This window comes from Litoreibacter sp. GN1-5 (genome assembly GCF_055693805.1).
Genome location: NZ_JBVFUP010000001.1, coordinates 1,240,026 through 1,352,219, shown reverse-complemented (window position 1 = coordinate 1,352,219; position 112,194 = coordinate 1,240,026). Strand labels below are relative to the sequence as shown.

The 112,194-nt window shown below is 54.8% G+C and carries 115 protein-coding genes, 1 tRNA gene, 1 other RNA gene, 6 pseudogenes and 1 riboswitch (2 of these 124 running past the window's edge); of the genes and pseudogenes, 62 read left to right on the top strand and 61 right to left on the bottom strand.

The genetic code is table 11. The annotated features are described in order from the left end of the window. The 4 genes from ACZ1HF_RS07045 to ACZ1HF_RS07030 form a co-directional block, all read right to left on the bottom strand. Positions 1-516, bottom strand: partial view of an alpha-galactosidase gene (locus ACZ1HF_RS07045; RefSeq protein ID WP_472659000.1) — the beginning only. 1,614 nt of this gene lie to the left of the window's left edge; only the first 516 of its 2,130 coding nucleotides appear in the window; its start codon is at positions 514-516; its stop codon lies off the left edge, out of view. Positions 517-582: 66 nt separating this feature from the next. Beyond that, entirely contained in the window at positions 583-1,431 is an 849-nt protein-coding gene (locus ACZ1HF_RS07040) for a carbohydrate ABC transporter permease (protein ID WP_472656826.1), read from the bottom strand. Between the two features lies 1 nt (position 1,432). Then, positions 1,433-2,362 carry a carbohydrate ABC transporter permease gene (locus ACZ1HF_RS07035; protein ID WP_472656825.1) on the bottom strand — a complete coding sequence of 310 codons (930 nt, stop codon included), beginning with the start codon at positions 2,360-2,362 and terminating at the stop codon, positions 1,433-1,435. Between the two features lie 160 nt (positions 2,363-2,522). Then, positions 2,523-3,788: an ABC transporter substrate-binding protein gene (locus tag ACZ1HF_RS07030; protein ID WP_472656824.1), complete on the bottom strand. Its 1,266-nt coding sequence runs from the start codon at positions 3,786-3,788 to the stop codon at positions 2,523-2,525. 132 nt (positions 3,789-3,920) lie between these two features. Here ACZ1HF_RS07030 and ACZ1HF_RS07025 point away from each other — a divergent pair, with 132 nt between their 5' ends. The 5 genes from ACZ1HF_RS07025 to hisD all read left to right on the top strand — a co-directional run bounded on the left by ACZ1HF_RS07025 (position 3,921) and on the right by hisD (position 9,776). Continuing rightward, positions 3,921-4,718 (top strand): IclR family transcriptional regulator, encoded by a 798-nt coding sequence (locus ACZ1HF_RS07025; protein WP_472656823.1) that lies wholly within the window; start codon positions 3,921-3,923, stop codon positions 4,716-4,718. A gap of 20 nt (positions 4,719-4,738) precedes the next feature. After that, positions 4,739-5,797 carry an ABC transporter ATP-binding protein gene (locus ACZ1HF_RS07020; RefSeq protein WP_472656822.1) on the top strand — a complete coding sequence of 353 codons (1,059 nt, stop codon included), beginning with the start codon at positions 4,739-4,741 and terminating at the stop codon, positions 5,795-5,797. Between the two features lie 91 nt (positions 5,798-5,888). After that, positions 5,889-6,875 (top strand): aldose epimerase family protein, encoded by a 987-nt coding sequence (locus ACZ1HF_RS07015; protein WP_472656821.1) that lies wholly within the window; start codon positions 5,889-5,891, stop codon positions 6,873-6,875. Positions 6,876-6,881: 6 nt separating this feature from the next. Then, positions 6,882-8,324 (top strand): NAD-dependent succinate-semialdehyde dehydrogenase, encoded by a 1,443-nt coding sequence (locus ACZ1HF_RS07010; protein ID WP_472656820.1) that lies wholly within the window; start codon positions 6,882-6,884, stop codon positions 8,322-8,324. 144 nt (positions 8,325-8,468) lie between these two features. After that, complete coding sequence (gene hisD, locus ACZ1HF_RS07005; RefSeq protein ID WP_472656819.1) at positions 8,469-9,776, top strand: histidinol dehydrogenase; 1,308 nt, start codon at positions 8,469-8,471, stop codon at positions 9,774-9,776. 36 nt (positions 9,777-9,812) lie between these two features. On the opposite strand, the gene ACZ1HF_RS07000 is transcribed toward hisD, so the two are convergent. Beyond that, on the bottom strand, positions 9,813-10,142 hold the full coding sequence (locus ACZ1HF_RS07000; protein WP_472656818.1) for a HesB/IscA family protein: 330 nt from the start codon (positions 10,140-10,142) through the stop codon (positions 9,813-9,815). Between the two features lie 76 nt (positions 10,143-10,218). Between ACZ1HF_RS07000 and ACZ1HF_RS06995 the strand changes: the two genes are divergently transcribed. From ACZ1HF_RS06995 to ACZ1HF_RS06955, 9 genes are all read left to right on the top strand, one after another. Beyond that, positions 10,219-11,367 carry a deoxyguanosinetriphosphate triphosphohydrolase gene (locus ACZ1HF_RS06995; RefSeq protein ID WP_472658999.1) on the top strand — a complete coding sequence of 383 codons (1,149 nt, stop codon included), beginning with the start codon at positions 10,219-10,221 and terminating at the stop codon, positions 11,365-11,367. 248 nt (positions 11,368-11,615) lie between these two features. Next, complete coding sequence (locus ACZ1HF_RS06990; RefSeq protein ID WP_472656817.1) at positions 11,616-11,885, top strand: bacteriocin immunity protein; 270 nt, start codon at positions 11,616-11,618, stop codon at positions 11,883-11,885. A gap of 233 nt (positions 11,886-12,118) precedes the next feature. Beyond that, positions 12,119-13,861, top strand: a complete 1,743-nt coding sequence (gene argS, locus ACZ1HF_RS06985) for an arginine--tRNA ligase (RefSeq protein WP_472656816.1) — start codon at positions 12,119-12,121, stop codon at positions 13,859-13,861. Between the two features lie 86 nt (positions 13,862-13,947). Continuing rightward, a complete protein-coding gene (locus tag ACZ1HF_RS06980) occupies positions 13,948-14,829 on the top strand; it encodes an SPOR domain-containing protein (protein WP_472656815.1) in 882 nt (293 codons plus the stop codon). Beyond that, positions 14,830-15,825 (top strand): beta-N-acetylhexosaminidase, encoded by a 996-nt coding sequence (gene nagZ / locus ACZ1HF_RS06975; protein WP_472656814.1) that lies wholly within the window; start codon positions 14,830-14,832, stop codon positions 15,823-15,825. It begins immediately after the preceding gene. Beyond that, positions 15,826-16,614, top strand: a complete 789-nt coding sequence (locus ACZ1HF_RS06970; RefSeq protein WP_472656813.1) for a segregation and condensation protein A — start codon at positions 15,826-15,828, stop codon at positions 16,612-16,614. Beyond that, entirely contained in the window at positions 16,604-17,251 is a 648-nt protein-coding gene (scpB, locus tag ACZ1HF_RS06965; protein ID WP_472656812.1) for an SMC-Scp complex subunit ScpB, read from the top strand. The genes ACZ1HF_RS06970 and scpB overlap by 11 nt, the downstream gene beginning before the upstream one ends. 37 nt (positions 17,252-17,288) lie before the next feature. Next, complete coding sequence (locus ACZ1HF_RS06960) at positions 17,289-17,453, top strand: hypothetical protein (protein ID WP_472656811.1); 165 nt, start codon at positions 17,289-17,291, stop codon at positions 17,451-17,453. 191 nt (positions 17,454-17,644) lie between these two features. Further along, the gene (locus ACZ1HF_RS06955; protein ID WP_472656810.1) at positions 17,645-18,295 is read left to right on the top strand and encodes a hypothetical protein; all 651 of its coding nucleotides are present in this window, start codon (positions 17,645-17,647) and stop codon (positions 18,293-18,295) included. Between the two features lie 40 nt (positions 18,296-18,335). Here the strand turns inward: ACZ1HF_RS06955 and ACZ1HF_RS06950 are convergent, their stop codons facing one another. Next, on the bottom strand, positions 18,336-19,361 hold the full coding sequence (locus ACZ1HF_RS06950; RefSeq protein ID WP_472656809.1) for a fatty acid desaturase: 1,026 nt from the start codon (positions 19,359-19,361) through the stop codon (positions 18,336-18,338). Positions 19,362-19,703: 342 nt separating this feature from the next. Between ACZ1HF_RS06950 and ACZ1HF_RS06945 the strand changes: the two genes are divergently transcribed. Then, positions 19,704-20,018: a hypothetical protein gene (locus ACZ1HF_RS06945; protein ID WP_472656808.1), complete on the top strand. Its 315-nt coding sequence runs from the start codon at positions 19,704-19,706 to the stop codon at positions 20,016-20,018. A 250-nt stretch (positions 20,019-20,268) separates the two neighbouring features. Further along, the gene (locus ACZ1HF_RS06940) at positions 20,269-20,703 is read left to right on the top strand and encodes a DUF1801 domain-containing protein (protein ID WP_472656807.1); all 435 of its coding nucleotides are present in this window, start codon (positions 20,269-20,271) and stop codon (positions 20,701-20,703) included. A gap of 184 nt (positions 20,704-20,887) precedes the next feature. Here ACZ1HF_RS06940 and ACZ1HF_RS06935 read toward each other — a convergent pair whose 3' ends face one another. Together ACZ1HF_RS06935 and ACZ1HF_RS06930 are read right to left on the bottom strand one after the other, a co-directional pair. Beyond that, positions 20,888-21,304, bottom strand: coding sequence for an SRPBCC family protein (locus tag ACZ1HF_RS06935; RefSeq protein WP_472656806.1), 417 nt, complete (start codon positions 21,302-21,304; stop codon positions 20,888-20,890). Further along, positions 21,297-21,623: an ArsR/SmtB family transcription factor gene (locus tag ACZ1HF_RS06930; RefSeq protein ID WP_472656805.1), complete on the bottom strand. Its 327-nt coding sequence runs from the start codon at positions 21,621-21,623 to the stop codon at positions 21,297-21,299. The genes ACZ1HF_RS06935 and ACZ1HF_RS06930 overlap by 8 nt, the downstream gene beginning before the upstream one ends. Before the next feature lie 113 nt (positions 21,624-21,736). On the opposite strand from ACZ1HF_RS06930, the gene ACZ1HF_RS06925 reads away from it, so the two are divergent. Then, on the top strand, positions 21,737-22,189 hold the full coding sequence (locus ACZ1HF_RS06925; protein ID WP_472656804.1) for an MmcB family DNA repair protein: 453 nt from the start codon (positions 21,737-21,739) through the stop codon (positions 22,187-22,189). A gap of 142 nt (positions 22,190-22,331) precedes the next feature. Here ACZ1HF_RS06925 and ACZ1HF_RS06920 read toward each other — a convergent pair whose 3' ends face one another. The 3 genes from ACZ1HF_RS06920 to ACZ1HF_RS06910 all read right to left on the bottom strand — a co-directional run bounded on the left by ACZ1HF_RS06920 (position 22,332) and on the right by ACZ1HF_RS06910 (position 25,763). Beyond that, entirely contained in the window at positions 22,332-24,263 is a 1,932-nt protein-coding gene (locus tag ACZ1HF_RS06920) for an acyltransferase family protein (RefSeq protein ID WP_472656803.1), read from the bottom strand. A gap of 339 nt (positions 24,264-24,602) precedes the next feature. After that, a complete protein-coding gene (locus ACZ1HF_RS06915) occupies positions 24,603-25,541 on the bottom strand; it encodes a pirin family protein (protein WP_472656802.1) in 939 nt (312 codons plus the stop codon). 33 nt (positions 25,542-25,574) lie between these two features. Further along, positions 25,575-25,763: a DUF6324 family protein gene (locus ACZ1HF_RS06910; protein WP_472656801.1), complete on the bottom strand. Its 189-nt coding sequence runs from the start codon at positions 25,761-25,763 to the stop codon at positions 25,575-25,577. A 93-nt stretch (positions 25,764-25,856) separates the two neighbouring features. Here ACZ1HF_RS06910 and ACZ1HF_RS06905 point away from each other — a divergent pair, with 93 nt between their 5' ends. Further along, positions 25,857-26,345 carry a GNAT family N-acetyltransferase gene (locus ACZ1HF_RS06905; protein ID WP_472656800.1) on the top strand — a complete coding sequence of 163 codons (489 nt, stop codon included), beginning with the start codon at positions 25,857-25,859 and terminating at the stop codon, positions 26,343-26,345. On the opposite strand, the gene ACZ1HF_RS06900 is transcribed toward ACZ1HF_RS06905, so the two are convergent. The 10 genes and pseudogenes from ACZ1HF_RS06900 to ACZ1HF_RS06855 all read right to left on the bottom strand — a co-directional run bounded on the left by ACZ1HF_RS06900 (position 26,346) and on the right by ACZ1HF_RS06855 (position 37,059). After that, positions 26,346-27,452, bottom strand: a complete 1,107-nt coding sequence (locus tag ACZ1HF_RS06900) for a pyridoxal phosphate-dependent aminotransferase (RefSeq protein ID WP_472656799.1) — start codon at positions 27,450-27,452, stop codon at positions 26,346-26,348. Beyond that, positions 27,449-27,787 carry an SH3 domain-containing protein gene (locus ACZ1HF_RS06895; RefSeq protein WP_472656798.1) on the bottom strand — a complete coding sequence of 113 codons (339 nt, stop codon included), beginning with the start codon at positions 27,785-27,787 and terminating at the stop codon, positions 27,449-27,451. The genes ACZ1HF_RS06900 and ACZ1HF_RS06895 overlap by 4 nt, the downstream gene beginning before the upstream one ends. After that, positions 27,784-30,814 (bottom strand): annotated as a pseudogene (locus ACZ1HF_RS06890) (valine--tRNA ligase). The gene ACZ1HF_RS06895 and the pseudogene ACZ1HF_RS06890 overlap by 4 nt, the downstream one beginning before the upstream one ends. A gap of 96 nt (positions 30,815-30,910) precedes the next feature. Next, entirely contained in the window at positions 30,911-31,900 is a 990-nt protein-coding gene (locus ACZ1HF_RS06885) for a hydroxymethylglutaryl-CoA lyase (protein ID WP_472656797.1), read from the bottom strand. A 48-nt stretch (positions 31,901-31,948) separates the two neighbouring features. Continuing rightward, on the bottom strand, positions 31,949-33,025 hold the full coding sequence (locus ACZ1HF_RS06880; protein ID WP_472656796.1) for a DUF2235 domain-containing protein: 1,077 nt from the start codon (positions 33,023-33,025) through the stop codon (positions 31,949-31,951). 289 nt (positions 33,026-33,314) lie between these two features. Next, the gene (locus tag ACZ1HF_RS06875; protein ID WP_472656795.1) at positions 33,315-33,548 is read right to left on the bottom strand and encodes a hypothetical protein; all 234 of its coding nucleotides are present in this window, start codon (positions 33,546-33,548) and stop codon (positions 33,315-33,317) included. Between the two features lie 8 nt (positions 33,549-33,556). Then, complete coding sequence (locus ACZ1HF_RS06870; protein WP_472656794.1) at positions 33,557-34,594, bottom strand: restriction endonuclease; 1,038 nt, start codon at positions 34,592-34,594, stop codon at positions 33,557-33,559. Between the two features lie 372 nt (positions 34,595-34,966). After that, on the bottom strand, positions 34,967-35,386 hold the full coding sequence (locus tag ACZ1HF_RS06865) for a VOC family protein (protein WP_472656793.1): 420 nt from the start codon (positions 35,384-35,386) through the stop codon (positions 34,967-34,969). A gap of 129 nt (positions 35,387-35,515) precedes the next feature. Beyond that, entirely contained in the window at positions 35,516-36,394 is an 879-nt protein-coding gene (locus ACZ1HF_RS06860) for a sulfotransferase domain-containing protein (RefSeq protein ID WP_472656792.1), read from the bottom strand. A 101-nt stretch (positions 36,395-36,495) separates the two neighbouring features. Then, positions 36,496-37,059 (bottom strand): GcrA family cell cycle regulator, encoded by a 564-nt coding sequence (locus tag ACZ1HF_RS06855; RefSeq protein WP_472656791.1) that lies wholly within the window; start codon positions 37,057-37,059, stop codon positions 36,496-36,498. A 183-nt stretch (positions 37,060-37,242) separates the two neighbouring features. Between ACZ1HF_RS06855 and ACZ1HF_RS06850 the strand changes: the two genes are divergently transcribed. Then, positions 37,243-38,001, top strand: coding sequence for a hypothetical protein (locus ACZ1HF_RS06850; protein WP_472656790.1), 759 nt, complete (start codon positions 37,243-37,245; stop codon positions 37,999-38,001). 144 nt (positions 38,002-38,145) lie between these two features. Here the strand turns inward: ACZ1HF_RS06850 and ACZ1HF_RS06845 are convergent, their stop codons facing one another. Further along, complete coding sequence (locus ACZ1HF_RS06845; RefSeq protein ID WP_472656789.1) at positions 38,146-39,306, bottom strand: Hint domain-containing protein; 1,161 nt, start codon at positions 39,304-39,306, stop codon at positions 38,146-38,148. Positions 39,307-39,446: 140 nt separating this feature from the next. On the opposite strand from ACZ1HF_RS06845, the gene ACZ1HF_RS06840 reads away from it, so the two are divergent. Continuing rightward, positions 39,447-40,253 (top strand): hypothetical protein, encoded by an 807-nt coding sequence (locus ACZ1HF_RS06840; protein ID WP_472656788.1) that lies wholly within the window; start codon positions 39,447-39,449, stop codon positions 40,251-40,253. A 442-nt stretch (positions 40,254-40,695) separates the two neighbouring features. Here the strand turns inward: ACZ1HF_RS06840 and ACZ1HF_RS06835 are convergent, their stop codons facing one another. Further along, positions 40,696-41,430, bottom strand: a complete 735-nt coding sequence (locus ACZ1HF_RS06835; RefSeq protein ID WP_472656787.1) for an OmpA family protein — start codon at positions 41,428-41,430, stop codon at positions 40,696-40,698. 360 nt (positions 41,431-41,790) lie between these two features. On the opposite strand from ACZ1HF_RS06835, the gene ACZ1HF_RS06830 reads away from it, so the two are divergent. Both ACZ1HF_RS06830 and argF read left to right on the top strand, forming a co-directional pair. Continuing rightward, the gene (locus ACZ1HF_RS06830) at positions 41,791-42,969 is read left to right on the top strand and encodes an acetylornithine transaminase (protein WP_472656786.1); all 1,179 of its coding nucleotides are present in this window, start codon (positions 41,791-41,793) and stop codon (positions 42,967-42,969) included. 75 nt (positions 42,970-43,044) lie between these two features. Next, positions 43,045-43,950 carry an ornithine carbamoyltransferase gene (gene argF, locus ACZ1HF_RS06825; protein WP_472656785.1) on the top strand — a complete coding sequence of 302 codons (906 nt, stop codon included), beginning with the start codon at positions 43,045-43,047 and terminating at the stop codon, positions 43,948-43,950. Positions 43,951-43,979: 29 nt separating this feature from the next. Here the strand turns inward: argF and ACZ1HF_RS06820 are convergent, their stop codons facing one another. The 3 genes from ACZ1HF_RS06820 to rimO form a co-directional block, all read right to left on the bottom strand. Next, entirely contained in the window at positions 43,980-44,306 is a 327-nt protein-coding gene (locus ACZ1HF_RS06820) for a hypothetical protein (protein ID WP_472656784.1), read from the bottom strand. After that, positions 44,263-44,661, bottom strand: coding sequence for a Panacea domain-containing protein (locus ACZ1HF_RS06815; RefSeq protein WP_472656783.1), 399 nt, complete (start codon positions 44,659-44,661; stop codon positions 44,263-44,265). Before ACZ1HF_RS06815 ends, ACZ1HF_RS06820 begins: the two co-directional genes overlap by 44 nt. Positions 44,662-44,848: 187 nt before the next feature. Further along, on the bottom strand, positions 44,849-46,237 hold the full coding sequence (gene rimO, locus ACZ1HF_RS06810; protein ID WP_472656782.1) for a 30S ribosomal protein S12 methylthiotransferase RimO: 1,389 nt from the start codon (positions 46,235-46,237) through the stop codon (positions 44,849-44,851). A gap of 99 nt (positions 46,238-46,336) precedes the next feature. Between rimO and ACZ1HF_RS06805 the strand changes: the two genes are divergently transcribed. Both ACZ1HF_RS06805 and ACZ1HF_RS06800 read left to right on the top strand, forming a co-directional pair. After that, positions 46,337-48,355 (top strand): AsmA family protein, encoded by a 2,019-nt coding sequence (locus ACZ1HF_RS06805; RefSeq protein WP_472656781.1) that lies wholly within the window; start codon positions 46,337-46,339, stop codon positions 48,353-48,355. Between the two features lie 81 nt (positions 48,356-48,436). Further along, a complete protein-coding gene (locus tag ACZ1HF_RS06800) occupies positions 48,437-49,600 on the top strand; it encodes a M20 aminoacylase family protein (RefSeq protein ID WP_472656780.1) in 1,164 nt (387 codons plus the stop codon). A 23-nt stretch (positions 49,601-49,623) separates the two neighbouring features. Here ACZ1HF_RS06800 and ACZ1HF_RS06795 read toward each other — a convergent pair whose 3' ends face one another. From ACZ1HF_RS06795 to rpmF, 7 genes and pseudogenes are all read right to left on the bottom strand, one after another. Beyond that, the gene (locus ACZ1HF_RS06795; RefSeq protein ID WP_472656779.1) at positions 49,624-50,712 is read right to left on the bottom strand and encodes a 2'-deoxycytidine 5'-triphosphate deaminase; all 1,089 of its coding nucleotides are present in this window, start codon (positions 50,710-50,712) and stop codon (positions 49,624-49,626) included. Between the two features lie 58 nt (positions 50,713-50,770). Further along, positions 50,771-50,847, bottom strand: a tRNA-Pro gene (locus ACZ1HF_RS06790). 84 nt (positions 50,848-50,931) lie between these two features. After that, a complete protein-coding gene (locus ACZ1HF_RS06785) occupies positions 50,932-51,792 on the bottom strand; it encodes a MerR family transcriptional regulator (protein ID WP_472656778.1) in 861 nt (286 codons plus the stop codon). A gap of 17 nt (positions 51,793-51,809) precedes the next feature. Continuing rightward, a complete protein-coding gene (gene ihfA / locus ACZ1HF_RS06780; protein WP_472656777.1) occupies positions 51,810-52,112 on the bottom strand; it encodes an integration host factor subunit alpha in 303 nt (100 codons plus the stop codon). A gap of 97 nt (positions 52,113-52,209) precedes the next feature. Beyond that, a pseudogene (locus ACZ1HF_RS06775) lies at positions 52,210-53,183 on the bottom strand (beta-ketoacyl-ACP synthase III). Beyond that, positions 53,180-54,286 (bottom strand): phosphate acyltransferase PlsX, encoded by a 1,107-nt coding sequence (gene plsX / locus ACZ1HF_RS06770; RefSeq protein ID WP_472658998.1) that lies wholly within the window; start codon positions 54,284-54,286, stop codon positions 53,180-53,182. Before plsX ends, ACZ1HF_RS06775 begins: the two are co-directional and overlap by 4 nt. Positions 54,287-54,303: 17 nt before the next feature. Further along, on the bottom strand, positions 54,304-54,510 hold the full coding sequence (gene rpmF / locus ACZ1HF_RS06765) for a 50S ribosomal protein L32 (RefSeq protein WP_472656776.1): 207 nt from the start codon (positions 54,508-54,510) through the stop codon (positions 54,304-54,306). Positions 54,511-54,808: 298 nt separating this feature from the next. Between rpmF and ACZ1HF_RS06760 the strand changes: the two genes are divergently transcribed. Then, positions 54,809-55,477, top strand: a complete 669-nt coding sequence (locus ACZ1HF_RS06760; protein WP_472656775.1) for an NYN domain-containing protein — start codon at positions 54,809-54,811, stop codon at positions 55,475-55,477. Positions 55,478-55,499: 22 nt separating this feature from the next. On the opposite strand, the gene ACZ1HF_RS06755 is transcribed toward ACZ1HF_RS06760, so the two are convergent. Beyond that, a complete protein-coding gene (locus ACZ1HF_RS06755; protein WP_472656774.1) occupies positions 55,500-56,036 on the bottom strand; it encodes a YceD family protein in 537 nt (178 codons plus the stop codon). A gap of 87 nt (positions 56,037-56,123) precedes the next feature. On the opposite strand from ACZ1HF_RS06755, the gene ACZ1HF_RS06750 reads away from it, so the two are divergent. Continuing rightward, positions 56,124-56,600 carry an outer membrane protein assembly factor BamE gene (locus ACZ1HF_RS06750; protein WP_472658997.1) on the top strand — a complete coding sequence of 159 codons (477 nt, stop codon included), beginning with the start codon at positions 56,124-56,126 and terminating at the stop codon, positions 56,598-56,600. A gap of 14 nt (positions 56,601-56,614) precedes the next feature. Here the strand turns inward: ACZ1HF_RS06750 and ACZ1HF_RS06745 are convergent, their stop codons facing one another. The 3 genes from ACZ1HF_RS06745 to clpS are packed head-to-tail and all read right to left on the bottom strand — an operon-like array spanning position 56,615 to position 58,806. Beyond that, positions 56,615-57,424 carry an SDR family NAD(P)-dependent oxidoreductase gene (locus tag ACZ1HF_RS06745; protein ID WP_472656773.1) on the bottom strand — a complete coding sequence of 270 codons (810 nt, stop codon included), beginning with the start codon at positions 57,422-57,424 and terminating at the stop codon, positions 56,615-56,617. A gap of 35 nt (positions 57,425-57,459) precedes the next feature. Beyond that, a complete protein-coding gene (locus tag ACZ1HF_RS06740; RefSeq protein ID WP_472656772.1) occupies positions 57,460-58,458 on the bottom strand; it encodes a class I SAM-dependent methyltransferase in 999 nt (332 codons plus the stop codon). 27 nt (positions 58,459-58,485) lie between these two features. Next, positions 58,486-58,806, bottom strand: coding sequence for an ATP-dependent Clp protease adapter ClpS (gene clpS, locus ACZ1HF_RS06735; protein WP_472658996.1), 321 nt, complete (start codon positions 58,804-58,806; stop codon positions 58,486-58,488). Positions 58,807-58,911: 105 nt separating this feature from the next. Here clpS and ACZ1HF_RS06730 point away from each other — a divergent pair, with 105 nt between their 5' ends. Then, a complete protein-coding gene (locus ACZ1HF_RS06730) occupies positions 58,912-59,622 on the top strand; it encodes an HAD family hydrolase (RefSeq protein WP_472656771.1) in 711 nt (236 codons plus the stop codon). Positions 59,623-59,637: 15 nt separating this feature from the next. On the opposite strand, the gene recR is transcribed toward ACZ1HF_RS06730, so the two are convergent. From recR to ACZ1HF_RS06705, 5 genes and pseudogenes are all read right to left on the bottom strand, one after another. Continuing rightward, positions 59,638-60,237, bottom strand: coding sequence for a recombination mediator RecR (recR, locus tag ACZ1HF_RS06725; RefSeq protein ID WP_472656770.1), 600 nt, complete (start codon positions 60,235-60,237; stop codon positions 59,638-59,640). Between the two features lie 10 nt (positions 60,238-60,247). Beyond that, a complete protein-coding gene (locus tag ACZ1HF_RS06720; protein ID WP_472656769.1) occupies positions 60,248-60,592 on the bottom strand; it encodes a YbaB/EbfC family nucleoid-associated protein in 345 nt (114 codons plus the stop codon). Positions 60,593-61,062: 470 nt separating this feature from the next. Next, positions 61,063-61,344, bottom strand: coding sequence for a hypothetical protein (locus ACZ1HF_RS06715; RefSeq protein WP_472656768.1), 282 nt, complete (start codon positions 61,342-61,344; stop codon positions 61,063-61,065). 239 nt (positions 61,345-61,583) lie between these two features. After that, positions 61,584-63,326, bottom strand: a pseudogene (locus ACZ1HF_RS06710) (DNA polymerase III subunit gamma/tau). Positions 63,327-63,484: 158 nt separating this feature from the next. Beyond that, positions 63,485-63,958, bottom strand: a complete 474-nt coding sequence (locus ACZ1HF_RS06705) for a DUF4279 domain-containing protein (protein WP_472656767.1) — start codon at positions 63,956-63,958, stop codon at positions 63,485-63,487. 310 nt (positions 63,959-64,268) lie between these two features. Here ACZ1HF_RS06705 and ACZ1HF_RS06700 point away from each other — a divergent pair, with 310 nt between their 5' ends. Continuing rightward, on the top strand, positions 64,269-65,789 hold the full coding sequence (locus ACZ1HF_RS06700) for an ankyrin repeat domain-containing protein (protein WP_472656766.1): 1,521 nt from the start codon (positions 64,269-64,271) through the stop codon (positions 65,787-65,789). 97 nt (positions 65,790-65,886) lie between these two features. On the opposite strand, the gene ffs is transcribed toward ACZ1HF_RS06700, so the two are convergent. Beyond that, positions 65,887-65,985, bottom strand: an RNA gene (gene ffs / locus ACZ1HF_RS06695) — signal recognition particle sRNA small type. Positions 65,986-66,107: 122 nt separating this feature from the next. Here ffs and nudC point away from each other — a divergent pair. Together nudC and ACZ1HF_RS06685 are read left to right on the top strand one after the other, a co-directional pair. Beyond that, positions 66,108-67,073, top strand: a complete 966-nt coding sequence (gene nudC / locus ACZ1HF_RS06690; protein ID WP_472656765.1) for an NAD(+) diphosphatase — start codon at positions 66,108-66,110, stop codon at positions 67,071-67,073. A gap of 61 nt (positions 67,074-67,134) precedes the next feature. Beyond that, on the top strand, positions 67,135-67,608 hold the full coding sequence (locus tag ACZ1HF_RS06685) for an SRPBCC family protein (protein WP_472656764.1): 474 nt from the start codon (positions 67,135-67,137) through the stop codon (positions 67,606-67,608). On the opposite strand, the gene ACZ1HF_RS06680 is transcribed toward ACZ1HF_RS06685, so the two are convergent. After that, on the bottom strand, positions 67,605-68,438 hold the full coding sequence (locus ACZ1HF_RS06680) for a prephenate dehydratase (protein ID WP_472656763.1): 834 nt from the start codon (positions 68,436-68,438) through the stop codon (positions 67,605-67,607). The two genes, ACZ1HF_RS06685 and ACZ1HF_RS06680, sit on opposite strands and share 4 nt — an antisense overlap. A gap of 106 nt (positions 68,439-68,544) precedes the next feature. On the opposite strand from ACZ1HF_RS06680, the gene ACZ1HF_RS06675 reads away from it, so the two are divergent. The 5 genes from ACZ1HF_RS06675 (at position 68,545) to ACZ1HF_RS06655 (ending at position 74,946) form a co-directional block, all read left to right on the top strand. Continuing rightward, complete coding sequence (locus ACZ1HF_RS06675) at positions 68,545-69,066, top strand: c-type cytochrome (protein ID WP_472656762.1); 522 nt, start codon at positions 68,545-68,547, stop codon at positions 69,064-69,066. A gap of 169 nt (positions 69,067-69,235) precedes the next feature. After that, positions 69,236-71,149, top strand: a complete 1,914-nt coding sequence (locus ACZ1HF_RS06670) for an extracellular solute-binding protein (RefSeq protein WP_472656761.1) — start codon at positions 69,236-69,238, stop codon at positions 71,147-71,149. Positions 71,150-71,168: 19 nt separating this feature from the next. After that, entirely contained in the window at positions 71,169-72,248 is a 1,080-nt protein-coding gene (locus ACZ1HF_RS06665) for a microcin C ABC transporter permease YejB (protein ID WP_472656760.1), read from the top strand. After that, a complete protein-coding gene (locus ACZ1HF_RS06660; protein ID WP_472656759.1) occupies positions 72,245-73,351 on the top strand; it encodes an ABC transporter permease in 1,107 nt (368 codons plus the stop codon). Before ACZ1HF_RS06665 ends, ACZ1HF_RS06660 begins: the two co-directional genes overlap by 4 nt. Further along, positions 73,348-74,946 carry an ABC transporter ATP-binding protein gene (locus tag ACZ1HF_RS06655; protein WP_472656758.1) on the top strand — a complete coding sequence of 533 codons (1,599 nt, stop codon included), beginning with the start codon at positions 73,348-73,350 and terminating at the stop codon, positions 74,944-74,946. Before ACZ1HF_RS06660 ends, ACZ1HF_RS06655 begins: the two co-directional genes overlap by 4 nt. A 79-nt stretch (positions 74,947-75,025) precedes the next feature. Here the strand turns inward: ACZ1HF_RS06655 and ACZ1HF_RS06650 are convergent, their stop codons facing one another. Together ACZ1HF_RS06650 and ACZ1HF_RS06645 are read right to left on the bottom strand one after the other, a co-directional pair. Then, a complete protein-coding gene (locus tag ACZ1HF_RS06650) occupies positions 75,026-76,477 on the bottom strand; it encodes a serine hydrolase (RefSeq protein ID WP_472658995.1) in 1,452 nt (483 codons plus the stop codon). A gap of 298 nt (positions 76,478-76,775) precedes the next feature. Continuing rightward, positions 76,776-77,165 carry a hypothetical protein gene (locus ACZ1HF_RS06645; protein ID WP_472656757.1) on the bottom strand — a complete coding sequence of 130 codons (390 nt, stop codon included), beginning with the start codon at positions 77,163-77,165 and terminating at the stop codon, positions 76,776-76,778. 92 nt (positions 77,166-77,257) lie between these two features. Between ACZ1HF_RS06645 and hemF the strand changes: the two genes are divergently transcribed. Both hemF and ACZ1HF_RS06635 read left to right on the top strand, forming a co-directional pair. Further along, positions 77,258-78,151 (top strand): oxygen-dependent coproporphyrinogen oxidase, encoded by an 894-nt coding sequence (gene hemF, locus ACZ1HF_RS06640; protein ID WP_472656756.1) that lies wholly within the window; start codon positions 77,258-77,260, stop codon positions 78,149-78,151. 224 nt (positions 78,152-78,375) lie between these two features. Further along, complete coding sequence (locus ACZ1HF_RS06635) at positions 78,376-78,834, top strand: hypothetical protein (RefSeq protein ID WP_472656755.1); 459 nt, start codon at positions 78,376-78,378, stop codon at positions 78,832-78,834. Between the two features lie 145 nt (positions 78,835-78,979). On the opposite strand, the pseudogene hemE reads toward ACZ1HF_RS06635, so the two are convergent. Next, positions 78,980-80,010: pseudogene (gene hemE / locus ACZ1HF_RS06630) on the bottom strand (uroporphyrinogen decarboxylase). A 102-nt stretch (positions 80,011-80,112) separates the two neighbouring features. Between hemE and hemC the strand changes: the two are divergent. Next, a complete protein-coding gene (gene hemC / locus ACZ1HF_RS06625) occupies positions 80,113-81,063 on the top strand; it encodes a hydroxymethylbilane synthase (RefSeq protein WP_472656754.1) in 951 nt (316 codons plus the stop codon). A 16-nt stretch (positions 81,064-81,079) separates the two neighbouring features. Here hemC and ACZ1HF_RS06620 read toward each other — a convergent pair whose 3' ends face one another. From ACZ1HF_RS06620 to ACZ1HF_RS06595, 6 genes are read right to left on the bottom strand one after another with little or no spacing between them, the layout of a single operon-like run. After that, complete coding sequence (locus ACZ1HF_RS06620; protein WP_472656753.1) at positions 81,080-81,316, bottom strand: hypothetical protein; 237 nt, start codon at positions 81,314-81,316, stop codon at positions 81,080-81,082. Then, the gene (locus tag ACZ1HF_RS06615) at positions 81,313-81,744 is read right to left on the bottom strand and encodes a hypothetical protein (protein WP_472656752.1); all 432 of its coding nucleotides are present in this window, start codon (positions 81,742-81,744) and stop codon (positions 81,313-81,315) included. The genes ACZ1HF_RS06620 and ACZ1HF_RS06615 overlap by 4 nt, the downstream gene beginning before the upstream one ends. Next, the gene (locus ACZ1HF_RS06610; RefSeq protein ID WP_472656751.1) at positions 81,734-82,978 is read right to left on the bottom strand and encodes an agmatinase family protein; all 1,245 of its coding nucleotides are present in this window, start codon (positions 82,976-82,978) and stop codon (positions 81,734-81,736) included. Before ACZ1HF_RS06610 ends, ACZ1HF_RS06615 begins: the two co-directional genes overlap by 11 nt. After that, entirely contained in the window at positions 82,959-83,726 is a 768-nt protein-coding gene (locus tag ACZ1HF_RS06605) for an ATP-binding cassette domain-containing protein (RefSeq protein WP_472656750.1), read from the bottom strand. Before ACZ1HF_RS06605 ends, ACZ1HF_RS06610 begins: the two co-directional genes overlap by 20 nt. Beyond that, entirely contained in the window at positions 83,723-84,535 is an 813-nt protein-coding gene (locus ACZ1HF_RS06600; protein WP_472656749.1) for an ABC transporter permease, read from the bottom strand. Before ACZ1HF_RS06600 ends, ACZ1HF_RS06605 begins: the two co-directional genes overlap by 4 nt. 45 nt (positions 84,536-84,580) lie before the next feature. After that, positions 84,581-85,627, bottom strand: coding sequence for a putative urea ABC transporter substrate-binding protein (locus tag ACZ1HF_RS06595; RefSeq protein WP_472656748.1), 1,047 nt, complete (start codon positions 85,625-85,627; stop codon positions 84,581-84,583). A gap of 81 nt (positions 85,628-85,708) precedes the next feature. Further along, positions 85,709-85,814, bottom strand: a riboswitch (guanidine-I (ykkC/yxkD leader). Positions 85,815-86,256: 442 nt separating this feature from the next. Here ACZ1HF_RS06595 and ACZ1HF_RS06590 point away from each other — a divergent pair. Both ACZ1HF_RS06590 and ACZ1HF_RS06585 read left to right on the top strand, forming a co-directional pair. Beyond that, positions 86,257-86,877 carry a DUF3644 domain-containing protein gene (locus ACZ1HF_RS06590; protein WP_472656747.1) on the top strand — a complete coding sequence of 207 codons (621 nt, stop codon included), beginning with the start codon at positions 86,257-86,259 and terminating at the stop codon, positions 86,875-86,877. Further along, complete coding sequence (locus ACZ1HF_RS06585; protein ID WP_472656746.1) at positions 86,852-87,469, top strand: DUF3644 domain-containing protein; 618 nt, start codon at positions 86,852-86,854, stop codon at positions 87,467-87,469. Before ACZ1HF_RS06590 ends, ACZ1HF_RS06585 begins: the two co-directional genes overlap by 26 nt. Before the next feature lie 205 nt (positions 87,470-87,674). Here the strand turns inward: ACZ1HF_RS06585 and ACZ1HF_RS06580 are convergent, their stop codons facing one another. From ACZ1HF_RS06580 to moaA, 3 genes and pseudogenes are all read right to left on the bottom strand, one after another. Further along, the gene (locus tag ACZ1HF_RS06580; RefSeq protein WP_472656745.1) at positions 87,675-87,827 is read right to left on the bottom strand and encodes a hypothetical protein; all 153 of its coding nucleotides are present in this window, start codon (positions 87,825-87,827) and stop codon (positions 87,675-87,677) included. Positions 87,828-87,889: 62 nt separating this feature from the next. Next, positions 87,890-88,183 carry a hypothetical protein gene (locus ACZ1HF_RS06575; protein WP_472656744.1) on the bottom strand — a complete coding sequence of 98 codons (294 nt, stop codon included), beginning with the start codon at positions 88,181-88,183 and terminating at the stop codon, positions 87,890-87,892. Between the two features lie 197 nt (positions 88,184-88,380). Further along, positions 88,381-89,384, bottom strand: a pseudogene (moaA, locus tag ACZ1HF_RS06570) (GTP 3',8-cyclase MoaA). Between the two features lie 86 nt (positions 89,385-89,470). On the opposite strand from moaA, the gene ACZ1HF_RS06565 reads away from it, so the two are divergent. Next, positions 89,471-89,962: a D-galactarate dehydratase gene (locus tag ACZ1HF_RS06565; protein ID WP_472656743.1), complete on the top strand. Its 492-nt coding sequence runs from the start codon at positions 89,471-89,473 to the stop codon at positions 89,960-89,962. On the opposite strand, the gene ACZ1HF_RS06560 is transcribed toward ACZ1HF_RS06565, so the two are convergent. The 3 genes from ACZ1HF_RS06560 to glmU are packed head-to-tail and all read right to left on the bottom strand — an operon-like array spanning position 89,943 to position 93,811. Next, complete coding sequence (locus ACZ1HF_RS06560; protein ID WP_472656742.1) at positions 89,943-90,635, bottom strand: DNA alkylation repair protein; 693 nt, start codon at positions 90,633-90,635, stop codon at positions 89,943-89,945. The genes ACZ1HF_RS06565 and ACZ1HF_RS06560 overlap by 20 nt on opposite strands. Further along, positions 90,632-92,455 carry a glutamine--fructose-6-phosphate transaminase (isomerizing) gene (gene glmS, locus ACZ1HF_RS06555; RefSeq protein ID WP_472656741.1) on the bottom strand — a complete coding sequence of 608 codons (1,824 nt, stop codon included), beginning with the start codon at positions 92,453-92,455 and terminating at the stop codon, positions 90,632-90,634. The genes ACZ1HF_RS06560 and glmS overlap by 4 nt, the downstream gene beginning before the upstream one ends. Continuing rightward, positions 92,456-93,811 (bottom strand): bifunctional UDP-N-acetylglucosamine diphosphorylase/glucosamine-1-phosphate N-acetyltransferase GlmU, encoded by a 1,356-nt coding sequence (gene glmU / locus ACZ1HF_RS06550; RefSeq protein ID WP_472656740.1) that lies wholly within the window; start codon positions 93,809-93,811, stop codon positions 92,456-92,458. A 112-nt stretch (positions 93,812-93,923) separates the two neighbouring features. Here glmU and ACZ1HF_RS06545 point away from each other — a divergent pair, with 112 nt between their 5' ends. The 11 genes from ACZ1HF_RS06545 (at position 93,924) to ACZ1HF_RS06495 (ending at position 105,298) form a co-directional block, all read left to right on the top strand. After that, positions 93,924-94,589, top strand: coding sequence for an HAD-IA family hydrolase (locus ACZ1HF_RS06545; protein WP_472656739.1), 666 nt, complete (start codon positions 93,924-93,926; stop codon positions 94,587-94,589). A 48-nt stretch (positions 94,590-94,637) separates the two neighbouring features. Continuing rightward, on the top strand, positions 94,638-95,849 hold the full coding sequence (locus ACZ1HF_RS06540) for a DegT/DnrJ/EryC1/StrS family aminotransferase (protein WP_472656738.1): 1,212 nt from the start codon (positions 94,638-94,640) through the stop codon (positions 95,847-95,849). A gap of 642 nt (positions 95,850-96,491) precedes the next feature. Next, positions 96,492-97,655, top strand: coding sequence for an isovaleryl-CoA dehydrogenase (locus ACZ1HF_RS06535; protein ID WP_472656737.1), 1,164 nt, complete (start codon positions 96,492-96,494; stop codon positions 97,653-97,655). A 151-nt stretch (positions 97,656-97,806) separates the two neighbouring features. After that, positions 97,807-98,175 carry a hypothetical protein gene (locus ACZ1HF_RS06530; protein WP_472656736.1) on the top strand — a complete coding sequence of 123 codons (369 nt, stop codon included), beginning with the start codon at positions 97,807-97,809 and terminating at the stop codon, positions 98,173-98,175. Further along, positions 98,172-98,678: a lysozyme inhibitor LprI family protein gene (locus tag ACZ1HF_RS06525; protein ID WP_472656735.1), complete on the top strand. Its 507-nt coding sequence runs from the start codon at positions 98,172-98,174 to the stop codon at positions 98,676-98,678. Before ACZ1HF_RS06530 ends, ACZ1HF_RS06525 begins: the two co-directional genes overlap by 4 nt. Position 98,679: 1 nt before the next feature. Next, the gene (locus ACZ1HF_RS06520) at positions 98,680-100,284 is read left to right on the top strand and encodes a carboxyl transferase domain-containing protein (RefSeq protein ID WP_472656734.1); all 1,605 of its coding nucleotides are present in this window, start codon (positions 98,680-98,682) and stop codon (positions 100,282-100,284) included. 3 nt (positions 100,285-100,287) lie between these two features. Continuing rightward, entirely contained in the window at positions 100,288-100,977 is a 690-nt protein-coding gene (locus ACZ1HF_RS06515) for a hypothetical protein (protein ID WP_472656733.1), read from the top strand. 75 nt (positions 100,978-101,052) lie between these two features. Next, entirely contained in the window at positions 101,053-102,978 is a 1,926-nt protein-coding gene (locus ACZ1HF_RS06510; RefSeq protein WP_472658994.1) for an acetyl/propionyl/methylcrotonyl-CoA carboxylase subunit alpha, read from the top strand. Next, positions 102,975-103,640 (top strand): glutathione S-transferase family protein, encoded by a 666-nt coding sequence (locus ACZ1HF_RS06505; RefSeq protein WP_472656732.1) that lies wholly within the window; start codon positions 102,975-102,977, stop codon positions 103,638-103,640. Before ACZ1HF_RS06510 ends, ACZ1HF_RS06505 begins: the two co-directional genes overlap by 4 nt. A gap of 31 nt (positions 103,641-103,671) precedes the next feature. Next, positions 103,672-104,526: a hydroxymethylglutaryl-CoA lyase gene (locus tag ACZ1HF_RS06500; RefSeq protein ID WP_472658993.1), complete on the top strand. Its 855-nt coding sequence runs from the start codon at positions 103,672-103,674 to the stop codon at positions 104,524-104,526. Further along, positions 104,519-105,298: a crotonase/enoyl-CoA hydratase family protein gene (locus ACZ1HF_RS06495; protein WP_472656731.1), complete on the top strand. Its 780-nt coding sequence runs from the start codon at positions 104,519-104,521 to the stop codon at positions 105,296-105,298. Before ACZ1HF_RS06500 ends, ACZ1HF_RS06495 begins: the two co-directional genes overlap by 8 nt. Positions 105,299-105,361: 63 nt before the next feature. On the opposite strand, the gene ACZ1HF_RS06490 is transcribed toward ACZ1HF_RS06495, so the two are convergent. Both ACZ1HF_RS06490 and ACZ1HF_RS06485 read right to left on the bottom strand, forming a co-directional pair. Then, the gene (locus ACZ1HF_RS06490) at positions 105,362-106,246 is read right to left on the bottom strand and encodes a M16 family metallopeptidase (RefSeq protein WP_472656730.1); all 885 of its coding nucleotides are present in this window, start codon (positions 106,244-106,246) and stop codon (positions 105,362-105,364) included. A 27-nt stretch (positions 106,247-106,273) separates the two neighbouring features. Then, the gene (locus tag ACZ1HF_RS06485) at positions 106,274-106,660 is read right to left on the bottom strand and encodes a M16 family metallopeptidase (RefSeq protein WP_472656729.1); all 387 of its coding nucleotides are present in this window, start codon (positions 106,658-106,660) and stop codon (positions 106,274-106,276) included. Between the two features lie 227 nt (positions 106,661-106,887). Between ACZ1HF_RS06485 and ACZ1HF_RS06480 the strand changes: the two genes are divergently transcribed. The 10 genes and pseudogenes from ACZ1HF_RS06480 to ACZ1HF_RS06435 form a co-directional block, all read left to right on the top strand. Continuing rightward, complete coding sequence (locus ACZ1HF_RS06480; RefSeq protein ID WP_472656728.1) at positions 106,888-107,253, top strand: NADH-quinone oxidoreductase subunit A; 366 nt, start codon at positions 106,888-106,890, stop codon at positions 107,251-107,253. After that, positions 107,244-107,777, top strand: a complete 534-nt coding sequence (locus ACZ1HF_RS06475) for a NuoB/complex I 20 kDa subunit family protein (protein ID WP_472656727.1) — start codon at positions 107,244-107,246, stop codon at positions 107,775-107,777. Before ACZ1HF_RS06480 ends, ACZ1HF_RS06475 begins: the two co-directional genes overlap by 10 nt. Continuing rightward, entirely contained in the window at positions 107,774-108,385 is a 612-nt protein-coding gene (locus ACZ1HF_RS06470; protein ID WP_472656726.1) for an NADH-quinone oxidoreductase subunit C, read from the top strand. Before ACZ1HF_RS06475 ends, ACZ1HF_RS06470 begins: the two co-directional genes overlap by 4 nt. Then, positions 108,385-109,599 (top strand): NADH-quinone oxidoreductase subunit D, encoded by a 1,215-nt coding sequence (locus tag ACZ1HF_RS06465; RefSeq protein WP_472656725.1) that lies wholly within the window; start codon positions 108,385-108,387, stop codon positions 109,597-109,599. Before ACZ1HF_RS06470 ends, ACZ1HF_RS06465 begins: the two co-directional genes overlap by 1 nt. Then, positions 109,596-110,090, top strand: a complete 495-nt coding sequence (locus ACZ1HF_RS06460) for a hypothetical protein (protein ID WP_472656724.1) — start codon at positions 109,596-109,598, stop codon at positions 110,088-110,090. The genes ACZ1HF_RS06465 and ACZ1HF_RS06460 overlap by 4 nt, the downstream gene beginning before the upstream one ends. Next, the gene (locus ACZ1HF_RS06455; RefSeq protein ID WP_472656723.1) at positions 110,090-110,485 is read left to right on the top strand and encodes a hypothetical protein; all 396 of its coding nucleotides are present in this window, start codon (positions 110,090-110,092) and stop codon (positions 110,483-110,485) included. The genes ACZ1HF_RS06460 and ACZ1HF_RS06455 overlap by 1 nt, the downstream gene beginning before the upstream one ends. 85 nt (positions 110,486-110,570) lie before the next feature. After that, positions 110,571-110,675 (top strand): annotated as a pseudogene (locus ACZ1HF_RS06450) (NADH-quinone oxidoreductase subunit D-related protein); the annotation flags it as partial. Further along, positions 110,672-111,007 carry a hypothetical protein gene (locus ACZ1HF_RS06445; RefSeq protein ID WP_472656722.1) on the top strand — a complete coding sequence of 112 codons (336 nt, stop codon included), beginning with the start codon at positions 110,672-110,674 and terminating at the stop codon, positions 111,005-111,007. The pseudogene ACZ1HF_RS06450 and the gene ACZ1HF_RS06445, both read left to right, overlap by 4 nt. Before the next feature lie 54 nt (positions 111,008-111,061). Continuing rightward, positions 111,062-111,415, top strand: coding sequence for a hypothetical protein (locus tag ACZ1HF_RS06440; protein WP_472656721.1), 354 nt, complete (start codon positions 111,062-111,064; stop codon positions 111,413-111,415). Then, positions 111,415-112,194, top strand: the 5' portion of a protein-coding gene (locus ACZ1HF_RS06435) for a hypothetical protein (protein ID WP_472656720.1). Its footprint extends 129 nt past the window's final position; 780 of the gene's 909 nt are visible here — the first part of the coding sequence; its start codon is at positions 111,415-111,417; its stop codon lies off the right edge, out of view. The genes ACZ1HF_RS06440 and ACZ1HF_RS06435 overlap by 1 nt, the downstream gene beginning before the upstream one ends.

Sequence of the window (112,194 nt, the reverse complement as noted above, 5' to 3'; positions counted from 1 at the left end):
AGACAGTTGCGGGGCAGGTAGCACGGGCGCTGCCAGCCAGTGCAAGTGGACAGGGCGATCTGCCTCCAGCACTGCGCGGGTGGTGATGATGCGGGTGTGGCTGTCCGTCTCAAAATGCGCAGTGTAGTGCAGCATATTGTCCGTATCATCGTAATGCAGCACCAGCGTGGTGTCGCTTTGTTCGGCCCTGTCGAAGCAGAATTTTGGCAGTAAGGGCGTGCCGTCCGTGTCACGCAGGATCAAGCCGGGCTGGCCGGGGAAAGTGCGCACGGCCTCGGGGCAGATGCTGAGATCAGGGTTTTCATCCAGCATCCCGCCCGTCACGTCTAATCTGTGCGCGGCCGCAAGCGCGCCCAGATCTTCGTTCGGGGGCAGGGGCGCGCCCCAATACACGACTTCTGGCAATCGTGCCCTGCGGGCCGCAAGAACCAATGTCTGACGCCCATCATCTAGCCTGTAGCATTGCAGAAGCTCTTCAGGCTGATCAGCAGTTTCAACGCTCTTTTGATCAAGCATCAAGACCGGGCTGGCTTTATCTTCGCCACCCATTGTGAACCGGGATTCCATAATGTTCTCCGTGAGTTATTTCACAGCGCCTAATGTTAAACCGGCAATGAAATGCTTTTGCATCAGAAAGAACATCGCCACAGGAGGCAATGCAGCGACAATTGAGCCTGCGCTCATCAAATGATAGGCCGCACGGAACTGCGCGTTAAAGCTGGTAATGCCTGCGGTCACGGGCTGGCTTTCAACGCCCTGGGTCAGCACAACGGCCCAGAAAAAATCGTTCCAGATGAAGGTAAAGATAAGTACGGCCAACGCGGCGAGGGCGGGTTTCATCAAAGGGAGCACGACAAACCAGAAGATACGCCATTCAGCAACACCTTCGACGCGTGCAGCCTCGATCAACTCAAACGGTAGAGCCCGGATGAAGTTCCGCATGAACAGCGTGCAGAACCCGGTTTGGAACGCGATATGGAACAGCACAAGGCCGGGGATCGTGTTATAGAGCCCCATATCAAGCGTCAGATCACGCACAGGGACCATAAGGATTTGGAACGGGACGAAGTTACCCGCCACGAACATGAAGAACACCCAGATATTCGCCTTGAACTTGTAGATACCCAACGCGAAGCCGGTCATCGATGACAGAATGATACAACCAATCATCGTAGGCACCGTGATCAGGATCGAGTTCATCATGTAGCGCGGCATATCGGATTCAAAGAACACCTTGCCGTAATTCGCAAACATCTCAAACGAAGAGGGAAAGCCCCAGTAATTGCCTGTGGTGAAGTCTGCGTCCGGTTTGACCGAGAAGACGGCCACTGCGATCAGCGGCAGCAGCCACAGGATCAGCATGATGGGCAGCATGACCTTATAGGTGGTCTGCCAGGCCGGTGAGGTTTTTTCGATAGGTGTTGGAAACATTTCAGCGCCCCTTCTCTTCGGAATACATGGAGTAGAGGAAATAGACGATGAAGCAGAGCATGATCAGGAACAGAACCACCGCAATCGCAGCGCCATACCCCATGCGGAAGCCGTATTCAGACAGGGCAACCTCGAACATATAGAAGGACAGCACCCGGCTTTCGCCGTAAGGGCCACCATTGGTCATGATCGAGATCAGATCAAACGATCGAAGGGCGCCGATGATCGTCACCACGAAGGCGATAAATGTTGCGGGTTTGAGCTGTGGGATCACCACATACCAGAGCATCTTGTGGCCCTTTGCCCCGTCCAGCCGCGCGGCTTCGATCTGTTCCGGATCGACGGCATTCAGCCCGGTCAGATACAGGATCATGCAATAGGCTGTCTGTGGCCAGAGGCCCGCCGCGATAATGCCATAGGTCACGTAATTCGGATCACCGAGCACATTGATTGGCCCGGCACCAAAGATGCCGATGAACTGGTTGAGCAGACCGAAAGTCGGATCGTAGAACCATGTGAAGACAAGACCGACAACAACCTGACTAATCACGAAGGGAAAGAAGAACAGCGATTTATAAAGCCTGATGCCGAAAACCTTCTGGTTCAACAGAAGCGCGATACCAAGCCCCGCAGGGATGGCCAGAAGGTAAAGGATAAGCCAAATAATGTTATTTCTGAGCGAGGTAAAGAAATCCGGGTCATCCCATAGCTCGGCATAGTTTCTCATGCCAACATATTCTGCGTCGCCCAGACCGTCCCACTCGAAGAAAGAGATGTTGATCGACTGGAAGATCGGAAAGATGACGTAGACCATAAAGAAGAGGACGCCAGGTAGCAAAAATAGCCAAGGCGTGACCGCGATCTCATTACGCTTGTACCAGGATTTTTGTGGCCCCTGATATTCGGTCTGCGGTAGCGCGGTCGTGCTCATAGAAGAACCCCCGGATGGTGATGGTCAGTTCTGGTCAACTGCGGCAAAGCGCATGTGAAAACCCGACAAACGGTTTGCAGATGGGCTTTGAAGCCAGTGTACCCGTAGGGCAGGTGCGTTTCACCCGCCCTACGGAGTGTTCATGTATTATCGCGACATTTTATTTGTAGATACGTTCGGCGGCTTTATCCAAACGGGTCAGGATCGCGTCCAGATTATCTGGCTTAACCATGAATTCTTGCAAGCCTTCCATGCCGACCTTCGCCATTTCCGCTGGTGCATCACGGTCGAAGAACTGCGCAACACCACCCGGTGAGTTGCTTGACAGCATCTCGAAACCTTCCTTGAGGAACTTGTCGTCATCTACGGAAGAATTCGCGTTTACAGGCAGCTGCCCCAGATTTTCGCCGTTGTTGATGATGGTCTGGTTTTCAGCCGAAACCACAAACTTCAGAAACGCCTTAGCGGCATCTTTGTTGGCAGCACCTGACGGGATATGGAACGTATCCGTCGGGGCGTCTTCTGCCAATGGGATCGACGCATCAATAGCGGGGAACTGATAGAAATCCAGTTGGTCATCCGTCAGACCCGCTTCGCGTAGAGGTGCTACGGCAAAGTTGCCTTTCAGAATCGCGGCAGCGTCACCACTGACGACAAACGGTAGCGATTCCTGCCAGCTATAGGACGTATGGTTGTCGATAAACGCACCCATATCCAGCAATTTGCGCCAGTTTGCGAATGTCGCGCGAACTTCGTCGCTGTCCCACTTCTTCTCACCAGCCAGCAAGGCTGCGTGGAAATCGTAGCCATTGGTACGCATGTTCAGATAGTCGAACCAGCCGCCAGCGGGCCAAAGGAACTTCGTGCCGATTGTGTAGCACTTTTTGCCGGATTCGATGATCTTAGCGCAGTTTGCGATCTCTTCATCGAACGTGGCAGGCTCTGCCAGGCCCAGCTCTTCGTAGATGTCTTTACGATAGTACACGCCCCACTGGTAGTAGGTGTAGGGCACGCCCCATTGCTTGCCATCAAGCGTCATAGCACCTTTGGTTGACGCCAGTTCTTCGCTGATCTGATCGTCCCAAAGATCGGAGATATCTTCGAACAGGTTAGCATCCACATAAGGACGCATCCGGTTCGCAGCATACCAGTTGGCAACATCTGGCGTATTCGCCGTCAGAAAGTTGCGGATCTGGGTCTTGTAAGCTTCGCGGTCGATGACCGTCAGTTCGATATTCAGATCGGGGTGCAATTCGCCGAAACGCTCCACCATGCCTTCCATCACAGCGCGGGGCGCAGGGTTCGACATGTCGGAGAATATTTTCAGATCGCCGGACAGTTTTTCGTGACCATCGGCAAAGGCAGCGGTTGAAAGAATGGCCGTCAGGCCAAGCGCCGCAGTAGACGCTTTAAGTATGGAACGCATGGAATCCTCCCTAGATTTAAGCGCGCGTTGTTCCATTATTCGAAACTTAGTTTTGCATATTGAAAACTAAACCGCGACTCGGTTAGGGTTGTCAACAGGTTTCCCGAGGAGGGGAAACCTCGGGAGGATTTCATGACGGACACGTCAAACCAATCTGGCACTGTGGGAAAGGCGCTTAGCGTTCTTGACCAAGTGGCAGGATTTGGCCGTCCCGTCCGTTTCTCGGAACTGCTTGAAGCAAGCCAGTATCCCAAGGCGACACTTTACCGGCTTTTGCAGACCCTTGCAAAGCAGGGCATGGTTACATTTGATCGTGAGCGACAGGTATATTCGCTGGGGGTCCGACTGGTTCGGCTGGCCCATCAGGCATGGCGTCAAAGCTCGCTCGCGCCTATCGCACGGCCTTTTGTTGAAAAGTTGTCGCGGGATGCAGGGCAGACTGTTCATCTGGCGCAGCTTGACAATGGGCAAGTGCTCTACGTGGATAAATGCAACGCGGTGGAGCCTGTCGAGATGTACAGTCAAGCCGGCAAGATCGGGCCTGCCTATTGCACCGGCGTTGGCAAGGCGATGCTGGCCTGGCTATCGAAAGGCGATCAGGATACCGTTATCGCGCAGCAGTCTTTCCATAAATTTACATGCAATACCCTGACGGGGGAAAATGCACTACGCGCAGAACTGACCAAGATACGTCAAATTGGCTATGCTTTTGACAATGAAGAACATGAACCTGGAATTATCTGCGTGGCATTGCCAATTCTGTCGCGACGCGCGCGGGTTATGGGAGGGCTGTCTTTGACAAGCACAACAGAGCGCCATTCGATCAAGTCGCTGGAAAAAATGGTGCCGCAGATCAAACAAACCGTGAATAGCATTGCCGAAAGTGCTGAAAGCTGGCGCTTTCCAGATGAAATAATAGAACACGCATAAGGGACTGGGAGGATATTTACATGTCAGGTCTGACGATACGGAACGTAATCAAGCGCTACGGCGATGTGCAGGTTATGCATGGGGTCGATCTGGACATTGCTGACGGAGAGTTCTGTGTCTTCGTGGGCCCGTCCGGTTGCGGCAAGTCAACTTTGCTCAGGATGATTGCCGGGCTTGAAGAGATTACCGAAGGCAGCGTCAGTATCGGCGCGCGTGACGTGACCCGAATGGACCCGTCCGAGCGCGGCGTGGCGATGGTGTTTCAGACCTATGCGCTTTACCCGCACATGACGGTGAAAGAGAATATGGGCTTCGGCCTTAAGATGAACGGCCACCCTAAGTCAGAGATCGACACGAAGGTCGCCGAAGCTTCGCGCATTTTGAAGCTGGACGAATATCTGGCGCGTAAACCGGCCGCCTTGTCTGGCGGACAACGCCAACGTGTTTCTATCGGGCGGGCGATTGTGCGTGGTCCAGAGGTGTTCCTGTTCGATGAACCCCTGTCAAACCTTGATGCGGAATTGCGGGTCGAAATGCGGGTCGAGATTGCGCGGCTACACAAGGAAATCGGTGCTACGATGATCTATGTGACCCATGATCAGGTAGAGGCGATGACGCTGGCCGACAAGATCGTGGTGCTGCGCCTTGGGCGCATTGAACAGGTCGGCGCCCCGCTGGAGCTTTACCGCGACCCGGATAACAAATTCGTGGCGGGATTCATCGGCTCACCCGCGATGAACTTCCTGTCGGGCAAAATTGAAGGCGGTAAGGTCAATGTACCGGGCCTGCAGACAAGCGTTGCTGTGCCTGTGAACATGCCGGGCGACGGGATGGATGTGACCATCGGCCTGCGGCCAGAACATCTGACAGTTGACCCGAACGGCACCACCCATACGGTGGACATGACGGAAGCGCTGGGCGGTGTGTCTTACGCCTATCTGATCTCGTCCACGGGCGAAAAGATCATCGTGGAGGAGCGGGGCGATCTGCGTTCCAGCGCTGGCGATACTGTCGGGCTGAATTTTGACCCTGCGCGGGCAATGCTGTTTGACGGCCAGAGCGAACTGCGCATCCGTTAACAAATTCGTTAACAAAAGGTCGCGCCTTTGGCGCGGCTACATATTTTACGCCCGTAAGAAGGCAGCCGCCTGTTTGCTGTGAGGGGATAATTTGAATTTTGGTGAAATGTTTGACGGCACAGTGGTGCACCGTCACCGGATCGAGGGCGGCGGTTTAACGGCCCATGTGCTCAGCTATGGGGCTGTATTGCAGGATTTGCGGCTGGCGGGCCATGACGCGCCTCTGGTTCTGGGGTTTGAAGAGTTTGCGCCTTATCTGACAGATGGCCGTTATTTCGGGGCCGTCGTCGGGCGCTGTGCAAACCGGATCGGGTTCGGACGGTTCAGCATTGATGGGCAACCCTATCAGGCTGATCGTAATTTTCAGGACACGCATTCGCTGCACGGGGGACGTCTGGGCAGCGCAGATCGCAACTGGGCTGTGGAAGACGTTCAATCTGACCGCGTCACCCTGCGCCTTGATCTTGCCGATGGCGAGATGGGGTTTCCCGGCAAAATGGTCGCGCAGGTCACATATGCCTGTCTGCCCGGTGGTGTATTCGATATGCAGATCACCGCAGAAACCGATGCGCCTACATTGTGTAACTTCGCCCATCACAGCTACTGGAACTTGGATGGCAGCGCGGATACGCGCGACCACCTGATGCAACTTGATGCCAACAGGCTGACTGTTGTGGATGCGAATTTTATTCCAACGGGCGAGCTGCAAGATGTGGGTGGCACGCGCTATGATTTCAGGGTGGAACGCCCGATTGCGGATGATGTCTTCATCGATCACAATCTGTGCCTGTCTGATACGAAGAGCGAATTGCGCAAGGTGGGGCATTTACGCTCAACGGCCTCTGGCGTTGTGATGGGTATTCACACGACAGAGCCGGGTATGCAGGTTTATGATGGCTACAAGATGGATGTGGCGGTTCCGGGCTTGGGTGGGCGGCACTATGGCGCAAACGCAGGGGTTGCGCTTGAGCCGCAAGTCTGGCCCGATGCGATCAATCATCCGGGATTCCCCAGCCCCGTGCTGCGCCCCGGCGAGACCTATCATCAACACACGCAGTTTGTGTTTTCCAAGGATTGAAAGCAGATGAGCTATTCGAAATACCTCAAAGACACCAACCTGATTGCCGGCGTGTGGACCGGCGCTGACAGTGGCAAAACCATCGACGTCACCAACCCTGCCACGGGTGATGTGATCGGGACCGTCCCCGCCTGCGGTGCCGCAGAGACTGAGCGCGCGATTACCGCAGCCTCGGACGCATTTCCGGCTTTTGCTACGATGCCCTTGATGGAGCGGCTCGATTTGTTGTGGAAACTGCATGACGCGCTGATGGATAACCGCGATACGCTGGGCGAATTGCTAACGGTTGAGCAAGGCAAGCCCCTGTTCGAGGCGAAGGGCGAGATTGCCATTGGCGCAGGCTACATCCGCTGGTTTGCCGAAGAAGCCCGCCGCGCCAAGGGCGAGATCGTGCCTGCACCGGGCAATGGCCGACGCATAGTCGTGACAAAACATCCCGTGGGCGTGGTGGGCATGATCACCCCATGGAATTTTCCGTCCTCGATGCTGGCGCGCAAGATCGGACCTGCCTTGGCTGTGGGCTGCACGGTTGTTGCAAAACCTGCAACTGCAACGCCCTATTCAGGGCTGGCATGGGGCGCGCTGTGCGAAGAGGCGGGTTTTCCAAAAGGGGTGGTCAATATTTTGACCGGGTCTGCGCGCGACATCGGTGGTGCGATCATGGCAGACGCGCGTGTGCGCAAAGTGACTTTCACCGGCTCGACCGAAGTGGGCAAAGAGTTGATCCGCCAATCCGCTGACACAGTCAAGAAAGTGTCGATGGAGCTGGGCGGCAACGCGCCGTTTCTGGTGTTTGACGACGCAGATTTGGACAAAGCCGTCCAGGGGGCAATCGTCTCGAAGTTTCGCAATGCGGGGCAGACCTGCGTTTGTGCCAACCGGATTTATGTGCAGGCCGGTATCCATGACGCTTTCGTCGAGAAGCTGAAAACCGAAGTCGCCAAGATGAAGGTCGGCAACGGCTTGGACGAAGACGTCGAGCAAGGTCCGATGATTGATATGGACGCTGTTGAGAAAGTCGAAGAGTTCATCGCTGACGCTAAATCCAAAGGCGGCACGATTGCGCTGGGCGGCGGGCGTCATGGCAATGGGCAAAGTTTCTTTGAGCCGACCATTGTCACGGGCGCCACTCAGGCGATGAAGTTTGCCAAGGAAGAGATTTTTGGCCCGCTTGCCCCCGTCTTCAAGTTCGAGCACGACAAAGACGCGATTGCGATGGCCAATGATACGGATTTCGGGTTGTGTTCTTATGCCTACACGCGTGATCTAGGGCGGGTCTGGCGGCTGAATGAACAGCTACAATACGGTATGATCGGGATCAATTCAGGGCTGATTACAACCGTTGAAGCGCCGTTTGGCGGCGTGAAAGAAAGCGGGCTTGGTAAAGAAGGCGGCTCTCAGGGGTTGGAAGATTACATGGACACCAAATACACCGCCATGGATTTCTAAGGCGCTGAACTTCAGTCTGATTATCGTATCTTCCGAAGGGTGATTTCGGGGGTTCTGAAACGGCGGGATCGCGTGTCATAAGCCATTGCACGCGGACCGAGTTTAAACGATGGCTTTGTTTACAGAGTGTTACGAGGTGCCATCATGAAACATATCAAAGCCCCCGGCATTGACATGCAGGATGAAAACAGTCGCGTGCGCGATTTGGTCGAGCAGATGCTGACCAAAATCCGCGCGCATGGTGAAACAGCGGTGACAGATTACGCTCGTGATCTGGACAGCTGGACTGACCCTTTTGTGTTGTCGTCAGACAAGAAAGCCCAGTTGATTGATCAAGTGCCGGATCAGGCCAAGGCCGATATCCGCTTTGCACATACGCAGATCAAGCGATTTGCCGATGCGCAACGGGCCAGCTTGCAGGACTTTGATCTTCAGACCGAGCCCGGCGTCACCCTTGGTCAACGCTGTGTTTCGGTAGATTGCGCAGGCTGTTATGTGCCCGGTGGCCGCTATGCGCATGTGGCCTCGGCGTTGATGAGCATCACGACAGCACGTGCTGCCGGTGTGCCGTTTGTGGTTGCAGCCTCTCCGCCGCGAAACGGGGCGATTGAACCTGCGGTGGTCTATGCAATGGATTTGGCCGGTGCGGATCTGATCTTTGAGATGGGGGGTGTGCAGGCCGTCGCCTCCATGGCGATGGGATTGTTCGGCGCACAGCCTGCCGACATTCTGGTCGGACCCGGCAACGCCTATGTGGCGGAGGCAAAGCGGCAATTGTTCGGGAAGGTTGGTATCGATGTGATCGCGGGCCCTACCGAAAGCGCGGTCATCGCCGATGACACTGCCGATCCGATGAGCGTGGCAATTGATCTGCTAAGCCAGGCGGAACATGGCCCGACCTCGCCCGTCTGGCTGTTTACGACTTCGCCCAAACTGGCAGATACCGTCGCCCGGATCATCCCGAAGCTGGCGGATGACTGGCCCACGGGCGATGTGGCACTCCAGGCTTGGCAGGATGTGGGCGAGATTGTGCTATGTGACACGAATGAGGAAATGGCGCAGATTTCTGATCGCTATGCGTGTGAGCATTTGCAGGTTATGGCGCGTGGTTTGCCTTGGTGGCGGGACCGGCTCCGCAACTATGGCTCGCTCTTTCTGGGTGAGGGGTCGACCGTGGCTCATGGCGATAAATGTTCTGGTACAAATCATATTTTGCCGACCCGGCAAGCCGCGCGGTACACGGGCGGGTTGAATGTAATGAAATTCCTCAAAATCCTGACCTGGCAAGAGATCGCAATAGATGCGGACCCGACCATGTCATCTGTCGGTTCACGCCTCAGCAGGCTTGAAGGCATGGACGGTCATGCCCGCGCATGTGACTGGCGACTTCAGAAATTCGGGGCGCGCGACGACTGGGGATTTGAGGTGGCAAACCAAAGGCGGTACGACTGAAGCCGTCTCTTGAATTGTTAGGGCTTCAACGCAGGGTTACATCGAAAAGCTGGTTCCACACCCGCAGGACGACGTGGCGTTAGGGTTGTCGATGACAAACCGTGCGCCGATCAGCTCTTCGGTAAAGTCAATCACTGCGTTCTCCAAAAAGGGCAGGGACACCGCATCGACGACGACTTTCTCGCCGTTTTGCTCGAGGATCAGGTCGTCATCAGCCACATCATCGAGCTTGATTTCATACTGAAATCCAGAGCAACCGCCGCCTTCCACGGCCACGCGCAAAGCGTGACCTTGAGCATTTGCACCGATCTCGGCCAGACGCGCGAAGGCGCGGTCGGTGACTTTTGGGGGCAGGGCAAGGTCCATGGCAATACCGTCTCGAAACTGTTGCCTGTTTAATATAGGTGGAGGATGAGACAGGGACAAGAACGGACATATGACAATGCTGGCATCTTATGCCTGTAGACCTGAAGACAGCCGCGGGCGGCTTTATCCGGAAGAGGAAAGCACCTTCCGGTCCTGTTTTCAGCGCGACCGCGACCGCATCATCCATGCCAGCGCCTTTCGGCGGCTGAAACATAAGACACAAGTTTTTATCGAGCATGAGGGCGATTACTTCCGCACCCGCCTGACCCATTCGATCGAGGTTGCGCAGGTGGCGCGGACCCTGGCGGGCGTGCTGGGGCTGAATGCAGAGCTGACCGAGGCCGTGGCGCTGGCTCATGATCTGGGGCACACGCCGTTTGGGCATACGGGCGAAGACGCATTGAACGCGTTGATGATGCCCTATGGCGGGTTCGATCATAATGCACAGGCGTTGAAAATCGTGACCTCGCTTGAACGCCACTATGCGGAATGGGACGGTCTGAACCTGACATGGGAAAGCCTTGAGGGGATTGCCAAGCATAACGGACCTGTAACAGGTGATCTGCCTTTTGCACTGTCTGAATACTCAACACGGCACGATCTGGAGCTTTCGACCTATGCCAGTGCCGAGGCGCAGGTGGCCGCTTTGGCCGATGACATTGCCTATAATAACCACGATCTGCACGATGGTTTGCGGGCCGAGCTGTTCTCGACTGATGAGTTGGCGGAATTGCCTCTGGTCTCGGGGTGTTTTGCTGCGGTGGATCGGAAATATCCGGGGCTGAACTACTATCGGCGCAGGCACGAAGCGTTGCGGCGGTTTTTTGGGGTGTTGGTCGAGGATGTCATTACAGTCGCGCAGGGACGGCTGGCAGATTTGGCCCCGCAGACGGTGTCGGATATCCGGCACGCGGGACAATCCATGGTACAGTTTTCGCCCCAGATTTGGGCTGATTTGAAGGTGATCCGGGAATTTCTGTTTATCCGTATGTATCGCGCCGCTGCCGTGGTCGAAATGCGAGAGAAAGTGACAAAGGTAATCAACGAGCTGTTTCCTCTGTTTATGGAAGAGCCTGAACTGCTGCCCAAACAATGGCGTAAGGATGTGCAGGCGGCCGAAGGTGAAGTGGCTTTGGCGCGGATTGTGGCCGATTATATTGCCGGGATGACGGATCGGTTCGCCTTGCAGGAACATGAGCGCCTGACCGGACGTGCGGTTGTGTGATCCTGCGGTGTCTTCTCAACCCTTCGTGTTGAACTTCAGATAACTTTGACTGTCACGTCGAAAACTGCGCAATCATGTCATGGTGTCAGTTGGGCAAATGGCGGCTTGGAGCCCACAGTCGACACTGACAACCTGGCTTTGAAACGACAACGGCGCTCACACCAATCTGGATCATTGCCGGGAAGTTATGTAAACTGAGGCGATAGCTGCGTAAACAAATTCGATAACACCAGTTAGGAAACGAAGACATGCACGAAGCGATGAAAAAGAAAAGCCTGGCCGATTTTACTCGGGCTGAATTCTTAAAATTCGTGGATGATATCAGTCGTGTATTAGAACCGGGAAACAATGACTTATGGGTCGATCACTTTATCGAACTAGTTCCGCACCCAGCAAGTAGTGATTTACTGTACTGGCCTGAAGAAGGTGCCGACGATAGTCCCAAAGGAATTGTCGCCGAAATCGAGCGCTACTGCACGCAAAACAGCTTACCATGCTTTAGCGATACTGTATCGTGAAGCCTTGGGATCTTATAGCCGATTACAATGGCAGCCTCTCCGCACACCGGGCCTTAAGTCAGAAATGATCGACCTTTAGGTCAGCTTTGTATGACGGAAGGTGTTTAAAACCCTAGTCTATCGGATCATGTGAAGTCACACATCTGCGACGGTCCACGCCTTTGGAGATAAAGGATGGGGGTAGACCTGCGGGATGTGCGTGTTAAACCGCGCGCAGATCAGAGGTGAGTGAGATGAACCTGTTTACAGATATTCGTGCATTGGTCATCGCGTCCCTGGATGCGATGGTGGCTGAGGGTGTTTTACCCGAAGGGCTGGATTTCACCAATGTGGCGGTGGAGCCGCCGCGCGATGCGGCCCATGGCGATATGGCGACGAATGCGGCCATGGTGCTTGCCAAACCCGCGGGCATGAAACCACGCGACATTGCCGACGCGCTGGCCGCACATCTGATGGCTGACACGCGCATTACATTTGCCGAAGTGGCGGGGCCGGGCTTTTTGAACCTGCGGTTGGACGCAGGTGTTTGGCAAGGTGTCGTGAAAGCAGCACTTGAAGATGGCGTTGCCTTTGGCCGCTCTGGCATGGGGGCAGGGGCTAAGATTAATGTCGAATATGTCAGTGCCAACCCGACGGGGCCTTTGCACGTAGGCCATACGCGTGGCGCTGTGTTCGGGGATGCACTGGCCAGCCTGCTGTCTTATGCGGGCTACGATGTCACGCGCGAATACTACATCAACGATGGGGGCGCGCAGGTCGATGTTTTGGCGCGGTCCGCTTATTTGCGATATCTCGAAGCCCATGGCCAAGAGGTTGCGTTCGAGGATGGAACATATCCCGGCGATTATCTGATTGCAGTGGGCGAAGCACTGAAGGCCAAAGTCGGCGACGCATTCGTCGATAAGGGTGAGCAGTTTTGGCTGGAAGACGTGCGCGATTTCGCCACCGATGCCATGATGACCCTGATCCGCGAAGATCTGGCGGCATTGGGCGTCGAGATGGATGTCTTCTATAGCGAAAAATCGCTTTATGGCACGGGTCAGATCGAGGCTGCGTTGAAGGCGCTTGATGACAAAGGCCTGATCTATGAAGGCGTGCTGGAGCCGCCTAAAGGCAAGAAGCCCGAAGATTGGGAACCGCGCAAACAGACCCTGTTCAAATCAACGGATCACGGCGATGACGTGGACCGGCCGGTGAAGAAGTCAGACGGGGGTTGGACCTATTTCGCCCCCGATATCGCTTACCATTATGACAAGATCGAACGGGGCTTTGACGCTTTGATCGACGTGTTCGGCTCTGACCATGGGGGCTATGTCAAACGGATGAAAGCGGCGGTTTCGGCCTTGTCTGACGGCAGGGTGCCCGTTGACATCAAGCTGTGCCAGCTTGTGCGACTGTTCAAGAATGGCGAACCGTTCAAGATGTCGAAACGGGCGGGTACGTTCGTGACCTTGCGCGATGTGGTCGATCAGGTTGGGCCGGATGTGACACGGTTCGTGATGCTAACACGTAAGAATGACGCACCGCTGGATTTCGATTTTGACAAGGTCACGGAACAGTCGAAAGATAATCCGGTTTTCTATGTGCAATACGCCCATGCGCGGGTCTGCTCGGTGCTGCGCAAGGCGGCAGAGGCCAGCATTCAGGCCGATGATGCCACACTGGCCGCGCTGGACCTGTCGGGCAACACACACGAGGCCGAGCTGGCCGTTGCCAGAAAGCTGGCTGAATGGCCGCGTTTGGTCGAAATCGCGGCCCGCACTCATGAGCCGCATCGCATTGCGTTCTACCTCTATGAGTTGGCCGGAGAGCTCCACGGTTTGTGGAACCGGGGTAATGATGTGCCGGAACTGCGCTTTTTGCAGGATGATGCGGCTACATCGCAGCCAAAAATTGCCCTTGCCCGTGCCGTTTCCATTGTTATTTCCGCAGGTCTTGGTATTCTGGGCGTAACTCCGGTTACTGAAATGCGCTGACAGATAACGATCTGCGCTAACCGCGAGTAACGAGCAGGCAAGCGATTGGACCATCCGGCATGAAAGCCGGGGGCAGAGAGGCGGATATGGCAGGCGTTGAATTTGACGCATATGAAGCAGGCGAAGGGCCTGCGGCGGGCGGCCTGATGGGCCGGGTTCTCAATTTATTTGGCGCAGCAAGTGCTGTGGCCTTGGTGATCGGGTTGGCGGTCTGGAGCTACCAGTTGACGGTCCGTGATGTAACGGACGTGCCTGTGATCCGGGCGTTGGAAGGCCCGATGCGGATTCAGCCGGAAAACCCGGGCGGACAATTGGCTCAACATCAAGGGCTGGCCGTCAACAATGTGCAATCGGCAGGTGAGGCCGAGGGTCCCGCGCCACAGGTTGTTCTGGCCCCTGAACCGATTGATCTGAATGCGGACGATGTGATCCAGACTGCCGTGTCTGAGCCGGAAGACGAGTTGCAGGAAACGCCCGTTTCGCTGAAGACTGATTTTAGTGATCCGATTGCCGACGCTTTGACGCAGACCGAAATTCCGGATCCGGTCGAGCCGGTGGAGGTGGCGCAGCTTGCCTCGACGATTGATCCATCTATTCCCGGTGTGAAAGACTCACCCCGTCCCGGCCAGCGTCCAAAGCTGAACCTTGCAGCATTGCGCGCAGCGGGTGAGGTTGCGGCTTTGCCGGTTGAGGACGTAACGCCTGCGGATGTGCCCTCGGGCACACGCCTGGTTCAGCTTGGGGCCTTTGACGACATCGAGACGGCCAAGGCTGAATGGGACGAGATCGCATTGCAGTTTGAAGAATATATGGAGGGCAAGAAACGCCTGATCCAGCAAGCTGAAAGCGGCGGGCGCAAATTCTATCGGCTGCGGGCTGTCGGGTTTGACGATCTGAATGCATCGCGCAGGTTCTGCGCTGTTCTGGTTGCCGATAATGCACCGTGTATTCCCGTTGTTGCCCGCTGAATGGTTTCAGGGGCGTATATTTTTGGCTGCGCAGGCACGTCTTTAAGCGCCGAAGAGCGGAAATTTTTCGCAGATAGCCGACCCTGGGGGTTCATCCTTTTCGCGCGAAACATCACTGACCCGGCACAATTGAGACGCCTGACGTCTGATCTGCGTGACAGCTTGGGATGGGACGCGCCTATCCTGATTGATCAGGAAGGGGGCAGGGTGCAACGAATGGGGCCGCCCCATTGGCGGCAATACCTTCCAGCTTTGGATCAGGTCGCGGCAACAGGCGCACATGCCGAACGTGCCATGTATCTGCGCAACCGCCTGATCGCGTCCGAATTGCACGCCGTCGGCATTGACGTGAACTGCGCGCCCTTGGCTGATGTGATCCGCCCGGAATCCCACCCTGTTCTGAGAAATCGGTGTTATGGCAGCGATGTAGACACGGTTGTGACGCTCTGCCGTGCATGTGCGCAAGGCTTCATTGATGGGGGTGTGCTGCCTGTGCTCAAGCACATCCCGGGCTATGGCCGCGCTGTGGTGGATGGGCATAAGGACCTGCCCACTGTAGATATCCCGCGGGTCGAGTTGGATGCGGTGGATTTCGCACCATTCAAACAGCTTGCGGATTTGCCAATGGGCATGACGGCCCATATCGTGTTTCCTTGCATCGATGATAAGCCAGCAACAACCTCTGCGGTTATGATGCAGATGATCCGCGATGAGATCGGCTTTACCAATCTGATCATGACGGACGATATCTCCATGGAGGCCCTGTCCGGCACTATTGCAGAACGGTCCCGTGCATCGCTGGATGCAGGGTGCGATCTGGTACTGTATTGCAATGGTGATATGGCCGAGATGAAAGTGGTCGCTGAAACCTGTGGCCCGCAGCAGTCCGATACGCAAAGCCGCGCAGATGCAGCACTGAAACATCGCAAATCACCAACAGAGATTGACATTTCCGCGCTTGAAGACGAACTTTCCGCCCTGATTGGCGGGATGTGAATGTCGGACGAAGATTGGGATGAAACGGATGTTGAGGCGCGGCTGGCGGCCGAAGCCCTGATTGTTGATGTGGATGGGTTCGAAGGGCCGCTTGATCTGCTTTTGACCCTGTCACGCACGCAAAAGGTCGACCTGCGCAAAGTCTCGGTTCTACAGCTGGCCGAGCAGTACCTTACCTTTATCGAAAAGGCCAAGCAGTTGCGGCTGGAACTGGCGGCGGATTACCTTGTGATGGCCGCTTGGCTCGCCTTTCTCAAATCCCGCCTTCTGTTGCCCCCGGACCCATCCGAAGAAGGCCCATCAGGTGAAGACCTTGCCGCGCATCTGGCCTTTCAGCTGGAACGGTTGTCTGCCATGCGTGAGTCGGCTGCAAAACTGATGGCGCGTGACCAATTGGGTCGGGATTTCTTTGTCCGGGGTATCCCCGAAGATGTGACGCGCCTGCGCAAAGTTACTTATACCGCGACGCTTCTGGATCTGATGCAGGCCTATTCCCGCATCCGAACCAAGGATGAATTTCGTCCCTTCACGATGGACCGTGAAAAGGTCTTTACCATGGAACAGGCGCTGGATCGCATGCGTGGCATGATCGGCTATGCCGGTGACTGGACAGAGCTGATCAGCTACCTGCCCGAAGGGTGGGAGATGGACCCGGCAATGCGCCGCTCTGCCACTGCCGCCACCTTTGCGGCCTCGCTTGAGTTGGCAAAAATCGGCCAGATCGAGCTGCGCCAAGGCGAGATTTTCGCGCCCATCCAGATACGCAAGAGAGCAGAGAATGGACGATAGTCAAAACGAAACCCTGTTTGAAGCGCCCCCCATGGCGGAACAGGAGCGCATGATCGAGGCGATCCTTTTTGCCACGGCAGAGCCTGTCACCTTGCGTGAGCTTGAGGCGCGGATGCCCCATGGCTCTGACCCGGCAGAAGCGCTGGTGCATCTGAGGAAACGCTATGAGGGACGTGGTGTGCATCTGGTGTGTGTGGGGGATGCCTGGGCCATGCGCACCGCGGGGGATTTAGGCTTCCTGATGCAAAAGGAAACGGTTGAGACCCGCAAGCTGTCGCGCGCGGCCATCGAAACACTTGCCATTGTGGCTTATCATCAACCGGTGACGCGGGCTGAGATCGAGGAAATCCGCGGTGTTAGCGTCTCGCGCGGGACCGTCGATCAGTTGATCGAGCTGGAATGGATCCGCTTTGGCCGTCGCCGCATGACGCCTGGCCGCCCCGTAACCTATGTCGTCACACAGAATTTTCTGGACCATTTCGGGCTGGAGAACGCGCGCGATCTGCCCGGCCTGAAAGAATTGCGGGCGGCAGGTCTGCTCGACAATCGCCCCTTGCCCGGTGCCTCTGTCGCTACGGACGAGGATGACGATGAGGACGAAAGCCCAGAAGGTCAGAACGAGCTGTTTGAGGATTAGGGCAGACGCGTTATATTAACCGTCAGGAGGGCCATTCATGGACCGGATCATAAATATGATCATTAATCAGGTGATCAGGCGTTTCATAAATCTCGGGATCAACAAGGGTATGAACACCATCTCAAAACGCACGCGTAAAGGTGATGAACCCCCTGCCCAAAAAGCTGCCGCTGATAGTGAAAACAGACAAAACAGGCGTTGAAGCGGGTATAGCGGCGAGATCAACTGGCTGCTGGACGTCATCGCGCCGAACCAGAAGACGACCGCGTCGGTGATCGTAAACTTCAAACAAGTGGTGAAGGACGGCGATCTGCGGCTGCACCCGATTGTGACTCGGTTGGTGGGCGCGGAGACATTGGAGAAGATGGGTGCGAGTAAAGTGGGAGAAAGTAGATGAGCGAACATGTTTGGGTGAGTACTGCGCCGGGCAATATTGCTGCAGAGTTTGGATTTGGTTGGTCGGAAGTTGAGTATTCCATGGATCAGATACATGAACTGAGTCAGGCGATGATGCTTGATAGTGAACAGGGGCTACCGCTTTCACGAGATCGTTTTCCCGAAGTTCTGGAAACGAATTTAAAGCCGACAATCGGCGACGCGCACAACTCGAGATTACCAGAAAAACTGCCGCACTATGTTAAGTGGATTTGCCCCGTTGTGTCCAAACACGTCGCCGAAGTGATGCGGCAGTTCGATGTTGGTCCGAGTCACTTCTATCCGGTTGAAATGCGTAGAACGGATACTGACTCTTCTTACGGGCAGGAATTTTTCATACTAAACATCGGTGTGGCTAAAAACACACTTGTTCCTGAAGAGTCACCAGCAGCTAAACGGCGCGGACCAAAGACCAACCCATATTATCGCTTAAGCGCTTTTGAAGATGACCAGATAACAACGAGGTCGACCGCAATGGTTGGCCCTGACATCTGGGTCGATCCCATCGTGAGTGGTGGCCAGTTCTTTGTGAGCGACCGATTGTATCAGGCTCTGGATGTTGTGAGTTTTGCTGACACATTTGAGTTTATGCGCTGCCGCGTTCTGTAATAGTATCTAATATAGCTATATCCCACTACAAAACCAACGATCAGGCAACCGTTTTGGCCTCGGCAAATGACAGCAATTTCCTGCTTTTTTCATCCCACAGATGCAGCCGTGCGCTTTGAAGACTTTGTTTGATCGTCATACGATTGCTCAGCGCCAGGTCATTGTGGTCGCGTAGCACCTCGGGCAGCCGGTAGAACGGAATGCGGCTATACAGGTGGTGAACATGGTGTATGCCGATGTTGGCGCTCAGCCATTGCAATACAGTTGGCAAGACGTAGTGCGAACTGCCATGCAAAGCCGCATCGTGCAGGTCCCAGTCCGCATCCTCTTCCCAATGCGCGTCTTCAAACTGGTGCTGTACATAGAACAACCAGACGCCTGCCGTTGCCGCAAGAAGTGTGGAAGGTACGAAGATCAGCAAAATCGGCATCATCCCTCCAAAATAGAAGATGATCGACAGGACAATAAAGATAACAGCGTTGGTGCTCATAGAGCTCACCCAATACTTAGCATGGTTGGTCAGACCCAAAGGCAATCTATTTTGCAAAAAGAACAGATAGCCCGGTCCGAGACCAAACAGAACCAGAGGGTGGCGATATAAGCGATACAAAAAGCGTTTTGTGGGGGACAGCTCTCGGTATTCTCTCACCGTCAACGTGTGTACATCACCCATTCCCCGGCGTCCAAGATTGCCAGATGAACTGTGATGCATGGCATGTGAACGTCGCCAGACATCATATGGTGTGAGTGTAACCACACCGAGAATCCGACCCAGCCAATCGCTCATAACACGGCTCTTGAGGAATGCGCTGTGTCCACAATCGTGCTGAATAACAAATAATCGCAACAGGAAGCCCGCGTTGCACAAAGATAAGGCTAGCGTCAGCCAGGCACTGATAGACAAAGCGTACCACGCCAAAGCCCAAAGCAGAAGGAATGCGCCCAAAGTCACGGCAAGCTCAAAGCTGCTTCGCAGAACATTCGGTTCACGATATTGGGACAGGACTTTAACCCAATTACGCGCTGGGTTCATGTCATCTGGAGAAGCGCTACTTTTATGGGTCATGCGTTCACTTTTGATCGTTGTTTGGGGGACTGTTAGACGAAAACTGTAAATAATCAACCAGCGAAACCATCTGGATCATCTGACCACAGCACTCGGACCAATTTTGCATCGTAAAAATTTGGATTATGCTCAATAAGGGCGGTGCCCAGCGTTCGACAGAACCTGCGAAACGCATCGTTTGACACAACAAAACCCGGGATTAAATATCTGGCTCTGTCAAAGGGCTCAAACCAGCAATTCAAGTCTTATGCAAAAGCGCCCATATCTTAGAAAATCCAACAGCCGGTAGACATGAGCCTGCGATCTCCTATATCATGTTTTAGGCTGTATAGAGGAGTCGACATGCCAGACCATATCAAGTTTCTGTTGAAAAATGCAGCTATTGGCGCAGGGGCTGCTTTGGTTTTTGTGGCGCTTCTGTGCTGGTTCAACGTGGTTGGTCTTTGGCATCTTGTGACCCATAACCCGGAAGGGCCGCTGGCACTTGTCGTGATGAGCGTGTTTTTCATCATCACATTTTCCAGCGTGCAGATGGGGCTTGCGGTGATGGGGCTGCGCGACAAAGACCAAGAGGATGACAGTGATCCCAATGGTGGCATGAACCGGTGCGATCTTTTGATCCCGATCCCGGTTCGGGATGATCATCCCCGCCGTTAAACCTGCTGCGGGTGACGGAACCACCAAACAACCGTTGGGGAAGCTTATTCCCGAGGACCTGTATATACAGGTGGGCGCCAGATAAACGAACCAGGATCCGAACAGAGCCAGCTCCCTCGGAGTTGCTTAAGGCCACTGGAATGTAGTCCCCATGATACGAGAAGGGCAGAACCGTCACGACACAAATAGGACCGGCTGCAAGCCATAGCAAGGGGCTGTATCAAAGCAACCGCAAGCATGAGTGAGCCACATGACCAAAGGCCAGAATAAAACGCAGCCATCAGCGCAGCCCGTGCAGGATTTCGTGGCAGGTATCGCGCACAAAATCCGCCGTGAAGACAGCGCGCGCCTGTTGACCTTGTTTGATGATGTCACCGGCTGGCCTGCCCAGATGTGGGGCGCATCGATCATCGGGTATGGGCGGTATCATTATAAATACGAAAGCGGTCGTGAAGGGCAGTTCATGGTCACGGGATTCAGCCCGCGCAAGGCGTCTCTTTCGATCTACATTTTGCCAGGGTATCGCAACCTCGGTGACAAGCTATCCCGCCTTGGCAAACACAAGACCGGTAAAAGCTGCCTCTATATCAATAAGCTGGCCGATATAGATCTGAGCGTGCTGGAAGAAATCGTGGCCGATGGCGTGGCCTATATGAAAGCCCATTACGAGACATTCGAGACATAAAGCACCTTGGCTTGGGCAGGCATTAGCAGGGGTTTGAGCGCTCTGATTGGCATTATGGCCCTCATGTTAAGCGTCAAGTATGTTTAATTTTTCTGACGTGACGCTGACTTAAATTTTAGCGCTCAATGATTCAAAAGTGGGGCGTGGCATGCGCAAACGACGCAGCTCTCTGACGTATAGCCCCCTAATCCCCATGGGCGTCCGCCCGCAGGCGCGCCAGATGCTCGTCCCAGCCTTTGTCGAGCGCTAGGGTCAAATCGAACGCATCCGTCCCTTGTGGCAGGCCGGAATGTTCGAGTGACAAACGCGTGCCGCCGGGGACATCTTCAAGCGTCCACTTGACGGTGCTTATGGCCTTACCCATCGGCTTGATGGTGAAGGTGTATTCCAGATGTTTATGCGGGGTCGCGCGGATCACCTTGCCCCACATCAGTTTGTCACCGCTTTCGGTGCCATACATGGCGTAATCTGCGCCGTCTTTCAGGGTCTCGGACGGCTTGTGAAACCAGATCGCAAGCTTGTCAGGGTCCGTCAGATACGCCCAGACCTGTTCCTTGCTGGCTTTCAGATAGATTGATTTTTGCAGGATCGTGTCAGTCATTGGAAGTGTCCTTTTCAATTGCAGTTTTCAGATCAGAGAGGCGCGTATCCCAGAACTGGTCGAAATAGCTGAACCAGTCGAAGATCGGGCCAAAGCCATCCTTGTTAAGTGCATTGACCCGTTCGCGCCCGCGGGCTTCTACAGTGATCAGGCCACCGTCGCTTAGAACGGTGAGATGCTTCTTGATCGCTGCACGGGTCATGTCAAAATTCTGCGCAACTTCAGCGATGGTCATATCCGTTTGCGCCAGATGGCGCAGAATGTCGCGCCGGGTCGGATCGGCAAGTGCGCGGAATGTCGGCTGTTCATCTGGGGGCATAGTCAATCCTTATATAGTACCTTTTGGTATCATTTATATATGAAACTAAAAGGTATCATGTCAAGTGGCATCCTGATCTTGACTTTTGTTTCCCTTTTGTTCATGTTTATGACATGCCTGACGATCTGTCCCTCCAACCCGGTCAGTTTCTGGCGCGGGGTGTGTGCCGCCATCTGCTGAGCCTTGGATTTTCCACGGTTGAGGAATTCACGCCCGACAGGGGTTTGCGGGTGGATGTCATGGGGCTTGGCCCCAAAGGCGAACTGTGGGTGGTGGAATGCAAATCCTGCCGCGCGGATTTCCAGACTGACAAGAAATGGCAGGGCTATCTGGACTGGTGCGACCGTTATTTCTGGGCCGTGGATGAGACTTTCCCGACAGAGCTTTTACCTGACAATACAGGATTGGTCATCGCTGACGCTTATGATGCGGAAATTATCCGTATGGCCCCTGAAGACAAGCTGGCGGCCGCCCGTCGAAAATCGCTCACACAAAAGTTCGCGCGTCACGCGGCGCTGAGATTGCATTCACTGCGCGATCCGGATTTTGCGCAGCCTTGGGTATAACGATTAGAGAGCACTATTTGAATAAGAACGTTCTGCGTTTTTGCGTGAGATTGAGTTGAACTTGGTGTTCTGGTGATATGAACGGTGCTGTCTAGTCTCCAAACCTGTGCCCTTTTTGAAACGGTCTCTGGTGTTGGTGGCCTCATGTTTCGGGCAAACCGGCAGCTCCAATTTCTGGAATGAGCTTTTCTCCAAATCTTTTTGCACCAGTTGTGGTGAAATGACCGTAATCTATAAGTCGTAGCGTTCCGTCCGATAAAATCGGTTGGCAAATCTCGACACGACAATAGATCGCGGTTTGATCCACAAAATGGAATTTTGCTTCTTTGTAAGATTTAGCAAACGAGGCCTTTTTCGAATAAGCTGCCCTTTCTGTATCAAACTTAAATCCAAGTTGCTGTTCATATCGTGCATTATAGAAGAGCTTCTCCGCGAACTCAGGGTACTCAGGTCTGCTAGAGAAAATATGAACTTTACTACCAAATTCGCCCCATTCACGAACCAGAGCTTCGCCAAGAGCATCGCCTGCTTCAACCCTTTCTACAAGCAAAATAACATCAGGTTTTACTTCTCTAACCTTCTCTTTAGCAAAGGCAAGTAATCTACCGTAATTCGTTTTATTGGTTTCAGCATTTTCAATGACAAGCGGCATGTCGTTTGCGGTGACTTGATAGATTGCCAAATCATTCAATCGAAGGCTGTTTGCAACATCTACCGCATGACTGTCCCCTATAACAAATATTTTGGTTTTATTGAGCTTTGCGCCACGAATTTCATCAACTTCATCTGGCGTACAATTCCAGTTTTTGATGTAGCGAGATGTGTCGTCATAATCAGTCGGGTTTATATGATCGCATGTTTTATGAAATGAAATGCTGCGCCGTTTAAGCTTGGCCGTATAAATCCGAAAAATTGTCTCTTGCGCTTGTTCATTAAGGCTGGGTTTAACAAAATTATTTGAGCCCAGAACCGACATTCCTGTAAACATCACTATGGATACAGTCGAAAGCGTAAAGATCGTTTGCCGCGTCATTATTTTGGAATTTCGAAAAGTGCGTTCCACAAAGTAGTAGGAAAAATAAGAAATACATATACAAAGGCCGATCAGAATATTAAAGACGGCAAAACTTGGCTCCTCAAAGCTGCGTATACGCGCAAATGCGAATATTGGTTGGTGGAATAAGTAAAGGCTGTAACTGATTAGACCCAATGCTACAAATGGGCGCCAAGATAACATGCGTGCTGCAAGATTTTCATTGCGTGCAAAAATAACTATTAGACCGGTGCCCAGCGTGGGTAGAAGGGCGTTGTAACTGGGGAAAGGTGTTGTTTCATCGAAGGCGAAAATGGCGTAGAAAATTACAGAAAGCCCGATGAGAGCTAAAAGGTTATTCGGTTCTATGTGCCGCTTACCTAGCAATAGAATCGCACATAATACGCCAAAAATTAATTCCCAAGCGCGACCAAAGATAAGGAAATATGTTGCATCAGGATCTGCGTCATGAGTTAAAATGCTTATACAGATACTGGTTGCTCCGATTAGAAATAGGAAAATTGTGAGGGGCATAATCCGCTTGTTTATCGAAAACAATATAATGGCTACTAATGGAAAGATGAAATAGAACTGCTCCTCTAGAGATAAGCTCCACATATGCAAAAGCGGCTTAGTTTCGCTCGCCAGCCCAAAGTAGTCTGTAGTGCTGTAGAAATAAAAGTTAGCGAAAAATAGAGTGCTCGCCATAATGCTTTCGAAAAATTCAGTGAATTTCTGAGTGTCAAACCAAAGAAATGCAAAAGGTAGGCAAAGCGCCATCATAAAAATGCTGGCTGGCAAAATACGCCTTGCCCGTCTCTCGTAAAAACGAGCTAGGGAAAACTCTCCAGTATTCATTTCTTTGAGTATGATCGTGCCAATTAAATATCCGCTGATAACGAAGAAAATATCTACGCCAATAAACCCACCTTCAAATGATTTATATCCAGCATGTGCAAAGATAACGGGAACGATTGCAAAAGCTCTCAACCCATCAATTTCTGGTCTGTATTCAGTAAATTTATTCGCCAATGTGCTCAACCCACCTTATGTGCCCACTTGTACCGGGGTTTTCACACTTCTTTGGTGTGTTGTTATGAATCTTTCGTTTTTAATACCAGTTTTCGAATATGGCGTCATCTTACTGAGCACCTTTCTGCCGAAATCGGATCAGTTCTTTAAGGAATCCAGAGCTGTGAAGCGGCTGTTACTCTTTCGATTTATCTAAGATTACAATTATTTGCACTGAATTATTGTTAAGTCACGCAACTGCACCATTAGACCAGAGCGCTTTACAACTGAGCCAAACTTACCCGCAGATCATTCGATAGAATCCGGAAAAGAAATTGCAGCAAACCAAACTTTTTCCGGAGTTTCAAACTACCGATCTGGCAAAGGGATAAACTCATCCTCATCGCCCGCTGGCAGTTGAAAACGGCCGTGTTGCCAATCGCCTGCGCGCCAGGCTTCTTTTGCTGCGTCGATCTTGTCTTTTGAGGATGCTACGAAGTTCCACCAGATATGGCGGGACTCGTTCAACGTCGTGCCACCCAGCAGCATCAACCGTGCACCTTTCACGCCTGCTTTCAGCGTAATCGCATCACCGGGCCGGAAGACCATCATCCGGCCTGCCTCAAACACATCGCCAGCCACCTCAATGCTGCCATCCACCACATAAACGCCCCGGTCCTCGTGATTGTCAGGCATCGGGATAAGTGCGTCCGGTTGCAGGACCGCATCGGCATAGAACATTTCGGTGAAGGTCTTTGTGGGCGCGGATTGCCCCCATGCGGTGCCGATGATCAGCCGCACCTCTTTGCCTTTGCCCTCGATAAAGGGCAACGCGTCTTCGCCGTGATGCTCAAACGCAGCATCGGTTTCTTCGGCTTTCTCGGGCAAGGCCACCCATGTCTGAATGCCAAACAGGCTGCTGGGCCCCTGACGCGTTTGCACGCTGGTGCGTTCGGAATGGGTCACACCGTTGCCTGCGATCATCCAGTTGACCTCGCCTGGATAGATCATCTGGTTGGTGCCAAGGCTGTCGCGGTGCTGGAACTCGCCCTTGTAAAGATATGTAACGGTCGCCAGCCCGATATGAGGATGCGGACGGACATCGATACCCTGATCGGTCAGAAACTCTGCCGGGCCCATCTGGTCAAAGAAGATAAACGGCCCGACCATCTGCCGTTTTGGCGCGGGCAGGGCGCGGCGCACTTCGAACCCACCCAGATCACGGGCACGCGGGATGATCAGGGTGTCGATGGAGTCCATATTTCCGGCGTCGGGGCATTGCGGTTCAATACTCGGGTTCCAGCTCATGGGGAAATCTCCATATATAAGGTTTTCGTGACGTCAGCCTTTCATGACCCGCGCGCGGGCGGCAGCGGCCCTGATCTCTTCCGCGATTTCGTCCGCTTCATCCGGGTCAAAATCAAGCGGAAACTCAATACCGTTCCCTTCTATATAAATTCGTACCATCCCCAACGTGGTGGGGCCAATCTGCAGATTGGCGGCAATATCGCTTTCCTTGTCGATGCCCATCTGAACTCTCCTGAACGTGTCAGGGTTAGCTATCCAGAACTGGGTGTGGTGACAAGGCTTGCAAGACGTCTGCAAACCCGGTCAAATCACCCCATGTCCGACGATACAATCATATTGCGCCCGTTTCATGCAGATGATGCTGCTTGGCTGGCCGAACGCCATGGTGCCCTTTATAGCGAACATGACGGGTTCGATGATACTTTCCCGGCCCTTGTCAGCGATATTCTGGCTGATTTCATCGCAAACCATGATCCGGCGCGCGAACGCGGCTGGATCGCCCAACGCGGGGCAGAGCGTTTGGGCAGCATCTTCTGCGTCAGGCTAAGTGAGGATACGGCCAAACTGCGTCTGTTTTTGCTTGAACCCTCTGCGCGAGGGCAGGGGCTGGGCCAGCATCTGCTGGACGTGTGCCTGCAATTTGCCCGTGAGGCAGGCTACCAGAGCATGACATTATGGACCCATGAAAGCCATCGAGCAGCCTGCGCGCTATACATGCGCAACGGATTTACCTGTGTTGACAGCAAACCTGTCCGGTCCTTCGGGCAAGACCTGATCGAACAGACATGGACACGCCCGCTGTAGTCAGGACCTTGTGTCGCGTAAAGCGTCTGGCAAGGCGTCTTCCAACAAATCGAGATCAGCCTTTGTGCCGCAGCTGATACGGATACAGCGATCCTGCGGCGCAACAAAGGGCATGCGGACAAACAGATCACGCGCGATCAACCCGGCAAGAACCTCGCGGGCGAAGTCACCGTTCTGTTGGCAATCGATGGCCACGAAATTGGTGGCCGAAGGGATTGGTGTCAGGCCGTTTTGCCGGGCAATCTGCCCTATGCGTTGCCGCGCCTCGGCCACACGGGACTGGACCTCGGCCAGCCATGACTGATCAGCCAGCGCAGCTAAAGCCCCGGCTTGGCTGATGCAGCACATGCCGAAATGGTTGCGTATCTTCTCAAAGGCGAGGATCAGTTCAGGGGCCCCGATCCCATAGCCAACACGGGCTCCGGCCATTCCATATGCCTTTGAAAACGTGCGCATCCGGATCACTCGGGGGTCGCTGACCTCTATGCTTGGCGCGGTGCCGTCCGGGGCCAATTCGATATAGGCCTCATCCAATATCAGAAGGCAGCCATCCGGCATTTGGCCGATCATATCATGCAGAATGCGCGGCCTGTGCCATGTCCCCATCGGATTGTCCGGGTTCGCGAGATAAATCAGCTTGGCCCCAACTTCACGAGCCTTGGCAATCAGAGCTTCCGGGTCTTCATGATCGTCGCGATAGGGCACTTTATGCAATACGCCCCCAAAGCCTGCGACATGGTAGTTGAAGGTCGGATACGCCCCGTCCGAGGTGACAACGGTATCACCCGGCTCAATGATCAGGCGGACCAGATAACCCAGCAAGCCGTCAATCCCTTCGCCGACAATAATATTTTCGGGGGCCACCTCATGATATTGTGCCAGCGCATGGCGCAAATCATGGCTTTCCGGGTCGCCGTATTTCCAGACCTCTTCGACGGCTCTGGCCATGGCATCAATGGCAAGGGGCGATGGGCCGAAAACACTTTCATTCGCCCCAAGCCGTGCGGCAAACGGCTTGCCCCTGCCGCGTTCCTGCGCCTCGGGGCCCACAAAAGGCACAGCAGAGGGTAAGCCCTGTACAAGCTGCGCAAAGGGCGGGTGGCTCATCCGTCTTCTTCCATGAAGGCCATGCTGGCCCAGCCTTTTTGGCCGTCAGGTCCGGTCACATAGCACCACCGTTCCAGATTGGCGACCTGCTCTTTCACAGCTTCTGGCAGCGCGAAATAGCCGCCATCGCCAAGGGTCGGCACGCAAATCTCGGCGCTCACGCCACGCGCGTCTGAGGCCAGCGTACCAAAGCTCGGATATTGCGTGCCGGGTCCTGCGTGCAGGCTCAACGTGTCATCTGCGTCAACCCCTGTGACGCGCCACGCATCCGGGCCATCGGCATCTGCGAAAGCGGGCAGGGCTACAACAAGCAGAAAAGGGCTAATATATCTCATGTAATTTCCTCCAGACGCGCCAACGCGGCATTCAGTTTCGCCTCTTCTTCTTCCCGCGCGGCAAGGTTTTCGCGGGCTTCCGCGACCACATCTTCTGGCGCGCTTTCGACGAATTTCGGGTTGTTCAAGCGACCGCGCAGACCGCCGAGCTCTTTGGACAGTTTGCCTAACGTCTTTTCCAGCCGCGCTTTTTCCTCGTCCACGTCGATGATATCACCAAGGGGCAGGGCGAAACTGCCGCCTGCGACGGGCAGTGTGACAGATCCTTTAGGGGCCTCGGGCGCTTTTGTGACAGAGGCGATGCGCGCAAGTTTCAGGATCAACGCTTCGTTATTTTCCCAAGCGGTTTTGCCAGCCTCATCCAGTGCAATCTGCACAAGCGGGACTTTCAGGCCTGCCGGGACATGCATTTCGCCGCGCGCGGACCGGATGGCCTCGATGATGGAAATCACCCAGTTTATTTCGCGGTCAGCGTTTTCATCAACCAAATCAGCGGCATAGCTAGGCCAGTCGGCGTGGATCAACATCTTGTCGCGTTTGGCTGTGACGGTCCAAAGTTCTTCGGTGATGAACGGCATGATGGGGTGCAGCAGGATCATGCATTGATCCAGAACCCATGCCATAGTCGCGCGGGTCTCAGTCTTTTGGGCCTCGGTTCCGTCCAACAATAGCGGCTTTGAGAACTCTACATACCAGTCGCAGACCTTGCCCCAGACAAAGGCGTAAAGCGCATTGGCGGCATCGTTGAAGCGGTAGTTTTCCAGTGCTTGATCGACCTCTTGGCGGACCTTTGCGGTCTCGCCGATAATCCATTTGTTGACGGTAAATTCGGCATCGGAAATCTGTCGGAATTCTATCGGACTTTTGCCCGACGCGTAGACCTCGTTCATTTCTGCAAAGCGCACGGCATTCCATAGCTTTGTACCAAAGTTGCGGTAGCCGGTGATGCGTTGGGTATCCAGCTTCAGCGCCCCGCCGAGCGACGCCATGGCGGCATTGGTGAAGCGCAGGGCGTCGGCGCCGAATTCGTCGATGATGTCGAGCGGGTCGATGACATTGCCGGTGGATTTCGACATCTTCTTGCCCTTGGCGTCGCGCACGAGGCCGTGGAGGTAGACGGTGTCGAAGGGGACCTGATCGACCACGGCCAGTTGCATCATCATCATGCGGGCGACCCAGAAGAAGAGGATGTCCTGTCCGGTGATCAGGGTCGAGGTGGGGAAGTATTTTTGCAATGCTTCCGTGTCCTCGGGCCAGCCGAGGGTGCCGATGGGCCAGAGGCCGGAGGAGAACCACGTGTCGAGGACGTCGGGGTCGCGCCAGAGCGCAACCTTGTTTAACATTGCCTCACGGGACAGCGCTTCATTTTGGTCCCTAACAATACCAAAAGGTATATCTCCGATCCGCTCCTTGAGTAACTTTATTGCCGAGGCCTCGTCCGGTGCGCTTACGTTTTTAATGACGCTAAAGTCAGTATTCCACTCGATACCAGCTTCGACCGGTCGAGCTGTAGTTTCATGATAGTACCAAACCGGGATCTCGATGCCCCCACCAGAGCTGCCTTGAAATGCACCAGGGTTCGATGTTTTCCAGCCAGTGGAAATACACCTTCTTATCCGCTTCGGGCATGATCTTGACATCGCCATTCCGGACCGCATCCAGCGCGGGGCCGACGATCTTTGCCGTATCAACGAACCATTGATCTGTCAGCATCGGCTCGATGACCACCTTCGAGCGGTCGCCGAAGGGCTGCATGATAGGCTTGTTCTCGACATATGGGACCAGCTTGGAACTTTCTTGCCCGCTTTCCTCGTCAATCACAGGGACGGACACCATGACCGCGTTACCTTCAGCGGTGATGTCAGCCACAACGGCTTTGCGCGCCTCGAACCGGTCGAGCCCGCGATATTCGCCGGGAACCAAGTTCATCGCGGCAATCATCGCTTCGTCAAATTTCTGCTCACCCCGCGCAATTGCGCCAGCAATCGCGGCCTCTTTAGCATAGGGTTTTCCATCAGTCCGCATCGCGCCCTTTGTGTCCATCAGACTATACATAGGGATGCCGCCGCGTTTGGCGACCTGATAGTCGTTGAAGTCATGCGCGCCGGTGATCTTCACCGCGCCCGAGCCAAAATCGGGGTCTGGGTAGTCGTCGGTGATGATCGGGATCAGGCGGCGATGCTCTTTCGGGCCAACTGGAATTTCACATAGTTTTCCAATGATTGGCGCGTAACGGTCATCTGACGGATGCACTGCAACCGCGCCGTCGCCCAGCATGGTCTCGGGCCGGGTCGTTGCAATGGAAATATAGTCGCGCGTCTCGCGCAGGGTGATATTTCCGTCTTCGTCCTTTTCGACATATTCATAGGTTTCACCCCCCGCGAGCGGGTATTTGAAATGCCACATATGACCCGGCGTCTCGATATTCTCGACCTCTAGGTCGCTGATCGCCGTTTCGAAATGTGGGTCCCAGTTGACCAGCCGTTTGCCGCGATAGATGAGCGGGTCGGGATTACCATGCTGATCGGTGTGATTATACATTTCCACAAAGACCTTGATCACCGCTTCTGGGAAGTTGCCGGACATGGTGAAGGCTTCGCGGGACCAGTCGCAGGACGCGCCAAGGCGTTTGAGCTGGTTGATGATCGTGCCGCCGGACTCTTCTTTCCACTCCCAGACTTTCTTCAGAAAGTCTTCGCGTGACATATCGGTGCGGCGCATGTTGCTGTCTTCTGCCAGCTTGCGCTCGACCACCATTTGCGTGGCGATCCCTGCGTGATCCGTACCCGGCTGCCAGAGCGTGTCATAGCCCTGCATCCGCTTCCAGCGGATCATGATGTCCTGCAACGTGTTGTTGAACGCATGCCCCATATGGAGCGAGCCCGTCACGTTGGGCGGCGGGATCATGATGCAGAAGGTTTCGGCCCGCGAGGCATTGGCGCCGGCCTTGAAACACCCGGCGTCTTCCCAGGCCTTGTAAAGACGGCTTTCGGCCTCGTCCGCATTAAAGGTTTTTTCCATCGCCATGGCGGGTCTCCTCGTTCTGGAGGATCATCTAACTTGTGCAGGGCAAAAGGAAAACCGCCAAATGGGCTAGGTGTTATATTTTGAAGGTTTCTGTGCTCAGGTCTGCCGCTTGCGGTATGCGTCCAACCCACCAGACTGCATGACCCGTCCCATAAGCGGAGTGCCAATGATATCTTCGGCAAAGCGCGCAGCCTCGATCAGCTTTTCAAGGTTAATGCCGGTCTCTATGCCCATTTCGTGACACAGGAAAACCGCGTCTTCGGTGCAGACATTCCCGGCCGCCCGCGCATGCCCGTGACCCGCAAACGGGCAACCACCAAGCCCTGCGATGGAGGTTTCAAAAAGATCGACACCCATGCTCATCGCGGCGTGCAGGTTGGCAATGCCAAGCCCGCGTGTATCATGGATATGCATCCCGATACGGGCCTCTGGGGCAAGGTCGCGCACGGCCCCGATCATGCGCTTCACAGCCTCGGGCGTGGCCCAGCCCATTGTGTCGGCGATGAACAGGTTTGGCAGCGGGGCGTCCATTTCAGCGCAGGTCCGGATCACCCAGCGAAAGATATCATGGGTTTTCTCAGGCGGGATATCCCCTTCGAAATTGCATCCAAACGCGGCCATCACATAGGCAGAATCGAGATCGTAGCCTGCATCACGGTAAAGCGTGATCCAGTCGCGTTGCCGGGCTTGCATCGCTTTGGCTGAGCAATTGTTGTTGTGCTGCGAAAATGCATCTGACGCATAGAGAAGCAATCGCGGATCGATATGCACATCCCGTGCTGCCAAAGCTTGCCTGAAGCCTTTTTCGTTCAACCAAAGTGCTGTGTATTCGACACCGGGCTTACGTTTGATCCGATCGAACAGCTCGGCGGTATCGGCCATTTGCGGGACGTATTTCGGGCTGACGAAAGACCCCACCTGAATACGTCTGAGCCCGGTTTCGCTAAGCAGGTCAATCAACTTGGCCCGTTGGTCCAGCGGATAGATGGTTTTTTCGATCTGAAAGCCCTCGCGGGGGCCTTCTTCTCGGAACTCAACAAACTTCGGGAAGCCGTCCATAGGTTTCAGTGGGATAGAACGTGTCATTCGCAAGTTATCGGGCGTTAGCGTTGGTGGCGCAACTTGTTTCTGACGCTATCGCCGTAATGGTGCCGACTTGTATCCACCTGCCATCAGGCGACGCCAAAGCGGTGCGGGCTTGGTCGGGACGCTATCATGTAGCTGCTCGGATGGGTCTTTCAGTGCGACCCGCGAACGGCGCAGCCAAAACAGCTTGCCCCAGCCGCGCCAGCTTCCGACAGACGGCGCGGTTGCATCGCAGGGTAGGCGGGTGCGCCAACCATCCGGCAGAGGTAGGCCACACATCTCGGCGCGCTCCAGCATCCAGACAAGCGGGATATTGGCCAGAGGGCGGGCCGCATTGTAACCACTGAGATGGCCACCGACATCGCCATGGGTGCCGGGAAACCAGACCTGTTCGATCTTGCCGGGATAGGTGTCGCGGCTGGTCCACAGCACCGGCTCAAACACCCGGCGGGTTTCATCAAGCGCCAAGGCATGAAAGCCATTGCGGATGGAATTGCCAAGGGTGTGATTGTGAAATTCATGCTCAACTGGCGAAAACCGCCACAGGACGGGCGCGCGGAAACCAAGGGCGCGGACTGTGTCCCAAACGCCCAACATCTCGATCGGTGTGGTCTCGTAACAATGCGCCCGTCGGAAGGATTTGGCGCTTGGACTTTGTGGATCGCGCCGGTAGTGGCGATAAGCCTGACGCACGTTGCGTTCCGTCGCGCAATCTGTCCTGAGCAGCCCGACCTGATCAATAACCCCGGCCAGCGAACGCACGGCATAGGCCCCGCGCGAATAGCCCATCAGAAAAATGCGATCGCCGGGGCGGTAGCGCGAGGCGATAAAACCGTAAGCGCGCCGGATTTGCCGGTTGATCCCGACGCCCGCCATCACATCTATTGCGCGCCGCCAACCCTGCCACTGAATACCAGCCTCATACTTCAAAGAGACCGCCTTGTTTGGCGCCATTTCCGAGAGCATCCGGTAAGTGATGCCTGCATTCGTCTCGAACCCTTCGTCCAGCGAAGACATCGTGCCGTCCAGAATGATCACATGGGTAATCGGACCCCGCGTGGCCAGGGGATGCACGGATTGCGGAGCAGGACCAAAGCCCACAAGACGTTTGAGACGGTCAGACATGCCAGAAGCCTGCCCGAATATCCTTTTGAAACTCTTATACCACCGCACGGTGCCTGGATCCTTTACCTTTAGACATCCGGGGGAGGTTAGCAAATTGCGCAGGCGATGCCAGTAAACGGTTGTTGAACGTCAGACAACATTGACCTTCAGGCCACCAATTGACCTTGGGTGCGCTAAGATGCTGAAATGTCCGCAAGGAGCCCATTTTACCGACCTTTGGTGTTGTGGCGAACGTCTGCTTTGTTGAAGAGGTTAGTAGCAAACTAAGGATCATGGTATTTTAGGTTTCTCAATACTCCTCAATTGACTCCACAATGTCTTCAATTTCTCTATCGGTATCTTTGATGCGCCTTTTCAGATCTTTGACGATCTCCTTTTGCCACTCATTTACATTGTCTATGGCAAATTTGGCATCGGTTGCGACAAATTCTTTCGCCTCGGCTGGGGCATTCGCGGCCGCAATTTCAATTTCCCTTTTCTTCGCATTTGCAAGTTCCGCAATCAGCATCTTAATTTGTTCCATCAGTTTGTTTACTTCCTTGGCACTAGGATTGCTTTTTTTGTCGATTGGGTTTGTTCATTCTTTGCAGAATGCGTTGTATTTTTGTTTCGGTTGGAAGGTGCGCCTTCATAGTTGTTGGAAGATGTAGCCTCGTCTTCGACCGTGGCGGTCGTTACTATTAGCCGCTGTTTAGCTTGTTCGGTTTGCTGAGGTCGGCCCCAGATCTGGGACGTTGATGTATTCTCTTGATGATGGTCGTCAGCAATGCTGATACCCAGATATGAGGTAAGCATATCTAACTCAGACACATCTATCAGGAGAACGTTGTTCTTACTCGCCAACTGCTTTGCTGACCTAGTATACCCACTTTTCCCTACCACAACCGCGCTATCGCCATCGAAAAATCTCCGTGCAGCATCAACTTCTTGTACGGCTTTGTTGCCCACTGCATTCTTGTATAATTTACACTGAATGATGCACTTGTGATCGCCAAAAGTTGCGACAACATCAGAGCCTTGGTCTCCACTACCTTGTGTGGCTTGAGCGTTCCAACCACTTTGATTTAGCATTTCCGCTGTCCAATGCTCAAACTCGAAAGGGTCGGACGGGATTGACTCCAAATCTACCCCATCAAATTCAACGTTCTCCGCAACGTTGTAAACGGCTGCCACTACATACTGATAAAACTCAGGAAGGCGTAACATTTCGTCAGAAACATCGAGGTCTGGAGCCAAGACATTTTCAAAAAAATATCGAATCTCTTTATTAAATGCTTCGAACCTTTGTTCGCCGTATTCTCCATGAAACACTTTTTGGCGATACAAGCGGGCAAGAGAATTTTTGTGATGCAAAACTAGATCATTGACCTGCCTTTGACTGTTTTCAGCAAGCCGTTTCCCTCGGTTATTTGAGTATATGATCCAGCCAATTATTAAAGAAATGACACCGACAACAGCGGCGATGACTGTTGTGTCACCTTCAATTATCTTCTGTCCAATAAGTATTGGAACCCCGACAATAACACCTAAAATTACAAGGCCGAAGTCACCTCTGCTGCGTCTTGCCAACTAAATTGTTCCACTTCCAAAAATTGTAAACAGAAAAATAGCCCATATCAGCTCCGTCTGGTAGTCCCCAAAAGAAGACATTGGGTTGGCGCAGGCCAGTAGACACTTTGTCCCGCAAGCCCGACCTTGGGTTAGGAACGCTTGACGATTGGGCCACATTTGCCTGACGGGCGGCGCTGATTTGATTCAGAAAATCTCGCGCATCGCGTCAAGGGTATCTGACTGACATTCCACAATGGTGTAGAATGTCAGATGGCTTTGGACTTCACGCCATTAACCCAAGGTGTAGTTGCGGATAGTCTCCCTAATGATGAAGGTTTCTCGACGTGAGCCATTGGGCACATTAGCGGCCAGGAATTACTGCGGCCCGCGTTATCCGTCCCGTCCGGGGTCGTCTGGATTGCTTGAGAATAATGCGATCTTGTTCCCCTGAGGGTCGCGCAGGTAGCCAACATAAAAATGAGGTCCATAGGACGCGCGGAAACCCGGCTGGCCCTCGTCAAAGCCGCCTGCGGCAAGTGCTGCGGAATGAAGGTCACGCACTTGGCTTTGACTGCGCGCCTCGAATGCAGTCATCGTCCCGTTCCCCACCGATGCCGGACGTCCATCGAAAGGTGATTTAACGTAGAAATCTGGCAGGGGGGCAGACTGACCAGATTGCTTGGGCAGCACGTAGCTCAGATCCCCGTTGTTCTCTTCCTTTAGCTCGTACCCAAGGGCTGGCAGGAACGCAGAGTAAAACCGTTTCGCGCGTGCGATGTCGTCAGCACCAACGGTGACGTAGGCAATCATTCTGCGGGTTCCTTTTTGGAAGTTTGTTTCGTGCAACGATTTCGTATGCATTATGCTAGGCCAACATAAAATACGGTTCAATAACCGCTACACAAAACGCCGCATGATCGAGCTTGGACCAGAAACGCTTTACGATTGGGCCATATTTCCCTGCTCAAGCCACTGCCGCTCGCTTGCTCCAAGCAGCTCTGTCATCCGTATATCATAAGCTGCCAGATCATCGTCTGACAGAACCCCGACCCATTTCTGCGAACTGCCGCTGTCAAAGAAGTCAGCATCATTTCTCCAGAAACCTTCACGGGCTGACACGGCGAAACGCTCGGCATTGCTTTTCATTTTGCGAAATGTGGCTGCCTCGATCAGCGTGCCCATAACCTGCGGAGGATGAGAAATGCCTATATGCGCTGCGATTTGAGAAAACGCCTCAGGCAGATCACGGCACATGTCAGCATAATGCAGACGTAGAAGATTTTCTCGGTCGCTTCGTGCAAGTGCGCTGCGGTAATGGTCAATAATCGACGTCAGACTTGCGCCGTCGCGGTGATGGCCTTCAAGAAAGATACGAAATCCCTCATGAATGTCAGAAGGATAGATGTCCTTTAGAACGTCTTCCTGCATGTTCTCAACGTGTCGGCGAAATGAAAGATGCACGTCGATGGGATGTCTGTAAACAGTTATGTATCGCAGATCGGGCCAAAGCGGAATGCCATCTAAAGGCGTATGGGTTTTTACCTGGCGACGTCGCGTTTGTGCATTCAGGGATGCCATAATCTGATCCCCGTCCGGCACTGTGATGTCTATCCAGGGCGCGTCTCGCGATATCGCGGCGTCGACGTTCGGATCGCCTGAAATGAGCAAAGCCAGAATGGCTTGCGTCCAGGTTGTGCCAGATTTTGTTGGGGTCGAGACGACGATATCCCCGGCGCGCGGTTCAAACGCTTGCCATCGATCCGGGGTTGCAATCTTTCCATCGTAGAGGCGCTGAGGTGGTTCAGGTGTGCGGAGCATTCCAGTGCTGCCGTTATCTAGGGTGTGAATTTAAACAACGCGCCTTGGGGTTTCTATGGGTATTTCCGGATTGAAATGACCCAATGAAACGACAGAACGCCTTATCTGCGCCGGTCGCGGCGCGAGCTCATGGGTTGGAAGGCAACGCCCACATGGGCCTCGCAATAGGGCTTACCAGCTTGGGCGGGCAGGCCGCAGAACCAGAAATCCTCGGTTGCGGGGTCGCCAACGGGCCATTTGCAGGTCCGCTCGGTCAACTCCATCACGCTGATTTTCTTGGCTTTCTTTTCCACTTCGCGCACGGAAGCCAGCACTTCGGGGCTGATCTCATTGGCCGAGGGTTGCGGTGGCAGAGGTTGGCCAGCCGTCACAATAAGCTTGTTGCGTATCATCGGTTTATTGACCGGTGCAGCCGGTTTTGGGTCCGACGCGCTTGCGGCAGCCTTGGGCTTTTCGGCGACCTTAGGTTTGGCCGCAGGCTTTTCCTTGGCCGCACTTTTTGCCGATCCACCACCGCCAGAGCGGTTCGACAAGCCAAGACGATGTACCTTGCCAATGACAGCGTTGCGGGTCACGCCGCCCAGTTCCTTGGCGATTTGCGAGGCGGATTTTCCTTCGCCCCACATCTTTTTCAGTATTTCAACGCGATCATCAGTCCATGACATCTGGCTGTCCTTCAAAACAACAGACCGCCCGATAGGGGCGGTTTCCGATCTATTTTAAGGATCCGGGGCAGCGGATACAAGATGCAGATACGATTGCAGGCGAAGTCTTTCCGGGGCTCTGTACTTACAGGGTCTTATGTTTATGGTTTGACGCAAGGAAATTTGTCTTAAAGGGTTACTTTGATGTCGGAAAATCTTTTGAAGTTTGGCACGCCGCTGGCGATCGTTGTTCTGGGCATTTCTGTTGTTGGTGTGCTGGACTATAGCGCGCGCTCGAAAGATTATGGGAACGGCTATTCAGTTTCGCAGTATATCAACGATGTGCAGCAGGACATCAGCAATATCGGGCCTGACCCATCTGAGCAGGACCATGAGCCGACGGGAGCATTAGTCGATTTTATCCCCGAGCCGCCTGAAGGCTGGGTTCTGGCCGATATGGTCAAAGACGATTATGTAGAATTGGTCTGGCAGCAGCTTGAGCTTGAAGCGGAGGCATCAGAAGAAGATATCGAAGCCTTCGCCCGGACAAGATCAGAAAGCACGATTTTTCAATTGAACAGAACCGATATTGGCGCGCGAGATCAGGTTGAGATCAGGACCTATACAAATGAGCAGCAGATGATGATCCTGATGACGAAATACCGCCCCAAGCCCGGCCCATTCGGGTTTTCCACCGGCGATGTGGACCGGTTAACCGCAGATTGGGACACAGGGCCAGAGCCGGTAGAGTTTCGGACAATCTCGGGCGTGCCATTCCGGGTGCTACCCCTTGGAGGACCTTTCGGTGCACGCCATATCACAGGGCCAATTGGCGATCAGATCGAGGTGCATCTTCTGACCAACACAACAGATGAAGAGACCGTAGCGTTTCTGTCAAATCTCGATATAGGCGGGTTGAATGGCATGTTAAAAGAACCTGTCGCAGAGATTGACGATAAATAGGGCAATGCGCGTTTAACGAGTTTCACCCTGCATGAACTCATGTTGCCCGATACCGTATAGTGCTGATTCAGTTCACAGTTTTCGAGTGTCAATTATCGCGGGGCCGTCATGGCCACTTGACATAAATGCCAAGTATCTTTGATCCTATGCAAACTCGATCAGGTCAACAGCAGCCGACTGGTTCTGAACCAATTCTGCTATAATCCGTTTCTGCATTTTTGGATATGGTATTGGAAGAGCGGGATAGACTTTTTTGCGCGGCTCTATGTTCGTTGTTAGTTTGATATCAGCAAGCGCCGTCTGGCCCAAAAACTCTTGCGCCTCATGTCCCAGCAAAAGACTTTCCGTTGGAATCTCGTTGGCAAAGACAACTTCGTGCCTGTCAAAGAGCAGATGGTAGTAGGTCAAGTCGCGCTTGGGGCACACCAACGAAATCCCACGGAGATCAATAAGCCGGTGCGCCGGAACGAAAACCTCTAAGTCGTTCGTAAGCTCTTTGATAACCGCAGACGACAGAACGACTCTGTGCTGTCGAGAAACGCGTAGATCACGCGATGGCAGTCCATGGCCAAGTGACCCTGCTCCTATTCTCACCGGACGCTTTCTGGAATCTTCGGCCATTTCTGTCGTAGAAACCTTTATTTCGCCGATCCAGCGAATGGGTTGAAGGCCGTTGAATTTGGTCCAAACCCTGTCTCCAACTTGCAGGTGACTGACGGCCACCTCGCCGCGCTCGGTCTTGATCAGAGTATCCTCGGCAAAGCAAACTGGCGGGGCGCTGCCTGTGTTCCCAAGATCAGCGCCTCGGGCGACGATCGGTGTGTTGATATCGGGTGCATCAAAACGCAAGGTCGCATCGCCGGTCGTTCCAACAACTACCGATTGGTCGATCAGCGTCAATGGCGTGCCAACCGCAATATTTGTTGCCGCAGTCACCTGAGTTGCCAATGCTCCGTCATTATCAACCGGTAGGCCGAATGGTCCGACCATCAATGCGTCTTCGACAGTATCTAAGCCGGTGGCGTTGGTCGAACTTAGCACCAACCCGTCCCAATCTGTTCTATGGTTGCCAAAACCGACAACTGGTTCGATCAGAAGGTATTCGCCTGTGTCGGCATCAAGTGTCCAATCCGCCGGATCGGTCGACAACAGAAAGTTGCCAAGTTCTGCCCCGTTGTTGTCCAGAATGGTAACGCGAAGCTCAAAAGGATCGGTTGCAGACCCAAGGCGATCAAACTCGTCTTGGGAAATTGCAATCTCGAGCGTGTCTTCTCCGCTTTGCTCAAATTCAGAAACTCTAGCCACAATTCATCTCCTGTTAACCTGCAATTCTTGCACGAATTCGAACGGCAGGGAAGAATTCTTTGCAATCTGGGTTAAAGTTATTATCAAAAAGTCGAATATATCTGATACATGCAGGTATATTGTAAGCCGTAGGTGCAGCTATGATCGCGTTCGGATACTTCATCATAATTGCTGTTCTTCTTGGCTTTGCTCTGGGATGCGGTGTGGTCTGGCGTCACAGACGAATGCCGACGGTCCCCCCTTCGCGGCGCAGGCAAAAACCTGGGGCGCTCTGGTCACTCTATCTGGGTATTGTTTTTGCCATCTTGGCGATGTTTTTCGCCGGATTTGGCAGCATATGGATCGAGAAATTCGGCGGGATACTTTTCTATCCGAAATACGAGGCCGAAATCATCAAAGTCGAGAGCGAAGTACGGGAATCCACCTATGAGGATTCAAGCGGCAGACAAAGAAAGCGCGATGTTACTTTCTATACGCCAACATATCAGTTCGTTGACAAGATCGGCGGCGCGGTCACGGTCAGGGATGATACGGCCAGCAACACCCGCTCAATAGTTGGCACTATTACGACCATCGCCTACAAAGACGGGCGTGTCGTGCAGGTCTCGTTGGTAAGCGTTTTGATGTATGGCGCGCTTGGGGTGTTTCTGTTGATAATCGGGTATCTGCTTTTATGCGCGATAATCTATGTTCTGGGGTTCAATATGCGCTTGCCCAAGCTTGCCGGTATTATTGGCATCTTTTACGGTCTGTTTCCCGGCATGATGCTGGCCATGTTCTGTGGTCTTCTCTACGGGATCGTGAATACGATATTTGGCGGTGGTGATATGCCGATTTTGATGCTGGTGCTGAGTGCCGTTTTCGCGGTTGTTCTTGTCTTTGCCATGTGGGGATATATCAAGATGCTCCGCGGCGCTAAAATCAGGACATGGGCGTCATTGGCATGAGTGCCGCCCCGTGTTTCTGTATTTCTGTATTTCTGTATTTCTGTATTTCTGTATTTCTGTGTTTCAATCAGCCACGCCAAAATCCCTGCGGCCTATGCATCCTTGCCATAGGATGAGGCCGCAGGGCTGACTATATCTCGTAAACTGTAACGTGGTAAGAAAAGGCGGCGCCGCCATCAATGGATTGCCGGACGGGGGCTTTAATCCCCGCACCTTTATCTGGGCTTGCGCCCCGCTCACCGGTGATGCGTCAGGTGATCCCGTGAAGTCCGGTTTGCCAGACCGGGCGGGACCCTTGCCATCTTTTGTTGTGCACGAGCGGGTGTTTAGCGAGCGCAGGTTTAGATTGCGTTAGATATGCGTGCGGTGGTCGCTGCGCGTCTGATCAGTGGGTCGGCCCATACATGTCGCAAGGACTGACCCGGGTTTTGCTTGACGGTAATCATTCAGTTGCTGCGCTGGTTTCCTCAACAGAGCCGGCGTCTTGGTCAACCGATTCAGCTTGATCTGCTGCAATATCTTCAGCAGTCTCAGCAGTCTCAGCAGTCTCAGCAGTCTCAGCAGTCTCAGCAGTCTCAGCAGTCTCAGCAGTCTCAGGGTTTTCCGTTACAAGCTCTTCTGTCGCACTGCTCTCGTCTTCAGGCGCAAGACTTTCATCAACCTCTGCAATGCTGAACTCAACGCGGCGGTTCTGAGCACGCCCTTCGGGGTTGTCCGCACCATCTTCAGTTTTGTTGCTTGTGATCGGTTTGACCTCCCCGACACCAACGGCGGTGATACTGTCGGCGTCAATATCGCTGTTTTCCAGCAACCAATTCCGCACGGCATCAGCGCGGCGTTGACCAAGGCCCAGATTGAAATCTTCAGGCCCAATGTCATCCGTATGGCCTGTGATCTCCAGCCCTTTGACGTCCTTGAGCTTTGCAGCAATGCCTTTGAGCGTTTCAAGAGAAGAGGGGGCAATTGTCGCCTCACCAAAGTCAAACAGGACGTCTGACAGCATGACCATGGCATCTGGCGCGCCCTCTTCGCCTTCGCGCAGCTCTAGCGCAGGATCAGAAGCCGCGATCTTGGCCAGATCGGGGGCGCCTTCAGTTGCGTCTTGAGCGATTGCAGTCGTTGACAGAAGCATCGCCGATATCAGGACGAGCGAGGAACTTTTGAATAGAAGTGTCATAGGGGTGCTTCCTTAGCAATAAATCCAATCCTTTTGAAAATCCAGAATTGGGCGCGAATGTGTCGTGCGCCTACACGATGTGCTGACGGTCAATCATAAGAATGTCATCGAATTTTTTCCACCGTATAAGTGTAAGATGCCGGATTGTACGACCCACCAAATAGTTTCGTCTGGACAGGCGGTTTATGTCGGGTTATGCGAAACACATGATCACAAAGACACATACCGTGCTGAACCGACGCCGACGCTGATTGCGCCTGCCTGATCACCTGTGCGTCTGTCGCACGCCCTTTTCTTCGAATTGACTTGACCCTGAACATGGCCCTTATTTGGGCTTCCTATGCGTAAAGGATAAACGCGATGATCCCTGCTGTTTTGCCAACATATTCCCGTGTGAAAATGAGTTTTGTGAAAGGCGAGGGGTCGTGGCTGATCGACCAGGATGGCGCGCGATATCTTGACCTTGGGGGCGGCATTGCCGTGACGGCTTTGGGCCATGCCTTTCCGCCCTTGGTGAAGGTCGTTCAGGATCAGGCAGAGACATTGTGGCATACATCGAACCTCTACCAGATCCCACACCAAGAGGCTCTGGCCGAAAAGCTGCGCGATGCGACCTTCGCCGATACGATGTTTTTCACCAATTCCGGTGCCGAGGCGATGGAATGCGCAATCAAGATGGCGCGGAAATACTGGTACGAAAAAGGCCAGCCTGACCGGGTGAACATCATCACCTTCTCGGGCTCGTTTCATGGACGAACTTTGGGGACCATTTCCGCGGCCGGGTCCGAGAAACTGATCAAAGGGTTTGGACCCTTGTTGCCCGGATTTATTCATCTGCCTTTCGGGGATCATGACGCGTTACAGGCGGCGATGGACGACACTATTGCGGCTGTGGTCGTCGAGCCAGTGATCGGCGAGGGCGGTATCATCCCGCTGCCGGATGCCTGCCTGAAAGGCTTGCGTGATCTGTGTGATCAGACTGGCGCATTGATGATCTGCGATGAAATTCAGTGCGGCATGGGCCGGACCGGCAAGCTGTTCGCCCATGAATGGGCGGGTGTCAGCCCAGATATCATGGCGGTTGCCAAAGGGATCGGCAACGGCTTCCCGCTGGGGGCGTGTCTGGCAACCGAAGACGCCGCATCGGGGATGACCGCTGGCACGCACGGGTCCACTTACGGGGGCAATCCGATGGCCTGTGCCGTGGGCTCTGCGGTGATGGATCATATCAACGACCCGGCGTTTCTGGCCGAGGTCAGTCGCAAAGCCGGATTGCTGCGCCAGAAGCTGGAAGGGCTGATTGCCAGCCATCCCGATGTGTTTGAGTTGGTGCGCGGCTCGGGTCTGATGCTGGGGCTGAAATGCAAGGTGACAAACACGGATGTAGTCAATGCAGGCTATGATCAGCATCTACTGACCATTCCCGGCGGGGATAATGTTGTGCGGCTTCTGCCCGCGCTCAACATCTCGGACGCGGATATCGCCGAGGGCGTCAATCGGCTCGACAAGGCAGCACTTACTTTGAAAAGTGATGCGTGACGATCAATTTGTTCCTGTAACCCGCAGGCGTGTAATGCAATTCAAAGGGGCAAAGACCCCGACAAGGACAGTGATATGACGCATTTCCTGGACATCCATAAGACCGACAAGGCCGCATTGCGGCAGATCATTGACAGCGCGTGCGGCATGAAACAGGCCCGCAACGGGTTGCCAAAAGGGGCGCCGGATGAAGATCAGCCGCTGGCGGGCCATATGGTGGCGCTGATCTTTGAGAAGCCTTCGACACGCACACGGGTTTCGTTCGATGTCGGCGTCCGGCAGATGGGGGGGCAGACGATGGTGCTGTCCGGCACCGATATGCAGCTTGGCCATGGTGAGACGATTGCCGACACGGCCCGCGTTCTAAGTCGCTATGTCGATCTGATCATGATGCGCACCTTCGAGGAAGACACGCTGCTGGAAATGGCGGAATATGCCGATGTGCCGGTGATCAATGGGCTTACGAACCGCTCTCACCCGTGTCAGATCATGGCGGATGTAATGACGTTCGAGGAACATCGCGGCCCGATTGCAGGCAAAAAAGTGGTCTGGTCCGGGGATGGCAACAACGTCTTTGCCAGCTTCGCCCACGCGGCGCAGCAATTCGGGTTTGATCTGACCTTCACCGGTCCCGAAACGCTGGACCCGGAGCCCGCCCTGCGCGATGCCATTACAATCGAGCGTGACCCCCAAAAAGCGGTCGAGGGGGCCGATCTGGTGGTCACAGACACTTGGGTGTCAATGCATGACCCACAATCCGCCCGTGAACGCCGTCATAACCAGCTGCGCGGCTATCAGGTCAATGCGCAACTGATGAGCCACGCGAGCGATGACGCGCTGTTCATGCATTGCCTTCCCGCCCACCGCGATGACGAAGCCACATCCGAGGTGATGGACGGCCCCCATTCCGTTATTTTCGACGAGGCCGAAAACAGGCTGCACGCGCAAAAGGCGATCATGCGGTGGTGTTTGGGGAAGTGAGGGATTACTTGCATATTATAGTATATAAACTATTTATCGAGCCATTTTGCATAGAGTTTTTCGAGCAATACTTTAACTCTGTCGACACCTAGCCAGTCTGCAAGACCGATAAGCAATATTAGCTCTAATAAAAAGGTCGGAATAAGTGCCCAACTCGATGTTAACGAATTAAAAAGAGGTACGTTGCCTACAATAACCAACATTAAAATCCAGAAAAAACGCTCTTCCTTTCTTGAGTCACGCTCTTCTTGTAAATTGCTTTCAAGTTTTGCCGCAACATTATCAGTCGCAGTTGGTAGTAATGCCTCACCTTCATGAGGCGGCGTTATTTCCCACTCGTTTTTGGTATTCTTCAATGATATCAACCTCTGGAATTATAATGCTTTTGGCACCAGCTGAATAATGCTTAGCCCAAGCGCCTTTTTCCCAATGCGTATTACTAACCAAGGCGCCTGGTGTCATTGATAGTAGCCTATCACACGCTTCGTCCAAAATTTTAGATTCTGTTCCATTTTCAATACCCTTAGACCAGAAAACGTTTGGTATAGGTTTTGATCCAAATGCCTTAACTTTTTGGTACAATTCTACATGCACCGGACCATAGTCCCAAGCTTCAAAGTGTCCATAAACTAAACTGCCATGTGACCTGCCCAAATGTACCATGTGAGCAAGGTAGAGGATTTTTGAAGCGATAGCTGCGTTACCTTCCACCCAGAACGTTCACAAATGAATTCGGCGGCAGAATTTACGGAAATGGTCATTTCGTTGCCTCCTAGGTAATAGAACTAAACATGTTATACACAAGCAAACTAAGAAATGTGGATAATTTTGTTACATTTCAAGTTGAATATTTGTGTAATTTTTCAACCATATTTTTGGATTTTAATTAATTTAAAACTCAAACCAACTTCCCCCATAGGTCATATTCCCCGGCTTCGTCCACTTCGACCTCGACCAGATTACCGGGGGATAGTCCCTTGAACCCTTCATCTATGAACAGGTTGCCGTCGATCTCGGGGGCGTCTGAGATGGTGCGGCAGGTGGCGCCGTCGTCTTCGACGCTATCCACAAGCACTTGCATCCGGCGTCCGACCTTGGCTGCCAGCTTAGCTTCGGAAATGGCTTGGGCCTTTTCCATGAAGCGGTTCCAGCGGTCCTGTTTGACCTCGTCGGCCACATGATCCGGTAGCGCGTTCGACCGCGCACCTGCGACGTTTTCGTATTGAAAGCAGCCGACGCGGTCCAGCTGCGCTTCGTCCAGCCAGTCCAGAAGGGTCTGGAATTCGGCCTCCGTCTCGCCCGGATAGCCGACGATGAAGGTCGAACGCAGGGTGATATCGGGGCACATAGCCCGCCACGCCGCGATTTCATCAAGCGTTTTGGACCCGGCAGCAGGCCGTGCCATGCGGCGCAAAACGTCCGGGTGCGCGTGCTGGAAGGGGATGTCCAGATAGGGCAGAACGCCATTTTCCGGGTCGGCCATCAGCGGGATCAGCTCACGCACATGGGGGTAGGGGTAGACATAATGTAACCGGACCCAAGCGCCCAAGCGGCCCAGCTCACGCGTCAGATCCGTGATGTGGCTGCGGACCTCACCGTCTTTCCAAGGATGCGTGTCATAGCGCCGGTCTAGCCCATAGGCCGAGGTGTCCTGACTGATCACCAGCAGCTCTTTCACACCGGCAAGAACCAGTTTCTCGGCCTCGCGGAGTACCGCATGGGCCGGGCGCGAGGCCAGTTTTCCACGCATGTCGGGAATGATGCAGAACTTGCACTTATGGTTGCAACCTTCTGAAATCTTGAGATAACTGTAGTGACGCGGTGTCAGGGAGACGCTACTGCCGGGCAACAGGTCGATGAACGGATCGGGATCAGGCGGCACGGCACTGTGGACAGCGTCCAGCACCTGTTCATATTGATGCGGCCCCGTGACGGCCAGCACGGACGGGTGCGTGCCACGGATGTAGTCTTCTTCCGCACCAAGGCAGCCGGTGACAATCACGCGGCCATTTTCCTGCAAGGCTTCGCCAATGGCTTCAAGGCTTTCAGCCTTGGCCGAGTCCAGAAAGCCGCAGGTATTCACGATCACCGCTTCAGCGCCGGTATAATCCGGCGAGATCGCGTAGCCCTCGGCCCGAAGCCGCGTCAGGATGCGTTCGCTGTCAACCAGCGCTTTCGGGCATCCCAGAGAGACCATACCGATGGTTGGTTGATTGGTGCGGGGCTTGTCCGACAGGCGTGGTTTCGGCGCGATATCGGGGCGAAGATTGGGTGGGTTTGTGCTCATGAAAGGTGCTTAGGGGAAAAGGGCGCGGGACGCAAAGGGTGGGTTGCCCTGCGGCCCGTGAGTGTCGTAGCCTTGACTTAAAAAAGCAGGAGCGTGCAGATGCGGTGGATCCTACGAATTGGCCTGACTCTCTTAACCCTTGTTGTGGTTGCCGTTGGGGCGCTGTTTTTGATCCCGACGGACAGGATTGCCCGGATTGCTGAAAGCAAGTTTGAAGAGATGACCGGGCGACAGTTGACCCTGAAAGGCGATGTCAGCCCGCAACTGTTTCCGCGCCTCGGGGTCGTGTTGGAAGGGGTGAGCATTTCCAACGCTGATTGGTCAGATGAACCGCTGATGCTGGAGGCGGGCGAGCTTGAGGTTGGCGTCACCATGGCCGCGCTGATCGGTGGCGATATCGTGGTCGAGGCGTTGAATGTCGAAGGCCCCGTGATCCGGTTGGAACGCGCAGCGGACGGTCGTGCAAATTGGGATTTCCTGACCGAGTTGGGCGGCGGTGAAGACAGTGGCGGCGACACCAGCTTTTCGCTGCCGAAAGCCACAATGACCGGTGGGCAGCTTTCGTTTCGTGACCGGCAAGCGGGGCAGAGCCATACGTTAACCGATCTGGATGCAACGCTGGAATTGGCAGACCTGAACGGCACTGGCCAGATATATTTGTCCGCGCGGATGCAGGGGCAGCCATTTGCAGCGAAAGGCACGCTGAACGGTGTGCAACAACTGCTGGATGGCGGTTTGCAGGATGTGACTGTTTCGCTGGATGTTGGCAAAACGCGGATTGCGTTTACGGGCCAGGCCGGGCTTGATCCGGTACAGGCCAAGGGACAGCTGGATGCAGATATTGCCGATCAAAAAGCGCTGTTTGGCCTGATCGGCCAGACGCCGCCGGTCATTCCTGTTGGCATGGGGCAGCATACCCGCGTCAAGGGCGATGTGACAATGACCCCGGACAATAAGCTGTTTCTGCGCGGGCTGGAGATTGATCTCGACCAGAACAAGTTAACAGGCGAGATGGATATTGCCCTGACCGATACGCCGCAGGTTACGGCGCGGATCGTGACCGATCAGCTGGATTTCTCGGCGATGAGCACTGATACAACCGAGGATGATGGTGCCGCCAATGTTGATGCAGGCGGCTGGTCTGACGCGCGGCTTGATGTCAGCGGGCTGAACGCGGTCAATGGTTCATTCAGTTTCAAGGCGAACGGGGTTGATCTGGGCTCGATCCAGTTGGGGCCGACGGATATGAAAGGTACGCTGGACCGGTCGCGGCTGGTGCTCGATCTTGGAAAAGTCTCTGTGTTTGATGGCCGCGTTCTGGGCCAGTTTGTGGTTAATGGGCGCGGCGGGTTGTCTGTTGGCGGCGATCTGCAAGCGCGCGATGTGGCGATGCAGCGCCTGTTGTTTGACTTTGCAGGCTATGACCGACTGCAAGGGCAGGCCAATATGGACCTGAAATTCCTTGGTGTCGGAGACACGATGGACACGATCATGAAAAGCCTGTCCGGGCAGGGGAACCTGAACGTAGGCGAAGGTGCTTTGCTGGGGCTCGACATTGCAGGGATGATCAAAAACCTTGATGCATCCTATCAGGGCGAAGGACAGAAAACCGTGTTCGACAGTATCACCGGCAGCTTCACTATGGCTGATGGGGTGCTGTTTAATGAGGACCTCGATTTTGCTTCGTCGCTTGTGAAGGCTACAGGGAAGGGACAGTTGAACATCGGTGCGCAGACCGTGAATTATAGGGTCGACCCGGTTGCGCTGTCTGACCAGATCTCGAACGGTATCCGCGTGCCTGTGCTGATCGAAGGTCCGTGGAGCAATATCAAATTCCGCCCTGATCTGAAATCTCTGATCGATACGGAACTTGAGGCTGAAAAAGAACGGTTGCGCCAGAAGGCTGAAGAGAAGGAAGAAGAATTGCGAGCACAGGCTCGTGCCAAGGAAGATGAGTTGAAGGCAAAAGCCCGCGAAAAGCTGGCGGATGAGTTGGGAATTCCATCTGGTACCGGTAACGATGGCACGGTCGCGCAGGATGATCCGCAACAAAACCTGCAAGACAGCCTTGAAGATCAAGCCAAAGACCGCCTGCGTCGTCTACTTGGCGGAGACTAAAGCCGCAAATTTGGTGAATTGCCTTGATGTCATCATGGGCTGCGTTAACTTTATTGATAGAATTTTATAAGGACCTTTGTAATGCCAGTTAAAAATCGCTTTGCCGAATTGCTACCTGAAATTACGGAATGGCGCCGGGATTTACACGAAAATCCTGAAATTCTGTTTGAAACCCATCGCACGAGCGCGATTGTCGCGGACAAGCTGCGCGTCTTTGGATGTGACGAGGTGGTGGAAGGGATCGGGCGCACAGGCGTTGTGGGTGTTATCAAGGGCAAGACAGATGGGTCTGGCAAGACCATTGGTTTGCGGGCAGATATGGATGCTTTGCCAATCCTGGAAGCAACAGGACTGGACTATGCCTCGAAAACCCCTGGTGCGATGCATGCATGTGGTCATGACGGGCATACGGCGATGTTGCTGGGCGCTGCGAAATATCTGGCCGAGACCCGCAATTTTGATGGCACGGTCGTGGTAATCTTCCAACCTGCCGAAGAAGGCGGCGGTGGTGGGCGCGAGATGTGCGAAGACGGAATGATGGACCGTTGGAACATTGACGAGGTTTACGGGATGCATAACTGGCCCGGCAAACCAGTTGGATCGTTCGCGATCCGCCCCGGTGCGTTTTTCGCTGCGACAGATCAGTTCGACATTTATGTGGAAGGGCGCGGCGGCCATGCGGCAAAGCCGCAGGAAACCGTGGATACCACAGTTGTAGCATCGCATATCGTACTGGCCTTGCAAACGGTTGTGTCACGCAATGCCGATCCGGTTCAGCAGATCGTGGTGTCCGTGACCTCGTTTGAGACGGATAGCAAGGCATTCAATGTCATTCCGCAGAAAGTGCAGATGAAAGGCACGATCCGCACGCTGAGTGAGGAGATGCGCGATCTGGGTGAAAAGCGCCTGACCGAGATTGCCGAGGCGACAGCAGCGGTGTTCGGGGCAAAGGCCACGGTCGATTTCCACCGGGGCTATCCGGTCATGGTCAATCACGAAGAACAAACCGAATTTGCGGCCGATGTCGCGGCGTCAGTCTCGGGGGCTTGCGAAGAAGCTCCGTTGGTCATGGGAGGCGAGGACTTTGCCTTCATGCTGGAAGAACGTCCCGGTGCGTATATTCTGGTGGGCAATGGCGACACAGCTATGGTTCACCACCCGGAATACAACTTCAACGACGAGGCCATTCCGGCGGGCTGTTCCTGGTGGGCCGAGATTGTAGAAAAGCGGCTGGGCGCGGCCTAGAAATTTACAGCGCAATGTCTTGGTTAAGCAGGCATCTTGAAATGCTTGCTCAGCTTCAACCCCTGTCCCTGATAGTTCGACGCGATGTCTGCACCATATAGCTGATCCGGCACCTGAGCCATACGCTCATAGACCAGTCGCCCGACAATCTGACCATGTTCCAGCACAAAGGGGGCTTCGTGGCAGCGGACTTCCAGAACGCCGCGTGATCCGGTGCCGTCGGCAGAATGGCCGAAGCCAGGGTCGAAAAAGCCCGCGTAATGGACGCGGAACTCACCAACCATTGCCAGATAAGGGGCCATTTCGGCGGCACAGTTTGGTGGGATGGTGATCGCCTCGCGCGAGACGAGGATATAGAACGCGCCGGGATCAAGGATAATGCGGCCCTCGGAGGTGTGGATTTCCTCCCAATAGTCCGCAGGGTCATAATGGGCGATTTTGTCCAGATCGATGACGCCCGTATGGGGCTTGGCGCGGTAGCCCACAAGATCACCCGTCGCTGGTTTCAGATCGACCGAAAAGCCAAGACCGTCGGAAATGACAGGCGGGCCCGAGACGATAGGCGTGCGGTCATGCAAGATGCGCAGGTCATCATCTTCGATGATGGTTTTACCAACCCGGAAAATCATCTGGTTCAGCATTTGGCCGGTGCGTGCCACGACCGAGAAGGACCGCGGGCAAATCTCGGCATATAGCGGGCCGGAATAGCCTTCGGGTATGCGGTCGAATTCGACCCCATTGTCGGTGATCACGCGGGTCAGAAGATCCAGCCGCCCGATTGAGGATTTGGCGGAGGCGGCACCCGTCATGCCCTTTTGCAGATCAAGCCGTTCCATCAGCGGTACAACATAGACGCAGCCCTTTTCCAGAACCGCCCCATCTTCCAGCGAGATTTCATGCATTGTGAAGGTCTTTAACCTGTCCGCGACGCTCTGACCCTTGCCTGCCAGAAAGGAGGCCCGAACCCGGTAGGCAACACAGCCCAAACGCAGATCAAGCGAGGCGGGTTGGATTTGACCGGACAGCAACGGTTCATCTGCACGGATCGCGCCGTCGGTGATCATCTGCTGCATTTGCGCGTCTGACAGCACGCCATTTGGGAATTCCGTCATATGCCTCTCTCGGATACACAAAACGCCCGCGGCCACTGGCCATCGGGCGTTTGATGATTGGTCGGGCTAGCAGGACTCGAACCTGCGACCTTCCGTCCCCCAGACGGACGCGCTACCAGGCTGCGCCATAGCCCGACGAATGCCCCTTCATACGGATTTTGCACGCCGGGGCAAGAGGGGGAACTCGTTTTACAGACCAAGATCGCTGACATGTCCCGGTCAATCGGGCGTCACATCATTTGCAACCCGGTCGCGCAGGATTTTCAGGCGATCATGAAGGGCTGTCAGATCGCCTGCCAAAGTGATCTTGCTCAGATCGGCTTTGCGCAAAGCTTTGCGAATTTCAATCGCCTTCACCTGAGCATCAGTCAGCCCGATTGACGCATCATCAATGACTTCAACTTCGGGCTCTTCCGGGATGTCCGGTTCTGGCGTTGTTGTGGCTGCGACCTCCTCTTCAGGCTGAGGCGGAGTTTCTTCAACGGGTTGTGCTGGCTCTTCCAATGTGACGCGGCGGTCTGCTTGCGGCATGTTGACAATATTGTCGCCGCCTTTTGCATCGTCGCTGTCCACCTCGATGAAGGGGGCTTCTGCAACCTCTTCTGCCATCTCAGCAGGTGCGTCCTTTTCGGCTGGTTGCAGCGCATCTTCCTGAGCTGCCGTCGCCGGGCCCGCTTTTTCCTGCACGGATTCCAACGCTTTCGCCGGTGTCGAAGCCGTCTCTTTGCCTTTGTTTGCCTTTGCCTTGCGTGCAGCGCGTCTTTTTGTACGGCGTTCTGCAGCTTCGGCGTCTGTGGGCATATCCAGCGGCTGTGACAAGGACGACACGTGCCGGATGCCGTTATCATTGATCAGTTTCTGCACACCGCGGATGGTCATGCCATCATCGTGCAGAAGGCGTTTGATCCCGCCGATCAGCTCCATATCAGCGGGGCGGTAGTACCGCCGTCCGCCGGCGCGCTTGACCGGTTTGATCTGTGCGAATTTACTCTCCCAAAAGCGCAGCACATGGGCCGGGATGTCCAGCCAATCTGCTACTTCACTGATGGTTCGAAACGCGTCAGGTGCCTTTGTGGCCATGTGACTGTCCTTCACCGTCAGGCTTTATTCCCGGAGGCAACGCGATCTTTCATCAGATGCGAGGGGCGGAATGTCAGCACGCGGCGTGGGTGAATTGGCACTTCTTCCCCGGTTTTCGGATTGCGCCCCACGCGGGCCGATTTGTCACGCACGCTGAAGGTGCCGAAAGATGAAATCTTGACCTGTTCCCCTTTGACAAGCGCGTCCGACATATATGTCAGCACACTTTCAACAAGATCAGCGGATTCATTGCGCGACAGCCCGACCTCACGGAAGACGGCTTCGCTTAGATCCATACGTGTTAATGTCTTTTCACTCATGAGTGTCCCCCTACATTAATCCCGACGATAGGCGGGAGACAATTTCCGAGTCAATATCAAGGGGTTGGATCATGCCGTTTAAGCAACAATTCACGCGTTAGAGGCGTAAAACAACCGCGCCCCATGCCAATCCGCCGCCGATTGCCTCCATTACGAGGACATCACCGGGGAAAATTTGCCTTTAGACTGCGCCACAGACAGGGCCAAGGGAATCGATGCGGCAGATGTATTGCCATGATCCTGCACTGTGACGATGACCTGATCCATGGGCAGATTCATCTTCTGAGCAGTGGCTTTTATGATGCGCAAATTGGCCTGATGGGGAACGACCCAGGCGACGTCAGATGCACTGAGCCCCGCTTTGTCCAACGCTGTGTGGGCAGTTGCGGCCAGTTTTTCGACGGCATGTCGGAAGACCTCTTTGCCCTGCATGACCAGCACACCGGCAGATTGGGTGGAGGACACGCCGCCATCCACATATAGCAGATCCCGGTATCGTCCATCAGAGTTCAGGTCGGTCGCAAGGATACCAGCATCCGCGGCCGTCCCCGTGCCGTCTTGTGCTTCGAGGATCACTGCGCCCGCGCCGTCACCGAACAGAACGCATGTGGTGCGGTCATCCCAGTTCATAATGCGCGAAAACGTCTCGGCACCTATGACCAATACGCGGGTCGCTTGCCCTGAAACAATCAGCGCATTGGCATTGGCCATGGCATAGACGAACCCCGCGCAAACGGCCTGAACGTCAAAGGCAAAACCGTTTGTGATGCCAAGGGCGCTTTGCACCACAGTTGCGACGGCGGGGAAGGTGTTGTCAGGGGTCGATGTGGCGACAATAATCGCATCGATCTGATCCGCGTCCATCCCAGCATTTTGCAACGCTGCCTGCGCAGCATTGATGGCAAGGTCAGAGGTCTTTTCCCCCTCTGCCGCGAAATGGCGACGCTCGATCCCGGATCGCGATTTGATCCACGCATCGGACGTGTCGAGCGTTTTCTCAAACTCGGCGTTTTCGAACACACGCTCGGGCAGATAATGCCCGATGCCCCGCAAGACGGCTCTGAGTGTCATGTGTCTGATATGCCCTTTGCCTCTTCCGGTTCATCACCTTGAACCGAGCCTGTGGCAGATGCAACCCTCGCTGCCAGTTTCTCACCAAAACCTGATTCTGCCAGTTTTACGGCCAGTTTTATCGCCGCTGATACGCCTGTTGCATCCGCTGATCCGTGGGATTTGACCACCGTACCATTGAGGCCCAGAAACACCCCCCCATTCTGGCGGCGCGGGTCAATGCGTTTGCGCAGCCGTCCAAGGGACGTATAGGCCAAAAGCGCGGCGATACGGCTGAGGGGGCTGAACTTGAATGCGGCGCGCAGCAGCTCGGAAATCAGGCTGGCAGTCCCTTCGGCGGTTTTCAGCGCAACATTGCCGGTAAAGCCGTCGGTGACGATGACATCGACCTTGTCGGAGGGGATATCGCCGCCCTCAACGAAGCCTGCGAAGTCATAGTCGTTGGTCTTGGCGGATTGGGCGATCAGATCATGGGCGACCTTCAGCTCGGCCCGGCCCTTATGTTCCTCGGTGCCGACATTGAGCAGGCCGACGCGTGGCCGCTCGATCCCGAAACCGTTACGCGCATAGGACATGCCCATCAGCGCATATTGCAACAGATCGTCCTGATCAGCGCGAATATCCGCGCCCACGTCCAGCATCACGTTGAAACCTGACGGATTGCGCGATGGCCAGAGGCAGGCAATCGCCGGGCGATTAACGCCTTCCACCTTGCGCAGCCGGATCATCGACACAGCCATCAAAGCGCCTGTGTTGCCGCAGCTGACGCAAACAGTAGCTTCGCCCGCCCGCACACTTTCAATGGCAGACCACATAGAGGTGCCCTTGCCGTTGCGCATGACATGGCTGGGTTTTTCATCCATCGACACAACGCCCGCGGCGTTGCGAATATCACAGCGATCCTCAAGCTTGCGCTTGGCGACCAGCTTTTCCAGCTCGTCCTTTTGGCCGTGGATAATGAAATTGATGTCAGGATTTTTTGCAGCAGACTTGGCAATACCGGCAACTACCGCTGCCGGTCCATGATCCCCGCCCATGGCGTCAATCGAAATGACTGTCCGGGATTTGCTCAAAATATCTGCCTGCGTTCTGCCGCCTGTAATTGCGACAAAGACTAGGCTTAAGCTGCGTCTTCGTCCAGATCGAGTTCGTCAGCTTGCGCAACAACTTCGCGATCTGCGTAATGGCCACAGGCAGCACAGACGTGATGTGGGCGCTTAAGCTCGCCGCAATTTGTGCATTCGTTCGGGTTATCAGCTACCAGCGCATCATGGGAGCGGCGGTTATTCCGGCGCGAACGTGTAACTTTATTCTGCTGGACAGCCATGTCTCAACCTCAGTGTTCGAGGGGCAGGGCCCCGTTTGAATTCGTATATCTTACAACAGTCAGGCGGCGTCTAACCCCATTGAGCGGGGGCGTCCAGCCTCAACTGGCAAGGAAGCGCGGAACATACCCGGATTCTTTTATTTGGCAAGGAAAAACCGTGTCTGGCGGGGGTAATTTTTGAGGGTGCATTTCAGGGCGTTGGTTTCTGATCCGCCCCAATTCTGTCAGATTACCATTTCATATCTGTAATATTGGTTCAGAGTGAATTTCCGGAGGCCGTATGACAGCACGTGTCGCAGTGTTTGTGGATGGCGAAAACATAAGTGCAGGTTATGCGCCTGTGATCGAGAAGACCGCAAGTGAATATGGTCAAGTTGATATACTGCGCGTCTACAGCAATGTTTGTAAAATTTCACCTTGGCAAGAGACTATAGGGTATAATCTCATCCATTCTGGGTCAGGTAAGAACGCCACCGATATGCTGATAGTTATCGAGGCAATGGAAGCAGCCCTTTCGAAGGCTTTTGAAACGGTTGTGATTGCAAGCTCTGATCAAGATTTCACCCATCTCGCAACTCGCCTGCGAGAGCGTGGGATAAATGTCGTTGGTATCGGTGAAGCAAAAACGCCAGAGATATTTCGGGCTGCCTGTTCGAGATTCAAAGTGATTGGGGCGAAACTGCCTAAAGCGAAGCCTGTGCCAATGAAAGCCAAGGTGCAGGATATAAAGGATCTTGATCGGAAAATTCGTGATGTTATTGCTGCGAATAGCTCGAATGGTAGTGGGGTTCTTGTCCAGAAACTCGGGCAGGTCATGAATAAGCAACATAGTATAAAAATCAGTACTTATCCTGAGAAGACATGGCGCGGGTATCTTTCCAGACGCGAGATGCTTTATGATTTGGACCCACGTGGGCCTGAGGCAAAAGTTCGTTTCAAGCCGAAAGGATTTGCAGGCAAATCCTGATTAATAAGATCAGGCGCGCCTGTTAGCTATCACCTTCCAACTGTTTCTTGAGGTCTGCAAGGCTGGCGAAGGGTTTTGCTGTCTCATCGCTTAAGGGCGTTACGCCATCTTCTGCGAAGACGGTTTGACCCAGAACGGCGCCTTCGGTTTTGGGGTAGAGAGGCAGGGCCAATGCCAGTGTTTCGGTCGCGGTTTGCAAAATATCGATAGTGCTGCCAAGCGGTTCGATCGTGTCATCGTCATTCATTTCGGTCTCGGCGTCTTCGGGCTCCTGCCAATCTGCTAGAAACACGCGGCGCAGGTCTTCTTCGATCCGTGTGGTGACGGGCTGCAATGTGACCACACAGGGTTGCACCACTGTCGCGCCCAGATGCCCTGTCAGCAGCCAATCTGCTTTGCCTTGCGCTTTGAGCGTCCCTGTGAATGTCATCTTGCGCAAATCCAGCAGATCCAGTTCCTGCGCCAGCTTTTTCAGGGTGGTGGCATCCGGGGTCAGCTGCACCTTGGTGCTGCTGTTCGGGCGCAGCTCTGCGACACGCAAAATGTGATCCTTGGTCATGTGTTGGCCTGTTGTATCTTTCTTGAACCTTCCCGCGACCTTCTGTAAGCCGTGACAGGAGATGAGTGCAAGTGACATGGGGTAATGATGAGCCGGTTGTCAAACCAACGGGTAAAAGGGCTGGTAAAGCTTTTTGCAGTTATGGCCCTTGGGCTTGTTGCTGCGTGCTCTGAGATTATCCGCAATCATGGCTATGCCCCCAGCGATGAAGACCTTCAGAATGTGATTGTCGGTGTCGATACCCGCGATAGTGTTGAAGAATCTGTTGGCCGCCCCTCAACGTCTGGTGTGTTGCAGGAAGGGGCCTGGTACTATGTCGGAAGCTCTGTGCGGCACTACGCCTACAAAAAACCGCAAGAGATAGACCGGCAGGTGGTCGCCGTCACCTTTGATGATCAGGGCGTCGTTCAGAACATCGAGCGCTTCGGCCTGGAACGGGGCCGTGTCGTGGCCTTGTCGCGCCGCGTGACCGAGACCACCGTGCGCGATGTGACCTTCATTCGTCAAATCCTGCGGAACTTCGGTCGCTTCGATGCTGGCACGTTGTTGGGCGGGGACGGATAAGTCAGAGGTTTGTTTTAATGGGCTGCCGTTTCAACCGGGTCCAGCAATGTGCGTCCGCCATCGACTGTCATGATCTGCCCCGTCACGAAACCTGCTGCATCTGAACACAGGAATTGCACGGCCTCGGCCAATTCACCTGCATTGGCGATCCGGCTGAGCGGCGTGTGATCCAGAATATCATCACGAAGCCCGTCCGTATCTTTCAACGCATTCTGCAAACTGGCGCTCATCACGCTGCCAAAGGCAACGGCGTTGACCCGAATACGGTGCGGTGCCAGTGCAATTGCCATGGTGCGGGTCATCTGATCCATCGCGGCAGTCGCTATGGAAAACCCCATTAAACCGGGGCGTGTGCGTCGCGCAGCGATGGAGGACAGATTTACAATGGCACCAACGGGTGCGGTGTCATCTGATTCATCCTCGGATTGTTTGATCATCCGTTTGGCGATTAGCTGACTTAGGCGCAGGCTGGACATCAGGTTTTGCTGGAGAAGCGTTGTAACGCTGTCATCGTCGTCGTCCATTGGATCAGTGGTTAGCACCTGACGGGAGGCATTGACGAGGATATCCACCCGATCAAACGCATCAAGAGTGGCTGATAACAAGTTGGCTTGGCTCAATTTTTCTCTTATATCGCAAGAGAATATCCGCACATTCTCTTCGTCGTTCGCATGGTTTTCCAATTCGTCCTTGAGGTTTGCCTCATCCCGGTCGGCCATCATGACGCGCGCGCCTTTCTCAACGAAATGCCGGGCAATAGCGAGGCCAACCCCATTGGCGGCTCCGGTGATGATGGCGGTCTTACCTGCGATGGAAAAGGACATGGGTTCTCCGGTATTTTGAGGTAGGTTAGGCGAACTCAGCGCCGGGGGCGACCAGTTTTGGGTTTGCGGGCGCAGATCACCTTGAACCCGCCGGTTTGTGTCACGGTCTCAAACTGCTGGAAATGATCGGTCAGCGTTTGTTCATAGGGCAGGTTACGGTTTGCTACCATCCAGAATTGACCCTGTGGGGTCAGAAGTCGGGCAGCTTTGCGGATAAACGCCTGACCCAAGGCAGGATCGGCCTTGCGGCTGGTATGGAAAGGCGGGTTGCTGACAACGGCATCATATTGCGCTGCGTCATAGGTCAGCGCGTCTGTCCAGTGAAAGGCCGCGCGCGGGTCGGTGATGTTCTGTTTGGCGGCTTCAATCGCGCGATAGTCTGCCTCGATCAAATCAAGTGCGGTGACAGTTTCGTGGCGCAAAACGGTTGCGGCCAGATACCCCCAACCAGCACCCAAATCAGCGACGCGGCCTTTCAGCGGTGGCAGCGTTTCAGTCAAAAAGGCGGAGCCTTTATCGATAGTCTCGGCCGAGAAGACGCCGGGATAGGTGATAAAGCCGTCTGCTGTTCGGGTTGGTTTTGCGGACCAGTGGTCGAGATCAGGAAGCGTTTCAGGGCGACTAAACCAGATCAGCTTGCCATGAGCCTTGGAATAGCTGTCGGTCAGCGTGAACAGCTTGCGGACCTCTTTTGTGATGCTTTCAATACCGTTGGTCTTGGCCCCGTCAATCAGGATCAACCCGCCCGGATCAGTCAGGCGTAGGGCTTGCGCGATGAAATCCAGCGTTGCCGGTTTGGACCGGTGGCAATGGATCAGGCTGCTTGCAACCTGTGCTTGCGGTGTGGCTGCTACAGACAAGCCGCGTTGCTGCAAACATGTGTAGTCCGGGAAGAAGCCCTGGCTGGCCTGAATACGGGACATCTCTATGCCCGACAAATCCACCTCGCCGGCGGCATTGATGAAAGCTACGGGGCCGGGGGGAAGCTGTAACAGACCTTTGTTCAGGGCCAAGGTCAGGCGGGCATCTGTCATGGGATAAGGTTTCAGCAGGCAGCGCGCCTACTCTTTCTCCATGGTGCATTGCAGCGGGTGCTGATTGCGGCGGGCGAAATCCATGACTTGTGCCACTTTGGTCTCGGCAATCTCGAAGGCGAAGACACCGACCACAGCCACACCTTTCTTGTGTACGGTCAGCATGATTTCAACCGATTGTGCGTGGTTGAGGCCAAAGAACCGCTCCAACACCAGAACGACGAATTCCATAGGCGTATAGTCGTCGTTCAACAGCAGCACCTTATACATAGGCGGGCGCTTCGTCTTGGGCTTTGTCGCTGTAATGACCGCAGCTTCGCTGTCGCCGTCATCATTCTGGTCCGACATGGTTATTTTGAACGGTGTCACGCGTCTGCCTTTGTGCATCTTTCGGTGGGCTGACCTTACTATATAAGGGAAGCATCGGCTCAGGAAAGGGGTGTATCGGTTAAGATGGTACAAATGATTACAACAATTGGCTTCGATGCGGATGATACGCTGTGGCAGAATGAAGAGTTCTTTCGCCTGACAGAAGATCGATTCGCAGGGCTGCTGGCCGATTATGCCGAGAAGGAACATCTGGCAGACCGGCTTTTACAGGCCGAGCGGCGTAATCTTGGGCAATACGGGTTCGGCATCAAGGGTTTCATGCTGTCCATGATCGAAACGGCGATCGAGGTGACAGAGGAACGTGTGCCTGCCTCGGTGATCTCGGAAATCATAGCGGTCGGGCAAGAGATGCTGTCGCATCCGATCCACCTTCTGCCCCATGCGCGCGAGGCCGTGAAGGCTTTGGCGGCAGATTACAGGCTGGTTCTGATCACAAAAGGGGATTTGCTGGATCAGGAACGGAAACTGGCGCAATCCGGTTTGGGGGATATGTTTGATGCGGTCGAGATCGTCTCGGACAAGGTGCCGCAAACCTATATCCGCGCTTTCATGCGCCACGGGCATGGGCCAGACCGCGCGATGATGGTGGGCAATTCGATGAAATCCGACGTTGTCCCCGCGATTGATGCAGGTGGCTGGGGAGTGCATGTTCCCGCACGCTATGAATGGGAAATCGAGAAAGCCGACGCCCCCACTGGGCATCCGCGGTTCAGGGTGTTGCAGGATTTGGGCGGTTTGGTGGATTTGGTTGATCAGCTACGGGTGGCGGGCTGAAGCCCGCGCTAATTCTTAAATTGCTTTGCGGGCATTCAGGGCGGCCGAGATTGTGCCGTCATCAAGGTAATCCAGCTCTCCGCCGATGGGCACGCCTTGGGCGAGGGATGTTACGGTGATCTGGCGGGTCTCAAGCTGGTCGGCGATGTAATGGGCTGTGGTTTGCCCATCTATTGTGGCGTTCAGGGCAAGGATCACTTCGGTGATATTCTCGCTGGCGATGCGGTCCAGCAGCTTCGGGATGCGCAGCTCGTCCGGGCCGATGGCATCAAGGGCTGACAGCGTGCCGCCCAGCACGTGGTAGCGGCCTTTGAAGACTTGCCCACGCTCCATCGCCCAGAGATCAGCGACATCTTCCACAACACACACCTCGCCCGTTGCGCGCTTTTCAGATGCGCAGATATTGCAAATATCAGTCGTACCGATATTGCCGCAGTTTAGGCACTCGCGCGCCGTAGCGGCAACGGTTTGCAGCACATCGGCCAGAGGCATCATCAGCAGGCTGCGCTTTTTGATCATATGCAGCACGGCTCTGCGGGCGGACCGGGGTCCAAGCCCCGGCAGCTTCGCCATCATCTCGATCAGGGCGTCGATGTCCTTGGTTGTGGTGTTCAACCCGCCCGTCCTAGAACGGCAGCTTCATGCCAGGGGGAAGGCCCAGACCTTCTTGCAGCTTGCCCATTTCTTCCTGCGCCTTTTCGGCCCCTTTGGCCTGCGCATCCTTGATCGCAGCCAAGATCAGGTCTTCAACGACTTCTTTCTCGTCCGGGTTGAAAATCGACGGATTAATATCCAGCGCTGTCAGATCACCCTTGGCGGTTGCCGTTGCTTTCACCAGCCCCGCGCCGCTTTCGCCAACCACGGTCATGCTGGCCAGATCTTCCTGCATCTGCGCCATTTTTGTTTGCATTTCCTGAGCTTTTTTCGCCATTCCAGCCAAATCGCCCAGCCCGCCCAAACCTTTCAGCATCCATGTTCTCCTTCATATGGATTGTTCGCGCAAAGATAGGGCGTGCAGGGATGTATAACAAGGCGAATAGAGACGGGCGACGGGCGTTTCCGTGTAACCTGTCGCAACCGGAGTGGCTGTGTTGTGGTGCGTCGCGCAGCTTTGGCGTGATGCCGCGGGTTTTCTGAATGCAAACGCGTTGGTCTGTCGGGGAGTTTTGGTGTGATGTCAGGTGTTTCCAGCCCGAGGGCTGGTGTGAGGGACGAAGCTTCCGTTCCGTGATGGAAAGTGGAAGTCTGCTTTCGCAGTTATATTTTCTGTACCTTAATCGAAAATACCATCAAGATTACCAATGATACTGATGAGCAGGGCAACGCCGCAGATCAGGACCGCCAACCAGAACACATATTGCATAATAAATGCTGAAACGCCGATCCCGACAGCCATATATGGAAGCCGGTGTGGTTCGTTTCGGTATAGTCCAATGCCACCTAGCACGACGGCAATACCGGCTGCACAGAGCGCCGCAATCGTGATGAATCGACTGTAATCTCGGGAAGCGGAGTAGGCTCTGGCGCTGGTTCTCCGGATAGTGCGCGAGCGGCTGATTGCTTTATGTCGGCTGCAATTTCGCCAATGACTATACCGCTACTCTTCTCTTGTGGTTCAAAAAATGCGGAAAATTGTATGAGAATAACTACAAGACTTACAATCCCCAGCATAAATCCGACGAGCCCAAATTTCGCAGGTATCTCATCAATTTTCTGTTCCATCGCAGTACTCCTTCGTCTTTCCACGGTGCCCAAATAATTGACCTGAACGGCCAAAATAAGGCGTCCAGCACATGATAGTACACCCCCTGCACCAGCATATATTTCCCTATAAATTGCAAAAGCAGCCAATTGGGGCGTAAGTGGTGACAGACGCTATGGACACGTTTCCGCCATTCGCCACCGCCTACACTTTGAACAGCATGGGGCAAACTCATCTGATGTTTTGCGCCCAGCAGAAATCAATCGTCTTCAAACGGGTCCCATTCCTCGTCGACTTCGGGCAGGGCTTCTATGGCGGCTTCCTGGGCCAGGTCTTCAGGGGTTGTAATCTGTGTGATCTGCGCGCCGGGAAATGCAGCGATAACCGCCTGCATCATGGGATGTTTGCTGGCTTCGGCCTTCAGGGCGTTTTCCTCGGCGTCACGCTCGGCGGCGATGGTGGGCGCGCCGCCTTCGTTCACGACGGTCACGGCCCAGCGGTTGCCGGTCCATTGCTGCAAGCGCGCGCCAAGCTTGGCGGCAAGATCGCTTGGCGCGTTCTCGGTCGGGACAAACTCGATCCGACCGGGTGCGTATTTCGCAAGCTGCAAGGTCGTCTCGACCTCGACCAGCAGTTTGACGTCACGATTGGCACGGATCAGATCGACCACATGGGCGAAAGTGACAAAGCGCGACAGGGTCTGTTCAGGATCCTGCGCCAATGCGGTTGCGGGGCCACCAGCAGAGACCGTGCCGCGCACTGGAACCGAGGCGCTTGTGGCGCGGGCCGTGGTCGTGCCGGGCGAGGGGGCTACCGCCGCCGCTGGGGTTTGGAGGCGGTGGCGTGTCCTGTAGTTTGCGCACCAGTTCCTCGGGTGAGGGCAGGTCGGCCATGTGGGTCAGCCGGATCACCGCCATTTCGGCGGCCATCATGGCGTTCGGGGCGGCGGCGACCTCTTCCAGCGCCTTAAGCAGCAATTGCCACATCCGCGTCATGGCCCGCATGGGCAAGGCACTGGCCATCGCTTGGCCGCGCGTCCGTTCATCCGGGCCAACGGTAGGATCCTCGGCGGCTTCGGGTGTGATCTTGATAACGCTGACCCAATGCGTGATTTCGGCCAGATCGCGCAACACGGCCATGGGATCAGCCCCGTCAGCATATTGCGACGACAGTTCTTGCAAAGCGCCAGCGGCGTCACCCTTCATGATCAGGTCGAACAGGTCCAGCACGCGCCCCTGTCGGCCAGACCCAGCATGGCGCGCACCTGCGCTGCCGTTGTCTCGCCCGCGCCATGGGAAATCGCCTGATCCATCAGGCTCATCGCGTCGCGGACAGAGCCTTCGGCGGCCCGTGTGATAAGCGCCAGCGCGTCGTCCGCGATCTGTGCGCCTTCCTTTTCGGCAATGCCGCGCAAATGGGCGATCATCACCTCCGGTTCGATCCGGCGCAGATCGAACCGCTGGCAGCGGGACAGGACCGTGACAGGAACTTTGCGAATTTCGGTCGTAGCGAAGATGAATTTGACGTGCTCGGGCGGTTCTTCAAGCGTCTTGAGCAGCGCATTGAACGCGCTTGTCGACAGCATGTGAACTTCATCAATGATGTAAATCTTGTAGCGGGCCGAGGCTGCGCGGTAATGCACGCTGTCAATGATTTCCCGGATGTCGCCCACGCCCGTGCGCGAGGCCGCGTCCATCTCCATCACGTCCACATGGCGACCTTCCGCGATGGCTGTGCAATGCTCGCACGTCCCGCAGGGCTCTGTCGTCGGACCACCAGAGCCGTCGGGGCCGATGCAGTTCATCCCCTTGGCGATAATCCGGGCGGTGGTGGTCTTCCCGGTGCCCCTGATGCCGGTCATGATAAAGGCCTGCGCGATGCGCCCCGCCTCAAAGGCGTTTTTCAGGGTGCGGACCATGGCGTCCTGCCCGATCAGGTCGGCGAAGGTGGCCGGTCGGTACTTGCGCGCCAGTACCTGATATTCTTGTGGTGCGTCGCTCATAAGGTCCCCGGATTCGCTGCCGTCAGAGATTAAGCCCGGTCAGCGGCAACGTCCACCTGTTGCATTTGGGTTTGAACGCTGGGTTTTTGATGTTTGGTCAAGGCGATGTTTTTAGTCTTAAATTGATGTCGCCTGCGAGCCCACAGTTACCCCCAATATTAAGAATGCTTGCCGTTCCGATCCGCAGAAAGAAACACTGCTTGCTCGGCTGCAGTCCATTCTGGAAAAACCTCAACTCCCAGCTGGATATCCATATCCAAAAGCCGCTTCATGAGATCGACATCGGCAGTATCACCGACGTTAATCTTTCCAAACAGCTCAACAATAATCTGCGTTTCCCCGCCCTCTTCAAAAATTCGCCGGAAGAGAGCGGTATTAGGAGCTAGCGTATCCAAAACACTCTCCACGAACGAAAAAAACCGCCTATCGCCAGTCTTTTGCCAGCTGAATGACCAGACCGTACAGGACCGTTTTCTGGCAAGAGTTCGACCAATTGGGGTTAAACGTTGATCGCCAACCTTCCATGAAGTCTCCGGCTCAAGACCAAGACCATTCGTGATATCGCCGGGATCAATCGCGGGATGCCGGATCAACAGGCGAACATTAAAGTAGAAGTCGTTGTTGCGTTCCATCGAAACCCCAATAGATTGAAGGCTAGCTGCGTTGATTACTGTGAGACTATGCAAAACGCAACGACAACTAAGCCCGCAACATTGACCTTGGATCAATTCACCACAGGCACCAACTATATCTTAGCATAGCGATCCGCTCTTTCCCCGGCTTGCGGATATCTCTCATCGGCGTTATGATCTACATGCCGGTTGGAGCGGCATCCTGATCCGCGGACAGCGCCTTGCGCACTCCCTCATTTCTAAAAAGACCGACATTTGCGGTTTTTCTCTTCCCGGGTAGCGGATCATCGGGGTGATCGAGAGGAAACCGATGGACAATTCCCTTGACAAATTGCGCCGTGCTGCGCGGCGTTTGCGTAAATCCTATGAAGCGGGTGATCCCGCCGCTGCTGAACGGCTGCGGCAACATCCCGTGACGCGCAAAGAGCTGCGCCATGCGGATTTTCTGCACGTCATCGCGCGGGAGCAGAATTTCGAGAGCTGGCCCAGGCTGAAACTGGCGGCCGAGACGATGGGCCTGGATCGCGCGGCCAAGCAACAACGGCTGAAAATCGCGCTCTATCACGGGCAGATGCATGTGGTGCAGCATTTGCTGTGGGATACGCCCGATCTGGCAAAAGGGGTGTTAGGGCTTGAGATCGCGCTCTATGACAGGCGGGCGGTTGACGCGGCATTGGCTACGGATGCCAAAGCGGCTGTGACACCTTTGGGACCGCGCCGCCCGATGCTGCATCTGGCCTTTTCGCGGTATATCCATGCCCGGCCCGATCTTGCGCCGGATATGTTGGCGATTGCGCAGATGCTGGTCGATTACGGGGCGGATGTGGCAGACACAATGCCTGTTGCGTCGGACAATGATCATCCGCTTTCAGCGCTTTACGGGGCCATTGGGCATGCGAATAATATGGTTCTGGCCCGCTGGTTGCTTGAGAATGGCGCAGACCCGAATGATGGCGAGTCGCTTTATCATTCGACGGAGCTGGGTCATCACGAGGGCTTGCAGATGTTGCTGGCCTACGGGGCGGACCCGAAGGGCACAAACGCATTGCTCAGGGCGATGGATTTCCATGACCACAAGGCGGTGCAAATGTTGCTTGATGCGGGCGCTGATGTGGATGATTTCGACGGCACCCCCGTAGGCGGGGAAGCCCCTTGGGTTGTGCCTGCCTTGCATCAGGCCGCAAGGCGTATGTCGGATAAGAAGATGATCGACATTCTGCTGGGTGCAGGCGCGGACCTGACGCGTCGTTATCAGGGTCTCAGCGCGTATAGCTATGCGCGGGTGTTCGGTAACGCGGTGTTGGCCAAGGCGATTGAAGATCGGGGCGGGGCCCATGAGTTAAGCCCTGTAGAGAGGATGCTTGCGGATGCCGCAGACGGGATATCAGGTGGCCACTTCATAAACGTGGATACTCTTCCCGCGGATTATCGCAACATCATACGCATGATCTTGCATTTGCCGGACAAGCTTGCGCATGTGAAAGCCCTTGTTGCCTTGGGCGTGGAATATGATCGCCCTGACGCCGAAGGTTTAACGGCGGTGCAGGTGGCCGGTTGGGAAGGATTGCCCGAGATGATGGGGTATCTGCTATCTTTGATGCCTGACCTGTCGCATGTAAACAACTATGGCGGGACCCTGCTTAGCACGATCATTCATGGGTCCGAGAATGCGCCCGACCGCGCGGTGCGGGATCATATCGGCTGTGCGAAGCTGGCCTTGGAAGAAGGGGTCGCCTTGCCGAAACGCGCCATTGAGCTGGCCGGAGAGCCTGATATGTCGGAATTTCTGGCGGATTGGGCTGCGCGGTATCTCGGGCAGGTTGTGGGGTAGGGACTCAATTATAACCGTTATAACCGTGTGCTTTTCGGTGATTTTCATAAAAATCACCTGCCGCACTTATTTTGAATTTTTTAAAATTCAAAACGTAGGGTGAGAGGCTGGACATCGACCCAAGTGGGGCTCGTTGTGGCTGCTTCCTTCCGGACCTGACCAGGTTGGCGAGGCACTTGCCCGCGCCAACCTCTCGTGACTGCATATAGGGGCTGGGGCTGAGTCGTGCAAGCTATGGTGTTTGCCAAGCCGTGTGACCCGTGGCAGAAGGCCAAATGGGTGCTGCCGGTTAAGGGAAGACGGGGAAGGGAATACCAGGTGAAACATGCTGAAACGGTGACTTTCGGGGGATCGGGGCTGGATCGGGCTGCGCATCTGCGCGGCGATGCAGGCCAGCTTGGTGATTTGCTGCGGGCCAAGACCACAGGCGTTCTGCCCATATGGCGGGGCAAGCCGATGGTTGTGGGGGAAGGTTGGGCGCGTGCAGCTTGGCTGCCCACAGATCACGATATCTTTGGACATGCCGATGAGCCTGCGGTTTTTCTGGGGCTTGATGATGGTGTGGCGCGCTTTGCCCGCGACATTTCAGGCTGGGAGCCGCAGGAAGAGGTCGACACGCTGGGCGCGTTTCTTGATCCGTCCGAGCAGCAGCATCCCGACACCCCAGACGATCACCGGTTTTGCGAGCTGCGCGGGATCATGACGGCGCTGGATGCTCGCACCGCAGAACTTATTGCCACCGCCAAGGCCGTGCTTGGCTGGCATGAAACCCATGGGTTTTGCGCGTATTGTGGCGCAAAGAGTCATATCGCGATGGGCGGTTGGCAACGGGATTGCCCGGATTGCGACCGGCACCATTTTCCCCGCACGGACCCGGTGGTGATCATGTTGATCACCCACGGGAATTCGGTTCTGATGGGACGCTCGCCAGGATGGCCCGAGGGTATGTACTCCTGCCTTGCGGGTTTTGTGGAGCCGGGCGAGACGATTGAGGCTGCCGTGCGCCGCGAAGTTTTTGAAGAGGCGGGCATTCGGGTCGGTCAGGTCAGTTATCTGGCGTCACAGCCTTGGGCGTTTCCGGCCTCTTTGATGATTGGCTGCCACGGTCAGGCCGAAACGCAGGACATCACAGTCGATCCGGTCGAGATTGAGGATGCAATCTGGATCAACCGCGAAGAGATGCTGGAAACCTTTGCCGGAACCAACCCAAGAATGAAGCCCGCCCGAAAGGGGGCGATTGCCCATTTCCTATTGCAAAACTGGCTTGCAGATACCCTTGACTGATCCGACAGCTTCGGAAACTGTAAAACCCCATAAGAACAATAACAAAAAGAGTATCTGCCTAATGAAGTTTTCGACCAAGGAGGATGTCGAGATACCTATTGATCAGGTATTCGAGATGTTGTCGGATTTCGAAGGGTTTGAACGCGCAGCGCTACGCAATGGCGCCGCTGTGGTGCGCTCAGACACGCGCGAGGATGTCGGCGTAGGCATGACATGGGAGGCGCAGGCAAAGTTTCGCGGCAAGATGCGGTTTTTCGAAGTCATCTTGTCAGAATATGACCGGCCAAACCAGATGCTCTATTACGCAGAATCAAGTGGTATTTCATCGTCTTTCCTGATCGAGCTTGTGGTTTTATCCCGCAAACGCACGCGTATGTGTGTGGAACTGAACATACGCCCCAAGACCCTATCCACACGGTTGTTGATGCAGTCGGCAAAACTGGCACGTAATACGCTCAACCGCCGTTACAAAACCCGGTTTTCCCATTTTGCGCGGGATATGGAAGATCGCTATAAGCGCAATATGCGCAGCTAGTCGCGCTGCGGATCCGCGGGATACACACCCAGCACCGTGATCGAATGGGTGAAGTGGTCAAGCTCTTCCAGAGCGCGTTTTACGTTTTCGTCGTCAGGATGGCCTTCAATATCAGCATAAAACTGCGTCGCAGTGAATTGACCATCTACCATATAGCTTTCCAGCTTGGTCATGTTGACGCCGTTCGTGGCAAACCCACCCATCGCCTTATAGAGCGCAGCGGGCAGGTTGCGGACGCGGAACACGAAGGATGTGATCATCTTGCCGGACCCACGGCGGCTTAGGTCAGGGCTGCGGGCCATGATCAGAAACCGGGTTGTGTTCTTGTGATGGTCCTCGATGTCACGGGCGACGACATCCAACCCGTAAGTCTGCGCGGCCAATTCCGACGCCAAGGCACCGACGCCTTTTTCACGGGTTTCAGCCAAATGTGCTGCCGCCCCGGCGCTGTCTGCACTGGCTTCACTGGTAATGTTGTTTTCCGCCAGAAAATTGCGACACTGTGGTATCAGCACCAGATGGGCGCGGACATGCTGGATGTCGCTTAAGGCCACACCCGGCGGGGCCATCAGGCAGATGCGGACCCGCAGAAATGCCTCTTCCACGATATGCAAACCACTTTCCGGCAGAAGCCGGTGAATATCTGCCACACGCCCGTAAGTCGAATTTTCTACCGGCAACATCGCCAGATCTGCTGTCTTTGACCGGACAGCCTCGATCACATCTTCAAAGGTTGCACAGGGCATTGGCGTATAGTCCGGACGGGCTTCAACGCAGGCTTGATGCGAATACGCACCGGGTTCTCCCTGAAAGGCAATCTTCAATGTCATGGCATTTTCCGCAAAAAGGGCATTACGTCGCGCCTTCTATACCTTGCAGAATGGTAGGGGAAGACGATAGATACCGGCAAAGTGCCAAACGAGGTAAGACGCAATCATGTTCGATACAATGACAATGACGAAGGTTCTGGGTGCGGTCTGTGGATCGCTTCTGGTGTTTCTGCTAAGCAAATGGGCCGCAGAGTTGATCTATCACGGCGGCGGTGGCCACGGCGAAGAGCATGCTCAGGCCTATGTGATTGAGGTCGAAGAAGGCGAAGCCGAAAGCGGCGGTGAGGAAGAAACCGTCGATTTTGCCGCTGTCATGGAAACGGCTGACCCCGCTAAGGGCGAGAAGGTTTTTTCCAAATGCAAGGCTTGCCACAAGCTTGAGGACGGGGCCAATGGCACCGGACCGCATCTTTACAGCGTCGTGGGGCGTGCCATTGCCGGGGTAGACGGGTTTGGATATTCCGACGTACTGACCGGGAATAGCGAAGCATGGACGCCTGACAATCTGAACGCGTTTCTGGAAGACCCGAAAGGGTGGGCCCCAGGCACAAAGATGAGCTTTGCTGGCTTGAAGAAGGTCGATGATCGCGCGAACCTGATCGCGTATTTGCAGACGATTGGTGGCTAAAACCATCTGAACATTTCGTGAAGGGCCGCCTGAAATGGCGGCCTTTTTCATATTTGCGGGCTGATCGTTGCCTGATCACGCAATATCAACTTGAATGTTGAGCGAAAGACACTTCTTTTGTGTAATGTGTTTTGAAGCTGTTTCAAGATGAAGACCAAGAGGAGACCGCATGACAAAACCCCGCGCACGCGCTATCGCCCTGTCCCAGACAAACGCCAATCAACTTAGGCGGTATTTGGCGGTCAGTTTCTGGACATTGCTGCTGATGGTATTTCTGACCACCTGGGCACGTGGCGAGGAGATCATAAAGTCGCACGGGTTTTCGAATTTCGGAGAACTGAAATACGGCCCTGATTTTGAGCATCTGGATTATGTAAATCCAAATGCACCAAAGGGTGGGGAACTGTCGACATGGTCGTTTGGCAATTTTGACAGCTTCAACCAATATGCACGCGATGGTGTCGCTGCGGCTCTGAATACGATCGGTAGTGAAAGCGTGCTAACAAGCACGGCGGATGATCCTTATGGAATTTATTGTTACTTGTGTACGACGCTAGAATATCCCGAAGACCTATCTTACGTAATATTTAACCTGCGCGACGACGTTAAATTTTCAGATGGGTCGCCAATGACCGCTGAAGACATCCAGTTCACACATAAATTGTTTTTGGAACAAGGCATTCCTGAATACCGTCGCATCGTAGAAAATTTCTTTGATGACGTAGAGGTTCTTGATCCTTACACAATCAAGTTTTCTTTTAATGAAACATCATCGAAGCGGGACCGTATTGGGGCCGCTGGTGGGACTCCGGCATTCTCAAAAGCATGGTTTGAGGAAACCGGTACGCGGCTGGATAAAAGTAGCGATAAGCCATTCCTAAGCACAGGTGCTTATGTTCTTGAAAGTTTCGACTATAATCGGCGGATCGTTTATGCCCGCAATCCAGATTACTGGGGTGCGGATCTTCCATTCAATATTGGTCGTCATAATTTTGATCGGATTAGGGTCGAGTATTTTGCTGACAGGTCCGCAGCCTTCGAAGCATTCAAAGCGGGCGATTATCTGTTTCGGGCAGAAAGCGACGCTAAAGACTGGGCAAACGGATATAACTTTCCGAAAGTTCAAAACGGTACGGTGATAAAAGAAGAAATCCCGGATGGCACAGTTGGCCAGGCTTTGTCATTCGTGTTCAATTTGGATCGTGAGCCATGGCAGGATCCGCGTGTGCGTGAAGCGGTTAGTCTTATGTTCAACTTCGAATGGTCGAACAAAACGCTTTTTGCCGGGCTTTATGACAGGCCAGTCTCATTCTGGTCAAATACAGAACTGGCGGCCTCTGGCGCCCCATCAGAAGGCGAGTTGGAAATCCTGAAACCGCTGGTCGCAGATGGTCTTCTGCCCGAGAACATTCTGACAGATAAAGTTTCCGCACCGGTGATCCATGACGAGGCCCGCAATAGACCGTCGCGGACGGTTTTGCGCCGTGCGTCGAAGCTGTTGGATGAAGCGGGCTGGGAAACCGGGTCCGATGGCCTGCGCCGTAAAGACGGTAAAGTTCTGGATATGAATATTATCCAGTTCAATCAGCTTTATGATCGGGTCGTGAACCCTTTTGTCGAAAATCTGAGCGCTATTGGTATACGCGCCAAGCTTGAACGTATCGACACATCACAATATGTGGAACGTCGTCGTAAGGGGGATTTCGACCTTACAAATCAGGGCTTCCAAATGGGGTTTGAGCCATCCATCGGCCTAGAGCAGTGGTTTGCATCGAAAACCGCCGATAACAGTTCTCGTAATCTGATGCGGTTGCGGAATGAAGCTGTGGATAAGATTCTTCCAACAGTTATCTCTGCGAATACGCTGGATGGTTTGAAAACATCGGTTCACGCCCTTGATCGTGTGTTACGGTCTATAGGCTTCGCAATACCGCAATGGTATAATAAAGAGGCGTGGCTGGCCTATTATGATGTTTACCGCCACCCCGATGAAATCCCACCACTTGCCATTGGTCTGTATGATGTCTGGTGGTACGACGACGAAAAAGCTGCGGAATTAAAAGCTGCTGGCGCGTTTAAATAGTCACGCGTAAGGCACTTTTATGGGCACGTATATCCTCAGACGGCTTTTACTGATCATCCCCACATTGGTTGGTATTATGATCGTCAATTTTACGTTGACGCAGTTTGTTCCTGGCGGCCCGATTGAACAGATCATCGCGCGGATCGAAGGATCTGGCGATGTGTTCGAAAACTTTGCCGGCAGCGGGACTGACCTGGAGGAGCTTGGTAACAACAGTGACTATCAAGGTGCCCGTGGCCTGCCGCCTGATTTCATCGCCGAGCTAGAAAAAGAATTCGGTTTCGACAAACCGCCGGTCGAGCGGTTTCTGAACATGATGTGGAACTACATTCGTTTTGATTTCGGCGAGAGCTATTTCCGTTCTATCGGCGTGCTGGAGCTATTGGTTGAAAAGCTGCCTGTGTCTATTTCGTTGGGGTTGTGGTCCACGTTAATCGCCTATTTGGTCTCGATCCCTTTGGGTATTCGCAAGGCAATAAACGATGGATCAGCTTTCGACACATGGACCTCGGGCGCGATCATCGTCGCCTATGCCATACCCGGTTTTCTGTTCGCAATCCTGTTGCTGGTACTGTTTGCGGGCGGTTCTTACTGGCAGATATTTCCACTACGTGGATTGACGTCTGACAATTGGGAAAGCCTGAGTTTAATCGGCAAAGTGCTGGATTATTTTCACCACATTGCGCTGCCTATAATTGCTTCAACGATTGCATCCTTTGCTACCTTGACCTTGCTGACAAAGAATAGCTTTCTGGATGAAATCAACAAACAATACGTCATTACTGCAAAAGCCAAAGGCCTGGCCGAGAAACGGGTGCTTTATAGCCACGTATTCCGCAACGCTATGCTGATCGTGATTGCAGGTTTCCCTAGTATGTTCTTAGGAGTATTCGTCGGCCAGTCTCTGATTATCGAGACAATTTTTTCTCTTGATGGGTTGGGTCGTCTGGGATTCGAAGCCGCAATTGCGCGGGATTATCCGGTTGTGTTTGGCACGCTCTATTTCTTCGGGCTGATCGGCTTGCTGATCGGTATCCTGTCGGACCTGATGTATGTCTTCGTTGACCCGCGCATCGATTTTGAAAGCCGCGAGACATGAAGCTATCCCCGATCAACCAACGGCGGTGGCGTAATTTCCGGCGCAACAAACGCGCGTTCTGGTCGCTGATCATTTTTTCGGTGCTGTTTGGTTTGTCGCTTTTTGCCGAGCTGATTGCCAACGACAAACCGATCCTGGTGAAATATCAGGGTGAATATTTTACCCCTGTCTGGAATTTCTACCCCGAGACTGCTTTCGGCGGTGATCTCCGCTCAGAAGCGGTGTACCGCGATATTGAAATACAATGTCTGATCATTTCGGGCGGCCTTGAGGACTGTTGGGATGATCCCGAAGGCATCATTGAGGATGCGCAGGACAGTGACATAGGCGGCGAGGCTATCCAGAAGGGGTGGATACTCAACCCCGTCATTCCCTACAGCTACAATACGATCAACGATATTGACGGCACGGCCCCGTCGGCCCCCGATGCAAAGCACTGGTTGGGCACCGATAACTCTGCCCGCGACGTCGCAGCACGGGTCATTTATGGTTTTCGGCTGTCCATTCTGTTTACGTTGATTGTCACCGTTGCGTCTTCGATCATCGGGATCATTGCCGGGGCGGTGCAGGGTTTTTTTGGCGGGCGGACCGACCTTATTTTCCAGCGCATCCTGGAAATCTGGGGGGCCACACCGCAGCTTTATGTGATCATCATTATGTTCGCTATTCTGGGGCGAAGCTTTTGGCTGCTTGTCTTCCTGACAATTCTGTTTGGGTGGCCCGCCCTTGTAGGTGTGGTTCGGGCCGAGTTTTTGCGCGCACGTAACTTTGAATATGTCCGCGCGGCGCGGGCATTGGGCGTGTCGAACTGGACCATCATGTTCCGCCACATGTTGCCAAATGCTATGGTCGCGACGCTGACAATTCTGCCTTTCATCATCACGGGCACGATTGCCCTGCTGGCGTCGCTTGATTTCCTGGGCTTTGGTTTGCCGTCCTCGGCCCCGTCACTGGGTGAGCTGACATTGCAGGCCAAGCAAAACCTGCAAGCGCCTTGGCTGGCGTTCACAGCGTTCTTTACCTTTGCTATCATGCTGTCGCTGCTGGTTTTCATCTTTGAAGGTATCCGCGATGCGTTCGACCCCAGAAAGACCTTTCAATGAGCGTACTTTTAGACGTCAAAGATTTGCGCGTCTCGTTCCGTCAGGACGGTGTCGAGACGGAAGCAGTGAAAGGCGTCAGCTTTCATGTGAACAAAGGCGAAACCGTAGCGCTTGTCGGGGAAAGCGGGTCGGGCAAATCTGTGACTGCGCTGAGCACTGTGCAGCTTTTGCCGGACTCCGCGACGGTACAAGGTCAGATCGCCTATGATGGCCGTGACCTGTCGCAAGCCTCGGAACGAGAATTGCGTGCGGTGCGTGGAAATGATGTGAGTTTCATTTTTCAGGAACCTATGACCTCGCTCAATCCGCTGCACACGTTGGAAAAGCAGATCATCGAAAGTCTGTCTTTGCATCAGGGATTGACCGGGCAGGCCGCGCGGGACCGTGTGATCGAATTGCTGGACAAGGTTGGCATTCGCGACCCCAAGCAGCGGCTGACATCTTATCCGCATCAACTCAGCGGTGGGCAGCGTCAGCGGGTGATGATTGCCATGGCGCTGGCCAACGGGCCAGAGCTGCTGATTGCAGATGAGCCCACCACGGCGCTGGACGTGACAATTCAGGCGCAAATCCTTGACCTGCTGGCCGATCTGAAGGCGCGCGAGAACATGAGCCTTTTATTCATCACTCATGACCTTGGTGTGGTGCGTAAAATCGCGGATCGGGTTTGTGTGATGCAAAACGGCCAGATTGTTGAAACCGGGCCAACGGAAGACATCTTTCGTGAGCCCCAGCATCCTTACACGAAAACGCTGCTCTCGGCGGAACCTGCCGGCCAACCCGATCCCGTGCCGGTTGACGCGCCCGAGATTGTCAGCACCAAAGACCTGCGCATATGGTTCCCGATTGAACGTGGTTTACTGAAACGCACGGTCGGACATATCAAAGCGGTGAATGCCGCGACCGTTTCTGTCAGGGCAGGCGAGACGTTGGGCATTGTGGGCGAAAGCGGGTCCGGCAAGACCACGCTGGCATTGGCCATTATGCGGCTGATCTCGAGCAAGGGGCCGATTGTGCTGCTGGGGCGCGATATTCAGGGGCTTACATCCAGAGCACTAAGGCCTTTGCGGGCCGATATGCAGATCGTGTTTCAGGACCCTTACGGATCGCTGTCGCCGCGTATGACGGTAGAGCAGATCATTGCCGAAGGGCTTGGCGTCCATGGGACTGAGCCGGGCCGCAACCGCCGCGAAATGGTGGCCGAGATTATGGGCGAGGTCGGCCTTGATCCATCCATGATGGATCGCTACCCCCACGAATTTTCAGGCGGGCAGAGGCAGCGTATTGCTATCGCCCGTGCCATGATCTTACGCCCGAAGTTGGTAGTTCTGGATGAGCCGACATCGGCGCTGGATATGACGGTTCAGGTGCAGATCGTAGAGCTGTTGCGCAGCCTGCAGAAGAAATACGGGCTGGCCTATCTGTTCATCAGTCACGATTTGCGCGTGGTGCGCGCCTTGTCCCATAAGGTTGTGGTTATGAAACAGGGGGACGTTGTGGAATATGGGGATAGTGTGGCCCTGTTTGCCAACCCACAGACTGATTATACGCGCACTCTTTTGGCGGCAGCATTGGATTTGAAAGCGGCTGAATAGAGATGCGATCGCTTAAAATGAAAGATGCCCGCAAACCAAGATTTGCGAGCATCTTTCGTTACGGGACGTGCTGAGGGATTTAGCCCGGCCCGTGTGTCTCGCAATTGACGCCACGTGCGCTCAGGCGCTGGCAGGCTTGTTGGGCACGGTCGCGGGTAAGGCCGACGAAATTCGCCTCCCAGCCCTGCGGCCGTCTGACGACCTTGCGCAGCCCTTCGTCAAGTGTGTCGATTTCCTGTAGCGCGATTTTCAGCAGATGCCGCTCGGCGCGGTCACGGGTTGTGTGCTTACCAAGGCTGATCCCCCATTGACGCCCGCCTGATGTGGAAGCGCGGGTGATCACGCGTGAGTTCGATGCAGTCTCTGTCTCTGGTTCTGGTTGCTCTTGAACAGGTGCAAGGGACGCAGGGACAAGATTTTTGGGTCGCTCCAGCGGTGTCACAGTGGGGGCGGGGGCTGCTGCTTTTGCAACCTCAACCGGTTCTTGCACTGGTGGGGCTTCGGTTGCTGGTGCCTCGACCACAGGATTTTCCGGTGTTGCCGATTGCCGCGTTTCGCTTACGCTTTTGCCGACGTCCTGCACCAATGCCAGCAGCATATCTTCTGAGGGGGGCTCAGCGCTGTTGGGTCGGGGAAGGGGACGCAGGCTTTTGCGAACGGCAGTAATGGTTTTGGCAACCTTGATAGTTTTTGGCGTCGGCGTCTCAATCGCCTGATAATTTGGCCGCGCGGGCTTGCTGATCGCGATTGCGCCGCCTTTGCTGCGTTGGAACCCCATATCCAGAAGCTCTGCCACGCGTGCATTGCGCGATGCGGAAGACCTACCGCCGAAAACTGTTGCAATTACACGTTGATTGCCACGCTCTGCCGATGCCACAAGGTTGAACCCGGCAGCATTTGTATAGCCCGTCTTGATCCCGTCCGCGCCGCGGTAATTCGCCAGAAGGCGACGGTTTGTATTGGCAACCTGACGCACCCCTGCATCTGTAGAGCGGCGGGAGAACAGGTTATAATACTGTGGATAGTCATAAATCATATGCCGACCAAGTATGGTCATGTCGCGGGCCGTAGACATATGGCCAGACTCGGTCAGGCCATGGGCGTTTTTGAAGGTGGTCCGTGTCATACCTAAGGCTTTGGCGGTTTGCGTCATACGACGGGCGAACGCGGCCTCGCTGCCTGAAATTGCCTCGCCGATTGCTGTGGCGGCATCATTGGCTGATTTTACGGCAGAGGCGCGAATGAGGTAGCGCAATTCGATCCGTTGCCCCGGTTTCAGTCCAAGTTTCGAGGGTTGTTCGGCGGCGGCCTTGCGCGAGATCGTGATTTTCGAGTCGAGACTGATCTCGCCGCGCCGGATGGCTTCAAATGCCACATAGAGCGTCATCATTTTAGTGAGAGAGGCCGGATGCAAGCGGGTATCGGCATTGCGTGCATGCAAGACCTCGCCCGTTCGCGCATCAATGACCATTGCCGCATAGGGTGCTGCTGAAACGGCGTTTGCAAAAAATGCAAACACCAATAAACCCAGTCCAAAGCGGACCGCTTTAAAAAGACGTAATGCCACGACTTATGCCCGTTCTGCCTCGGGAATGACGTTGCATCCCCTGTTTATAATTATAGCGACTGATTTTTCAGCCTTAATGGTACGGTAGCACAGACCTGATTCTAGGAAAACAGTTTAATTTCAATATCTTTCAGCGCCGAGTTGAAGCGTAAATCATAGATGTGGTGGTTTTAAATGACTCAGATACCATATGTGGGATTTTTAAAGTCACCCGTCATATTCCTGTCAAATTCCTGTTGCGCCGACGCATCGGCGAAGCAAATCACTTTGACGGATGAGCCAATTCGCAGCGTTGGACAGCGCTGGCGGTGGTTCTGCGCAGCTCTGCCTCTTTCTGACGCAGCGATTTTAGCTTGCGGCGTTCTTCTGCGATATCGACGGCAACAGGTTTCTTACTGGTCACAGGTCTCACGCGATCACAAAATCTGAATGCGCCGTTATGCCCAATGCCGGTGCCAAGGCAGAAATCCGTATAGACCACCGTGCGCTGTTCGGTCTCAATTGCGTATCCACGGGCGATTGTGCCTTCTGTATCTGCGATAAGGGCGCGGATGGTCGACAGCTCTTTCGTGGATTTGTTGATACATGCCTGACGCGCATCGGTGCAGGCGACAAGCAAAAGAGCAGAGGCAAAGGCGAGCTTGTAAGACATGAAGTTCACTCTAACGGGTCTTTTAGGGGATGCAAACGTGACACTTCTTTCCGAATACTGCTATCAAATTGTTAACAAGACAGGAGAGACACGTGACGGACAATTTTGATCTGCAAAAGACGCAGGCTTCTGACTGGTTTCGCAAATTGCGCGATGATATCGTCGCAGCCTTCGAAAACCTGGAGCAGACACAAACGGCCGGTCCCTTTGCAGGCCAGCCCATCGGTCAGTTCGAGGTCAGCGAGACACGCCGTAGCTCAGAAGACGGATCGGATGCGGGCGGTGGCCTGATGTCCGTTATGCGCGGCGGGCGGGTGTTTGAGAAAGTGGGCGTCAATGTCTCGACCGTCTACGGCACACTGGGCGACAGGGCGCAAAAGGCGATGGCAGCACGCAAGGATTTGTCCGGCATGGCAGACGATCCGCGGTTCTGGGCCTCTGGCATATCGCTGGTCGCCCATATGCAGAATCCCAATGCGCCAGCGGTTCATATGAACACACGGATGTTCTGGACACCTCATGCGTGGTGGTTTGGCGGCGGGTCCGACCTGAACCCTTGTATCGAATATGAGGAAGACACGGCAAATTTTCATGCGGTGCTGAAAACCCATTGCGACAAGCATGACCCGGACTATTACCCCAAGTTCAAGGCCTGGGCGGATGAATATTTCTTTATCCCACATCGGGGACGGGCCCGCGGTGTTGGCGGGATATTTTATGATGATCTGAATACCGGCGATTGGGACCGCGATTTCGCGTTTACGCAGGATGTGGGCCGCGCTTTCCTGCCTGCTTTTCTGGGCGTGACCGAGACGCGGCGCGACTTGCCGTGGACTGAGGCAGACAAGGATACCCAACTTGTGCATCGGGGGCTCTATGCCGAATACAACCTTGTTTATGACCGGGGAACGAAATTCGGACTGGAGACCGGCCATGATGCAAACGCGGTCTTGATGAGCCTGCCACCACTGGCAAAATGGGTGTGAAGTTGTGGATTGTAGCGCATCTTTGACACGGTGCGCGAGATTTTCTGAGTCAAATTAGAGCCGCCTGTTATGCAAAAGTGGCCTTGTTGTTAGTCATTTCTGACCCAAGGTCGGCTGAGCGGGACTTTGTTGCCGTTCGCTGCAGTTGCGCCAATGTCTGCAGTTGAGTTGTCTCAGTTGTTGATGAGCACTCATGATGCTAACTCGGCATAGCTATGAAAAACATGTTTATTACCTACTTCGATGGCAAAGATGCGGCGATGTCCGGTTCGCGCATAGCTCTTCCCGAGTGCGCGGAAAGCAAGCTAGTCCGTGTTCATGGCAAGGACACTTATCTTCGCCGGGCCTCTTCGACAGAGACCAGGAAACTCATTGAAGCGGAAGTGAAGAGCGGTCGAACTAAATGGGCGCAACTCCTTATAGAAATTGATGATGTTTCATTGGGGTTTTGGCTCCCCGCAGAGTTGGAAGCATATTGCACAGTTTTTGCGATGGCGCCGTTCCCAACCGCCAGAACACTGCTCAAAGGATCGCCCGACAGCAGTGAGTTGAACAGCCATTGGCTTAGCCGGTTGTCAAAGAAAGCGAAATCCAAAAAGTTCCGAGATCGTTTCCTGCGTTATGTCGAAACACAGCCGAAGGCACTCATCGAGTTTCGAGATTTCTACCAAAAGCCCAACTGAAGCTGCCATTCGCGACGATGCAGAAAAAATGAAGTATGGGGCTCATTGCAGACATTTTCAGCATCGTAGCGCGACCAAGGTCCGTTGATGATGTGAAGGTCATAGTCATCTGACGTTCAGCAGAGGTTCAGGCCCGAAAGTTGCGCTACCCGCGCACGGTATCGATCATCAACTGCACATTCTCGGGGTCCGCATCTGGTGTGATCCCGTGGCCCAGATTGAAGATATGTGGCCCGCCTGAAAATGCTTTGACGATGCGCTGCGTTTCGTCAATCAGTGCCTGACCGCCTGTCACCATATGTTTCGGGTCCAGATTGCCCTGGACGCAGCCGTCTTTCTGCACATGCTCCGCCGCCCAATCAGCGGAAACAGAATTGTCGATCGCCACACAATCGGCTCCGGTGGCTTTGGCAAAGCCAATATAGTTATCCCCGGCCTCGCGCGGGAAGGCGATGATGGGCAGATCGGGATGCTTTGCTTTCAGGGCGGCGATGATCTTGCGCGCAGGCTCCAGAGCGTATTTCTGAAAATCCGCGCCTTTGAGCGAGCCTGCCCAGCTGTCGAATATTTTGACCACCTCTGCACCTGCCTCGATCTGCATGGACAGATAGGTAATGGTGGCGTCGGTCAGGCGGTCGATCAATGCCTCGAATGTCGCAAGGTCTTCGCCTTTTAAGGCATGGGCCGGGCCTTGATCCGGCGTGCCTTTGCCAGCGATCATATAGGTGGCGACAGTCCATGGCGCACCGGCAAAGCCGATCAGGGGTGTCTCGTCCGGCAGTTCCCTGGACAGGATGCGGACCGTTTCATAGACCGGGGCAAGGTGGTCATGGATATCGTCCGCGCCTTTCAGTTTTGTAAAATCCGAAGAACTTGTAATGGTCGATAGCCGTGGTCCCTCACCGGTCACAAACCACAGATCAGCCCCTAAAGCCTGGGGGATCAGCAAGATATCTGCAAACAGGATCGCCGCATCAAACCCGTAGCGGCGGATCGGCTGCAAGGTGACTTCGGCAGCCAGATCCGGTGTGTAGCACAGGGACAGAAAATCCCCGCCTGCGCGCGTGTCGCGCGGTATTCCGGCAGGTAACGCCCAGCCTGCCGCATCATCCAGATTGGCGGTGTCTCAAGGGTTTCACCGGCCAATGCGCGCAACAGTTTCTTGGGCTCTGCCATGGGGCGTTTATCCTTCCTGTTTTTCCCATGGGTCATGGGAAAGGGAACAGATGTCAAGGCAAGAGCTTGTCACATTCATCTGACAGCTTTACAGGTTTTCGTATGACATCATCCAATCTGCCTTCCCCGATATCACCGCTGAAGATTGGCACACGCGGCTCGCCGCTTGCTTTGGCGCAGGCGTATGAAACCCGCGCGCGGCTGAGTGCTGCGTTTGATCTGCCAGAAGAGGCGTTTGAGATTGTTGTGATCAAAACGACGGGTGACAAGATTTTGGACCGCCCGCTGAAAGAGATTGGCGGCAAGGGCCTGTTCACCCGTGAGATCGAAGAGGACATGCTGTCCGGCAAGATTGATATTGCGGTGCATTCCATGAAAGACATGCCAACGGTTCAGCCCGATGGTTTGGTGCTGGATACCTTCCTGCCGCGTGAAGATGTGCGTGATGCGTTTGTCAGCCCCCATGCCGGTGCGATTGCGGATTTGGCAGAGGGGGAGATCGTGGGAACGTCCAGCCTGCGCCGCAAAGCGCAGCTTTTGAACCGCCGCCCGGACCTGAACGTGGTGGAATTTCGCGGCAATGTGCAAACCCGGCTTAAAAAGCTGGAAGACGGCGTGGCCCGTTGCACGTTTCTGGCGATGGCTGGTCTGAACCGGCTGGATATGGCGGATGTGCCGGCTTCGCCAATCAAAATTGCCGATATGCTGCCTGCTGTAGCGCAAGGGGCAATCGGTATTGAACGGCGGGGGGATGATATGCGGGTCGCGGCCTTGCTTGAGGCGATCCATGACAAGCCAACAGGCCAACGACTGGCGTGTGAGCGGGCGTATCTGGCCGCGTTGGACGGGTCTTGTGAAACTCCGATTGCGGGGCTGGCCGTGCTGGAAGGCAGCACAGTTCGCCTAAGCGCCGAAATCCTGCGTCCAGATGGAAGCGAGGCCTTGAGCGATGCCGAGACGGCGCCAATCGAAGACGGCGCGCAGATGGGGCGTACCGTGGCGGAGCGTCTGAAAGAAGAAGCCCCCGCAGATTTCTTTGACTGGCGAACATAGGCGGAGGTTTATCCGGTTACCGAATATCGCGCGTCTCTGACGTGATGACGGGTGCGCGGTGCAGAGCTGACAACGTGTTCTGCAATAGGGCCTTTTTTGAGCGACGCCAATGCCGGAAGGCTGCAAGGCAGGCGACAGTTAGTGTCGTGAGCCCGACGGCCAAAGGCATGATACTGGCCGTCACAGCGACCTCGTGATGGGCCAATGCTGGTGTTGCTGTGAATATTGGCATCAACAAAACACAGTGTCTCATGGGTGATCCTTTCCGGAGGCGGGGTGGTGATGCAGGAACTCGCGCAAATCGGTTGTGTGTTTTGCTTCCAGCGACACATAGATCAGCCCCATATTCGTGCGCTCAGTGACCATTTCGCCGGGATACGGAAGGTACGACAGTTCGCGCGATCCGAAGGACGGGCTGGCTGTTCCGACCTGCCATTCCGTCGTCAATTTCACATCGACCAGCTTCAGCTTGGGCCCGCCACCGGGGGCGTCAATTTCCAGCGGAACACCGGCGATGCGCAGGTAAGACATCTTGTCTTTTGCTGCGATGAAACCGTCGATGAATTGCTCGGTCAGAACTTGCAATTCGGCGGCATCATCAGCCTCATGTATGTGGCTGTGCAGATGATCGGGGTGATCATGGTTGTGGCCGATATGGCCGTTCACAATATCATGTGGCATTGGACCACCGCTTTCCTTTGAACTCGCCGTGGGGGATTTCAACGGGCTTATCGATGTGGCGTTTGTGCTTGCCCATGTTGCCGGATGCGACGAGGCTGCCCAACACGTCGACGATCACGCGCGTGCCCATGAGGGCTGTAATCTCGGACTGATCATATGGTGGCGCGACCTCGACAAGCTCCATCCCGCAGATGCCTTCTGCCGCGACCTTACTGGCGAGCGCCAAGGCTTCGCGGGGCAGGAAGCCACCGGGTTCGGGCCAGCCGGTGCCCGGAACAAACCCGCAGTCGATGCTGTCGATGTCGAAGGACATATAGACCATGTCGACCCCGTCCCAAGCCATCTCCAGCGCCATTTCGGCGGTTTTGTCGACGCCCATCTTTTCCATATCGCCCATGGTGATGATGTTGGTCTCGCGGTCGCGGGCGACTTTTACTGCATCGCGTGGAACTTGCCAGCCGCCGATGCCCACCTGTACCAGGTTCTTGGCTGGCACGTTGGGCAGGTTCGTCGAATGGAACCACGGCGTGGTATGCATCCGTTCATCCAAGTCCTTTTCCTGAATGTCGGCATGGCGGTCAAAGTGGACGATACCGATTTTCTTCGACGTGCATTCCGCGATCCCGCGCACGCAGGGAAAGCCGATGGAATGGTCGCCGCCGATCATGATCGGCAAAGATCCCGAGGATGCCACATGGCTGACTGCCCGGCTAATCTGGTCGAATGTCTTTTCGATATTCGCCGGAATGGTGAATACATCACCTGCGTCGCACAATGTCATTTGCTCGCGCAGATCGACGGCCATTTCGTAGTTGTAAGGCGTGTAAAGCGCCGAGATTTTACGCACCCCTTGCGGGCCAAACCGCGTGCCGGACCGGTAAGTGGTGCCGCCGTCAAAGGGAATGCCCAGCACGGTCGCATCATAGTCGCCCACTTCGGTGACATCCTCGGCATATGGGGCTTTGAGGAACGTGTTGATGCCTGCGTAATGGGGCAACTCACCGCGCGCGAAGGTTGGGATTGACTTGTCCTCGATGCTGTCGGCGCCCGTCAAACCCATGCGCAGCGCCCATTTCTTCTCTTGCGCCCAGCCGGACCCGGGTAAATCAGCCTCGTCCTGCATCGCCTTCCAGCCGCGCAGTTTTGTTAGGTCAGGGTGGTGATGCCGCCGTTCGTCATGGAAATGATCGGCAGGGTTGTGGGATCGGCTCCTGTCAGTGGGCCTGTAAAACATGGGTTTCCTCCTTGAGAGTTTGGAATGGGATGCCGCCATCGCGCGCATCGAAATCGTAGGTCACGGTTGCGCCATAGGCGTCTGGGTCGTGCGGGTCCCAGCGTGGCTTGTCGAAGACAAGAACGCGGTCGCCCAGTTTGAATGCCTCTTCGAGGTCATGTGTCACCATAAAGACGGTCATGCCGGTTTCCCTGCGCAGATCTTGCAGGAAGTCATGCATCTGCAAGCGCGTGCCCGGATCAAGCGCGCCAAAAGGTTCATCAAGCAGCAACACGCGCGGTTTCGCGCTAAGCGCCTGTCCGATAGCCAGCCGTTGTTGCATACCGCCGGACAGGGTTGCGGGATAGGCTTCGGCCACGTGATCCAAACCGATGCGTGCCAGAGTGTCATCCGCGCGGGCGAGCGCCGCCTTGCGCGCGGCACCGAAAAAGTGACCCCAGCCGCTGCGCATGCTTTCGCCAGCGACGATATTCTCACGCACCGTCATATGCGGAAAAACAGAATATTTCTGAAAAACGACACCGCGCTCAAGCCCCGGCTCGGATGCGGGGGCTGCGCCGTCGATAGAAATTGTGCCGCGCGTCGGGCGTTCCTGAGCCAGAAGCAGGCGCAAGAACGTGGATTTGCCGCAACCTGACGCGCCTACGATAGAGGAAAATAGTCCTTCCTCTGCTTCCAGATTTACACGCTCGATGATGGGGCGTTTGCCATAGGAATGGAAAATATCGCGGACTTTGACAAAGCTCATAATCCGTCCTCAGCCCAAGGGAAGGCCTTGCGCGAGATCGCGCGCAGCACCCAGTCGAACAGAAAGGCGAGTAAGGTAATCCAGATCACATAGGTGAGGATCACATCCATCGCGAGAAACCTGCGGACGAGGAAAATGCGGTAGCCGAGGCCCAAGTCGGACGCGATTGCCTCGGCCGCGATCAGGAATAACCATGCAGGCCCCAGCGACAGGCGGACGGCCTGAATCAAGCGCGGCATAACTTGCGGCAAAGCAACCCGTATGGCGATGACCCAGCTTGAAGCGCCCAAAGTTTGCGCCTTCACCAGCAATTCCTGTGGAATTTCCAGCACCCGTTGGCTCAGGTCGCGTATGATAAAAGGAAGCGTGCCCACTACGATAAGCACAACCTTTGATAATTCTCCCAACCCGAAGACAATGAACAGGATCGGAAGCAGCGCCAATGGCGGGATCATAGACAGGACCGCCACAAATTGCGCAAGAAGGCTGCGGACCAGCGGCACGAGCCCAATCAGCACGCCGATGATCAGCCCGATAAGGGCTGAAATTGCAATGCCCAGCCCAAGGCGTTTCAAGCTCGCCCATGTGTCGTACCAGAACAAGACCCGCCCGCTGCGCCGGTCCGGCTCTGTCATCAGTTGCTGCGCCGTCTCGCCAATGGTGGACGGCGCGGGCAACAATTTGTCCGAAGGGTTTGCCTCCAGCCGAATATCTGACCCGATCGCATAAGCGATAAAGACCGCTGCAAAGGGCAGAAGAGCCAGAAAGATGGCCAAGGTGCGGCCCGGTGTGAGATTGATGAGGCGCATGTGTCTGTGCGGGGCGCGCGCGTGGCTACGCACCCCGCCCTTTGCTTAAAGGCTGCCGTCAGCGGCCATTTGCATAAAGGTCGTATCAAATCGGAACGTCACATTGTTCGGATCACCTGTAACGGTCCCGTCTGGATACGCGACGCCTACAAAATCTGCCGATGGCGCACCTTCGCCCAGAATGCCCTTGTCAAAAAGGAACTCTGCAACGCTGACCATGGTTGCGGGCAGCTCGGCGCTGGATGTGAAAGTCACGGCCTCTGCCGGATCAAAGAACATCTCGGTCGAGGTGAGCTGCGCCTGATACCCTGCCAGATCAGTGCCCGAGGCCTCGGCCATGGCTGTCAGCACATCTTCATCACCCGCAGCCATCAGGCCCATGACCTCATACCATGCGCCGACAAGCGCTTTGCCGAAATCGGGGTTTGCCTCAAGTGTCTCGGTATTCACAACCATAAGGTCAATGATCTCACCGGGGATGTCGGAGCTATCAAAGAGCTTGGTGGCCGAGGGGTCTTCCAGAATAGTGGAAACCAGCGGGTTCCATGTCACGACAGCTTGAACGTCATCCGTCGCAAAGGCTGCAATCATATCCGCGTCGGATGTGTTGACGACACCGTTCAGATCGGCCTCTGACAGGCCAACGGAGTCCAGGCCGCGCGCAAGAAGATAATGGGAAACGGACAGCTCGACCAAATTGACCGTTTGCCCGGCCAAGCTGGACAAATCGCCGTCGCCTTTGATGATCACCGCATCATTGCCGTTCGAATAATCGCCAACGATCAACGCAGTCGTGTCCACGCCACCACCTGACGGAATGGAAAGCGTATCCATATTCGTGGCTGACACACCATCGAACTGCCCGGCAGTATATTGATTTATCGATTCCACGTAGTCGTTGATTTGTACAATCTCGACGTCGATCCCGTATTTATCGGCCCATTTATCCATGATGCCGCTTTCTTCGAGATATCCCCATGGCATCCAGCCCACATAGATCGACCAGGCGACCTTGAACTCTGTCTTTTCCTGGGCAAATGCTCCAGACGCGACGCACAGGGCGAGAGCAGATGTTATAATCAGTTTTTTCATCGATCGATTCCCATCGTTTGCGTTAATTGGAATGACCGCATGGAAGGGCATAAGCGGAGCGCAGGTCATACCAGCGCAGTAGCCTCCCGGGATTTTGCCCCGCCGTGTACGGACCCGACTGTATGCCAGACCGCGATATCTCTCGGACCTGACCCTACCTTGAGGCGGAACCCTAGATATCCTGCCAGACCAGCCTGACCTAGGGTCTGATGCAAACGCCAGTCGGATGACGAAGCTGGCGGGTAGATAAATCGTGATGTTCCAAAAAATGAGCGAAATTTTTGAGGTTTGGTCAGTTTTTGCGCAATAGAGGTTGTGAATGTGATCCATATTCCATGGCGCTATCACGCTGGGTGAGCTAGATATTGCCCCCAGCGCAAATAACGAATTTCTGCTCGCGGTCGTGTGGAATGTCGCGCATCTTTGACGCGATGCCCCAGTTTTCTGAATCCGACCAATGAGCCGCGTCACGCAATACTGACCCAAACGTCAAACATTTCTGACCCTGGCCGAACCTTCATTGTGACAGCCACGAACTGGTAAGATGCGGGACGAAGCGCCCTTCATATCCTAAATTTCAATGACCGCTTTTGTGAATCATCCGAAGATTGCTTTTCGCGCCAAATTGAATGTGCCAACCTATCAGCATGGTAAAGAGAAGACGCGGCAACAAACTCGAACGCTGGGAAATAAGTATCGTCAAAGCGATGATCGCTACGGGCGACTATAACGATCAAGACATTCAATCCTATTTCACCCGGCCCATGCGCACGATCAATCACGCCCGCATCGCCGACATACGCGAAGAGCGGCGGCATCGGAACGTGCCCAGAGCTTCGTCGGATGATCTCTCACATTTTTTGACTTCATGGCCGAATCTAGACCCTGAAACTGGTCTCAGCGCACAAGGTGACGAACTACTCATCAAAGCCCGGGAAGCCATGATAGCGGCTGTTCACACCTTCAATGGCGCTGGCCTCACGTTTAGAAGTGAGCTCTTCATTGTCACAACAATAATAGCTTGGACATATTTGTTGCACGCATTGTTTAAGCGCGAAGGCGTCGAGTACCGTTACATAAAAGACGGCCAAGTACAAACGACGCCTGATGGTGCCGAGAAGTATTTAGAATTGGGTGCCTGTCTGAGACACGAGAAATCGCCTGTTTCGCCAGGAATAAAACGCAACTTGGAATTCCTTTTGAAAATCCGGCATGAAATCGAACATGAGATCTACAACCCGCATCGATGATCAGCTCAGTGCCAAACTTCAGGCAGCTTGCCTAAACTTTAATGATGCTCTTAAGGGCTGGTTTGGGGCGCAGTTCGGATTGGAAAAGCGTTTGCCAATTGCGCTTCAGTTCGCGACTTTTGACGCTGGTCAGCGCTCAGCATTGAAGAAGGCATCGTCACTGCCCGCTAGTCTGGAAGCATCAATCGATGCGTTTGAAAACGAACTATCACCAGAAGAATATGGTGATCCAGCATATCGCTATCGGGTCGCGTTTGTACCAATCACGAAGCAGAGAGAAAGTGCTGCCGACGCTGCGATCAAGTTCTTCAAAGTTGGGTCGGATGAAGCGAACGCCGTCAACGAAGTGCACTTAAAAGAAGTGGACAAGGCGCGACATACGGCAACACAAGTCGTAGCAGCGATTAACGCCAATGGTTATCCGAACTTCACCATAGGCGATCACACAAAGCTCTGGCAGAATTTGAATGCCAAGCGGGAAGGTACGTCCTACGGAAAGACTGGAGACTATAAGGCCTCATGGGTTTGGTTTGACATCTGGATAGAGCGCGTTCGTGAGCATTGCGATGAAATGGGTGAAAAGTACCTTTAGTATCCTAAACTGATGCGATCAGAACCTGGAAGCAATCGTGTGCCATGTCTAATAAGCTGACTTTCATCATAGCGCAGCAATTCGGTAATTTGGGCTCGTTCCAGACCTTTGCCGCGATCTGCTTGAAGGTCTGCTGTACCGACTTTCAGAAATTGGGTCAGTGTTGTGACGTGAAGGTCAAAGTTATCTGACGTTCGACATACTGTTATTTTTCAAGACAACACTGATATTCGCTTGTGGTTGTCGGCACATTGCTTTCGGTAGATTTGCTATCATTGACCAACAGGCCCAGAACAATAGCCGCGATACATATCAAAGGCGTGGCACGGCCAAATAATTTCTCTGAAGAATGTCTCATGGCGCTCTTCTTTAAAGGGGCCGCTGCGGCTTTATGAGCCGCGCGGCATTGGTATAAATCGGTCAGTCGGTCTGATCGAAATACATCTCGGTTAGCTCACTGAGCGTATAGTCCGCTGGATCGACATCCAGATATTTTGCAAGCTGTTGTTCCCCCGGCGATACGGCTGACCTGGTCACAGGCGCATTGCTTTCGACAGTCGTAACATCAAAAATGGTACGAGCCGTTTCCATCGCCTCGGGTGAAGCAGGAAACGGGCTTTTTGCAGCGCCGTAGATTTCTGCGGGGCTATCATCTGCGAAAGCAGGTGCGGTGAAACTGAATATGATGGCGGCTGTACAGAGGACGTGTTTCATTGGTCTTACCTTTCCGGTTTTCGGTTCAATCCATGATTTGGGGGAGGTACCAATTCAACTTGTGACTAATACTTAAACGCACGCGCATCGGTTTTCCGTCGCAGATTGTTACGAAAAGTATTTCAGGAAGACTGCCGGATAGCTTTAGTGGGGTATGCCCTTGAATTCAGGGCTTGGACTTTGGAAGCTTTGGGTCTTTAACCGCCCGTGTGGGACATATGCCGCGACATCTGCCCACCGGGTTCAGCTCGGCTATAGTCGAAATCATGGCCTTTGGGCTTAAGACCAATTGCGGCCCGGATTGCGCTTTCCAACGGGGCGTCGGCCTCTGATGCGCGCAAGGGCGCGCGCAGGTCAGATTTTCCTTCCTGACCCAGACATGTGTAAATCTCACCTGTGCATGTCACCCGCACGCGGTTACAGCTTTCGCAGAAATTATGGGTCAGGGGGTGATCAGACCGATCTTCTGTCCCGTTTCTTCAAGACGCATGTAACGTGCAGGGCCACCTGTTCGCTCGGACAGGTCGGTCAGTGTGAAGCGCTCGGCAAGCCGCGCGCGCAAATCATCTAGCGGCCAATATTGATCCAGCCGGTTTTCATTGCCGATATCGCCCATCGGCATGACTTCGATAAAGGTCAGATCCATATCCAGATCGGCGCACCATGCGGCCAGATCGAACAGCTCAACCTCGTTAAAGCCTTTCAGGGCAACAGTGTTTATCTTGACCCGCAGTCCTGCCTTCAATGCAGCTTCGACACCCCGAATGACCTGCGGCAAGCGGCCCCAGCGCGTGATTTCAGCGAATTTCGCCTCATCCAGCGTATCGAGAGATATATTCACCCGCCGCACGCCTGCCGCATAAAGGTCGTTTGCAAACCGTTCCAACTGTGATCCGTTGGTGGTCAATGTCAGCTCTTGCAACGCGCCAGTTTCCAGATGCCGCGACATCGCGTCGAAAAATGACATGATACCCCGCCGCACCAAAGGCTCCCCACCGGTAATGCGCAGTTTCTTGACACCCAGACGGATGAAGCTGGAACACAGGCGGTCCAGTTCTTCCAGTGTCAGAAGTTCCTTTTTGGGAAGGAATTGCATGTTTTCGGACATGCAGTAGACGCAGCGAAAATCGCAGCGATCTGTCACAGACAGGCGCAGATAGGTGATGGCACGATGAAACGGATCAATGAGAGGTGCTGTCATAGCATAAGCGTAGTCTTGCTTGGTCCGATCGGCAAGGGCTTGCATGGGTCGTTGAAAGGGATGTGATTTCGATTTAAGGAAGGCCAATGATCAGATTTAAATCACATATCGTGCCCGCCCTGCTTGTTGTGTCCGTATCGGCCTGCGGAGGGGGGAATCGTGGCCTCTTTTCTCAGAAAGAAAAGACGGCGCCGGTAGTGCCTGCTCCGACCGTGCAGCCGCAGGAAGGTATCCAAATCGGCGGCGAGGGCGTGTCACCCGAAGCGCTGGATACGACATCCGAGGCCGAGAGAGAGGCCGCTGTCCAAGCGCCGCCTGAGCCTGCGGGCGAAAAAGCTCTTGGCCAGACCGTGGCCGCCCTTGGTGATCCGGGGCAGGGTGGTTTCTGGTTGAAAACGCCGCTGGTCAGCTCGGCAACATCGGGCCGGCTTCAGACGGCGTCGGGCAAAAGCGTCAATGTCAATCTGATCCCCATCGAGGGCGAGGCGGGATCGGGAAGCCGTATTTCCCTTGCGGCGATGCGTGCGCTTGATCTGGGGTTGACCGATCTTGCGCCCCTTAGCGTTTTTTCCGGTTGAGGTGACGCAAGGCTTCTTTCCGCGCGAAAGGCTTCATGCGGTCACCATAGGAGGCGATGAACGCCTCAACCCTAGGTACGTCATGCTTTGACAATTCCCGAAGCCACCAGCCGATGGCTTTTTGAATGAACCATTCATGGTCATCCACATATCCTGCGGCCCATTCCAGCACCCGGTCACGAATTACCAGATCCTGTGGCTTGGGGTGGTTCTGCTTGGTCCAGGGAAGTGTCACAACCAAAGCCGCCCGCCGGGTCCACAGATGGTCAGAGCGGGTCCATAGTGCAACATCATCCACGCGGGCAGGGTCCGCCAAAAGCCGCTTTTGTCCAGCGATACAGGCGTGATCGGCGATGGCCCAGGCGTCGAAGTCGGGCACCCAGCTTTTGATCAGCTCCCAAGCGGGTCCGTCGTCGGGGCGCAGGCGCGCCTGGGTCAACAGCTTGGCAGCAGCAACGCGGGCTTCATGAATATTGCTGCGCCACAAAGCATCGGCAAGGGCCACACGACCGGGCAGATCAAGATCAGCACGCCAGGATTTCGCAAGCGTGTCAATCACTGGATTGGCAACGCCAAGATATGGTCGATCTGCCTTGTGATACGCCGCCATATCGGCGGCTTTGGTGGCATTGCCGTGATCCTGCAGGGCCGACAATGCCTGCTCGGGCGTCATTCTACAGTCACCGATTTTGCCAGATTGCGCGGCTGATCCACATCCGTCCCCTTGGCGACGGCTGCATGATAGGCCAGCAATTGCGCCGGGATAGCATAGAGGATCGGTGCAAAGAACGGGTCAACCGAGGGCATTCCCACCGTTTGCCACACGCCGGTCGAAGCGGTAGCAGCACCGTCCGCATCGGTGATCAAGACGACCTTGCCCAGCCGGGCCATGACCTCTTGCATGTTAGAGATTGTCTTGTCGAACAGCGCGTCCTGCGGGGCCATGATAACGACCGGCACATCTTTGTCGACCAAGGCAATTGGCCCATGCTTCAGCTCGCCTGACGCGTATCCTTCGGCATGTATATAGCTGATTTCTTTCAGTTTTAGCGCGCCCTCCATGGCAAGTGGGAACATCGCGCCTCGCCCCAGAAACAGCACATCCTGCGCCGGTGCGATCTTCTGGGCGGTCTTCTTGATCTTTGCTTCAAGCGCCAGCGCCTGGTTCATCAACCCCGGCAGGCTTCGCAATGTTGCGATACGTTCGGCCAGTTCAGTAGCACTCAGCGTGCCGCGCTGTTTGGCGGCCAGAAGGGCAAGGCTGGCAAGCACGGTCAGCTGACAGGTGAAAGCCTTGGTCGAGGCCACGCCGATCTCGCGCCCGGCCAGAATTGGCAGAGACAGATCGCTTTCCCGCGCGATAGAGCTTTCGGCAACATTCACGACCGACAATATCTTGGCGGCCTTGCCCTGACAATGGCGCAACGCGGCCAGCGTGTCTGCCGTTTCGCCGGACTGACTGACAAACACCGCAAAAGATTTGTCCGAGATCGGCGAATTGCGGTAGCGGAACTCAGACGCAATATCCACATCGACGGGTAAGCCCGCGATTTGTTCAAACCAGTATTTGGCCACCTGACACGCGATGAAGGCCGTCCCGCAGGCGATCATGGTGATCCGGTCGGTTTGTGCAAAATCCAGCGTACTGCTGGGCAGTTGGATATCGGCGCCATCCGGGGTTGTATAGGCGGCAATGGCATCGGCAAGAACAGCAGGCTGTTCGGCAATTTCCTTGGCCATGAAATGCTTGTGTCCGCCTTTTTCAACCCGTGCTTCTTCCAGCGCTATGGTCTGGATTTTGCGGTTCGCCAGCTTCCCGGCTTCGTTGAAAATTTCAAGGCTGTTGCGGGTCAGAACGGCCCTGTCGCCTTCTTCCAGATAAGTCACGCGATTGGTCATTGGGGCCAGTGCAATCGCGTCGGAGCCGACGAACATCTCGCCATCCCCATGCCCAATCGCAAGCGGAGGTCCTTTGCGGGCTGCGATCATCAAATCATCCTCGCCGTGGAATAGAAAGCACAGGGCAAAGGCCCCTTCAAGCTTTGCAATCGTCTGTTCTGCAGCGTCCTGTGGGGAAAGCCCTTGTTCAAGAAATCGCTGCACTAAAAGAGCGACTGTTTCGGTGTCTGTCTCGGTTTTCGTCTCGAAGCCATCAGCCGCAAGGTCTTCGCGTAACTCTTTGAAATTCTCGATAATTCCGTTGTGAACAACGGCCACTGGCCCCGCTTTATGTGGATGCGCATTACCGACTGTTGCCGCGCCGTGGGTGGCCCAGCGGGTATGGCCGATGCCGGATTTTCCGGCCAGCGGTTCATGCACCAGCAAGTCGCTGAGGTTCACCAGTTTGCCCACAGCCCTGCGACGGTCCAGCACGCCATTGTTGACGGTTGCGATGCCTGCGCTGTCATAGCCGCGATATTCCAGCCGTTTCAGCGCTTCGACCAGAATGGGTGCGACCTCATGCGTCCCAAGAACTCCTACAATACCACACATTTATTCGCCCTCTGCCTGCTTCTTTTTGGTGGCTCGCAACATTTCCATCAAACGGCGCGCGAGGCCTTTTTTGTTCACTTGCCGCGCCCGCCCGATTGCCAGCGCGCCCTCGGGGACGTCTTCTGTAACGACGGTGCCAGAGCCGGTCATCGCTTCAGCCCCGACGCTGACCGGGGCCACCAGCAACGTGTCCGAGCCTATAAAGGCTCGCGCGCCGATGGTGGTGCGATGTTTCATCACGCCATCATAGTTACAGGTTATGGTGCCCGCCCCGATATTGGCGGCAGCCCCCACATGCGCATCGCCAATGTAGGAAAGGTGGTTGACCTTCGCACCTTCGGCCAGAGTTGCATTCTTGATCTCGACGAAATTGCCGACGCGGGCGGTTTCCTCCAGTTCTGTACCGGGGCGCAGCCGCGCAAACGGGCCAACTTGCGCACCGCGGCTGACATGGCATCCTTCCAGATGACAGAAGGCCCGGATGTCCGCGCCGGATTCGATGGTCACGCCGGGGCCAAAGACCACGTTGGGGCCAATCGTGGCATCGCGGCCAATAACCGTATCATAGGCGAAATAGGTCGTTTCAGGCTGCGCCAGCGTCACGCCATTTTCCAAAGCCTGCGCACGGGCGCGGGATTGGAAAGCGGCTTCGGCGGCGGCAAGTTCGGCGCGTGTGTTGATGCCCAGCGTTTCAGCCTCGGGGCAGGTGACGACCGCGACCGACAACCCTTTGCTACGGGCAAGCCCGACGATGTCGGTCAGGTAGTACTCGCCTGCGGCATTATCATTTTTGATCTGTGCGATCAGATCAAACATAGTTGCACAGTCAGCCATTTTTACACCTGAATTACAGAGTGTTACATCCATTTCTTTAGGTGACGCATCCTTGGCTTCCACGATGCGTTCAAGCTGGTTGCCTTTTACGATCAAACGCCCATACCGGCCCGGATCATCGGCTTCAAACCCTAGGACCACCACATCCGCACCATCTGTGCGGGCTTGCGCCATCTTTTCCAGCGTCTGGGGGCTGATAAATGGCGTGTCACCGTATAGAACAAGGGCATCACCGTCGAAATCCGCAAGCGCGTCTCTTGCCTGCGCCACAGCGTGGGCTGTGCCATTCTGCTCGGTCTGTCGGACGCAGATCACGTCTGCATCCGCCGCTTGCGCGGCAGCTTCCACTTGTTCGGCACCGTGGCCGGTGACGACAATTATGCGTTCCGGCTGCAAAGATGCCCCGGCCGTCATGCCATGCACCAGCAGTGGTGCACCGCCGATCTTGTGCAATACCTTCGGCAGATCCGAATTCATCCGGCTTCCCTGACCTGCGGCCAGAATGATCAGCGCTGTGGGCATTCCTGTCTCTCTTGCTTTTCTTTGTTTGACGTTCGTTCTATCCGTATGCGGCGGCGGCGCAAGGGTGCGCCTCTCAAAAGAGGTTTCGCTGCGTTACAATGGGGCAGAGTGGATGCGGACAGTAATTTTCGATCTGGATGGTACATTGGCCGACACCAGTGGCGATCTGATTGCGGCGGCCAATACCTGTTTTCGTGGTTTAGGTCACGGCAATGTGCTGAGCGTCGAAGAGGATGCGGGAACAGCGTTGAAAGGTGGGCGCGCTATGTTGACCGCTGGTTTTCAGCGGTTGGGCTTGAGTGACTTCGAAGGGCATATTGATGCGCAATACCCTGTGCTGCTGGCGGCATATGGCGATGCGATCGATCATCATACGGTGCTTTATGATGGTGCGCGCGAGGCGGTGATACGGCTTAAATCTGCTGGCTATCGTGTTGGCATTTGCACCAATAAACCCGAAAAGCTGGCAGAAAAGCTTCTGCGCGCACTGGATTTCCACGATATATTCGACGCTCTGATTGGGGCCGATACGCTTGCGGTGCGCAAACCTGACCCAGAAGCCTATGCCGAGACTGTGCGCCGTGCAGGTGGCAAGATAGGGGCGTCTTTGCTGGTTGGCGACACGCTGACTGATCACAAAACCGCCCGCGCAGCCGGGGTGGCCTCGGTTCTTGTCACCTTTGGTCCGGGCCGACAGGATGTGCTGGCTTTGAACCCCGATGCACTTTTGGATCGTTATGATCAGCTGGATGGCGTTGTCGCACAGTTGATTGGTTGACCTGACCGTATATCTGGGCGCAGACTGATCAGTAGAACCGGAGGCACCATGGACGAAGTCTTCACAGGCAGCTTTACGCAGCAGGAACCAATCCCGGAAGATGGGATCGAAGCGGCAATTGCGGTGATGCGCCATGGGCGGTTGCACCGTTATAACGTGGCCGAGGGGGAAGTTGGGGAAGTGGCCCTTTTGGAACAGGAATTCGCGGCACTGACCGGGGCGAAATATGCGCTGGCCGTGGCTTCGGGTGGCTATGCGATGGGCTGCGCCCTGCGCGCAGTCGGGGTCAAAGCGGGTGACAAGGTTCTGTCCAACGGGTTCACTTTGGCACCGGTGCCGGGGGCGATTGCAAGCGTTGGTGCAGAGCCGGTTTTCGTTGAGGTCACGGAACAGTTGACTATCGATCTGGATGATCTTCGGGCGAAGATCGACAGTTCCGGCGCGCGTATCCTGCTGCTGAGCCATATGCGCGGGCATCTATGTGATATGGACCGCCTGATGCAAATCTGCGCGGATGGGCATGTTCAGGTGATCGAGGATTGTGCCCATACGATGGGGGCCAGTTGGCGCGGTATACCATCCGGGCGGCATGGCATTATCGGATGCTATTCTTGCCAGACTTACAAACATGTGAATTCGGGCGAGGGCGGCTTTCTGGTCTCGGACGATGATCATGTTATGGCCCGCGCGATCATTCAGTCGGGCAGCTACATGCTGTATCCTCGTCATCTCGCGGCCCCGCCACCTGAAGCGTTTGAGCAGGTGAAATGGGACACCCCCAATATTTCAGGCCGCATGGACAATCTACGCGCCGCAATCCTGCGACCGCAATTGCGCCAACTCGACGCGCAGGTTGATGCATGGAACGCCCGATACGCGGTGGTAGAGGAAGGTTTGCGCAATACGCCCGGTTTGCGGATTATTGACCGTGATCCTGCCGGGCGCTTTGTGGGCTCATCCTTCCAGTTCCTGTTGCCGCATGCGAGCGCCGATGAAATCAATGACTTCGCCGCTGCCTGTGCGGCACGTGGGGTGGAACTGAAGTGGTTCGGGGCCCCTGATCCGATCGGCTTTACGTCGCGCTATGACAGCTGGCGCTATGCGCGGGCGCAGAACCTGCCGCGGACGGATCGGGTGCTGGCGGGCCTGCTGGACATGCGCTTGCCGCTGACGTTCAGTGTGGAGGAATGTCGCCTGATTGCCCGGATCATTCAAAGCGAAGCTCTTCGGTTGGGGCAGCGCGTTGCCAGGACCGGGTGAAACGTTCGCGCCGTGTGGGATTTTTGCAGGGCGCACAATCTTACCACCTGTAAGCTGTGCCAGCCGGTAGATACGATTATGTTCTTCCACGACCCGTTTCAGATCGCCGGGGGAATAGGTATGCGCTTCACTTAAGCCCAGCGCTTTCGCGCAAAGTTTAGAGCAGAACCACCGATCCGGCGCATGACGGCGTAGATTGATGAACTGCGTACAGAGCAGCCCTAGGTAATCATACCCGCCTTTCATGTTGATCGCTTGATCATAGGCATTTGGGCTGGCCCATGGGACAGGCGTAAATTCCCAGCGCCCGGGTTTAAAGGTTACATCTTTGATACGTACACCGCCTTCAACGCCAACGGCGGTGACACAACGATGGGTTTCTCCGGGAAGCGGAGGCTCGGAACTGGTGAATAGTTCGCAGTGCGAAAACTCCGAGCGCGTGATGAAGCGCACGACAGTATCGTTAAAAAACCGACCCTCTCCCCTGTAAAAGGCAAGATAGATCATACGTTACAACTTAGTCCCCGATAATTAATTGCGACAAAGTTGGGGCCGAATCCCCGAATGATGCAAGTTAAAAGCTGGACAGTTTAAGATCTCGCTTCATACAACTGAACACGTGTTCAATTAACGGGGAAAAATATGTTCAACGCAACCATGACTTTTGACGTAGGGGAAGATGTGAATGCCCTGCGCGAAATGGTGCATCGCTGGGCGCAGGATCGGGTTAAGCCGATGGCTACCGAGATCGACCGAACCAATACTTTCCCACCCGAGCTGTGGCGCGAGATGGGTGAGATGGGTTTGCTGGGCATAACCGTTGATGAGCAGGACGGCGGGGTGGGTATGTCCTACCTTGCCCATACAATCGCAGTGGAAGAGATCGCGCGGGCCAGTGCCTCGGTATCTTTGTCTTATGGCGCGCACTCGAACCTGTGTGTGAACCAGATCAAGCTGAATGGCACACCGGATCAAAAGGCGCGCTATCTGCCGGGGCTGATCTCGGGGGAGCATGTCGGCGCCCTTGCCATGTCAGAGGCGGGCGCGGGGTCCGATGTCGTCTCGATGAAGCTGCGTGCCGAAAAGCGCAATGATCATTACCGCCTGAACGGGACGAAATACTGGATCACCAACGGGCCGGATGCTTCGACGCTTGTGGTTTACGCCAAGACCGACCCTGAGGCGGGCAGTAAGGGGATTACTGCGTTTATCATCGAGAAAGACATGGCGGGTTTCTCGACCTCTGCACATTTCGACAAGCTGGGGATGCGCGGGTCCAACACGGCAGAGCTGGTATTTGAAGACGTTGAAGTGCCGTTTGAAAATGTGCTGGGGGAAGAGGGGCACGGCGTTGCCGTTCTGATGTCCGGCCTGGATTATGAACGCGTGGTTCTGGCGGGGGTCGGCACTGGCATCATGGCCGCCTGTCTGGATGAAATCATGCCCTACCTTGCGCAACGCAAGCAGTTTGGCAAACCTATCGGGTCGTTCCAGCTGATGCAGGGCAAGATTGCCGATATGTATACTGCCATGAACTCAGCCCGTGCTTATGTTTATGAGGTCGCCAAAGCCTGTGACCGCGGGCAAGTCACCCGTCAGGATGCAGCGGCGTGCGTACTCTACGCGTCCGAACAGGCCATGGTGCAGGCACATCAGGCGGTTCAGGCCATGGGCGGCGCGGGGTTCATGAATGACAGCCCGGTATCGCGCCTGTTCCGAGACGCTAAACTGATGGAGATCGGGGCGGGTACGTCCGAGATCAGGCGAATGTTGATCGGTCGGGAATTGATGGGGGCGATGGGGTGAAAACCTGCCTGATATCTTCTGTTACACAAAGCTGCGAGCAGTTTTCCGCATGCCAAAGCTATACTTTGGGCGATGAACGGTTTGTTTCTCCGCTCTTTTGCGCCACAACAGCCTTGCACATCGATGTGCGCTTACAGAGTTGGAGGTATAAATGAAGGTGTTTTCTAAAATTGCAGGTCTGGAATGTTCATTTTGTGGGCGAAGCTTGCCGTTTCTGCGCTTGTGGCTAAACAGCCTGAGGCTTTGGAGTAAAGGATATTCCAGCGGCGTGACCTGCCGGAATTGCAATGTGAAATCCAGAGTGCGCGGGCCCTTGTGGCAAAGATTTTTAAAAGTAATTGCGGCGATGGGCATAGTCGCGGCAGTGATCGGGGCAATTTATCTGTGGTTGTATCCGTCATTTGGTACGTCGTCTGATGATTTACATCGACTGTTGTTCTGGGGCGGATCTATTCCGGGTGTCTTTGTTTTTGCGGGCCTTGTCGTGCGGGTTTTGTTTAAGGTGGAAGCGGCGACATGAGAGCAGTTTTCTCATCCGCCTTGGCTGCCAGCCTTCTGGCTTTTGCCCAACCTGCCTTCGCGCAGGGTCTTGAGGTAGATGTTCAAACCGTGCGCGCATGTTTTGCGAACACAGCAATAGCTGACACGTCGCCGGACTGTCTGGGCAGCGCATCGGATGCCTGTCAGGGCACACCGACGGGCGGCACGACGATTGGGATCGCCGAATGTATTGGGGCCGAGACTGCTGAATGGGATGCTATTCTGAACGAAGAATACCGTGGCTTGCGCGCAGATTTTGATGCGCGCTCTGCCCCCGCTGGCTCCGACGCGTCTGGCGCAGAACTAAAGCAAAGCCTGCAAGACGCGCAGCGTGCCTGGATTTCCTTTCGTGATGCGGATTGCGCACTCAAATACACGCGGTGGCAAGGTGGTTCGATCCGGTCCATCGTGCATGCTAATTGTATGATGGTCTTCACGGCGCAGCGGGCTTTGCAACTGCGTGATATGCGCCAAGGGGTATAAGATGAAACTCTCCTCGGCCATTACCGCTTCGTCAGAGACATTCAAAACCAATGAGGCTGCCAATCTTGCCATGTTGGACGTGGTGTCCAAGGCGGCCCGGCTGGCGGCGATGGGTGGTGGCGAAGGCCCGCGCGAGCGTCATGTAAAACGCGGCAAAATGTTGCCCCGTGATCGTGTGGCGAACTTGCTGGACCCGGGCAGCCCATTTCTGGAGGTTGGCGCAACTGCAGCCCACGGTCTTTACGATGGTGCGGCCCCCTGCGCGGGCGTAATCGCCGGTGTCGGGCGCGTGCAAGGGCGGAACGTCATGGTCGTTTGCAATGACGCGACCGTAAAGGGCGGGACATACTACCCGATGACGGTCAAAAAGCACCTGCGCGCCCAGGAAATTGCCGAAGAGTGTCATCTGCCTTGCATCTATCTGGTCGATAGTGGCGGCGCGAACCTGCCAAATCAGGATGAGGTTTTCCCCGACCGGGATCACTTTGGCAAGATTTTCTACAATCAGGCCCGGATGAGCGCCAAGGGTATTCCGCAGATCGCGGTGGTCATGGGGTCCTGCACAGCTGGCGGGGCCTATGTGCCTGCGATGTCGGATGTGACAATCATCGTGCGGGATCAGGGCACGATTTTTCTGGCGGGACCGCCGCTGGTCAAGGCGGCAACGGGCGAGGTGGTCAGTGCCGAAGACCTTGGCGGTGGGGATGTGCATACGCGCCTGTCTGGCGTGGCCGATTATCTGGCGGAAGATGATGCCCATGCGCTGGCCCTTGCACGGCGGGCCGTTGGCCATCTGAACCACCGCAAATCGTCCTGCGTTCAGTGGCAAAGCCCCGAAGAGCCAAGCTATGACCCGGCAGAGATGTTGGGTGTGGTGCCCGCATCACTGACCACGCCCTACGACATCCGCGAGATCATCGCGCGCGTGGTCGATGGGTCCCGGTTCGACGAATTCAAGGCGCGGTTTGGCGAAACTCTGGTTACGGGCTTTGCCCATATTCATGGCTGTCCGGTAGGCATCATCGCAAATAACGGTGTGTTGTTTTCAGAAGCCGCGCAGAAGGGCGCGCATTTCATAGAGCTGTGTTCTCAGCGGCGCGTCCCGTTGGTGTTCTTGCAGAACATCACGGGGTTCATGGTTGGCCAGAAATATGAGAATGAAGGCATCGCGCGGCATGGGGCAAAGATGGTCACAGCCGTGGCAACCACAAGCGTTCCGAAGATCACCATGGTGGTCGGCGGGTCTTTCGGAGCGGGGAATTATGGAATGGCAGGAAGGGCTTATCAGCCGCGCTTCATGTGGAGCTGGCCCAATTCCCGTATCTCAGTCATGGGCGGTGTACAAGCGGCGGGTGTTCTGGCAACCGTGAAACGCGACGGGATTGAGCGTAAAGGCGGCACATGGTCTGCCGAAGAAGAAGCGGCGTTCAAACAACCCACCATTGATATGTTTGAGCAACAATCGCACCCGCTTTATGCCTCTGCCCGGCTTTGGGATGACGGGGTGATCGACCCGCGCAAGGCGCGCGATGTTCTGTTCCTATCGTTATCAGCTGCCCTGAATGCGCCTATCGAGGAAACACGCTTCGGCGTGTTCCGGATGTAGAGCATGAAAATGCCAGTTGATCCAAAGGCACTTGGCCAGAAGGTCTGGGATTCTTTGCCCGAGATCACCTTGCCGACGCTTGGGAGTGAAGTCGAAATTCCGGTTTATCTGATCCATAACTCAACCGACCCGGAGGATTACTTCTTTCTGTTCGACTTCGAAGTATTCGTGGACCGATCACAACAAGGGATGTTTGTCCGACCAAAGTTAATGGTTTGGGCTGGTCGCAGTGATTTTGATCGTGTCGAGTTTGCGCGTCATTTCCGCCAGACTTTTGTAACAGAGTTTGATCAGATGCGCGCGGAATTGGCGAAAGGTAAGAAGAAGCAAGGTTGGCTGACTTGGGATATGGGCTTTGACGTTGTTTCTATGGCCGTCGTCCCCATCATTGCCAATCTTGTACTGCTAATTGCGCTAGGGGCCGGGAAAGCGATTTTCAGAAATTTATCTCTGCCGACCTGGATTAAAGGTAAAAGCAAAGAGGCAAAACTGGAAGCGCAGGTTGATGATATGAAGACCCGCGTTGATGCAGCGCTGAGCAGGATCGACATTGTATTGCACCGCGAACTGTATACTCATGCCTATCGCGGCACTCGCGGTGGACCTTTATCGGGCATGAATTATGATGCTTGGCCTTTGCCAGAACATGTTCGCACACATCTAAAAGACAAGGAGAGTGGGTCATGGTGGTGAGGCAGCAGGATCTGTTGAGTCCGAATTGTAGATGTAACACGTATTGTTTTCAGGGGTTCGGAGCTGTTGGTGCCCATGTTCTCTAAAATCCTCATCGCCAATCGTGGTGAAATTGCCTGTCGTATTATCGAGACATGTCGGCGGTTGGGTGTGCAGACGGTGGCTGTGTTCTCGGATGTAGATGCCTCGGCGCGCCATGTTGCTTTGGCGGATGAGGCGGTATCATTGGGCGGGACAACTCCTGCAGAAAGCTATTTGCGCGCTCAAGCGATTATCGATGCTGCTTTGGCCACGGGCGCGCAGGCTATTCATCCGGGCTATGGGTTTTTGTCCGAGAACCCGGATTTCGTGGAGGCGGTTGAACAGGCGGGGCTTGTCTTTATCGGGCCATCCGCGCAGGCCATCCGGGCGATGGGCCTGAAGGATGCAGCCAAAGCCTTGATGCAGAAGGCAGGCGTGCCTGTCGTCCCCGGCTATCACGGTGCGGCACAGGACGGTTTAGCCGAAAAAGCTGCCCAGATTGGCTATCCGGTGCTGATTAAGGCGGTTGCAGGTGGCGGTGGCAAAGGTATGCGCCGTGTCGATCAGGCTGCGGATTTCGATGCGGCATTGGACGCAGCCCGGTCAGAAGCCATGAAAGCGTTCGGCAATGACGCGGTCCTGATCGAAAAATATGTGGAAAAACCGCGCCATATCGAAATTCAGGTCTTTGGCGACGGCACTAAGGCCGTGCATCTGTTTGAGCGAGATTGTTCCTTGCAACGCCGCCACCAGAAGGTGATCGAGGAAGCGCCAGCGCCCGGTATGACTGCTGATATGCGCGAGGCGATGGGGGCTGCCGCGGTGCGCGCCGCACAGGCCGTGGGCTATGCTGGGGCAGGGACGGTGGAATTCATCGTGGACGCGTCGGACGGCCTGCGCCCGGATCGGTTCTGGTTTATGGAGATGAACACACGGCTGCAAGTGGAACACCCTGTCACGGAAGCCATTACCGGTGTCGATCTGGTGGAGTGGCAATTGCGTGTCGCCAGCGGGCAAGACCTGCCGATGGCGCAAGAGCAGTTGTCAATTCGTGGCCATTCCTTCGAGGCCCGGCTTTATGCGGAAGATGTCCCGGCAGGCTTTTTGCCTGCGACGGGAGTGTTGGAACATTTACGTTTCCCCGACTGGGTGCGCGTCGATACGGGCGTGCGGCAAGGCGATGAGATCAGCCCCTATTACGACCCGATGATTGCAAAGCTGACCGTTCATGGCATGGACCGAGCCAGGGCTTTGGCCAAGCTGACCCGCGCATTGGGCGCAACCCATATTGCGGGAACGGTGACGAATATCGCTTTTCTGCGCGCGCTGACGCTGCATGACGACTTTGGTGCAGGGAACGTGGATACCGGGTTGATTGCGCGCGATCTGGACGCGCTCTGCACAGAGCCTGTGGCCTGTTCACGCACAAAAGCATTGGCGGGTGTTTGTGCTTTGGGTAGCGGGGATACGCCGCTTGCAGGCTTCACCTTGTGGCAGCCTTTGGAGCAGAATGTGCCTTTGTGTTACCAAGGCTTTGAGATTATGGCGCGCGTGACAACGCTGGCTGCGGGACAGTTCAGGGTTGAAATCGAAGGCGCCATTCATGACGTGGCGCGGATGGGTGATAGCTGGGCTGTGGACGGTGCGAAGGTGACGGCACGGGTTGTGCGCAGTGCGCGAGGGGTAAGCGTATTCTGGACAAACGCGTATCATTTCGATGTGCCCGATCCATTGGACCGCAGCACTGAGGTGGCAGGCGGGGATATAACGCTTGCGCCCATGCCGGGACTGGTCCGCGTGGTTGCGGTCAAGCCCGGTGATGTCGTGGTGCAAGGCGACCGGTTGGCCGTGTTGGAGGCAATGAAGATGGAGCACGAACTGAAAGCGGCCCGTGATGGTGTGGTCTCGCAGGTGATGGTGTCCGAGGGGGCGCAGGTGGCGGCCGGGGATCAGCTTATTCTTCTGGAGGAAAATCAGTGATCCGACTGCATCATGCCCCGCAGACGCGCTCTATGCGGAGTTTGTGGTTGTTGCATGAGATAAAGGCCGAGTTTGAGCTGGTTTTGCGCCCGTTTGATCGATCATTACGCGCGCCGGAATATCTGAACCTGAACCCGGCAGGTCGTGTTCCGGCCCTTGAGATAGAAGGCGAGCGGATGTTCGAGACCGGGGCGATCACCGAATATCTGTGTGAGCGCTTTCCGGAATACGGGCTAGGCCGTCCGCCCGGTGATCCGGACCGTATGGCATGGCTGGTTTGGGTGCATTTTGCCGAGACGATCAGTCAGCATACAGCAGCCCTGACCCAACAGCATATAGCACTTTATGAAGATGCAATGCGATCGCCCATTGTGATGAAGCTGGAGGCCGCGCGGCTGGGCAAATGTTATGCTGCATTGGAAGACCGTTTGTCCACGCCTATGGAAAATCGCGACTACCTGCTCGGCAGCGGCTTTTCGGCTGCGGATATTTCTTGCGGGCAGGCGATCTATATGGCGCGGCATTTTGCGCCGATTGAACCGTTTGAGGCGCTGTCCAAGTGGTATGCGCTGATCACCGAGCGCCCGGCGTTTCAGGCATCGCTGCCATCGGACGGGGCGCGGCTTTATGATAAGCCGTTTTATCCGGCTTGGGAGGTCTGATGCCCTTTGCAGGGGCGTTGTGGAAAAGATAATGGGCAGGCAGGTCGAGATATTCGAAGTTGGTCCCCGTGACGGGCTGCAAAACGAGACGCGCATCATCCCGACCGATGACAAGATTGCGCTTATTGATCTTCTGTCGCAGGCTGGGTTTCATAGGATCGAGGTAGCGAGCTTTGTTTCACCGAAATGGGTACCGCAAATGGCAGATAGCGCCGAGGTGCTTGAGGGGATCAGACGCAAGCCTTCGGTATCCTATGCTGCGCTGGTGCCTAATATGAAGGGGTACGCACGCGCGCGCGCAGCGAAGGCTGATGAGATTGCTGTATTTGCCAGCGCCTCGGAAGGGTTTTCGCAGGCAAACCTGAATGCCTCGATTGCTGAAAGTCTGGAACGGTTTGTGCCGGTCATCGAAGCTGCCCAAAAGGATGACTTGCTAGTGCGGGGATATGTATCTTGCGTGACAGATTGCCCGTTTGATGGGGCTGTGAAACCCGCCGCTGTTGCCAATGTTGTGGCAGCCCTGCGGGATATGGGATGTTACGAGGTCTCGCTTGGCGATACGATCGGGCGCGGTGTGCCAGAGACGATTGACAAGATGCTGGACGCCGCTCTGGGCGAGATGCCACCCGCGCAATTGGCGGGGCATTTTCATGATACGGGCGGGCGGGCCTTGGAAAATATCGATGCCTCTCTTGCGCGCGGCCTGCGGGTGTTTGACGCCGCTGTTGGTGGGCTTGGGGGCTGTCCTTACGCGCCGGGTGCGTCTGGCAATGTCGCCACCGAGGCGGTCGTGGCGCATCTGGGCGTGCTGGGGTTTGAAACCGGATTGGACGCGGCGCTGATAACGCAAGCGGCGGAAATGGCGAAAGGGATGCGACATGTTTGAAACTCTGCTTTTGGAGGTGGACCCACGCGGGGTTGCCACGCTGACCTTGAACCGACCGCAGAAGCGCAATGCTTTGTCGGGGCAGATGATTGCAGAACTGGCGCAGGTCGCGGCGCAGTTAGCGGCTGATCCGGAGGTTCGCGTGATTGTACTGACCGGTGCGGATGGCATGTTTTGCGCCGGCGGTGATCTAAATTGGATGAAAGTACAGATCAACGCAGACGGGGCGACCCGCGCGGCACAGGCACGCAAGCTGGCCGCAATGTTAGGCGCTTTGAACAGCTTGCCCAAACCAGTGATTGGGCGGATTGAAGGCAGCGCTTTTGGTGGTGGTGTCGGGCTGGCCTGCATCTGTGATGTGGCGGTCGCGGCAACAGGTGCGAAATTTGGCCTGACCGAGACGAAGCTGGGTGTGATTCCAGCCACCATTGGCCCTTATGTTGTTGCGCGTATGGGCGAGGGCAACGCACGCCGGGTGTTCATGTCAAGCCGGGTGTTTGACGCGCAGGAAGCCGCGCAACTTGGTATTGTGGCCTCGGTCGCGGACGATCTGGATGCGGCGATTGAAGCCGAAGTCACCCCTTATCTCGCCTGCGCGCCCGGCGCTGTGGCCGAGGCCAAGGCACTGGCCTTGCAACTGGGCAGTGCGCCTCGTGAAGCCGATATTGAAGCGTCGGTGGCCGCGCTGGTAGCGCGGTGGGAAAGTACGGAGGCCGTTGAAGGGATCGCCGCGTTTTTTGAAAAACGCAAAGCGGCGTGGGTTGTGTCTTAAGTTAAACGGCCCAAACCTGGTAGGCCGTTTACCCTCCTTCTGTCAGGGCTTCTTTATAGCAGATCAACTGGCCCGTTGTCTGAAACCGGGCTTTGTGGTGTCGCGACCGCTGATAGCCGCGCGTATCGCGTCGAATTTGGGCTTACCCCGGGTCGGCCCGGCCGAGATAATCGTGGGTGGTTGCATCAATAGCATCTGTCCAGCCTTCGCAAGATCACTGAGTGTGAGCGCCTGATAACCATCGTATTTCTCTTTTATGTCCAAGACCTTACCACGCTCAAAAATATCATTTGCGACATAATCGATACGCGCAGATGGATGATCGAGGGCCATGAATATGTTGGCATGCATACGCTGCTTTGCGTGGTCGAGCTCTTCTTGTGTTGGGTTCAAGGCAAAGTCGCGGATCGTGTTGATCATGATGTCCGTGATCTCGGGCATTTTGCGCGCTTCGCCTGTCGCCTCAAACATCACCAAATTCTGTCCCGCGACCGTATAGGCATCCGCCCAGCAGTTATAGACGAGGCCGCGTTTCTCGCGCAGCTCTTTCATGAGCAATGAATAACCATGACCGCCGAGACAATCATAGATCAGTGTCGCGGCGCGGTGCATTTTCAAGTCAAACTCGGTTATCGGAAAAATCAACCGAAGCGTGCCTTGATCACCACCATGTCCGTTATGTAACTCACCGGGTGCATAGGTGAGTTCGGGCGCGGGCATCCGCTGTCCTGACGGCAGATGACCAAGCGCATCCTCAACCATTCCAACGACATCCGCGTGATCGACATTGCCACAGGTCGACACCACGATATTGCCTCCAACATAAGCCGCGCGATGATGGGCAACCAGATCATCGACTGTCAGGTCGTCCACTGTGTCTTGATAACCTATGATTGGTTGACGCAAAGGTTGATCCGGAAAGGCCTGATCAAAGGCCGAATCGCGCATCGTGCAATTTGCGCATCCTCGGCAGCTTTACTGTTCTACAATCTTCTTTTCCAACTCCAGATCGTCGGCATCCAGAAGCGGTTGACTAACCATTTCACCCATCAACGAGATTGCATGGGCCAGATCGTCACGTAGGATAATCCCATGAAAAACAGTCGAGTCTTCTGTTGTCTGAGCATTGAGATAGCCCGCTGATTGTGCAAACGCCCGCTGCAACTCATCGCCTGAGCGTTTCTGCGTGCCGCGAAATACTAAATGTTCAAGTATGTGAGAAATACCAGCAAGTTCTTCCGGCTCATTGACCGAGCCGACCTTGATTCCGATCGCAATCGCAACGCTTTGGAAATGTGGTGCGTGATCTGTGACAACAGTAATGCCATTGGGCAAAACGGATTGTTCAATTCGAGTGTTCATGCGGCTCTTCCGTAACAAATAATTCTGCTTTGATCTTGTTATAAAAAATTAGGGTATTTTGAAGGCCCGAAACGAGCAAGCCTAGGATTGGTATAAGTCAAAAACGCGCGGATCAATCGCAGATTTTCCCGCCTCTGTCGCATTGACCCTGTATCCGCGCGCGCGTAAAGATCACCGCAGCTAATTGCTCCGCTTTATAATCAGCGGAACATGCCAAGGAGAGACGCGTGGACGAGCTTCTGAGAGATTACCTTCCGATCTTGATTTTTCTGGGGATGGCCGTAGCCCTTGGGTTAATTCTGATCCTTGCTGCCGTAGTGGTTGCAGTGCGCAATCCTGACCCGGAAAAGGTCTCGGCCTATGAATGCGGGTTCAATGCCTTTGACGATGCGCGCATGAAGTTCGATGTGCGCTTCTATCTGGTGTCGATCCTGTTCATTATCTTTGATCTCGAAGTCGCATTTCTGTTTCCGTGGGCCGTAGCGTTCAAGGATGTCGGGCTGCTGGGGTTCTGGTCGATGATGGTGTTCCTTGCGATACTGACCATTGGCTTTGCCTATGAGTGGAAAAAAGGAGCTCTGGAATGGGAGTAGCTGCTGGCCCTAACACTGCGGGCTTCGATAAGGATGTCGCCACGCAAGCGCTGAATGCGGAACTGCAGGACAAGGGATTCCTTGTCACCTCGACCGAGGATATTATCAACTGGGCGCGCACAGGTTCACTGCACTGGATGACCTTCGGGCTGGCCTGTTGCGCGGTTGAGATGATGCACACCTCCATGCCGCGGTATGATCTGGAACGCTTTGGCACGGCCCCGCGGGCATCCCCGCGCCAGTCGGACCTGATGATCGTGGCAGGGACATTAACGAACAAGATGGCCCCGGCGTTGCGCAAAGTATATGATCAGATGCCGGAGCCGCGCTACGTGATCTCGATGGGGTCCTGCGCCAATGGTGGTGGGTATTATCATTACAGCTATTCCGTGGTGCGTGGATGTGATCGTATCGTGCCGGTTGATTTGTACGTCCCCGGCTGCCCACCCACAGCAGAGGCATTGCTGTATGGCATTCTGCAACTGCAACGCAAAATTCGCCGGACGGGGACAATTGTAAGATGAGTGAAGCCCTGCGTGAACTTGCCGCTCATATCGAGCTGAAGCGGCCCGACTGTGTGCTCACCACCGAGATCGCAAATGATGAGCTGACAGTTCAGATCGCGCCGTCATCCCTGTTGGCATTCACCGAATTTCTGAAGACGGACCGGAACTGCAAATTCTCGACGCTGATCGATATTACGTCAGTGGATTATCCAACGCGGGTAGAGCGGTTTGATATGGTGTACCAGTATTTGTCGATGTACCAGAACCATCGCATTCGGGTGAAAATGGCGATCCGTGAGGATGAAGTTGTGCCATCGATCATCGAGACCTTCCCGGCGGCCAACTGGTTCGAGCGGGAAGTGTTCGACATGTATGGCATCTTGTTCTCGGGCCATCCTGATCTGCGCCGTATCCTGACGGATTATGGCTTTCGCGGGTATCCGCTGCGCAAAGACTTCCCGACCACGGGTTATGTCGAAGTACGCTATGACGAAGAACAGAAACGCGTGGTCTATGAACCTGTTTCGCTGGTGCAGGAATACCGTCAATTCGATTTCATGAGCCCATGGGAAGGTGCAGAATACATCATGCCGGGCGATGAGAAAGCTGAGGAGGCGAAAGGGTGATGGACGGCTCTAAAGGTTTCGAAGATGCTCTGACGGGTGAGCAGAAGATCCGGAATTTCAATATCAATTTCGGACCACAACACCCGGCAGCACACGGGGTCTTGCGTCTTGTGCTGGAGCTGGACGGCGAGATTGTAGAGCGGTGCGATCCCCATATCGGGCTGCTGCACCGTGGCACTGAAAAGCTGATGGAAAGCCGCACCTATCTGCAAAACCTGCCTTACTTTGACAGACTCGATTATGTGGCGCCGATGAATCAGGAACATGCCTGGTGTCTGGCAATTGAGAAGCTGACAAAGACCGAGGTGCCGCGCCGCGCGTCTTTGATCCGGGTGCTGTATTGCGAGATCGGGCGCGTCCTGAACCACCTGCTGAATGTTACAACGCAAGCTTTGGATGTTGGGGCATTGACGCCACCGCTCTGGGGGTTTGAAGAGCGCGAAAAGCTGATGATTTTTTATGAACGTGCCTGCGGTGCGCGGCTTCACGCGGCTTATTTTCGGCCCGGTGGGGTGCATCAGGATCTGCCAGATGATTTGCTGAATGACATCGAGGCGTGGTGCGGGACTTTTCCGAAGGTTCTGGACGATATCGATGGTCTTCTGTCGGATAACCGTATCTTCAAGCAGCGTAACGCGGATATCGGCATTGTCACTGAGCAGGACATTCTGGACTGGGGGTTCTCGGGCGTGATGGTTCGCGGCTCGGGCCTTGCATGGGATTTGCGCCGCTCGCAGCCCTATGAATGCTATGACGAGTTTGATTTTAAGGTTGCTGTCGGCAAGAACGGTGATTGCTTTGACCGCTATCTGGTTCGTATGGCCGAGATGCGCGAAAGTGTGAAAATCATTTTGCAGGCGATTGCCAAGCTACGGGCAGAACCGGGTGAGATCATGGCCCGCGGCAAGATGACCCCGCCGACCCGTGGTGAGATGAAAACGTCGATGGAGGCGCTGATCCACCACTTCAAGCTGTATACGGAAGGCTTCCATGTGCCAGCCGGAGAAGTTTACGCGGCGGTCGAGGCCCCCAAAGGTGAATTTGGTGTTTATCTGGTCGCCGATGGCACCAACAAACCCTACCGCGCCAAGCTTCGCGCGCCGGGGTTTCTGCATTTGCAGGCGATGGATTACATATGCAAAGGCCATCAATTGGCGGATGTGGCCGCGATTATTGGCACAATGGACGTTGTCTTCGGGGAGATTGACCGGTGAAACAGCGCTGCAAGACATATCTTGGCAGTGCAATAGTTTTTGCGTGTCTTTTGGGAAATCCGCTGGCAGCGCAAAGTGTGAATGCGCAGTCAGATGCCATTATAAAGATTGTCAGCAGCAATGGCTGCATCATGTCGGCGCCACAATTCAACGCTGCCACCTCAAGCTTGAGCGAAAAGAATATGGATAAAGCCTTAAAACGGCTTGAGGATAAAAATCTTGCATGGTTTGAGAGTGGTAAGATAGTTTTGAACCCGTCGATTTGTCCTGGCAAAAATCATACGGCAGGGCGAAGCAAAGAAGGTTTGCGCCTCCTGCAAGTCATCCGTGACAATGGCTGTATTATGAGCGAGCAAGATGGCGACCGCTTGCTTAAAGCCCAAGGGTTTAATAAGCGCGAAGTCGGTAAGATCGTTCAAAGCTGGGCCAAGGAAGGTATTGCCGTGCGCAATAATGATGGCATTAAGCTGCGCATCAAAGGGTGTGTGTAATGGCCTCCAGACTCAAAACTATTTTACAAACAACGGTTTTGGCTGTGTATGTGGCAACAAGCCCTGCACTGGCAACTGGTCATGATACACCAAACCCCGCCCGTGACCGGATCAGGGCGCTAGATGCTGTGATGCTGGAAGACGCTTATGCCAACGCATTGCGGCAAGTGGGGTGTAGTGTCGATTTCAACCATAGTCCGGATATTCTTGCCATGTTCGATCTGTTTCTGGAGGTTGTTTATCGCGAGGCAAATATATCGGCTAAAGATCAAGAGAACCAATGGGTCGAAGGGGATGCACTGGAACGCAAGGATCAAGCCTATTTTGACTTAGAGAAAGCAGGTCGGGCCAATTTCAACGAACAGACCAAGATCATGACGTTAGTGGATTGCTAGGGTGAGGGGTTGCATGCAGATATGTGAAAGACTTTCCCATTGGGTCGCTGAAAACGTGGGGCGCTCTTTTCGTGTAATGGAGGTGCTGCGTCTGCAGGCGATGGATTACATATGCAAAGGGCACCAATTGGCGGATGTGGCCGCGAGTATTGGCACAATGGACGTTGTCTTCGGGGAGATTGACCGGTGATAAAGCAATCCGTATTTCTATTTTTCGCGGGCATTGCTCTTGCATCCTGCGCCGATGAGAACGGTCTTGTCGATGGCTCAGACATTAATGCATTAGTGCAAGCAGTCGAAAGAAATGGGTGCTCTTTTAATCCTGAAAAACCGCCATCTGTGCGGTATTCCGAAGGTTATCGTCTAAACCGCGACTTGAAGCGCACGCCGGAAAATGATCGGTTTTTCACTAAAGTCTATACGCGACAGCTTATTGAACGTGGTCAGTTCCGAGCGAATGTAACCGCAAACGGCGCTGAAGTGATTGTTTCAGAAGTTGGGGCATGTGCGAAAGATGTTTAGCTCAGTGATGATCATCAAGATAATAATGGATATTGTCTTAGGGGAGATTGATCGGTGATCACAAAAAGCCTGACCCTGATGTCTGTCCTGCTCTGCCCTTTGGCGGCGCAGGCTCAGGATGCGCGGCCAACGCTGGATGAGATCGAGAAACTTCGGAACAATCTGGGCGAGCGTGAGAAATTTGACGACCGTTTTGGAAGCGGTTCCGCCGCACTTTATACGCAAGGTACGTATTTTTCGTGGTCAGAATTGTCGGATAAAGGTTACGGGCTTATCGCGTCCCATGTGACTGCTGACGGTCTGGTCATGGTCTTGTTGTCAGAGGCCGAAGACGGGTTGCCGCAGTTTTTATGCACGACAGCGGCTGCGCAGCCTTCAAACCTTGATAGATGCAGAAAGCTATACTGATGAAAAAAACACTTACAACACTGGTGACGCTTAGCTTGTTGGCTGGCCCAGCCTTTGCGCAAGATGCAGTGTCCGAATTGATCGATACCTCTGAAGGATACGTCAATTTGAGCCCTGGTGCTGTGATCATTGAGGGCGAGGACGATGTCTTTTTGTGTCAGTTCACCACGCCCGACGACGTTTTTGCAGCTTATGCCGCAAACGGTGAGGTTGAGGTCGATCCAGCCCTGTGTATTCCATTGGCAGCATTTGAAGGCAATGCGGCTCTGCCGCAATCAGACGGTCTGGTTCTGTCTGACCTCGTTGATACCTCTGAAGGCTATACGTCCCTGCGGGACAATGTGCTGATGATTGAAGGTGAAAGTGCCATTCAATTTTGCAAATTCGATTTCGGGGATGATGCGTTTACCAGCTACGCGGAAGACGGAACAACGGGAACCAGCGCCTCCACATGTATCCCGGCCACGCTGTTTGACAGCCGATCCGCCCGGGTTGAGGGCGGGACGTTCTCGGCTCTGATTGACACATCTATCGGCTATACTGAATTGCGCCCTGGTGTCGTTTTGATCGAGACCCAAAGTGGCTCGCAATTCTGCAAAATCGACCTGAGCGATACAGCCTTTACGTCCTACGCGGAAGAGACAACCGAATTCGCAGATGGCGATGTAAGTGCTGCTTGCGTATCAAGCGCGGTGTTTGATGACACGACCGTATCCGCGGAAGATCAACATCTTCGTGACCTTATCGATCTGTCTGAGGGGTATGAGAGTGTCCGCGCT

Coding starts and splice junctions, on each gene's coding strand:
- ACZ1HF_RS06490 (WP_472656730.1), bottom strand. CDS start 106,246: ATGCGCGATTCGGCCTTTGATCAGGCCTTTCCGGATCAACCTTTGCGT.
- ACZ1HF_RS06635 (WP_472656755.1), top strand. CDS start 78,376: ATGTTTATTACCTACTTCGATGGCAAAGATGCGGCGATGTCCGGTTCG.
- ACZ1HF_RS06805 (WP_472656781.1), top strand. CDS start 46,337: ATGCGGTGGATCCTACGAATTGGCCTGACTCTCTTAACCCTTGTTGTG.
- ACZ1HF_RS06580 (WP_472656745.1), bottom strand. CDS start 87,827: ATGAGACATTCTTCAGAGAAATTATTTGGCCGTGCCACGCCTTTGATA.
- ACZ1HF_RS06655 (WP_472656758.1), top strand. CDS start 73,348: ATGAGCGTACTTTTAGACGTCAAAGATTTGCGCGTCTCGTTCCGTCAG.
- ACZ1HF_RS06720 (WP_472656769.1), bottom strand. CDS start 60,592: ATGCTGAAAGGTTTGGGCGGGCTGGGCGATTTGGCTGGAATGGCGAAA.
- ACZ1HF_RS06510 (WP_472658994.1), top strand. CDS start 101,053: ATGTTCTCTAAAATCCTCATCGCCAATCGTGGTGAAATTGCCTGTCGT.
- ACZ1HF_RS06585 (WP_472656746.1), top strand. CDS start 86,852: ATGAGATCTACAACCCGCATCGATGATCAGCTCAGTGCCAAACTTCAG.
- hisD (WP_472656819.1), top strand. CDS start 8,469: ATGAAACATATCAAAGCCCCCGGCATTGACATGCAGGATGAAAACAGT.
- ACZ1HF_RS06740 (WP_472656772.1), bottom strand. CDS start 58,458: ATGACAGATGCCCGCCTGACCTTGGCCCTGAACAAAGGTCTGTTACAG.
- ACZ1HF_RS06615 (WP_472656752.1), bottom strand. CDS start 81,744: ATGCCACATGATATTGTGAACGGCCATATCGGCCACAACCATGATCAC.
- ACZ1HF_RS06925 (WP_472656804.1), top strand. CDS start 21,737: ATGCCTGACGATCTGTCCCTCCAACCCGGTCAGTTTCTGGCGCGGGGT.
- ACZ1HF_RS06475 (WP_472656727.1), top strand. CDS start 107,244: ATGGGAGTAGCTGCTGGCCCTAACACTGCGGGCTTCGATAAGGATGTC.
- ACZ1HF_RS06665 (WP_472656760.1), top strand. CDS start 71,169: ATGGGCACGTATATCCTCAGACGGCTTTTACTGATCATCCCCACATTG.
- scpB (WP_472656812.1), top strand. CDS start 16,604: ATGGACGATAGTCAAAACGAAACCCTGTTTGAAGCGCCCCCCATGGCG.
- ACZ1HF_RS06980 (WP_472656815.1), top strand. CDS start 13,948: ATGGCAGGCGTTGAATTTGACGCATATGAAGCAGGCGAAGGGCCTGCG.
- ACZ1HF_RS07040 (WP_472656826.1), bottom strand. CDS start 1,431: ATGTTTCCAACACCTATCGAAAAAACCTCACCGGCCTGGCAGACCACC.
- ACZ1HF_RS06605 (WP_472656750.1), bottom strand. CDS start 83,726: ATGAGCTTTGTCAAAGTCCGCGATATTTTCCATTCCTATGGCAAACGC.
- ACZ1HF_RS06800 (WP_472656780.1), top strand. CDS start 48,437: ATGCCAGTTAAAAATCGCTTTGCCGAATTGCTACCTGAAATTACGGAA.
- ACZ1HF_RS06895 (WP_472656798.1), bottom strand. CDS start 27,787: ATGAGATATATTAGCCCTTTTCTGCTTGTTGTAGCCCTGCCCGCTTTC.
- ACZ1HF_RS06515 (WP_472656733.1), top strand. CDS start 100,288: ATGAAAATGCCAGTTGATCCAAAGGCACTTGGCCAGAAGGTCTGGGAT.
- ACZ1HF_RS06850 (WP_472656790.1), top strand. CDS start 37,243: ATGTCGGAAAATCTTTTGAAGTTTGGCACGCCGCTGGCGATCGTTGTT.
- ACZ1HF_RS06840 (WP_472656788.1), top strand. CDS start 39,447: ATGATCGCGTTCGGATACTTCATCATAATTGCTGTTCTTCTTGGCTTT.
- ACZ1HF_RS06500 (WP_472658993.1), top strand. CDS start 103,672: ATGGGCAGGCAGGTCGAGATATTCGAAGTTGGTCCCCGTGACGGGCTG.
- glmU (WP_472656740.1), bottom strand. CDS start 93,811: ATGCCCACAGCGCTGATCATTCTGGCCGCAGGTCAGGGAAGCCGGATG.
- ACZ1HF_RS06610 (WP_472656751.1), bottom strand. CDS start 82,978: ATGTTTTACAGGCCCACTGACAGGAGCCGATCCCACAACCCTGCCGAT.
- ACZ1HF_RS06885 (WP_472656797.1), bottom strand. CDS start 31,900: ATGACACGTTCTATCCCACTGAAACCTATGGACGGCTTCCCGAAGTTT.
- hemC (WP_472656754.1), top strand. CDS start 80,113: ATGACATCATCCAATCTGCCTTCCCCGATATCACCGCTGAAGATTGGC.
- ACZ1HF_RS06835 (WP_472656787.1), bottom strand. CDS start 41,430: ATGACACTTCTATTCAAAAGTTCCTCGCTCGTCCTGATATCGGCGATG.
- ACZ1HF_RS06745 (WP_472656773.1), bottom strand. CDS start 57,424: ATGTCCTTTTCCATCGCAGGTAAGACCGCCATCATCACCGGAGCCGCC.
- ACZ1HF_RS06880 (WP_472656796.1), bottom strand. CDS start 33,025: ATGTCTGACCGTCTCAAACGTCTTGTGGGCTTTGGTCCTGCTCCGCAA.
- rimO (WP_472656782.1), bottom strand. CDS start 46,237: ATGAGCACAAACCCACCCAATCTTCGCCCCGATATCGCGCCGAAACCA.
- ACZ1HF_RS06910 (WP_472656801.1), bottom strand. CDS start 25,763: ATGGGCATCGACAAGGAAAGCGATATTGCCGCCAATCTGCAGATTGGC.
- ACZ1HF_RS06595 (WP_472656748.1), bottom strand. CDS start 85,627: ATGAAAAAACTGATTATAACATCTGCTCTCGCCCTGTGCGTCGCGTCT.
- clpS (WP_472658996.1), bottom strand. CDS start 58,806: ATGTCGGACCAGAATGATGACGGCGACAGCGAAGCTGCGGTCATTACA.
- ACZ1HF_RS06970 (WP_472656813.1), top strand. CDS start 15,826: ATGTCGGACGAAGATTGGGATGAAACGGATGTTGAGGCGCGGCTGGCG.
- ACZ1HF_RS06955 (WP_472656810.1), top strand. CDS start 17,645: ATGAGCGAACATGTTTGGGTGAGTACTGCGCCGGGCAATATTGCTGCA.
- ACZ1HF_RS06960 (WP_472656811.1), top strand. CDS start 17,289: ATGGACCGGATCATAAATATGATCATTAATCAGGTGATCAGGCGTTTC.
- ACZ1HF_RS06905 (WP_472656800.1), top strand. CDS start 25,857: ATGTCCGACGATACAATCATATTGCGCCCGTTTCATGCAGATGATGCT.
- ACZ1HF_RS06520 (WP_472656734.1), top strand. CDS start 98,680: ATGAAACTCTCCTCGGCCATTACCGCTTCGTCAGAGACATTCAAAACC.
- ACZ1HF_RS06535 (WP_472656737.1), top strand. CDS start 96,492: ATGTTCAACGCAACCATGACTTTTGACGTAGGGGAAGATGTGAATGCC.
- ACZ1HF_RS06795 (WP_472656779.1), bottom strand. CDS start 50,712: ATGACGGAATTCCCAAATGGCGTGCTGTCAGACGCGCAAATGCAGCAG.
- ACZ1HF_RS07010 (WP_472656820.1), top strand. CDS start 6,882: ATGAGCTATTCGAAATACCTCAAAGACACCAACCTGATTGCCGGCGTG.
- ACZ1HF_RS06660 (WP_472656759.1), top strand. CDS start 72,245: ATGAAGCTATCCCCGATCAACCAACGGCGGTGGCGTAATTTCCGGCGC.
- ACZ1HF_RS06685 (WP_472656764.1), top strand. CDS start 67,135: ATGAAGTTTTCGACCAAGGAGGATGTCGAGATACCTATTGATCAGGTA.
- ACZ1HF_RS06855 (WP_472656791.1), bottom strand. CDS start 37,059: ATGTCATGGACTGATGATCGCGTTGAAATACTGAAAAAGATGTGGGGC.
- ACZ1HF_RS06525 (WP_472656735.1), top strand. CDS start 98,172: ATGAGAGCAGTTTTCTCATCCGCCTTGGCTGCCAGCCTTCTGGCTTTT.
- ACZ1HF_RS06530 (WP_472656736.1), top strand. CDS start 97,807: ATGAAGGTGTTTTCTAAAATTGCAGGTCTGGAATGTTCATTTTGTGGG.
- ACZ1HF_RS06565 (WP_472656743.1), top strand. CDS start 89,471: ATGATCAGATTTAAATCACATATCGTGCCCGCCCTGCTTGTTGTGTCC.
- ACZ1HF_RS06915 (WP_472656802.1), bottom strand. CDS start 25,541: ATGAGCTGGAACCCGAGTATTGAACCGCAATGCCCCGACGCCGGAAAT.
- ACZ1HF_RS06620 (WP_472656753.1), bottom strand. CDS start 81,316: ATGAGACACTGTGTTTTGTTGATGCCAATATTCACAGCAACACCAGCA.
- ACZ1HF_RS06930 (WP_472656805.1), bottom strand. CDS start 21,623: ATGCCCCCAGATGAACAGCCGACATTCCGCGCACTTGCCGATCCGACC.
- ACZ1HF_RS06700 (WP_472656766.1), top strand. CDS start 64,269: ATGGACAATTCCCTTGACAAATTGCGCCGTGCTGCGCGGCGTTTGCGT.
- glmS (WP_472656741.1), bottom strand. CDS start 92,455: ATGTGTGGTATTGTAGGAGTTCTTGGGACGCATGAGGTCGCACCCATT.
- ACZ1HF_RS07020 (WP_472656822.1), top strand. CDS start 4,739: ATGTCAGGTCTGACGATACGGAACGTAATCAAGCGCTACGGCGATGTG.
- ACZ1HF_RS06875 (WP_472656795.1), bottom strand. CDS start 33,548: ATGGAACAAATTAAGATGCTGATTGCGGAACTTGCAAATGCGAAGAAA.
- ACZ1HF_RS06455 (WP_472656723.1), top strand. CDS start 110,090: ATGGCCTCCAGACTCAAAACTATTTTACAAACAACGGTTTTGGCTGTG.
- ACZ1HF_RS06990 (WP_472656817.1), top strand. CDS start 11,616: ATGCACGAAGCGATGAAAAAGAAAAGCCTGGCCGATTTTACTCGGGCT.
- ACZ1HF_RS06730 (WP_472656771.1), top strand. CDS start 58,912: ATGGTACAAATGATTACAACAATTGGCTTCGATGCGGATGATACGCTG.
- ACZ1HF_RS06485 (WP_472656729.1), bottom strand. CDS start 106,660: ATGAACACTCGAATTGAACAATCCGTTTTGCCCAATGGCATTACTGTT.
- ACZ1HF_RS06715 (WP_472656768.1), bottom strand. CDS start 61,344: ATGGAACAGAAAATTGATGAGATACCTGCGAAATTTGGGCTCGTCGGA.
- ACZ1HF_RS06750 (WP_472658997.1), top strand. CDS start 56,124: ATGAGCCGGTTGTCAAACCAACGGGTAAAAGGGCTGGTAAAGCTTTTT.
- argS (WP_472656816.1), top strand. CDS start 12,119: ATGAACCTGTTTACAGATATTCGTGCATTGGTCATCGCGTCCCTGGAT.
- ACZ1HF_RS06940 (WP_472656807.1), top strand. CDS start 20,269: ATGACCAAAGGCCAGAATAAAACGCAGCCATCAGCGCAGCCCGTGCAG.
- ACZ1HF_RS06830 (WP_472656786.1), top strand. CDS start 41,791: ATGATCCCTGCTGTTTTGCCAACATATTCCCGTGTGAAAATGAGTTTT.
- ACZ1HF_RS06670 (WP_472656761.1), top strand. CDS start 69,236: ATGACAAAACCCCGCGCACGCGCTATCGCCCTGTCCCAGACAAACGCC.
- ACZ1HF_RS07000 (WP_472656818.1), bottom strand. CDS start 10,142: ATGGACCTTGCCCTGCCCCCAAAAGTCACCGACCGCGCCTTCGCGCGT.
- ACZ1HF_RS06675 (WP_472656762.1), top strand. CDS start 68,545: ATGTTCGATACAATGACAATGACGAAGGTTCTGGGTGCGGTCTGTGGA.
- ACZ1HF_RS06900 (WP_472656799.1), bottom strand. CDS start 27,452: ATGAGCCACCCGCCCTTTGCGCAGCTTGTACAGGGCTTACCCTCTGCT.
- ACZ1HF_RS06945 (WP_472656808.1), top strand. CDS start 19,704: ATGCCAGACCATATCAAGTTTCTGTTGAAAAATGCAGCTATTGGCGCA.
- argF (WP_472656785.1), top strand. CDS start 43,045: ATGACGCATTTCCTGGACATCCATAAGACCGACAAGGCCGCATTGCGG.
- ACZ1HF_RS06470 (WP_472656726.1), top strand. CDS start 107,774: ATGAGTGAAGCCCTGCGTGAACTTGCCGCTCATATCGAGCTGAAGCGG.
- ACZ1HF_RS07030 (WP_472656824.1), bottom strand. CDS start 3,788: ATGCGTTCCATACTTAAAGCGTCTACTGCGGCGCTTGGCCTGACGGCC.
- ACZ1HF_RS06865 (WP_472656793.1), bottom strand. CDS start 35,386: ATGATTGCCTACGTCACCGTTGGTGCTGACGACATCGCACGCGCGAAA.
- ACZ1HF_RS06545 (WP_472656739.1), top strand. CDS start 93,924: ATGCGGACAGTAATTTTCGATCTGGATGGTACATTGGCCGACACCAGT.
- ACZ1HF_RS06645 (WP_472656757.1), bottom strand. CDS start 77,165: ATGTCTTACAAGCTCGCCTTTGCCTCTGCTCTTTTGCTTGTCGCCTGC.
- ACZ1HF_RS06785 (WP_472656778.1), bottom strand. CDS start 51,792: ATGGCCACAAAGGCACCTGACGCGTTTCGAACCATCAGTGAAGTAGCA.
- ACZ1HF_RS06935 (WP_472656806.1), bottom strand. CDS start 21,304: ATGACTGACACGATCCTGCAAAAATCAATCTATCTGAAAGCCAGCAAG.
- ACZ1HF_RS06590 (WP_472656747.1), top strand. CDS start 86,257: ATGTGCCAACCTATCAGCATGGTAAAGAGAAGACGCGGCAACAAACTC.
- ihfA (WP_472656777.1), bottom strand. CDS start 52,112: ATGAGTGAAAAGACATTAACACGTATGGATCTAAGCGAAGCCGTCTTC.
- ACZ1HF_RS06705 (WP_472656767.1), bottom strand. CDS start 63,958: ATGGAACGCAACAACGACTTCTACTTTAATGTTCGCCTGTTGATCCGG.
- ACZ1HF_RS06755 (WP_472656774.1), bottom strand. CDS start 56,036: ATGACCAAGGATCACATTTTGCGTGTCGCAGAGCTGCGCCCGAACAGC.
- ACZ1HF_RS06860 (WP_472656792.1), bottom strand. CDS start 36,394: ATGCTCCGCACACCTGAACCACCTCAGCGCCTCTACGATGGAAAGATT.
- ACZ1HF_RS06995 (WP_472658999.1), top strand. CDS start 10,219: ATGCTGGCATCTTATGCCTGTAGACCTGAAGACAGCCGCGGGCGGCTT.
- ACZ1HF_RS06950 (WP_472656809.1), bottom strand. CDS start 19,361: ATGACCCATAAAAGTAGCGCTTCTCCAGATGACATGAACCCAGCGCGT.
- ACZ1HF_RS06575 (WP_472656744.1), bottom strand. CDS start 88,183: ATGAAACACGTCCTCTGTACAGCCGCCATCATATTCAGTTTCACCGCA.
- nagZ (WP_472656814.1), top strand. CDS start 14,830: ATGGTTTCAGGGGCGTATATTTTTGGCTGCGCAGGCACGTCTTTAAGC.
- ACZ1HF_RS06540 (WP_472656738.1), top strand. CDS start 94,638: ATGGACGAAGTCTTCACAGGCAGCTTTACGCAGCAGGAACCAATCCCG.
- ACZ1HF_RS06560 (WP_472656742.1), bottom strand. CDS start 90,635: ATGACGCCCGAGCAGGCATTGTCGGCCCTGCAGGATCACGGCAATGCC.
- ACZ1HF_RS06680 (WP_472656763.1), bottom strand. CDS start 68,438: ATGACATTGAAGATTGCCTTTCAGGGAGAACCCGGTGCGTATTCGCAT.
- ACZ1HF_RS06495 (WP_472656731.1), top strand. CDS start 104,519: ATGTTTGAAACTCTGCTTTTGGAGGTGGACCCACGCGGGGTTGCCACG.
- rpmF (WP_472656776.1), bottom strand. CDS start 54,510: ATGGCTGTCCAGCAGAATAAAGTTACACGTTCGCGCCGGAATAACCGC.
- ACZ1HF_RS07025 (WP_472656823.1), top strand. CDS start 3,921: ATGACGGACACGTCAAACCAATCTGGCACTGTGGGAAAGGCGCTTAGC.
- ACZ1HF_RS07035 (WP_472656825.1), bottom strand. CDS start 2,362: ATGAGCACGACCGCGCTACCGCAGACCGAATATCAGGGGCCACAAAAA.
- ACZ1HF_RS06465 (WP_472656725.1), top strand. CDS start 108,385: ATGGACGGCTCTAAAGGTTTCGAAGATGCTCTGACGGGTGAGCAGAAG.
- ACZ1HF_RS06600 (WP_472656749.1), bottom strand. CDS start 84,535: ATGCGCCTCATCAATCTCACACCGGGCCGCACCTTGGCCATCTTTCTG.